This is a genomic window from Amycolatopsis sp., from assembly GCF_035546795.1.
GTDB lineage: Bacteria > Actinomycetota > Actinomycetes > Mycobacteriales > Pseudonocardiaceae > Amycolatopsis_E.
On sequence record NZ_DASZWC010000004.1, the window covers coordinates 112080 to 226583 of the forward strand.

The 114504-nt window shown below is 69.1% G+C and carries 110 protein-coding genes, 1 tRNA gene and 3 pseudogenes (1 of these 114 cut by a window edge); 54 read left to right on the top strand and 60 right to left on the bottom strand.

Annotation, left to right across the window (positions count from 1 at the left end; translation table 11 throughout):
• Window positions 1-10: 10 nt before the first annotated feature.
• A complete protein-coding gene (locus VHD82_RS05700; protein WP_325697722.1) occupies window positions 11-445 on the top strand; it encodes a GNAT family N-acetyltransferase in 435 nt (144 codons plus the stop codon).
• Here VHD82_RS05700 and VHD82_RS05705 read toward each other — a convergent pair.
• Entirely contained in the window at window positions 426-1028 is a 603-nt protein-coding gene (locus VHD82_RS05705; protein ID WP_325697724.1) for a TetR/AcrR family transcriptional regulator, read from the bottom strand. The genes VHD82_RS05700 and VHD82_RS05705 overlap by 20 nt on opposite strands.
• Window positions 1029-1205: 177 nt before the next feature.
• Between VHD82_RS05705 and VHD82_RS05710 the strand changes: the two genes are divergently transcribed.
• Window positions 1206-3347 (top strand): MMPL family transporter, encoded by a 2142-nt coding sequence (locus VHD82_RS05710; RefSeq protein WP_325697726.1) that lies wholly within the window; start codon window positions 1206-1208, stop codon window positions 3345-3347.
• A 42-nt stretch (window positions 3348-3389) separates the two neighbouring features.
• Here VHD82_RS05710 and VHD82_RS05715 read toward each other — a convergent pair whose 3' ends face one another.
• From VHD82_RS05715 to hisD, 4 genes are all read right to left on the bottom strand, one after another.
• Complete coding sequence (locus tag VHD82_RS05715; protein WP_325697728.1) at window positions 3390-3548, bottom strand: hypothetical protein; 159 nt, start codon at window positions 3546-3548, stop codon at window positions 3390-3392.
• The gene (hisB, locus tag VHD82_RS05720; protein WP_325697730.1) at window positions 3545-4144 is read right to left on the bottom strand and encodes an imidazoleglycerol-phosphate dehydratase HisB; all 600 of its coding nucleotides are present in this window, start codon (window positions 4142-4144) and stop codon (window positions 3545-3547) included. Before hisB ends, VHD82_RS05715 begins: the two co-directional genes overlap by 4 nt.
• Window positions 4145-4217: 73 nt before the next feature.
• Complete coding sequence (locus tag VHD82_RS05725; RefSeq protein ID WP_325697732.1) at window positions 4218-5315, bottom strand: histidinol-phosphate transaminase; 1098 nt, start codon at window positions 5313-5315, stop codon at window positions 4218-4220.
• Entirely contained in the window at window positions 5312-6637 is a 1326-nt protein-coding gene (gene hisD, locus VHD82_RS05730; RefSeq protein WP_325697734.1) for a histidinol dehydrogenase, read from the bottom strand. The genes VHD82_RS05725 and hisD overlap by 4 nt, the downstream gene beginning before the upstream one ends.
• Before the next feature lie 48 nt (window positions 6638-6685).
• On the opposite strand from hisD, the gene VHD82_RS05735 reads away from it, so the two are divergent.
• On the top strand, window positions 6686-7483 hold the full coding sequence (locus VHD82_RS05735) for a carbon-nitrogen hydrolase family protein (RefSeq protein WP_325697736.1): 798 nt from the start codon (window positions 6686-6688) through the stop codon (window positions 7481-7483).
• Here the strand turns inward: VHD82_RS05735 and VHD82_RS05740 are convergent.
• Window positions 7428-8354, bottom strand: coding sequence for a DMT family transporter (locus tag VHD82_RS05740; protein WP_325697738.1), 927 nt, complete (start codon window positions 8352-8354; stop codon window positions 7428-7430). The two genes, VHD82_RS05735 and VHD82_RS05740, sit on opposite strands and share 56 nt — an antisense overlap.
• Before the next feature lie 179 nt (window positions 8355-8533).
• Between VHD82_RS05740 and VHD82_RS05745 the strand changes: the two genes are divergently transcribed.
• Together VHD82_RS05745 and VHD82_RS05750 are read left to right on the top strand one after the other, a co-directional pair.
• Window positions 8534-9181: a VC0807 family protein gene (locus tag VHD82_RS05745; protein ID WP_325697740.1), complete on the top strand. Its 648-nt coding sequence runs from the start codon at window positions 8534-8536 to the stop codon at window positions 9179-9181.
• Window positions 9182-9225: 44 nt separating this feature from the next.
• Window positions 9226-9801 carry a TetR family transcriptional regulator gene (locus tag VHD82_RS05750; RefSeq protein WP_325697742.1) on the top strand — a complete coding sequence of 192 codons (576 nt, stop codon included), beginning with the start codon at window positions 9226-9228 and terminating at the stop codon, window positions 9799-9801.
• A gap of 6 nt (window positions 9802-9807) precedes the next feature.
• Here VHD82_RS05750 and VHD82_RS05755 read toward each other — a convergent pair whose 3' ends face one another.
• Entirely contained in the window at window positions 9808-10428 is a 621-nt protein-coding gene (locus tag VHD82_RS05755; RefSeq protein ID WP_325697744.1) for a response regulator transcription factor, read from the bottom strand.
• 141 nt (window positions 10429-10569) lie between these two features.
• Between VHD82_RS05755 and VHD82_RS05760 the strand changes: the two genes are divergently transcribed.
• On the top strand, window positions 10570-11649 hold the full coding sequence (locus VHD82_RS05760; protein ID WP_325697746.1) for a type VII secretion protein EccE: 1080 nt from the start codon (window positions 10570-10572) through the stop codon (window positions 11647-11649).
• Between the two features lie 16 nt (window positions 11650-11665).
• Entirely contained in the window at window positions 11666-12742 is a 1077-nt protein-coding gene (locus tag VHD82_RS05765) for a dihydrofolate reductase family protein (protein WP_325697747.1), read from the top strand.
• On the opposite strand, the gene VHD82_RS05770 is transcribed toward VHD82_RS05765, so the two are convergent.
• The 4 genes from VHD82_RS05770 to nadA all read right to left on the bottom strand — a co-directional run bounded on the left by VHD82_RS05770 (window position 12720) and on the right by nadA (window position 17716).
• Complete coding sequence (locus tag VHD82_RS05770) at window positions 12720-14054, bottom strand: sensor histidine kinase (RefSeq protein WP_325697749.1); 1335 nt, start codon at window positions 14052-14054, stop codon at window positions 12720-12722. The two genes, VHD82_RS05765 and VHD82_RS05770, sit on opposite strands and share 23 nt — an antisense overlap.
• Before the next feature lie 74 nt (window positions 14055-14128).
• A complete protein-coding gene (gene nadC / locus VHD82_RS05775; RefSeq protein WP_325697750.1) occupies window positions 14129-14980 on the bottom strand; it encodes a carboxylating nicotinate-nucleotide diphosphorylase in 852 nt (283 codons plus the stop codon).
• 85 nt (window positions 14981-15065) lie between these two features.
• Window positions 15066-16709, bottom strand: a complete 1644-nt coding sequence (locus VHD82_RS05780; RefSeq protein WP_325697752.1) for an L-aspartate oxidase — start codon at window positions 16707-16709, stop codon at window positions 15066-15068.
• Window positions 16706-17716 (bottom strand): quinolinate synthase NadA, encoded by a 1011-nt coding sequence (gene nadA, locus VHD82_RS05785; RefSeq protein WP_325697754.1) that lies wholly within the window; start codon window positions 17714-17716, stop codon window positions 16706-16708. The genes VHD82_RS05780 and nadA overlap by 4 nt, the downstream gene beginning before the upstream one ends.
• Window positions 17717-17828: 112 nt before the next feature.
• On the opposite strand from nadA, the gene VHD82_RS05790 reads away from it, so the two are divergent.
• Both VHD82_RS05790 and VHD82_RS05795 read left to right on the top strand, forming a co-directional pair.
• Window positions 17829-18467 (top strand): NUDIX hydrolase, encoded by a 639-nt coding sequence (locus VHD82_RS05790; protein WP_325697756.1) that lies wholly within the window; start codon window positions 17829-17831, stop codon window positions 18465-18467.
• Window positions 18468-18501: 34 nt separating this feature from the next.
• Entirely contained in the window at window positions 18502-19218 is a 717-nt protein-coding gene (locus tag VHD82_RS05795; protein ID WP_325697757.1) for an LON peptidase substrate-binding domain-containing protein, read from the top strand.
• Window positions 19219-19228: 10 nt separating this feature from the next.
• Here VHD82_RS05795 and VHD82_RS05800 read toward each other — a convergent pair whose 3' ends face one another.
• The 8 genes from VHD82_RS05800 to VHD82_RS05835 form a co-directional block, all read right to left on the bottom strand.
• Window positions 19229-19486 (bottom strand): hypothetical protein, encoded by a 258-nt coding sequence (locus VHD82_RS05800; protein ID WP_325697759.1) that lies wholly within the window; start codon window positions 19484-19486, stop codon window positions 19229-19231.
• Window positions 19487-20038 (bottom strand): DUF2567 domain-containing protein, encoded by a 552-nt coding sequence (locus tag VHD82_RS05805; protein ID WP_325698005.1) that lies wholly within the window; start codon window positions 20036-20038, stop codon window positions 19487-19489.
• Window positions 20039-20130: 92 nt separating this feature from the next.
• On the bottom strand, window positions 20131-20325 hold the full coding sequence (locus VHD82_RS05810; RefSeq protein ID WP_325697760.1) for a hypothetical protein: 195 nt from the start codon (window positions 20323-20325) through the stop codon (window positions 20131-20133).
• Window positions 20322-21338 carry a biotin synthase BioB gene (gene bioB, locus VHD82_RS05815; RefSeq protein ID WP_325697762.1) on the bottom strand — a complete coding sequence of 339 codons (1017 nt, stop codon included), beginning with the start codon at window positions 21336-21338 and terminating at the stop codon, window positions 20322-20324. The genes VHD82_RS05810 and bioB overlap by 4 nt, the downstream gene beginning before the upstream one ends.
• A 76-nt stretch (window positions 21339-21414) precedes the next feature.
• Window positions 21415-22131, bottom strand: coding sequence for a dethiobiotin synthase (bioD, locus tag VHD82_RS05820; RefSeq protein ID WP_325698006.1), 717 nt, complete (start codon window positions 22129-22131; stop codon window positions 21415-21417).
• A 39-nt stretch (window positions 22132-22170) separates the two neighbouring features.
• Complete coding sequence (locus VHD82_RS05825) at window positions 22171-24435, bottom strand: bifunctional SulP family inorganic anion transporter/carbonic anhydrase (RefSeq protein ID WP_325697764.1); 2265 nt, start codon at window positions 24433-24435, stop codon at window positions 22171-22173.
• 244 nt (window positions 24436-24679) lie between these two features.
• Window positions 24680-25951, bottom strand: a complete 1272-nt coding sequence (locus tag VHD82_RS05830) for an adenosylmethionine--8-amino-7-oxononanoate transaminase (protein WP_325697766.1) — start codon at window positions 25949-25951, stop codon at window positions 24680-24682.
• Window positions 25952-25954: 3 nt separating this feature from the next.
• The gene (locus VHD82_RS05835; RefSeq protein ID WP_325697768.1) at window positions 25955-27166 is read right to left on the bottom strand and encodes a cytochrome P450; all 1212 of its coding nucleotides are present in this window, start codon (window positions 27164-27166) and stop codon (window positions 25955-25957) included.
• 84 nt (window positions 27167-27250) lie between these two features.
• Between VHD82_RS05835 and VHD82_RS05840 the strand changes: the two genes are divergently transcribed.
• Window positions 27251-27868: a uridine kinase gene (locus VHD82_RS05840; RefSeq protein ID WP_325697770.1), complete on the top strand. Its 618-nt coding sequence runs from the start codon at window positions 27251-27253 to the stop codon at window positions 27866-27868.
• Here the strand turns inward: VHD82_RS05840 and VHD82_RS05845 are convergent, their stop codons facing one another.
• The 5 genes from VHD82_RS05845 to VHD82_RS05865 all read right to left on the bottom strand — a co-directional run bounded on the left by VHD82_RS05845 (window position 27869) and on the right by VHD82_RS05865 (window position 32765).
• Complete coding sequence (locus VHD82_RS05845) at window positions 27869-29005, bottom strand: glycosyltransferase family 4 protein (protein WP_325697772.1); 1137 nt, start codon at window positions 29003-29005, stop codon at window positions 27869-27871.
• Between the two features lie 78 nt (window positions 29006-29083).
• Window positions 29084-30136: a C40 family peptidase gene (locus VHD82_RS05850; protein WP_325697774.1), complete on the bottom strand. Its 1053-nt coding sequence runs from the start codon at window positions 30134-30136 to the stop codon at window positions 29084-29086.
• Window positions 30137-30580: 444 nt separating this feature from the next.
• Entirely contained in the window at window positions 30581-30796 is a 216-nt protein-coding gene (locus tag VHD82_RS05855; protein WP_325697776.1) for a hypothetical protein, read from the bottom strand.
• Between the two features lie 20 nt (window positions 30797-30816).
• A complete protein-coding gene (locus VHD82_RS36745; RefSeq protein WP_414637462.1) occupies window positions 30817-31050 on the bottom strand; it encodes a pYEATS domain-containing protein in 234 nt (77 codons plus the stop codon).
• 341 nt (window positions 31051-31391) lie between these two features.
• Window positions 31392-32765 (bottom strand): NYN domain-containing protein, encoded by a 1374-nt coding sequence (locus tag VHD82_RS05865; RefSeq protein WP_325697780.1) that lies wholly within the window; start codon window positions 32763-32765, stop codon window positions 31392-31394.
• 90 nt (window positions 32766-32855) lie between these two features.
• Between VHD82_RS05865 and VHD82_RS05870 the strand changes: the two genes are divergently transcribed.
• Together VHD82_RS05870 and VHD82_RS05875 are read left to right on the top strand one after the other, a co-directional pair.
• On the top strand, window positions 32856-34562 hold the full coding sequence (locus VHD82_RS05870; RefSeq protein ID WP_325697782.1) for a DEDD exonuclease domain-containing protein: 1707 nt from the start codon (window positions 32856-32858) through the stop codon (window positions 34560-34562).
• Between the two features lie 47 nt (window positions 34563-34609).
• Window positions 34610-34891 carry an Lrp/AsnC ligand binding domain-containing protein gene (locus VHD82_RS05875; RefSeq protein WP_325697784.1) on the top strand — a complete coding sequence of 94 codons (282 nt, stop codon included), beginning with the start codon at window positions 34610-34612 and terminating at the stop codon, window positions 34889-34891.
• A 59-nt stretch (window positions 34892-34950) separates the two neighbouring features.
• Here the strand turns inward: VHD82_RS05875 and VHD82_RS05880 are convergent, their stop codons facing one another.
• The 4 genes from VHD82_RS05880 to VHD82_RS05895 are packed head-to-tail and all read right to left on the bottom strand — an operon-like array spanning window position 34951 to window position 39234.
• Complete coding sequence (locus VHD82_RS05880) at window positions 34951-36606, bottom strand: cytochrome bc complex cytochrome b subunit (protein WP_325697786.1); 1656 nt, start codon at window positions 36604-36606, stop codon at window positions 34951-34953.
• On the bottom strand, window positions 36603-37745 hold the full coding sequence (locus VHD82_RS05885) for a ubiquinol-cytochrome c reductase iron-sulfur subunit (RefSeq protein ID WP_325697788.1): 1143 nt from the start codon (window positions 37743-37745) through the stop codon (window positions 36603-36605). Before VHD82_RS05885 ends, VHD82_RS05880 begins: the two co-directional genes overlap by 4 nt.
• Window positions 37742-38560, bottom strand: coding sequence for a cytochrome c (locus tag VHD82_RS05890; RefSeq protein ID WP_325697790.1), 819 nt, complete (start codon window positions 38558-38560; stop codon window positions 37742-37744). Before VHD82_RS05890 ends, VHD82_RS05885 begins: the two co-directional genes overlap by 4 nt.
• A 44-nt stretch (window positions 38561-38604) precedes the next feature.
• A complete protein-coding gene (locus VHD82_RS05895) occupies window positions 38605-39234 on the bottom strand; it encodes a heme-copper oxidase subunit III (RefSeq protein WP_325697792.1) in 630 nt (209 codons plus the stop codon).
• Between the two features lie 84 nt (window positions 39235-39318).
• Between VHD82_RS05895 and VHD82_RS05900 the strand changes: the two genes are divergently transcribed.
• From VHD82_RS05900 to trpD, 3 genes are read left to right on the top strand one after another with little or no spacing between them, the layout of a single operon-like run.
• Window positions 39319-39732, top strand: coding sequence for a hypothetical protein (locus VHD82_RS05900; RefSeq protein WP_325697794.1), 414 nt, complete (start codon window positions 39319-39321; stop codon window positions 39730-39732).
• Between the two features lie 59 nt (window positions 39733-39791).
• Window positions 39792-40202: a hypothetical protein gene (locus VHD82_RS05905; RefSeq protein WP_325697796.1), complete on the top strand. Its 411-nt coding sequence runs from the start codon at window positions 39792-39794 to the stop codon at window positions 40200-40202.
• Between the two features lie 7 nt (window positions 40203-40209).
• Window positions 40210-41238 carry an anthranilate phosphoribosyltransferase gene (trpD, locus tag VHD82_RS05910; RefSeq protein WP_325697798.1) on the top strand — a complete coding sequence of 343 codons (1029 nt, stop codon included), beginning with the start codon at window positions 40210-40212 and terminating at the stop codon, window positions 41236-41238.
• A 64-nt stretch (window positions 41239-41302) separates the two neighbouring features.
• Here trpD and VHD82_RS05915 read toward each other — a convergent pair whose 3' ends face one another.
• Entirely contained in the window at window positions 41303-41725 is a 423-nt protein-coding gene (locus VHD82_RS05915) for a cytochrome c oxidase subunit 4 (RefSeq protein WP_325697800.1), read from the bottom strand.
• Between the two features lie 28 nt (window positions 41726-41753).
• Complete coding sequence (locus VHD82_RS05920; protein WP_325697802.1) at window positions 41754-42650, bottom strand: cytochrome c oxidase subunit II; 897 nt, start codon at window positions 42648-42650, stop codon at window positions 41754-41756.
• A 146-nt stretch (window positions 42651-42796) separates the two neighbouring features.
• Between VHD82_RS05920 and asnB the strand changes: the two genes are divergently transcribed.
• Window positions 42797-44731 carry an asparagine synthase (glutamine-hydrolyzing) gene (asnB, locus tag VHD82_RS05925; protein ID WP_325697804.1) on the top strand — a complete coding sequence of 645 codons (1935 nt, stop codon included), beginning with the start codon at window positions 42797-42799 and terminating at the stop codon, window positions 44729-44731.
• A 50-nt stretch (window positions 44732-44781) separates the two neighbouring features.
• Here asnB and VHD82_RS05930 read toward each other — a convergent pair whose 3' ends face one another.
• Window positions 44782-45768 (bottom strand): carbohydrate kinase family protein, encoded by a 987-nt coding sequence (locus VHD82_RS05930; protein ID WP_325697809.1) that lies wholly within the window; start codon window positions 45766-45768, stop codon window positions 44782-44784.
• Between the two features lie 108 nt (window positions 45769-45876).
• Here VHD82_RS05930 and VHD82_RS05935 point away from each other — a divergent pair, with 108 nt between their 5' ends.
• On the top strand, window positions 45877-46050 hold the full coding sequence (locus tag VHD82_RS05935; protein ID WP_325697811.1) for a hypothetical protein: 174 nt from the start codon (window positions 45877-45879) through the stop codon (window positions 46048-46050).
• 104 nt (window positions 46051-46154) lie between these two features.
• Here the strand turns inward: VHD82_RS05935 and VHD82_RS05940 are convergent, their stop codons facing one another.
• Window positions 46155-46520 carry an iron-sulfur cluster assembly accessory protein gene (locus VHD82_RS05940; protein WP_325697813.1) on the bottom strand — a complete coding sequence of 122 codons (366 nt, stop codon included), beginning with the start codon at window positions 46518-46520 and terminating at the stop codon, window positions 46155-46157.
• A gap of 148 nt (window positions 46521-46668) precedes the next feature.
• Between VHD82_RS05940 and VHD82_RS05945 the strand changes: the two genes are divergently transcribed.
• From VHD82_RS05945 to VHD82_RS05955, 3 genes are read left to right on the top strand one after another with little or no spacing between them, the layout of a single operon-like run.
• The gene (locus VHD82_RS05945; protein ID WP_325697816.1) at window positions 46669-47325 is read left to right on the top strand and encodes a DUF3043 domain-containing protein; all 657 of its coding nucleotides are present in this window, start codon (window positions 46669-46671) and stop codon (window positions 47323-47325) included.
• A complete protein-coding gene (locus tag VHD82_RS05950) occupies window positions 47326-48096 on the top strand; it encodes a class I SAM-dependent methyltransferase (protein WP_325697818.1) in 771 nt (256 codons plus the stop codon). It abuts the gene before it with no gap.
• Window positions 48097-48131: 35 nt separating this feature from the next.
• Complete coding sequence (locus VHD82_RS05955; protein WP_325697820.1) at window positions 48132-49124, top strand: aldo/keto reductase family protein; 993 nt, start codon at window positions 48132-48134, stop codon at window positions 49122-49124.
• On the opposite strand, the gene VHD82_RS05960 is transcribed toward VHD82_RS05955, so the two are convergent.
• A complete protein-coding gene (locus tag VHD82_RS05960; RefSeq protein WP_325698008.1) occupies window positions 49121-49798 on the bottom strand; it encodes an IspD/TarI family cytidylyltransferase in 678 nt (225 codons plus the stop codon). The genes VHD82_RS05955 and VHD82_RS05960 overlap by 4 nt on opposite strands.
• 22 nt (window positions 49799-49820) lie before the next feature.
• Here VHD82_RS05960 and cobT point away from each other — a divergent pair, with 22 nt between their 5' ends.
• Window positions 49821-50867 carry a nicotinate-nucleotide--dimethylbenzimidazole phosphoribosyltransferase gene (cobT, locus tag VHD82_RS05965; protein WP_325697822.1) on the top strand — a complete coding sequence of 349 codons (1047 nt, stop codon included), beginning with the start codon at window positions 49821-49823 and terminating at the stop codon, window positions 50865-50867.
• A 40-nt stretch (window positions 50868-50907) separates the two neighbouring features.
• Here the strand turns inward: cobT and VHD82_RS05970 are convergent, their stop codons facing one another.
• A complete protein-coding gene (locus tag VHD82_RS05970; protein ID WP_325697824.1) occupies window positions 50908-52011 on the bottom strand; it encodes a branched-chain amino acid aminotransferase in 1104 nt (367 codons plus the stop codon).
• A gap of 62 nt (window positions 52012-52073) precedes the next feature.
• Between VHD82_RS05970 and VHD82_RS05975 the strand changes: the two genes are divergently transcribed.
• The gene (locus VHD82_RS05975) at window positions 52074-52352 is read left to right on the top strand and encodes a hypothetical protein (protein ID WP_325697826.1); all 279 of its coding nucleotides are present in this window, start codon (window positions 52074-52076) and stop codon (window positions 52350-52352) included.
• Here VHD82_RS05975 and VHD82_RS05980 read toward each other — a convergent pair.
• The gene (locus tag VHD82_RS05980) at window positions 52300-53271 is read right to left on the bottom strand and encodes a hypothetical protein (protein ID WP_325697828.1); all 972 of its coding nucleotides are present in this window, start codon (window positions 53269-53271) and stop codon (window positions 52300-52302) included. The two genes, VHD82_RS05975 and VHD82_RS05980, sit on opposite strands and share 53 nt — an antisense overlap.
• Before the next feature lie 84 nt (window positions 53272-53355).
• Between VHD82_RS05980 and VHD82_RS05985 the strand changes: the two genes are divergently transcribed.
• Window positions 53356-54861 (top strand): leucyl aminopeptidase, encoded by a 1506-nt coding sequence (locus tag VHD82_RS05985; RefSeq protein ID WP_325697830.1) that lies wholly within the window; start codon window positions 53356-53358, stop codon window positions 54859-54861.
• 40 nt (window positions 54862-54901) lie between these two features.
• Here VHD82_RS05985 and VHD82_RS05990 read toward each other — a convergent pair whose 3' ends face one another.
• Window positions 54902-55234 carry an oxidoreductase gene (locus VHD82_RS05990; RefSeq protein WP_325697832.1) on the bottom strand — a complete coding sequence of 111 codons (333 nt, stop codon included), beginning with the start codon at window positions 55232-55234 and terminating at the stop codon, window positions 54902-54904.
• 189 nt (window positions 55235-55423) lie between these two features.
• On the opposite strand from VHD82_RS05990, the gene lpdA reads away from it, so the two are divergent.
• The 5 genes from lpdA to lipB all read left to right on the top strand — a co-directional run bounded on the left by lpdA (window position 55424) and on the right by lipB (window position 61010).
• Window positions 55424-56797 (top strand): dihydrolipoyl dehydrogenase, encoded by a 1374-nt coding sequence (gene lpdA / locus VHD82_RS05995; protein ID WP_325697834.1) that lies wholly within the window; start codon window positions 55424-55426, stop codon window positions 56795-56797.
• Window positions 56798-56855: 58 nt separating this feature from the next.
• Window positions 56856-58598 (top strand): 2-oxoglutarate dehydrogenase, E2 component, dihydrolipoamide succinyltransferase, encoded by a 1743-nt coding sequence (sucB, locus tag VHD82_RS06000; protein WP_325697836.1) that lies wholly within the window; start codon window positions 56856-56858, stop codon window positions 58596-58598.
• 171 nt (window positions 58599-58769) lie between these two features.
• Window positions 58770-59639, top strand: a complete 870-nt coding sequence (locus VHD82_RS06005; RefSeq protein WP_325697838.1) for a TIGR01777 family oxidoreductase — start codon at window positions 58770-58772, stop codon at window positions 59637-59639.
• Window positions 59636-60265, top strand: a complete 630-nt coding sequence (locus tag VHD82_RS06010; protein WP_325697840.1) for a phosphatase PAP2 family protein — start codon at window positions 59636-59638, stop codon at window positions 60263-60265. The genes VHD82_RS06005 and VHD82_RS06010 overlap by 4 nt, the downstream gene beginning before the upstream one ends.
• 10 nt (window positions 60266-60275) lie before the next feature.
• Window positions 60276-61010, top strand: a complete 735-nt coding sequence (lipB, locus tag VHD82_RS06015; protein ID WP_325697842.1) for a lipoyl(octanoyl) transferase LipB — start codon at window positions 60276-60278, stop codon at window positions 61008-61010.
• A 34-nt stretch (window positions 61011-61044) separates the two neighbouring features.
• Here the strand turns inward: lipB and VHD82_RS06020 are convergent, their stop codons facing one another.
• Together VHD82_RS06020 and VHD82_RS06025 are read right to left on the bottom strand one after the other, a co-directional pair.
• Window positions 61045-61980 carry an LLM class F420-dependent oxidoreductase gene (locus tag VHD82_RS06020; protein ID WP_325697844.1) on the bottom strand — a complete coding sequence of 312 codons (936 nt, stop codon included), beginning with the start codon at window positions 61978-61980 and terminating at the stop codon, window positions 61045-61047.
• A gap of 92 nt (window positions 61981-62072) precedes the next feature.
• Window positions 62073-62684: a TetR/AcrR family transcriptional regulator gene (locus VHD82_RS06025; protein WP_325697846.1), complete on the bottom strand. Its 612-nt coding sequence runs from the start codon at window positions 62682-62684 to the stop codon at window positions 62073-62075.
• A gap of 205 nt (window positions 62685-62889) precedes the next feature.
• Here VHD82_RS06025 and VHD82_RS06030 point away from each other — a divergent pair, with 205 nt between their 5' ends.
• The 5 genes from VHD82_RS06030 (at window position 62890) to VHD82_RS06050 (ending at window position 66749) form a co-directional block, all read left to right on the top strand.
• Complete coding sequence (locus VHD82_RS06030) at window positions 62890-63387, top strand: hypothetical protein (RefSeq protein ID WP_325697848.1); 498 nt, start codon at window positions 62890-62892, stop codon at window positions 63385-63387.
• A gap of 19 nt (window positions 63388-63406) precedes the next feature.
• The gene (locus VHD82_RS06035; RefSeq protein ID WP_325697850.1) at window positions 63407-64348 is read left to right on the top strand and encodes an oxidoreductase; all 942 of its coding nucleotides are present in this window, start codon (window positions 63407-63409) and stop codon (window positions 64346-64348) included.
• 37 nt (window positions 64349-64385) lie between these two features.
• Entirely contained in the window at window positions 64386-65387 is a 1002-nt protein-coding gene (lipA, locus tag VHD82_RS06040; RefSeq protein WP_325697852.1) for a lipoyl synthase, read from the top strand.
• Window positions 65388-65485: 98 nt separating this feature from the next.
• Window positions 65486-66166 (top strand): DedA family protein, encoded by a 681-nt coding sequence (locus VHD82_RS06045; protein WP_325697854.1) that lies wholly within the window; start codon window positions 65486-65488, stop codon window positions 66164-66166.
• Window positions 66144-66749 (top strand): DinB family protein, encoded by a 606-nt coding sequence (locus tag VHD82_RS06050; RefSeq protein WP_325697856.1) that lies wholly within the window; start codon window positions 66144-66146, stop codon window positions 66747-66749. Before VHD82_RS06045 ends, VHD82_RS06050 begins: the two co-directional genes overlap by 23 nt.
• Here the strand turns inward: VHD82_RS06050 and VHD82_RS06055 are convergent.
• Window positions 66738-67433 (bottom strand): copper homeostasis protein CutC, encoded by a 696-nt coding sequence (locus tag VHD82_RS06055; RefSeq protein ID WP_325697858.1) that lies wholly within the window; start codon window positions 67431-67433, stop codon window positions 66738-66740. The genes VHD82_RS06050 and VHD82_RS06055 overlap by 12 nt on opposite strands.
• A gap of 9 nt (window positions 67434-67442) precedes the next feature.
• Entirely contained in the window at window positions 67443-69350 is a 1908-nt protein-coding gene (locus VHD82_RS06060) for an acyl-CoA dehydrogenase family protein (protein ID WP_325697860.1), read from the bottom strand.
• Between the two features lie 180 nt (window positions 69351-69530).
• On the opposite strand from VHD82_RS06060, the gene VHD82_RS06065 reads away from it, so the two are divergent.
• A complete protein-coding gene (locus tag VHD82_RS06065) occupies window positions 69531-70400 on the top strand; it encodes a patatin-like phospholipase family protein (protein ID WP_325697862.1) in 870 nt (289 codons plus the stop codon).
• A gap of 81 nt (window positions 70401-70481) precedes the next feature.
• Here the strand turns inward: VHD82_RS06065 and VHD82_RS36750 are convergent, their stop codons facing one another.
• Complete coding sequence (locus tag VHD82_RS36750) at window positions 70482-70781, bottom strand: hypothetical protein (protein ID WP_414637463.1); 300 nt, start codon at window positions 70779-70781, stop codon at window positions 70482-70484.
• Between VHD82_RS36750 and VHD82_RS06070 the strand changes: the two genes are divergently transcribed.
• On the top strand, window positions 70699-71760 hold the full coding sequence (locus VHD82_RS06070) for a L,D-transpeptidase (RefSeq protein ID WP_414637458.1): 1062 nt from the start codon (window positions 70699-70701) through the stop codon (window positions 71758-71760). The genes VHD82_RS36750 and VHD82_RS06070 overlap by 83 nt on opposite strands.
• A gap of 73 nt (window positions 71761-71833) precedes the next feature.
• A pseudogene (locus VHD82_RS06075) lies at window positions 71834-72581 on the top strand (SIR2 family NAD-dependent protein deacylase).
• Window positions 72582-72594: 13 nt separating this feature from the next.
• Here VHD82_RS06075 and VHD82_RS06080 read toward each other — a convergent pair.
• From VHD82_RS06080 to VHD82_RS06095, 4 genes are all read right to left on the bottom strand, one after another.
• Window positions 72595-73755 (bottom strand): low temperature requirement protein A, encoded by a 1161-nt coding sequence (locus tag VHD82_RS06080; RefSeq protein WP_325697866.1) that lies wholly within the window; start codon window positions 73753-73755, stop codon window positions 72595-72597.
• 324 nt (window positions 73756-74079) lie between these two features.
• A complete protein-coding gene (locus VHD82_RS06085; protein ID WP_325697868.1) occupies window positions 74080-75555 on the bottom strand; it encodes an MFS transporter in 1476 nt (491 codons plus the stop codon).
• A 495-nt stretch (window positions 75556-76050) separates the two neighbouring features.
• Window positions 76051-79620 (bottom strand): DNA polymerase III subunit alpha, encoded by a 3570-nt coding sequence (gene dnaE / locus VHD82_RS06090; RefSeq protein ID WP_325697870.1) that lies wholly within the window; start codon window positions 79618-79620, stop codon window positions 76051-76053.
• Window positions 79621-79908: 288 nt separating this feature from the next.
• The gene (locus tag VHD82_RS06095) at window positions 79909-80640 is read right to left on the bottom strand and encodes a G1 family glutamic endopeptidase (protein WP_325697872.1); all 732 of its coding nucleotides are present in this window, start codon (window positions 80638-80640) and stop codon (window positions 79909-79911) included.
• Window positions 80641-80811: 171 nt separating this feature from the next.
• On the opposite strand from VHD82_RS06095, the gene VHD82_RS06100 reads away from it, so the two are divergent.
• Window positions 80812-82002: an aminotransferase class V-fold PLP-dependent enzyme gene (locus VHD82_RS06100; RefSeq protein ID WP_325697874.1), complete on the top strand. Its 1191-nt coding sequence runs from the start codon at window positions 80812-80814 to the stop codon at window positions 82000-82002.
• Here the strand turns inward: VHD82_RS06100 and VHD82_RS06105 are convergent.
• A pseudogene (locus VHD82_RS06105) lies at window positions 81942-82898 on the bottom strand (glycoside hydrolase family 3 C-terminal domain-containing protein); the annotation flags it as partial. The gene VHD82_RS06100 and the pseudogene VHD82_RS06105 overlap by 61 nt on opposite strands.
• Window positions 82899-83015: 117 nt before the next feature.
• Between VHD82_RS06105 and VHD82_RS06110 the strand changes: the two are divergent.
• The 3 genes and pseudogenes from VHD82_RS06110 to VHD82_RS06120 all read left to right on the top strand — a co-directional run bounded on the left by VHD82_RS06110 (window position 83016) and on the right by VHD82_RS06120 (window position 85063).
• Window positions 83016-83312 (top strand): hypothetical protein, encoded by a 297-nt coding sequence (locus VHD82_RS06110; protein ID WP_325698014.1) that lies wholly within the window; start codon window positions 83016-83018, stop codon window positions 83310-83312.
• Window positions 83312-84244: a sugar ABC transporter permease gene (locus VHD82_RS06115; RefSeq protein WP_325698010.1), complete on the top strand. Its 933-nt coding sequence runs from the start codon at window positions 83312-83314 to the stop codon at window positions 84242-84244. Before VHD82_RS06110 ends, VHD82_RS06115 begins: the two co-directional genes overlap by 1 nt.
• Window positions 84244-85063: pseudogene (locus VHD82_RS06120) on the top strand (carbohydrate ABC transporter permease). Before VHD82_RS06115 ends, VHD82_RS06120 begins: the two are co-directional and overlap by 1 nt.
• Window positions 85064-85066: 3 nt before the next feature.
• On the opposite strand, the gene VHD82_RS06125 reads toward VHD82_RS06120, so the two are convergent.
• From VHD82_RS06125 to VHD82_RS06140, 4 genes are all read right to left on the bottom strand, one after another.
• Window positions 85067-85954, bottom strand: a complete 888-nt coding sequence (locus VHD82_RS06125) for a PfkB family carbohydrate kinase (protein WP_325697876.1) — start codon at window positions 85952-85954, stop codon at window positions 85067-85069.
• Between the two features lie 506 nt (window positions 85955-86460).
• Window positions 86461-86532 (bottom strand) — tRNA-Val (locus VHD82_RS06130).
• A 43-nt stretch (window positions 86533-86575) separates the two neighbouring features.
• Entirely contained in the window at window positions 86576-87040 is a 465-nt protein-coding gene (locus tag VHD82_RS06135) for a peroxiredoxin (protein ID WP_325697878.1), read from the bottom strand.
• Between the two features lie 61 nt (window positions 87041-87101).
• Entirely contained in the window at window positions 87102-87530 is a 429-nt protein-coding gene (locus VHD82_RS06140) for a DUF3052 domain-containing protein (protein WP_325697880.1), read from the bottom strand.
• Between the two features lie 375 nt (window positions 87531-87905).
• On the opposite strand from VHD82_RS06140, the gene aceE reads away from it, so the two are divergent.
• The gene (aceE, locus tag VHD82_RS06145; RefSeq protein WP_325697881.1) at window positions 87906-90713 is read left to right on the top strand and encodes a pyruvate dehydrogenase (acetyl-transferring), homodimeric type; all 2808 of its coding nucleotides are present in this window, start codon (window positions 87906-87908) and stop codon (window positions 90711-90713) included.
• A gap of 57 nt (window positions 90714-90770) precedes the next feature.
• Entirely contained in the window at window positions 90771-91982 is a 1212-nt protein-coding gene (locus VHD82_RS06150; protein WP_325697882.1) for an alpha-hydroxy acid oxidase, read from the top strand.
• 3 nt (window positions 91983-91985) lie between these two features.
• On the opposite strand, the gene VHD82_RS06155 is transcribed toward VHD82_RS06150, so the two are convergent.
• Together VHD82_RS06155 and VHD82_RS06160 are read right to left on the bottom strand one after the other, a co-directional pair.
• Complete coding sequence (locus VHD82_RS06155; RefSeq protein WP_325697884.1) at window positions 91986-92540, bottom strand: restriction endonuclease; 555 nt, start codon at window positions 92538-92540, stop codon at window positions 91986-91988.
• A gap of 315 nt (window positions 92541-92855) precedes the next feature.
• On the bottom strand, window positions 92856-93587 hold the full coding sequence (locus VHD82_RS06160) for a hypothetical protein (protein ID WP_325697886.1): 732 nt from the start codon (window positions 93585-93587) through the stop codon (window positions 92856-92858).
• A 357-nt stretch (window positions 93588-93944) separates the two neighbouring features.
• Here VHD82_RS06160 and VHD82_RS06165 point away from each other — a divergent pair, with 357 nt between their 5' ends.
• A complete protein-coding gene (locus VHD82_RS06165) occupies window positions 93945-95558 on the top strand; it encodes an L-lactate permease (RefSeq protein WP_325697888.1) in 1614 nt (537 codons plus the stop codon).
• On the opposite strand, the gene VHD82_RS06170 is transcribed toward VHD82_RS06165, so the two are convergent.
• The gene (locus VHD82_RS06170) at window positions 95539-96171 is read right to left on the bottom strand and encodes a nicotinamide mononucleotide transporter family protein (protein WP_325697889.1); all 633 of its coding nucleotides are present in this window, start codon (window positions 96169-96171) and stop codon (window positions 95539-95541) included. The two genes, VHD82_RS06165 and VHD82_RS06170, sit on opposite strands and share 20 nt — an antisense overlap.
• A 732-nt stretch (window positions 96172-96903) precedes the next feature.
• Between VHD82_RS06170 and VHD82_RS06175 the strand changes: the two genes are divergently transcribed.
• The 5 genes from VHD82_RS06175 to VHD82_RS06195 all read left to right on the top strand — a co-directional run bounded on the left by VHD82_RS06175 (window position 96904) and on the right by VHD82_RS06195 (window position 101749).
• Entirely contained in the window at window positions 96904-98100 is a 1197-nt protein-coding gene (locus tag VHD82_RS06175; RefSeq protein ID WP_325697890.1) for a PucR family transcriptional regulator, read from the top strand.
• A gap of 157 nt (window positions 98101-98257) precedes the next feature.
• On the top strand, window positions 98258-99163 hold the full coding sequence (locus VHD82_RS06180) for an ACP S-malonyltransferase (RefSeq protein WP_414637460.1): 906 nt from the start codon (window positions 98258-98260) through the stop codon (window positions 99161-99163).
• Window positions 99163-100140, top strand: a complete 978-nt coding sequence (locus VHD82_RS06185) for a beta-ketoacyl-ACP synthase III (protein WP_325697892.1) — start codon at window positions 99163-99165, stop codon at window positions 100138-100140. Before VHD82_RS06180 ends, VHD82_RS06185 begins: the two co-directional genes overlap by 1 nt.
• Before the next feature lie 73 nt (window positions 100141-100213).
• Window positions 100214-100459 (top strand): acyl carrier protein, encoded by a 246-nt coding sequence (locus tag VHD82_RS06190; protein ID WP_325697894.1) that lies wholly within the window; start codon window positions 100214-100216, stop codon window positions 100457-100459.
• A gap of 42 nt (window positions 100460-100501) precedes the next feature.
• Window positions 100502-101749, top strand: a complete 1248-nt coding sequence (locus VHD82_RS06195) for a beta-ketoacyl-[acyl-carrier-protein] synthase family protein (protein ID WP_325697896.1) — start codon at window positions 100502-100504, stop codon at window positions 101747-101749.
• 58 nt (window positions 101750-101807) lie between these two features.
• Here VHD82_RS06195 and VHD82_RS06200 read toward each other — a convergent pair whose 3' ends face one another.
• The 3 genes from VHD82_RS06200 to VHD82_RS06210 all read right to left on the bottom strand — a co-directional run bounded on the left by VHD82_RS06200 (window position 101808) and on the right by VHD82_RS06210 (window position 104617).
• Window positions 101808-102404, bottom strand: a complete 597-nt coding sequence (locus tag VHD82_RS06200) for a hypothetical protein (protein ID WP_325697898.1) — start codon at window positions 102402-102404, stop codon at window positions 101808-101810.
• 51 nt (window positions 102405-102455) lie between these two features.
• Window positions 102456-102959, bottom strand: coding sequence for a DUF3145 domain-containing protein (locus VHD82_RS06205; protein WP_325697900.1), 504 nt, complete (start codon window positions 102957-102959; stop codon window positions 102456-102458).
• Between the two features lie 200 nt (window positions 102960-103159).
• The gene (locus VHD82_RS06210) at window positions 103160-104617 is read right to left on the bottom strand and encodes a S8 family serine peptidase (protein ID WP_325697902.1); all 1458 of its coding nucleotides are present in this window, start codon (window positions 104615-104617) and stop codon (window positions 103160-103162) included.
• 190 nt (window positions 104618-104807) lie between these two features.
• Between VHD82_RS06210 and VHD82_RS06215 the strand changes: the two genes are divergently transcribed.
• A complete protein-coding gene (locus VHD82_RS06215; protein ID WP_325697904.1) occupies window positions 104808-106121 on the top strand; it encodes a hypothetical protein in 1314 nt (437 codons plus the stop codon).
• 11 nt (window positions 106122-106132) lie between these two features.
• On the opposite strand, the gene VHD82_RS06220 is transcribed toward VHD82_RS06215, so the two are convergent.
• Entirely contained in the window at window positions 106133-107527 is a 1395-nt protein-coding gene (locus VHD82_RS06220; RefSeq protein ID WP_325697906.1) for an NAD(P)/FAD-dependent oxidoreductase, read from the bottom strand.
• An 83-nt stretch (window positions 107528-107610) separates the two neighbouring features.
• Between VHD82_RS06220 and VHD82_RS06225 the strand changes: the two genes are divergently transcribed.
• On the top strand, window positions 107611-108354 hold the full coding sequence (locus VHD82_RS06225) for an Lsr2 dimerization domain-containing protein (protein WP_325697908.1): 744 nt from the start codon (window positions 107611-107613) through the stop codon (window positions 108352-108354).
• Window positions 108355-108449: 95 nt separating this feature from the next.
• Here the strand turns inward: VHD82_RS06225 and VHD82_RS06230 are convergent, their stop codons facing one another.
• On the bottom strand, window positions 108450-109142 hold the full coding sequence (locus tag VHD82_RS06230) for a TetR family transcriptional regulator (protein WP_325697910.1): 693 nt from the start codon (window positions 109140-109142) through the stop codon (window positions 108450-108452).
• Between the two features lie 45 nt (window positions 109143-109187).
• Here VHD82_RS06230 and VHD82_RS06235 point away from each other — a divergent pair, with 45 nt between their 5' ends.
• The 3 genes from VHD82_RS06235 to VHD82_RS06245 are packed head-to-tail and all read left to right on the top strand — an operon-like array spanning window position 109188 to window position 111590.
• A complete protein-coding gene (locus VHD82_RS06235; protein WP_325697913.1) occupies window positions 109188-110246 on the top strand; it encodes a ferredoxin reductase in 1059 nt (352 codons plus the stop codon).
• 10 nt (window positions 110247-110256) lie between these two features.
• Entirely contained in the window at window positions 110257-111363 is a 1107-nt protein-coding gene (locus VHD82_RS06240) for an acyl-CoA desaturase (RefSeq protein WP_325697915.1), read from the top strand.
• Between the two features lie 8 nt (window positions 111364-111371).
• Window positions 111372-111590: a hypothetical protein gene (locus VHD82_RS06245; protein WP_325697917.1), complete on the top strand. Its 219-nt coding sequence runs from the start codon at window positions 111372-111374 to the stop codon at window positions 111588-111590.
• A 207-nt stretch (window positions 111591-111797) separates the two neighbouring features.
• Here VHD82_RS06245 and VHD82_RS06250 read toward each other — a convergent pair whose 3' ends face one another.
• A complete protein-coding gene (locus tag VHD82_RS06250) occupies window positions 111798-113132 on the bottom strand; it encodes an NtaA/DmoA family FMN-dependent monooxygenase (protein ID WP_325697919.1) in 1335 nt (444 codons plus the stop codon).
• A 14-nt stretch (window positions 113133-113146) separates the two neighbouring features.
• Window positions 113147-114232 carry an LLM class flavin-dependent oxidoreductase gene (locus tag VHD82_RS06255; protein WP_325697921.1) on the bottom strand — a complete coding sequence of 362 codons (1086 nt, stop codon included), beginning with the start codon at window positions 114230-114232 and terminating at the stop codon, window positions 113147-113149.
• 101 nt (window positions 114233-114333) lie between these two features.
• On the opposite strand from VHD82_RS06255, the gene VHD82_RS06260 reads away from it, so the two are divergent.
• Window positions 114334-114504: the start of a sensor histidine kinase gene (locus VHD82_RS06260; RefSeq protein WP_325697923.1), read on the top strand. The gene runs 1110 nt beyond the window's last position; only the first 171 of its 1281 coding nucleotides appear in the window; the start codon lies at window positions 114334-114336; its stop codon lies off the right edge, out of view.

Below are 114504 nucleotides of genomic sequence, written 5' to 3' on the forward strand. Positions count from 1 at the left end.
AGCCCACGTCATGAGCGCGATCAGTGTCAGGCCGGCCGACGTGACCGATGCCGACGCTGTCTTCGGTCTGCTCTGCCGGTTCGCCACCAGTTATCGCCCGCAGCGCGCGGCCTTCGACCGCAACTACGAACAGCTGCTGGCCTCGATGACCTACGACAGCACGGATCTGCTCGTCGCCGACGACGGACAGGTGCTCGGTTATGCGCTCGCCACAAGGTTTCTGGTGCTCTACGCCAACGGCCCGGTGAGCGAACTGCAGGAGCTCATGGTGGATCCGGCGCACCGGGGCCGCGGGATCGGCCGCGCACTCGTGCACGCCGTGGTGGCCAGGGCACGCGCCGCGGGCGCCGTCGAAGTCACCGTGCCGACCCGTCGCGCCCGTGACTACTACCTGGCGCTGGGCTTCACCGAAACCGCGACGTTCCTCAAGCTTCCGCTGAGCTGACCCGCCGCGGCCGTCCGAGCAGTTTCCGCCCCACGTCAAGAAGATGCTCGCGCAGCGTCGCGTCGTCGAGCTCCGCGAACTCGGGCGCGCCGCCGGTCAGTGCGATGCCGGTGATCGCCGCGTGGGCCGCGACGGCGCGGTTCACGTCGCCGGCCGGACCGATCAGGATCTCCAGGATCCTCTTGCTGAAGTTCTCGTCGCCCGCCCACGACTCGGCGACCGAGCGCAGCACTCCCGGATCACGGCTGAACAGCGCGATGAGCGCGCGATGGCGCACCACGACGTCGACGAAACCGGCCAGCAGGTGGTCGATCTGCTGACCACGCCGGCGCTGCCGGGTCGCCTCCTCGACCACCTCGTTGAGCTGCTTGAGCCCCGGCTCCGCGACCGCTTCGGCGATCTCGTTCTTGGTCTTGAAATGGTAGTACACGGCGGCTTTGGTGACCCCGAGCGCGTCGGCGATCATCTGCAGCGAAGTGCCCTCCACCCCGTGCTCGGCGAACAACCGCAACGCGGTCGCGAGCAGTCGCGTCCGCGTGTCCTCCTGGCCACCGGCTGGCATGGTGGCCGGTCCGGCTGTCATCGCCATCTCCTCCCGGGCACGCGAAGGATACGTGCCGCCCGGCGATCACGACAACCGAGGAACCGCTAGCCGTGCGGCTAGTCACATCACTAGCCGATCGGCTTGTAGTCTCCTTGCCGATTGGCTAGCTTCGGTATCACCCGAAGGTATGACGGACGAGCTTTCTCAGGAGTCCCTGTGGCCACCCTTCTCTACCGTTTGGCGCGCTTTTCCTTCCGGCGCCGCTGGCTCGTGGTCGCCGTGTGGGCGGTCGTACTGGGCGCACTCGGGCTCGGCGCGCTGACCCTTTCCGGTCAGATGTCGAACTCGGTGACCATCCCCGGCACCGAATCGCAGCAGGCGATCGACCACCTGAAGGAACGGTTCCCGCAGGCAGGCGTCGGCGGCGCGACCGCGCGGGTGGCGATCGCCGCGCCTGACGGGCAGCAGCTCACGACCGGTGAAAACAAGGCAGCGGTCGAGCGCCTCGTCGGCGAACTGAAGACCGCGCCGAAGGCGAAGGCCATCACGGACCCCTTCCAGACCGGGATGGTTTCCCCACACGGCAACGTCGCGCTGGTCCAGGTCAGCTACGGGGTGCAGGCGTCCGAGCTGACCGAGGGCGACCGGGATGCGGTGACCGCCACCGCGGACGCCGCGCGCGAGGCCGGGCTGACCGTCGAATTCGGTGGCGACGCACTGCAGGGTATGCCGGAAACCGGTGCCACGGAAGGACTCGGCGTGATCGTCGCGGCGATCGTGCTGACCGTGACGTTCGGTTCGGTGGTCGCCGCGGGCCTGCCGCTGCTGACCGCACTGATCGGGGTCGGCGTCGGGATGACCGGAATCCTGACCGTTTCCGGGTTCACCGAACTGAACTCGAACACCCCGATCCTGGCGCTGATGCTCGGGCTGGCCGTCGGGATCGACTACGCGCTGTTCATCGTCTCGCGGTACCGGCATGAGCTGGGTGAAGGGCACGAACCGGAGAAAGCGGCCGCCCGCAGTGTCGGCACGGCGGGTTCGGCCGTGGTCTTCGCCGGGCTGACGGTGATCATCGCGCTGGTCGGGCTGACCGTAGTCGGCATCCCGTTCCTCGGCCAGATGGGCGTCGCGGCGGCGGGCACGGTGGCCGTGGCGGTGTTGATCGCGCTCACGTTGCTGCCCGCGGTGCTCGGCTTCGCGGCCCGGAAAGTCCTTGGCAGGAAACCGAAATCCCCCCACGGCCGGACGAACGGCGAGCGCTGGGCCCGGTTCGTGGCACGGCGCCGGGTGCCCGTACTGCTCGCCGCGGTGGCCGGTCTGGTCGTGATCGCCATTCCGGCGCTGGGCATGCAGCTCGGCCTGCCCAACGACGCCACGGCCGCGCCGGATTCCACCCAGCGCAAGGCTTACGACCTCGTCACCGCCGGGTTCGGCCCCGGCCTGAACGGCCCGCTGGTCGTCGTCCTGTCCGACACGACGACCGCCGCCACGACCAGTGCCGCCGACGAGATCTCCCGACTCGGCGACGTCGCGACTGTCACCCAGCCGCAATACAACGCGCAGCGTGACACCGCGATGTTCACGGTCATCCCGAAGAGTGGTCCGAGCAGCACCGATACCGAGAAACTGGTCAGCGACATCCGCGGCCTGCCGGTGAGCGAGAACGCGAAGCTGTCGGTGACGGGGCAGACCGCGTTGCAGATCGACGTGTCGGAGAAGCTCGCGAAGGCGATGCTGCCGTATCTGCTGCTGATCGTCGGGCTGGCGTTCTTGCTGCTGATGCTGGTGTTCCGCTCGGTGATCGTGCCGTTGAAGGCCACGCTCGGGTTCCTCGGCTCGGTGGCCGCGACGTTCGGCGCCGTGGTCGCGGTGTTCCAGTGGGGCTGGCTGGATTCGCTGCTCGGCGTGAAATCGACCGCACCGATCATGAGTATGTTGCCGATCCTGCTGATCGGGGTGCTGTTCGGGCTCGCGATGGACTACCAGGTGTTCCTGGTGACGCGGATGCGCGAGGAACACGTGCACGGCACCGAGGCGCAACAGGCGATGGTCACCGGGTTCCGGCACGGCTCGCGGGTGGTCGTCGCCGCGGCGCTGATCATGATCAGCGTGTTCGCCGGATTCGTCCTGGCCGACACCACGCTGATCCAGTCGATCGGTTTCGCGCTCGCGTTCGGCGTGCTGGTGGACGCCTTCGTGGTGCGGATGACGATCGTGCCGGCCGTGATGTCGCTGCTCGGCTCGAAGGCGTGGTGGCTGCCGAAGTGGCTGGACCGGGTGCTGCCGAACGTGGACGTCGAGGGCGAGAAGCTGACCAAGCACCTCGACGACGGGAAGGTGCTCGAAAACGCGTAGCTTGGTGGCAAGCCCACGTGAGCCTTTCGCGCGGGCCCAGCTTCAGCCGACGAACCAGGCGATCGCCCCACCGACCGCGAGCAGTGCGGCCACGAGCAGGGCTCCGGCGAGCACCTTGGCCGTCTTCCAGGTGCTGTAGACGCCGCCCGCCAGGAAACCGGCCAGCGCGAGCAGCAGAATGCCGATGATCTCCTTGCTCAAAGCACGCCCTTCGTCGACGGAATGCCGCCCGCGCGCGGGTCGGGCTCGGTGGCGGCGCGCAGGGCGCGGGCCACGGCCTTGTACTGCGCCTCGGCGATGTGGTGCGGATCCCGGCCGTGCAGCACCCGCACGTGCAACGCGATCTGCGCGTGGAACGACAGCGAGTCGAACACGTGCCGGTTCAGCACGAACGGGTAGTTCCCGCCGATGGTGAAGGTGTTGAACTCCGGCGGCTCACCCAGGTGCACGCAGTATGGGCGGCCCGAAACGTCGATCGCCGCGTGGGCAAGGGTTTCGTCCATCGGGATGTAGGAATCGCCGAAACGGCGGATGCCCTTCTTGTCCCCCAGCGCCTGGCGCAGCGCCTGGCCGAGCACGATCGCGGTGTCCTCGACCGTGTGGTGCGCGTCGATGTGCGTGTCGCCGCTCGCCTCGACCTTCAGGTCCAGCGAGCCGTGCGCGCCGAACGCGGTGAGCATGTGGTCGTAGAACGGGACGCCGGTGGAGATCTCCACCTCGCCGGTGCCGTCCAGGTCGAGCACGACCGAGATCGAGGACTCCTTGGTGGTGCGGTCAACCTTCCCGATCCTGCTCATGCGCGCACCTCGCTGACGCTCATGGCGGCATTCGCCGTGGTCGCGGTGTCGAATGGTTCGGTCGCAAGCTCCCTCACCGGGGAACCTCCTTGCTGGCGGCCAAAAACGCGTCGTTCTCCTCCGGGGTGCCGATGGTCACCCGCAGGTGACCCTCGATGCCGACGTCCCGGATCAGTACCCCGTTGTCCACATAGGACTGCCAACTCGCCTTCGCATCGGCGAACTGTCCGAAGAGGACGAAGTTGGCGTCACTGGGCACCGGGGTGAAACCCAGCCCCAGCAAGGCTTCCACCACCCGATCCCGCTCCGCGGCGAGCTTCGCGACCGTTGCCAGCGTCTCGTCCGCGTGCCGGAGCGCGGCCCGCGCCGCGGCCTGAGTCAGCAGCGAGAGGTGGTACGGCAGGCGCACCAGCTGCAGCGCGTCGACCACCGCGGGAGCGGCCGCCAGGTAACCGAGCCTGCCGCCGGCGAAGGCGAACGCCTTGCTCATCGTGCGCGACACGATCAGTTTCGCCGGATATTCGTCCAGCAGCGCAACCGTGCTGGGCTGCGAGGAGAACTCGGCGTATGCCTCGTCCACCACCACGATGCCCGGCGCCGCCTTCAGCACCGCTTCCAGCTCCGCCAACGGGATCGAGCCGCCCGTCGGGTTGTTCGGGCTGGTCACGAAGACCACGTCCGGCTTGCGCTCGGCCACGATCCCGGCCGCGCGAGCGGTGTCCAGCGAGAAGTCCTCGCGGCGCGGCGTGGGCGCCCATTCCGTGCGCGTGCCGGCCGCGATGATCGGGTGCATCGAGTACGACGGCTCGAACCCCAGCGCGGTGCGGCCCGGACCGCCGAACGCCTGCAGGATCTGCTGCAGGATCTCATTGGAACCGTTGGCAGCCCACAGGTTCCGCTCCGAGAGCAGCACGCGGGTGGACACCGAGAGGTAGTCCGCCAAGTCCTGCCGTAGCGCCACCGCGTCCCTGTCCGGGTAGCGGTGCAGCCCCGCCGCGACCTCGCGCACGGCCTCGGTCACGTCGTCGACCAGCGCCTGCGGCGGCGGATACGGGTTTTCGTTGGTATTGAGCCGGACCGGCACGTCCAGCTGCGGCGCGCCGTACGGGCTGCGGCCACGCAGATCCTCCCGCAGCGGCAGCTCCGCCAGGGTCACGTCTTCGGCGGTCACTCGGCCTCCTGGGAGAAACGCGCTGTCACGGCTTCGCCGTGGGCGGGCAGGTCTTCGGCGTTGGCGAGCGCGACGACCTTCCCGGCCACCTCGCGCAACGCCGCTTCGCTGTAGTCGATCACGTGGATGCCGCGCAGGAAACTCTGCACGGACAGCCCCGAGGAATGCCGGGCGAACCCGCCGGTGGGCAGTACGTGGTTGGAGCCCGCGCAGTAGTCACCGAGCGAGACCGGGGCGTACGGACCGACGAACACCGCGCCCGCGTTGCGCACCCGTGCGGCGACGCCTCGCGCGTCCGCCGTCTGGATCTCCAGGTGCTCGGCCGCGTAGGCGTCGACCACCCGCAAGCCATCATCCACTGTGGACACCAGCACGGTGCCGGACTGCTTGCCCCGCAAGGCTTGCTGGACACGCTCACTGTGCTTCGTCGCGGCGACCCTGGTCGCCAGCTCGGCGTCCACCTTGTCCGCCAGCTCCTCGGAGGTGGTGACCAGGACGCTCGCGGCGAGGGTGTCGTGCTCGGCCTGGCTGATGAGGTCTGCCGCGACGTGCCCGGCGTCGGCCGTGTCGTCGGCGAGGATCGCGATCTCCGTCGGGCCGGCCTCGGAGTCGATGCCGATCAGCCCGCGCAGCATCCGCTTGGCCGCCGTCAGGTAGATGTTGCCGGGGCCGGTCACCAGGTCCACCGGCACCAGTTCACCGCCGTCGGTGTCCGTGCCGCCGTACGCCAGCAGCGCCACCGCCTGCGCGCCGCCCACGGCCCACACCTCGTTCACGCCCAGCAGGGCGGCGGCGGCCAGCGTCGTCGGGTGCGGGCTGCCGCCGAACTCGGCCTGCGGCGGGGTGCACAGCACCAGCGAGCCCACGCCCGCGGCCTGCGCCGGCACGACGTTCATCACCACACTCGACGGGTAGACGGCGAGACCGCCCGGCGCGTACAGCCCGACGCGCTCCACCGGCACCCAGCGCTCGGTGACCGTGCCGCCCTCGGTGACCTTCGTCGTCACGTCCTGGCGGCGCTGTTCGGCGTGGACCCTGCGGGCCCGCTCGATGGACTCCTCCAGCGCAACCCGCACCTGGGGATCCAGCTCCGCGAGCGAGCGCTCCAGCGCCTCGGCCGGCACCCGAACGGTGGCGGGGCGGACCTTGTCGAACTTCTCCGTGTACTCCAGCACGGCCTCGACACCCCGGTCACGCACCGCTTCCACGACCGGCCGGACCTGATGCAGGGCCGCGTCCACATCGATCTCGGCACGCGGCAGGGTGGCGCGCAGTTCGACGGGGGACGGGACCTTTCCACGCAGGTCGGTGCGGTTCAGCATGGGTCTAGGGTACGAGTGGCGAACCCAGCGACGACCAGGGAGGTAGCAGTGCTCCGGATAGGCCTCTGCCAGCTCACGTCGAGTGACGACCCGGCGGAGAACCTCAGCCTGATCCGCGACGGCGTCGCGCGGGCGGCGAGCGAGGGCGCGCGAGTCGTGGTGTTCCCGGAGGCGGCGATGGTCCGCTTCGGGGTCCCGCTCCAACCGCTGGCCGAACCGCTCGACGGGCCCTGGGCGAAGTCCGTGGCCGCGATCGCCGCCGAGCACGACGTGCTGGTGGTCGCCGGGATGTTCACCCCGTCCGACGACGGCCGGGTGCGCAACACGCTGCTCATCACCGGTCTCGGCAGGCATCTGGGTTACGACAAGATCCACCTCTACGACGCGTTCGGTTTCCGCGAGTCCGACACCGTCGCCCCGGGCACCGATACGGTCACCACCAGCGTCGACGGGATCACGCTCGGTTTCGCCACCTGCTACGACATCCGCTTCCCCGAACTGTTCCGCCGCCTCGGCGACAACGACGCCACGGCTGTGCTCGTGCCGACGTCGTGGGGCTCCGGCGAGGGCAAGCGCCAGCAGTGGGAGGTGCTGGTGCGCGCCCGCGCGCTGGACTCCGGCTGCTGGGTGCTGGGCTGCGGCCAGGCCGACCCCGCGGCCACCGGGGTGGCGGTCAACCCCAAGGCCCCGACCGGGATCGGCTATTCGACGGCGGCCGACGGCTTCGGCCACGTGCACGCCGCCGCCGGCCCCGGCGCGGAGCTGCTGCTGGTCGATGTCGACCCCGAGGTCACCCGGAAAGCACGTGCGGCGACCGGGGCGCTGGCGAACCGACGGCTGGGCTAGGCGGCGCCATCAGGTGGCTGCTGCGGTGGGCGAGCACGGCGATCCCGGCCACGATCACCGCGGCCGCGGCCAGTTCCCCGGCCAGCACGGCGGTGCCGGTCGAGGCCGACTCGCCCAGCCAGCCGATCCCGACGGCCACCCCGATCAGCGGATCGATCGTGGTGATCACCGCCAGTGCCGGCGAGATCATCCGGCCCTGCTGGAAAGTGTTCTGCGACAGCAGGAATCCGACCGGGCCCAGCACGCACACGACGTACAGCGCCCAGTGCGTGAACGGCACCCGCAGGCCCTCGCGCAGCTGGCCCGCGACCACCTTCATCAGCGCCGCCGTCACGCCGTAGAACACGCCGGTCGCCAACGCCAGCCCGAGCACCCGGCCGCCGCCGCGCAACACCGTCGACAGGCCGAGGCCCGCCAGCGCCGCCATGCCGAGCACCACGGCCAGCGGCCCGACGTTGCCGACCAGTTCGCTGGAGCCGCCCGTCGGGCGGGCGAGCGCGAGGAACCCGGCCAGCCCCGCGACACAGAGCAGCGTGCCGAGCACGACCACCCTGTCGGCCCGACGACGGCTCAGCCACGCGGCGAAGATCCCCGCGAAGGGCAGCGCCGTCACCAGTAGCGGCTGCACCAGCATCAGCGGGCCGAACCCGAGCGCGAGCACCTGCAGCAGCAGGCCCGCGATCGTCGCGCCGATCCCGACCAGCCACAGCGGCCGGTGCGCGAGCTTCACCAGCAGGCCCGGGTCCAGGGTCTTGCCCTGCGGCACCTGCTTGGTCGCCTTCGCCTGCGCGGCCGAAGCCAGCCCCATCAACGCCGCCCCCACGACCGCGGCCGGGACCGCCACCGCCAGACTTGTCCACTCCGCGGCCATTGGTCACCTCCCTTAACGGGAACATCACACCACCGCGCAGGTCTTCCCCGGATCCGGAAATTACCCGGAGTGTTATCGGGAGCCGACCCTGATCTCACAGGGTCGCCTAGTACATTGAGCGGCCCAACCGCCGCCCGACCCCGTGCCTCCCTCGGCACGCGCGACAGACAGCGAATTCGATGCCTCAGCACCTGACGGTCCACCTCCCCGCGTTCGGGTCACTGCTGCGCCAAGGCGCCAAGCACCTGCTCGAATCGACAATCGTGCCGCTCGGCCTGTTCTACCTGCTGCTGACGCTGGTCGGCTTCGACGGCGGGCTGATCGCCGCGCTCTCGTGGTCGCTGCTCGCGCTGGTCCGCCGGGCCGTGCTGCGCCAGCCGGTCCCGGCCGTGTTGTTGCTCACCACGGGCCTGCTCGTGGCACGCACCGTGCTCGGCCTGATGACGGGCAGTATTTTTCTCTATTTCCTGCAGCCGACCCTGCAGAACTTCCTGATCGCGTTCATCCTCGTCGGTTCCCTGCCGTTCGGCCGCCCGTTCATCGCGAAGCTCGCCGATGACTTCTGCGCGTTCCCGGCGGCGTTTTCCGAACATCCGCGGGTCGTCTACGTGTTCCGGCGGCTGTCCCTGTTGTGGGCGCTGGTGTTCCTCACCAACGGCGTGACCACGTTGTGGATCCTGGCGAAGGCGAGTGTGGGTAACTTCCTGATGGTTTCCACGGCGGGCTCGTGGAGTGTCATCGGGGCGGCCATCGTCGTCTCACTGTTGTGGTTCCGTAAAACGCTGCGTGGCGAGGGGATCGCGGTCCGCATGGGCGCCCCGGCCTGAAACCTGCGCAGGTCAGTCGCAGTCCCCACGTAGAATTCCGCGTTATGAGCAGGTGGGAGCCCAACGCGCGCGGCCGGTTGGAGCAGGCGGCGTTGGAGCTCTATCGCGAGCGTGGATTCGACCAGACCACGGTCGCGGAGATCGCGAAGCGGGCCGGGCTCACGGAGCGGACGTTCTTCCGCCACTACACCGACAAGCGCGAGGTCTTGTTCGGCAGCGGGACCCAAGGCGGCGCGGAACTTCAGGCGCTGCTGGTGAAAACCCTCGCCGACGCGCCCGCCGGGCTGACCCCGATCGACACGGTCGCCTTCGCGCTGGAAGCCGCCGGCACCCTGATGCAGGAGCGCCGCGCGGCCGCGCAACAGCGCCACGCCATCGTCTCCGGGCACGCGGAACTGCGGGAACGCGAGCTGATCAAACTCGCGGCATTGTCCGCGGCGATCGGCGAGGCGTTACGTGCCCGCGGCGTCGCAGAACCGGCCGCGAGCCTGGCCGCCGAGACGGGTATCGCCGTCTTCCGGATTTCGTTCGAACGCTGGCTCGCCGCGACCGGCTCACCGGAGCTGGCGACGGTCATCCACGAGTCGTTCCAGGAACTGAAAGCCGTCGCCGCGCAGTAGGCGCTTTCAGGAAATGCCTTCCTCGATCGCCAGCCTGGTGAGTTCCGGGCGGCGCCTGCGACCCGTTTTGTCCCGGATCCGCTCCAGATAGGACCGCACGGTGCGGACGCTGATCGACATCGCCTCGGCGATGTCGGCGTCCCGCTCCCCGGCGGCGACCAGCGAAAGCACCTGGCGTTCCCGGTCGGACAACACGTTCTTCACCCCGCGCTGCGCGTTCAGCAGGAACGAAGCCAGTGTGGGCGAGACATACGTGCCGCCGGCGGCTATTTCCCGGACCGCGCGCAGGATGTCCGCGCCGTCGGCGTCCTTGGACAGATAACCCCGCGCCCCGGCCGAAATCGCGCGCAGCACCTCGTCCTGGCCGGCGTGCGCGGACACGATCAGCACCCGCTGGCCGAGCGCGACCACCTTCTGCACCGCGGCGGCATCGGTGACCCCGCGCAGTTTCAGGTCCAGTACGACGACCCCGCCCGGCGGTTCGCGGAACGACGTGTAACTGCCGACGGAATCGGCCACCGCGCCCAATTCGATGTCCAGCGCCTCGCTGAGCACGCGGGCCACCGCGGAGCGGTACAGCGGGTGGTCCTCGATCACGCCGACCCGGATCCGCGGCCGGTCGGGCATTCTGGCCTCCTGCTGGGAAAGCACCGCCGGCGCGATGCCTGGCCAGTATCGCTCATCCCCGCCCGGTGTGGCTATTTTTACCGGCAGAAAAAGGCGCGGGGACGATTATTCTGAGCCAGTAAACAAGGAGGGTCGGCAACCTTGACCACAGCCGATGCACGGCTCCCTTCGATCCCCGGAGCCGAAACCGCGGTCTCGCGGCGGGGAAGCCGGTGGCCGGCCGTGCTGGCTCCGGTGTTGCTGCCCGTCCGGAGTGGGCAGATCGTGGCCTGGGAGGTGTCCGCGATCTCCATCCCGCTCGCCTGGCACAGCCCGGCGTTGCGGCTCACGGTGGTGACGTGCGCTTTCCTGCTCTTCGCGGCCACTTCGGTCCGGATCGCGGGGCGGCACCTCGCGGGCTGGTCGCTGACCTGGCTCTCCTTCCGGATCTCGCAGCACGACGAGCGCAGGCTCGCGCCCGACCCATTGCTCGCCCTGGCGCCTGATCTGCGGCTGCGCCAGCACGCCGACCGCGCAGGCAACAGGTTCGGCGTGGTCGGAGTCGGCGACAGCTGGTCCGCGGTGATCCGGCTCGACCCGGGATCCATGCCCGATCCCGCCGCGATCACCGACATCCTGCGCCAGGCCTGCGACAACGCCGACATTCCACTGACGGCCGCACAGCTGCTGACCCGCTCCGACGGCACCGACCGCACCGATCTGCTGGCGGTGCGTTACCGCCCCGCGGAGGCGCCGATCGCCGCCGTGGCTCGCGGGAACGGCGAGGTGGGCGAGCTGCGGGCGACCACCCGGGCCGCGCTCGGCGTGCTCGGCGCATTGAGCGAGATCGGCTACACCGGCACCGTGCTGGAGGCCGGGGAGCTGGCCGCGGAACTCCGGGAAACCCTTGGCGTGCATGAGGACCGGGCCGGCTCGGTGGTCAACGGCTGGCGGTCGTGGGCGGCCGACGGCAGCGTGCAGGCCGGCTTCACCCCGGTCGGGACGAGCCCGGGCGCGGTGCTCGGCACATACGCGCGTGGTTCGGCGTTCACGGTCACGTCGTACGTGCTGCGCCGCAACGCACTGGGCCGGTTGCGCGAGGAGCTGACCATCCGGGTCGTGCGGAACCAGGTCCGCCGCAAGCCGCCGCGCGCCCGTGACCTGGGATTCCGGGTGGTTCCGCTGTACGGCAGGCAGCAGAGCGCGGTCCGCCGCAGCCTGCCCCTCGCGCTGGCGCGCTGATCGGTACTTTTGGGGTGTGAGCAAGCGCCCGTATGTCCTGGCCTCGGCCGCCATGTCCCTGGACGGCTACCTCGACGACACGAGCGAGGACCGGCTGCTGCTGTCCAGCCCGGAGGACTTCGCCAGGGTCGACGAGGTCCGCGGCAGGGTCGACGCGATCCTGGTGGGCGCGAACACGATCCGCGCGGACAACCCGCGGTTGCGTAGTCGCTCGGGGCCGGATCCGGTCAAAGTCACCATCACCGCCAGCGGGAAGCTCGACGCCGAGGCGAACTTCTTCACCACCGGCGACGTGGAGAAGATCGTGTACGCGCCGTCGTCCGTGGCGCACGACCTGGAGCTGCCTGCGACGGTGGTGGACGCCGGGGAACCGCTGGATTTGCACCGCGTCCTCGCCGATCTCTCCGAACGCGGTATCGAGCGGCTCATGGTGGAGGGCGGCAGCGCGATCCACACGATGTTCTTCACCGAACAGGTCGTGGACGAGCTCCAACTGGTGGTCGCGCCGTTCTTCGTGGGCGAGGCCGGGGCGCCGCGGTTCGTCGGGCCCGGCCGGTTCCCGCAGGAGCGGATGCTGCTCGCCGAAACCCGCCAGCTCGGGGACGTCGTGCTGCTGCGCTACCTCACCGGTCGCGCGGCGACGGATTTCACGCGGCTGCAGGAGGCGGCGGAACTGGCGGAGCAGTGCCCGCCGTCGACCACGTTCCGCGTCGGCGCGATCATCACCGATGCGCACGACACCGTGCTGGCAACGGGTTTCTCCGGCGAGACCGATCCGCACGACCACGCCGAGGAAGCCGCGCTGGCGAAGCTCGGCAACGACCAGAGGCTCGCCGAGTCGACGATCTACAGCTCGCTGGAACCGTGCAGCAGCCGCAGTTCCCGGCCGCTCAGCTGCACCCAGCACATCCTCAACGCCGGGATACCGCGGGTCGTCTTCGCCTGGCGCGAACCCGACCTGTTCGTCGACGCCCAGGGCGCGGAGCAGCTGCGCGCGGCCGGGCGGGAAGTGGTGGAGCTCCCGGAGCTGGCGTACCTGGTGCGGCGCGCCAACGGGCATCTGCCCGGCGTCAGCGAGGAACCCACATCGTGACCCGGGTGCCTCGGCCCGGCTGGGATTCGATCCGGCACCAGCCGCCGACCTCGGCCAGCCGGGCCCTCATCGACTCGCTGACCCCGAACCCGGCCGGCCGCTCGCCCTCGTCGTAGCCGACGCCGTGGTCGCGGGTGATCACCGCGACCCCGCCATCGAGCTCTTCCAGCCGCACCACGACTTCGTGCGTGCCCGCGTGCTTGATGGTGTTGCGCAGGGCTTCGCGCGCCGCGTCCCGCACAGCGACCCGTCGCGCGTCGGAGAGCCTGTCGTCCCCGATGTCGGAGATCGACAGCTCGGCGCGCAGACCGTCGCGGGCCATCTCCGTCGCGAGCGTGGCCAACTCGGCGGCGAGTCCGTCGGACGCGGCGTTCTCCTGCAAGACGCGGCGCAGTTCGTTCGCCTGCGCGAGGGCGGCCTGCCGGACCCTTGTCAGCTCACCGCGCGGATCGGCGTCGTCTGCGTCGCTGGAGAGCGCGATCGCTTCCAGGGCTTGGAGAATCGTGTCGTGCAAGGCCCGCTCCGTGCGGGCCCGCTCCGCGCCCTGACCGAGCCGCAACCCGATCGCGAGCGCGAGGCGCGTGGCCAGGCCGAGCAGCACGAGAGAGCCGGCTCCGGTGACCACCGCGACCACGAGGAGGCCGCCGCCGCGCACCACACCGGCGATCTCATGGGAACCGATCGAGGGCAGCGGCGCGAGCCACAACGCCAGGCATTGCGCCGCGAAACCGGACAGCACAAGGAAAAGCCCGGCGAGGATGCCGCGGCTGATCGTCCACAGCGCGACCGTGCCGGTGAGGTAGACGACCGCGATCCAGCTGCCCGGCCAGTACAATTCGGCGGGCACGGTGACGCTGACCAGCAACGTGGCCACCAACGCGTACCCGACATCGACCTTCAGCAGGAGCTTGTTCAACCGGCCGCGGCGATCGGGAACTCGCAACACCCAGACAGCGCCCGCGACGTTGCCGACGATCCCGAGCCAGGCCAGGACGGTGGGCACGGGCGCCGGGCCGTACGCGATGACCATCGAGAGCCAGACGACCGGGAGCAGGAAGATCCGGTAGGCCATCGGCGACAGCACGGCGTACCGGGTGGCCCGGATCATCAACGGGTCACGTGGCGCACCGACCTGGCTGGCGGCCATGGCGCCCATGCGCCGGAGGGCGGGGACCGGTTCTTCGTCATCGACCTCGGAAGGCAGGTCCCGCGGCGTGGACGCGAGCACCGGCGCGCCCTGCCGGAGCAGGGCGGCCAGGAAGTTGGTTCCGCGCGCCAAGGTCCACCGTGCTTTCTCCCCCGGTGGTTGCACGCCTGGCAGGATATCGCAGCGGGGAAGTCCTAACCGGATCCGGCGCTGGATCGAGATCATTTAGCGGCAGGGCGCTAATGCAAATCCAGGCCGAGGTCAAGAGCCGGGGACGAGTGCGTCAGCGCGCCGACAGCGAGGTAGTCCACGCCGGACTCGGCGTACGCGCGGGCGTTCGCCAGCTGCAGACCGCCGGACGCCTCCAGTCGCGTCTTCGGGGAGACCTCGTCGCGGACGCGGACCGCCTCGGCGCAGGCCTCCGGGGTGAAGTTGTCCAGCAACACCTCGTCGGCACCGGCCGCGAGCGCTTCGGACAACTGCTCGAGCGTGTCCACCTCGACCTCGCACGGCAGCTCCGCCGCGTGTTCCCGCGCCGCGGCCAGCGCGGCCGTCACCGAACCCGCCGCGACCACGTGGTTGTCCTTGATCAGCACCGCGTCGCCGAGACCCATCCGGTGGTTGACCCCGCCGCCGCACCGCACCGCGTACTTCTGCAGCAGCCGCAGCCCCGGCAGCGTCTTGCGGGAGTCGCGGATCGCACACCCCGTACCGTCCACTTCGGACACCCAGGCCGCGGTGTTGGTCGCGATACCGGACAAGTGGCACAACAGGTTCAGGGCCGTCCGCTCGGCCGTCAGCAGCCCGCGCACCGGACCGCGCACGACCAAGGCCGGTTCTCCGGCCACGAGCCTGCTGCCGTCCTTGCGGGCGGCGAGCACCTCGTAACTCCCGCCGAGCACCTCGTCGAACACCGCCAGCACCACCGGCACCCCGGCGATCGTGCCCGGCACCCGCGGCATGATCTCCGCCAGCGCTGTCGCATCCTCGGGGACCGTTGCCGCCGTGGTCGCGTCCGGCCCGTAGCGCAGGTCCTCCGCCAGCGCCCGAGAGACGACGCCGCGGACGTCCTCGATATCCAACTCGCTCATGCGCCCTCCTCCTCGGACACGGCAAGCCGCGGCTGTGTCATTACGTCGGCCAGCCTGGCGCCGGATGAATCACTCGCAAGCTCGCTCATGCCACTCCCATCGCTTCCACCGGATCGGCCAGCACAGGCTGGCCCGACGGGCTGAGCCGGATGAGCTGGCTGCGCTGCCAGGACGCGTCGTCCCGCTGCGGGAAGTCAGAACGCACATGACAGCCGCGTGATTCCGTGCGGCGTGCCGCGGCGGCGATCAGCGCCTGTGCGACGAGCGCCAGCGCGGCGTCCTCGACGTCCCGGTGCGTGCCGAGCTGACTGTCCTTTGTGGATAGATCGAGCACGGAACCCAGCACGCTGAGCCCTTCGGCGTCCCGCCCGATCGCCGCGTACCGGCTCATGGCCCGTTGCAGTGCATCGCGTTCCGCTATCGGCACGGGCCGCGGCCTCGGCGCGCGGGCCTGCTTCGGATCCGCGAGCAGGCCGGCCGCGAGATCCGCCACGACGGAGTCCGCGACCGCCGTTCCGGTAACCAGACCTTCGAGCAAACTGTTGGAGGCCAGCCGGTTTGCCCCGTGCAGACCGGTACGCGCGACCTCACCTGCCGCGTAGAGACCACGCACGCCGGTGCGTCCGTCGGTGCCGGCGACCACGCCACCGCAGGCGAAATGTGCGGCCGGCGTGACCGGAATCGGCTCCTTCTCGGGGTCCACGCCTATCGCGCGGCACGCGGCGTACACCGTCGGGAAGCGCCGATCGAACGCGGAAACCCCGGTCGCGTCAAGGAAAACGTGGTCGTCCACGCCGCCGGGCGCCTCGGCGGCCCGGCGGGTGATCGCCGCCGACACCACGTCACGCGGGGCCAGGTCGCCGAGCGGGTGCACGCCCTGCATCACCGAAGCACCCGCGCCGTCGATCAACACCGCACCTTCGCCCCGCACCGCTTCGGTGACCAGCGGGCAACGGCCGCGCGCGCCTGGCGTGTACAGCACCGTTGGGTGGAACTGCACAAACTCCAGGTCGGCCGCCTGCGCACCGGCCCGCAACGCGAGCGCGAGCCCGTCGCCGGTGGCGATCTCCGGATTCGACGTTGCCTGGTACAGCTGCCCGAGGCCCCCCGTCGCGAGAAGCACGGCGGGCGCGCGAAGCAGCCCTGGCACGCCGTTGGCGTCGAGGACCGTGACTCCCGCGACGTCACCGACAGGCGTGAGCAGCGCGTCAACCGCGATATGGCCTTCGAGCACCGGGAGCCGACGCCCGGTCGCTTCCGCGACCAGCGTGCGCTCGACTTCGGCGCCCGTCGCGTCACCGCCCGCATGGATGACGCGGAAGGCACTGTGCCCGCCCTCCCGTGTGCGTGCGAGCAGGCCCGAAGCACCGGGATCGAACCGCGCGCCCGCTTCTCGCAGCCAGGCCACCGAGCGCGGACCGGCGTGCAGAATCGCCTCGACGGCGTCAGGTTCGCAAAGCCCCGCGCCCGCCGTCAGCGTGTCCTCCACGTGGCGGGCGACGGAATCGCCCTCGTCGTGCTCCCCGTCGAGCACCACGGCGACGCCCCCTTGAGCCCATCGGGTGTTGCCGTCGGAGACCGCCGCCTTGGTCACGACGAGCACGCGCAACCCGAGCTCCTGGGCTCTCAGCGCCGCCGTCAGGCCGGCCACGCCACTGCCCAGTACGAGCAGATCGGCGCGCGCCTCCCATGCGCAAGTTTTCGACTGAAAGTCGGTAACTTCGGTCATTCCCCGCCGCCAGGCTTGCCGATCTCGATCATGCGCTGCACCGACGCGCGGGCACGGGCCGCGGTCTCGAGATCCACGTGCACCTCGTCGGCGCCTTCGCGCAGCGAACGCAGCAGGGCCGCCGGGGTGATCATCTTCATGTACCGGCAGGACGCCCGGTCGTTCACCGCGCGGAAGTCGATCTCCGGCGCGGCCTTGCGCAGCTGGTGCAGCATGCCGATCTCGGTGGCCACCAGCACCGTGGACGCTTTCGTGTCCCGCGCCGCGTGCACCATGTCGCCGGTCGAGAGGATCTTGACCTTCTCCGCCGCCACGGCACCCTCCCCGGCGAGGTAGAGCGCCGAGGTGGCGCAGCCGCATTCGGGGTGGATGAACAGGTCCGCGTCCGGGTTCGCGGCCGCGCGCTCGGCCAGCTCCCGCCCGTTGATCCCGGCGTGCACGTGGCATTCGCCGGCCCAGATGTGCAGGTTCTCCCGGCCCGTCTTGCGCTTGACGTGCGCGCCGAGGAACTGGTCAGGACAGAACAAGACCTCCCGGTCGGCGGGGATCGAGGCGACCACGTCCACCGCGTTCGAGGAGGTGCAGCAGATGTCGGTCTCCGCCTTGACCTCCGCCGTGGTGTTCACGTACGAGACCACCACCGCGCCCGGATGCTCGGCCTTCCAGGCCCGCAGCTGCTCGCCGGTGATCGAGTCGGCGAGAGAACAGCCGGCACGCGCGTCAGGGATCAGCACGGTCTTCTCCGGTGCGAGGATCTTCGCGGTTTCGGCCATGAAATGCACGCCGCAGAAGACGATCGTGGACGCGTCACTCGCGGCCGCGATCCGGGACAGGGCCAGCGAGTCGCCGGTATGGTCGGCGATGTCCTGGATCGCCGGGACCTGGTAGTTGTGCGCGAGGAGCACCGCGTCGCGTTCACGCGCGAGCCTGCGCACCTCCTCCGCCCACGCTTCGTCGGGTTCGACACCGGTGTACGGCGCGAGATCCTGCACAGTCGTCAAAGACATCAGGCCCCTCCTGGACCGCTCACTGGTTTTCGCCTTATAATCGAAAACCGTGCGAAGCCATATTAACAGCAGCTCCCCCCTGGCACACGAGGTTTTGGCGGCCGTATTACAGGTGCGTTACGCCACACTGCGCGTGCTGCTGTGGCGCAGAGCGCTGGATCCGCACGTCGGACGCTGGTCGCTGCCCGGCGGCAGGCTCCGCCCCGACGAGGACGTGGAGACCTCGATCCGCCGCCAGCTGGCCGAGAAGGTGGACATCCGGCAGCTGAAGCATGTGGAGCAGCTGGCCGTGTTCAGCGCGCCCGACCGCGTGCCCGGCCCGCGCGTGGTCGCCACCGCGTTCCTCGGTCTCGTCCCGTCGGACGTCGACCCCGAGATCCCCGAAGACACCGAATGGCACGAGATCGAATCCTTGCCGCGCACCGCGTTCGACCACCGCGAAATCATCCTGCGCGCGCGGGACAGGCTGCGGTCGAAGCTCAGCTACACCAACATCGGTTTCGCACTGGCACCGGCCGAGTTCACCGTGTCTTCGCTGCGCGAAATCTACTCCGCGGCCTTGGGGTACAAGGTTTCCGCCACCAACCTGCAGCGGGTGCTCTCGCGCCGCGGGCTGCTCGCGCCCACCGGTCACACGGTTCCTCCCGGCCGCGCCGGCGGGCGGCCTGCCGCGTTGTTCTCCTTCCCGGGAGCAGGGTTTCAGGTGACCGATCCGTTCGCCGTGTTCCGGCCGCCGCCGAAGCGACGCTGAGCAGGAGTCGCCCTTTCGAAGTACCGTGTAGGCCGTGCATGATGCGGAGCGGCCCGAAGCCCAGAAGGTGACCCTGCCGCTGTTCCCGCTGCAGACTGTGCTGCTACCGGGCGCGGTTCTGCCGTTGCACCTGTTCGAGCCGCGGTACCGGCAGCTGGCGATCGATCTGCTCAGTGGCACGGTCCCGGATCGCCGCTTCGGCATAGTGGGGATCAAGTCGGTCGCCGTGCGCGAGGTCGATTCGCTCGAGCACGTGCACACCATCGGCTGCACGGCCCTGCTGGACGAAAGCGACCGGCTGCCCGACGGCCGGTTCGACATCGTCACCACCGGCGAACGCCGGTTCCGGCTGCTCGACATCGACCACACCCGCGCGCCGTACCTCGTCGGCACCGTCGAATGGGTGCCCGACGAACCGGTCCCGGCCGGCGCGGAGGAAGCGACCGAACGGCTTTCCGCGTCCGCGCGTTCGGCGTACCGGCGTTACTGCGAATCCGCGTGGCAGCGAGATTCCTGGCCCTCGCCGCCGCCCGAGACCTCCCCGGCGGAGCTGGCGTACCTGCTGGCCGCGAACTGCCTGCTGCCGTTGCCCGACCGGCAACGCCTGCTGGAGGAAACCCATCCGCTGCGCCGTTTGCGGGCCACCTGCAAGCTGCTTTCCCGCGAGGCCGGCTTTCTCGCCGCGCTGCACGCCGTCCCGGCGCCACCGCCGGACGTTCCGCACCTGACCACCCGCGCCTACCTCAACTGAGGCCTTGACTTCAGGTCGACGGACCAGAGCGCGTGTCCCCGGCGGGCTCGTCCTCACCCGCGGTGTATTCCCCGGCCTGCCCCAGAAAAGGCGCGGTGTCCACTTTGGACGGATCGACGCCGCCGACGTACGCCCGCGGCCCGGCCGCAGGGTGCCGGCCGCACAGCAGACCCGCGCGGTCGCAGGACAGCTCGGCCTTCCGTTCCTCCAGCACCGCCACGATCGCGCGCAGCCCCATCGTCTTGAACACCTGCGCGAACCCAGGCACCTACCCCAGCCTGCGGCCGAGGTCGTCCCGGCCGTTCCAGCCCGCCAGCAGCCCGTAGGTCAGCGCGGTCGCCAGCGGCTGCGCGACCAGCACCCACCACGACTCCAGCTGCGGTGCCTTGTCCAGCACGTCGCCCACCTTCGGCGCCCCGCTCACCGCGTATGCACCGCTGACGAACGCCTCGCCCATCGTGACGCCGAGCCAGCCGGACAGCACCGCCCCCAGCACCGCGGCGATCATGATCACCGGCCCGCGCCGTTCGCGCAAAAGCCACACGATCGCGCCGGTGACCACGCCGGCGGCGAGCCCGAGCAGCGCGTAGATCGCCAATCCGTCGAACCGGTGCCAGCTCTCCAGCTGCAACGGGATCAGCTGCCCGCCGTCGAAGACGCGAACGCGTTCCGCGGGGGCGAGCCGCGACCACAGCCAGCCCAGCGGGATACCGACCAGCCCGATCATGGACAGCACGCTCACCGAAGGCAGCAGATCGGCCTTCACCACGACACGCGGGCGCGGGCGCGGCAGGTTGAACACCAGCCTGGACAGCGCCAGCTCGTCCCGGGATCCCGACGCGCCGTCCGCACCGACTGCTTCCTCAGCCACTCCGTCTCCGTTCGCCGCCACGCGCCTGACCTCCAGCGAGACTAGCCGGTGTCCTCACTCGTGCACGCACCGTGTCGGCTGCATCGCGCCGTCCAGCCCGCCGGGGTCACCTGGACGATCATCCGCCGCGCGCACCGGGCGCAGAACCGGGGCGGTTCGAGCGCGGTGCGCGGGTTGTGGCAGCGCGGATGCGGACCCTCCGGCTCCGGCTGTCCACAGTGGACGCAATAGGTCACAGGGTCTCGCTCAGCGCCTTGACCGGCATCTTCAGCTCGGCCAGCATCGCCAGGTCCTGGCCGGCCGGGCGGCCGAGGTTGGTCAGGTAGTTGCCGACGATGATCGCGTTGATTCCGCCCAGCATCCCCTGCTCCGCGCCGAGGTCGCCGAGGGTCAGCTCGCGGCCGCCGGCGAAGCGCAGCATGGTGCGCGGCATCGCGAGCCGGAACGCCGCGACCACCCGCAGCGCGTCCTTGCCCTCGACGATCTCGTACTGCTCGTACGGCGTGCCGGGCTGCGGGATGAGGAAGTTCATCGGCACCTCGTGCGGGTCCAGCTCGGCCAGCTGCACGGCGAACTCGGCGCGCTGCTCGTCGTTCTCCCCCATGCCGATAATGCCGCCGCAGCAGACCTCCATGCCGGCCTCGCGCACCATCCGCAGGGTCTCCCAGCGCTCCTCCCAGGAGTGCGTGGTGACCACTTCCGGGAAATGCGAGCGCGCCGTCTCCAGGTTGTGGTTGTAGCGGTGCACGCCCATCTCGACCAGCTCGTCCACCTGCTCCTGCGTGAGCATGCCGAGCGAACAGGCGATCTGGATGTCGTTGCCGTCGGCGCGGATGGCCTGGATGCCTTCGCGGACCTGGCCCAGCAGCCGCGCGTCCGGGCCGCGCACGGCGGCCACGATGCAGAACTCGGTGGCGCCGGTCTCCGCGGTCTGGCGGGCGGCCTTGACGAGACCCGGGATGTCCAGCCACGCCGAGCGGACCGGGCTGGGGAAGCGGCCGGACTGCGAGCAGAAGTGGCAGTCCTCGGGGCAGCCGCCGGTCTTGAGGCTCACGATGCCCTCGACCTCGACCTCCGGGCCGCACCAGCGCATCCGGACCTCGTGGGCCAGCGCGAGCAGCTCGGTCAGCCGGTCGTCAGGCAGCCGTAGCACGTCGAGCACCTGCTCCCGGGACAACCCGGTGCCCCGCTCGAGCACCTGTTCCCTCGCGAGTGCGAGCACGTCGGCCCGTTCCGGCGCAGCGGTCACGAACGTCTCCTCTTCGAGGTTGCACGGACAGCTGCTCATGCTGCCCTACCCGCGCGGCACTCGCGAGCGACGCACGTCACGTCCTGGCGGCGGCTTCCTTCTGGAAGCTCTCCGGGTCGAACTCGCCGCCGAACCACGGCGAAAGCCCGGCCCGTGCCTGTTCGAGGAACTCGGCAGGATCCTGTCCCGGCGCGCCTTCCGCGAGCGCGCCGAGCAGCGGGGCACCGGCCGCGACGGGCAGATCGGCGACGTTGGACAGCATCGCCAGGTCCGGCTCCGCCGGCCACGAGCCGATGACCAGCCCGGCCACGTGCAGGCCGCGCGTGTTGGCGACCTCGGCCGTCAGCGCCGTGGCGTTGAGCGTGCCAAGGCCCGCCTCGGCGACCACGATCAGCAGCGCGCCCAGCGCCCACGCGGTGTCGGCGAGTGTGCTGCCGTCCGGGCCGAACCGGACCAGCAGCCCGCCCGCACCCTCGACGAGGACCAGGTCATGGGTCTCGTCCAGCTCGGTGGCCGCGGCGGCGATGTCGGCCGGGCTGAGCGTGGGCAGGCCACGATGCCGGGCGGCCGCCTCCGGGGAGAGCGGATCGGGATAACGCCGCAGCTCACGGGTGGTGACCTCGCCCGCGAGCCGGGACACCTCGGCCAGGTCGCCGGGCTCGTCGGGGCCGAGGCCGGTCTGCGCGGGTTTGAGCACCGCGACCCGGCGGCCCGCCGCGCTGGCGAGCGCGGCTATCGCCGCCGTGACGGCCGTCTTGCCGACGCCGGTCCCTGTTCCGGTCACCACCAGCATGCTCACGGAACTCAACCGTAGTACCGGCGCCGGCAGGCCCTAGTCAGCGGCCACCACGTGACCGGCAGCTCCGAACAACCCACTCTCCGTGTCGTAGAGGTGTACCCGCGCGGCGCCGACGTCGAAGTACATGCCCATTAGCTCGACCTCGCCGCGTGCCTCGGCGCGCGCGATGGTCGGGTACTCACGCAGGCGCTCCAGCTGCTGCAGCACGTTGTGCAGAGCCAGCTGATCCGCCGCAGCCGGGGGCAGGCAGCCCTCGATGGTCAGCGGCGGGTTCTCCTTCGCGCGAACCAAGCTCGGCTCGGCGTGCCGCAGCCAGGACTGCAACGCGGGCGCGTTCTCGGGCGCTCCCTTCAGCAGCGCCTTCATCGCGCCGCACGAGGAATGTCCGCACACCACGATTTCCCGCACCTTGAGCACGTCCACCGCGAACTCCAGCGACGCGCCGATGGAGGCGTCCGCGCCGCCGGCGCAGGTGGCGTGATCGGGCACCAGGTTGCCGATGTTGCGCACGGTGAACAGGTCGCCCGGCCCGCTGCTGGTGATCAGGTTCGGCACTATCCGCGCGTCGCCGCAGGTGAGGAACAGCGTCTGCGGCTCGTGCACGTCGGCGAGCCTGCCCAGGATCGGCTTCACCAGCAACGAGGTGCGGCGCTCGAACTCCGCGACACCACGGCGCATCGAGCTGTCCGTGCGCTGCGCGGGAACGTGGGTTCCCGCGTGCGCGCTCTGCCACTGCGACCACGGCGCGAACCAGCGCGGCAGCACCGGCCTCACCCGTCCTTTGTGGACTGTCGGCTCGTCGGACTTCCCTTGCTCGAACCAGGGATGCCCGATCTCGTCGATGAGGACCGTGCCACCGGAGCTCTCGTGCGAATGCTGCCACGCCGACAGCGCGTCGAAAGCGGCATGGTCGAGGTAGTCGACGACCAGCTCCAGGGTGACCCGCGTGCCGCGTGGAATTCCGCTCAGTACCACCGAAAGACGCGGAAGCGACAGCGCGGACAGGGCGCCCTCGATCACCACCCGCCAGCCGTCGGCGCCGACCTCCGCGCGGATGCCGGACCAGAGCACGCGGCGGAGCATGAGCAACACGGCCGCCGCTATCCCGAGCAGCACCCCGGTGAGCAGATCGAGCCCGACCACCCCGGCCAGGGTGACGAGGTACACCGGCAGATCGCCGTGCTTGCGAACCTGTTCGATCTGACCGAAGTTCACCAGTTTCGCGCCGACGTGCACCAGCAGCCCTGCCAGCGCGGCAAGCGGGATGTCACGCAATACCCCGGCCAGCACGGCGACGAACAGCAGGATCCAGACGCCGTGCAGCACAGCGGACGCGCGGGTGCGCGCGCCGGACGCGATGTTCGCCGAACTGCGCACGATGACCGCGGCGACCGGCAACCCGCCCAGCGCACCGGAAACGGCGTTCGCCGCGCCCTGTCCGATCAGTTCGCGGTCGAGGTCGGTGCGCTGACCGTCGTGCATCTTGTCGGTCGCCATCGCCGAAAGAAGGCTCTGCACACTCGTCACGAGCGCCACGGTGACCACCGCGACGCCGAAGTCGAACCAGCCGCCGCTGGGGAATTCGGGCACGAAACGCACTTGCAGCACACTCTCGGGCACCTCCACCCGCGGCACGTACAGTCCGAACAGGACAGACACCCCGGTGACCACGCAGATCGCGACCAGCGGACCGGGAATCCGGCGGACCGCGGCGGGCAGCCTGCCCCAGCCGACGAGGATCGCCAGCGTGGCCAGCCCGAGCGCGGTGGCGGCACCGTGCGCGTGCAGGAGCTGGTGCGGCAGCTGCAGAATGTTGTCGACCGGCGAACTCTGCGCGGTGCCGCCGAGCACCACGTGCAGTTGGGCGAGCACAATGGTCAGACCGATCCCGGCGAGCATGCCGTGCACGATGGCCGGCGAAATGGCGAGCGCGGCGCGCGCTATCCGGCTCAGCCCGAGCAGGATCTGCAGCGCGCCGGCCAGCATGGTGATAGCGCAGGTGGTGGCCCAGCCGAACTGGGCGATGGTCTCGGCCACGATCACGGTCAGCCCGGCGGCGGGCCCGCTGACCTGGAGCGGCGAGCCGCCGAGGAGACCGGCGACGATGCCGCCGACGACGGCGGCGACGAGCCCGGCGACGATGGGCGCGCCCGAGGCGAGCGCGATGCCGAGCGAGAGCGGAACAGCGACGAGGAAGACGACGAGCGAAGCGGGAACGTCCTGACGCAGGTTGGTCAGCCAGGGCCGTTTCGGCGGGGCGTGCTCGTGTTCGCGCTCGCGGGCGGACAAGTCGATCATGACGGCCTCCAGGGGTGGTTCGACCCGGCGTGATCGCCGGACCACCCACAGATACCGAAAAACCGGACGAAAGTCCGCTATGCGGAAACGGCTCATATTCCGCCCACAGCGGGCAGTGACGCGATCCCGGCGTTTCGCACGAGCATCTCGTCCCGTTCGAGGGAAGCCACCGATCAAGATCAACACTGCGTCACGAGCCAGGACACCGTGGCGGTCGTCACATCAGATCCGGTGAACTTCGCCCTCAGGCGGTGCGAGCCACCTCGACCATGGCCTCGGCAATCGCCTCGACCTCGGCATCAGTACACACATACGGGGGCATCGCGTAGATCAGGTCGCGGAAGGGGCGCAGCCACACTCCGCGTTCGGTCGCCACTTTCGTGGCCGTCGCCAGATCGATCTCGTGGTCCAGCTGGATGACACCGATCGCACCGAGTACCCGGACGTCACCGAGGTTTTCGGCGTCGGCGAGCCCCTGCCGCAAGGCCCGCTCCACGCGCCCGACGTCCGCCTGCCAGTCGTGCTCCAGCAACAGGTCGATGGAGGCGTTCGCGACCGCGGAGGCCAGCGGGTTGCCCATGAACGTCGGCCCGTGCGCCAGCACCGGCAGCTCGCCGCGCGAGATCCCATCGGCGACCGCGGGGGTGCACAACGTGGCCGCCATACTCAGGTACCCACCGGTCAGGGCCTTGCCGAGACACAGCACATCCGGCGTCACGCCCGCGTGCTCGGCGGCGAACAATGCCCCGGTGCGGCCGAAGCCGGTGGCGATCTCGTCGAAGATCAGCAGCACGTCGTTGGCTTCGGTGATCTCCCGCAACGCCCGCAGGTAACCGGGATTGTGGAAGCGCATCCCGCCGGCGCCCTGCGCCACCGGCTCCACGATCACCGCGGCCAGCTCGTCCGCCTGCCGCTCGACCGCCGACGCCAGAGTGTCCACATAGGACTTGTCCACCGGTGCGCCGAACCCGGCGGGCGGCTCCGGCACGAACACCTGCTCAGGCAGCACACCGCGCCACAGCGAATGCATCCCGCCCTCGGGATCACACACGCTCATCGGGTGGAAGGTGTCGCCGTGGTAGCCGCCACGCCACGTCAGCAGCCTGCGTTTTCCCTTGCGCCCCAAGGACTGCTGGTACTGCAGGCACATTTTGACGGCCACCTCGACCGACACCGAACCCGAGTCGCACAGGAACACGTGCTCCAGTCCGGCCGGGGTCAGCTCCACCAGTCGCGTGGCGAGGCGGACGGCGGGCTCGTGGGTGAGCCCGCCGAACATCACGTGACTCATCCGGCCCAGCTGCGCGGTGATCGCGGCGTCGAGCACCGGGTGCCGGTAGCCGTGGATCGCCGCCCACCACGAGGACATCCCGTCGATGAGCTCGCGCCCGTCGGCGAGCCGCAGCCGCACCCCCGACGCCTCGCTCACCAGCAGCGGCTCGACTTTGCCCGGCATCGGTGCGTAGGGATGCCAGACATGCCGGGCGTCGAGTGCGAGCAGCTCTGCGGAAAGCACACCTCAGGCTAGCCTGACGGGCAGACTCTCCAAGCCGCGCATCAGCGTGCTCTCCCGGTAGCGCAGCGCGGTGGCCTCTCCGTTCAACTCCAGCGTGCTGAACCTGCCGAGCAGCTTGCGCAGCGCGATCTCGGCTTCCAGCCGGGCCAGCGGCGCGCCGACGCAGTAGTGGATCCCGTGCCCGAAGGCCAGATGCCCACCCGCCGGACGACGGATGTCCAGCGTGTCCGGCTCGTCGAACCGCTCGCCGTCACGGTTCGCCGAAAGCAGCGACACCATCACGAACTCGTCCGCCGGGATCTCGACGTCGCCGACCTGCACCGGCTCGGCGGTGAACCGCAGGGTCGCGATGTGGATCGGCCCGTCGAACCGCAGCAGCTCCTCGACCGCGCCGGGCAACAACGCCGGGTCAGCCCGCAGCGCCGCCAGCTGATCCGGGTGCTCCAGCAGCGCGCGGACCCCGTTGCCGATCAGGTTCACCGTGGTCTCGTGCCCGGCCACCAGCAGCAGGAAGGCCATCGAGATCAGCTCGACCTCGGAAAGCTGATCACCCTCTTCGGACACGTGCACCAGATCCGAGAGCAGATCGTCGGTCGGTTCCGCGCGCTTGGCCGAGATCAGCGCGCTCAAGTACGCCGCCAACGCGGCGGAATGCTCCTGCAGCAGCTCCGGCGTGCTCGACGCGACGATCGAGTTCGACCAGGTGCGGAACTTGTCCCTGTCCTCCACCGGAACGCCCAGCAGCTCGCAGATGACGGTGATCGGCAGTGGGAAGGCGAACGACTCCAGCAGGTCCACCGACCCCTTGGCGGCGACCTCCTCCAGCAGTTCGTCGGCGATCTGCTCGATCCGCGGCCGCAGCCGGGACACCGTGCGCGCGGTGAACGCCTTGTTCACCAGTTTGCGCAGACGGGTGTGGTCGGGCGGGTCGAGGTTGAGCATGTGCGAGGCGAGCGAGGAGGAGAACACGTTCGGCTGGCCGTCCGCGGGGAACTGGGCCTCGAACAACCCGCGCGCCCGCGCGTTGTCCTTGCTCAGCCGCGGATCCGCGAGCAGCGCCTTGGCCTCGGCGTACCCGGTGACGAGCCAGACGCGCAGCCCCCGGCGCGCGATCGCCTGCCGGACGGGGCCCTGTTCGCGAAGCTGCTCGTAGATCGCGTGCGGCCGGGTGATGAAGTCTTCGTCGATCACAATCGGTTCGTCGAGCACCCGCATACCTTCGGCCTCCCAGTGGCACGGTTGTTGTACCGACAACGGATCACCGGGCGCGATCGTGCCCGTCTCGTAGGATCGGCGACCATGAAGTACCGGCCGATCTCCTTCGAACGGCTCGCCGGCGAACTGGTCGAGCGCATCCTCGCGCTGCCGGGCACGCCGTGGGTGCGGATCGCGATCGACGGCGCGGTCGGCGCCGGGGCGTTGGCGGATGCACTGGTGGATCCCTTGCGGGTCAACGGCCGTCCCGCGCAGCGGGTGTCCACTGTGGACTTCCTGAAGCCCGCATCGCTGCGGTTCGAAAAGGGCAGGCAGGATCCCGAAGCGCGCTACTACGACTGGCTCGACGAGAACGCGCTGCGCCGCGAAGTGCTGGAGCCGCTCTCCCCTGGCGGCACCGGCCTGGTACTGCCCGCGTTGTGGGACGCGGAACGCGATCGCGCCACTCGCATGGAGCGGACCGAGCTGCCGCCGGGCGGCGTGCTGATCGCGGACGGGGAACTGTTGCTCGGCCGCGGCCTCCCGTTCGAACTCACCGTCCACCTGGCCCTCTCCACTGGCGCGCTGCGCCGGCGGCTGCCCGAGGACGAGCACTGGGCGCTGCCCGCGTTCGAGCAGTACGAACGCGAGGTCAACCCAGCCGAAGTCGCCGATGTGCTGGTCCGCGCCGACGATCCGCGGCATCCGGCCGTCGCGGCGTGATCACGGGGTGAGCAGCTCGGCGAGCCGCCGGGCGTGCAGATCCCACCGCCAGTGCTCGCTCACCCACGCCCGGCCCGCCTCGCCCATCTTGCGGGCGCGCGCCGGGTCGTTCAGCAGCGGCGCAAGCGTTTCCACCAGCTGCTCAACATCGCGACCGTCCACCACGTGCCCGGTCACCTCGTCCTGTACCGTCTCCGGCGCCCCACCGGAACGCCCGGCCACGACGGGCAGCCCGGTCGCCGAGGCCTCCAGGTAGACGATTCCGAGGCCCTCCACGTCCAGCCCCTTCCCGCGCGTGCGGGCCGGCATGGCGAACACGTCGCCCGCGGCGTAGTGCGCGGGAAGTTCCGGCCACGGCACGGAACCGGTGAGCACCACGTCGCTTTCGAGGCCCAAAGCGGTCACCAGCTGGGAAAGCCGCTTGCGGTACGGGCCACCGCCGACGATCAGCAGCGCCACGTCCGGCACCAGTTTGCGCAGTTCGGGCATCGCGTGGATCAACATGTCCTGCCCCTTGCGCGGCACCAATCTCGACACGCAGACCACCGTCGGCCGGTCGCCGAGCCCGTGTCGCGCACGGATTTCCGCGCGCGCCGCGGGATCGGGCCGGAACAGTTCGGTGTCCACTCCGGACGGCAGATGCTCCAGCCCGGCCATCGGCCCGAACGCCGACGCGAACCGCGCCCGCGTGTACTTGCTGACGTAGGTGACGACGTCAGTGGTGTCGCCGATACGGCGCAACGCCTGCCGCGCCACCGGAAGCATCGACCAGCCGACTTCGTGCCCGTGCGTGCAGGCGACGATCCGCCGCGCGCCCGCAGCCCGCAACGGCTGCGACAGCAACGCCAGCGGCGCCGCCGCGCCGAACCACACCGATTCACACTCGCGGGCACGCAGGATGTCCTTCGCCCGCCGCACCACGTCCGGCGTCGGCAGCATGAGCGAGGTCGGATGCCGGACCACCTCGAACGGCGCCGCGGCGTCGAACTCCGGATGTGAACCCGAGGAGGCGTGCCAGGACGGCGCGTACACCACCAACTCGTCCGGCGGCAGCCGCCGGGCCAGCGAGTCGAGGTAGTTCTGGATCCCCCCGGGCCGGGGCGGGAAATCGTTGGTCACCAGCAGGGTCCGAGGCACGGTGGGAGATTACCGGCCCGGGAAAAGCAGCAGGGGCGGCACCGTTGGAGTGCCGCCCCTGCCAGGGAGTCGTGCCGGTCAGTACGCGACCCGGCGCGCTCCCGAATAGTCGTTCTGCAGCGCCGAAATCTTGACCACGTCGCCGGTGTCCGGTGCGTGCACCATCTTGCCGTCGCCGAGGTAGATCCCGACGTGGTGCACCGGGCTGCCGAAGAACACCAGGTCGCCCGGCTGCAGTTGGGACCGCGACACAGCCATGCCGGTCGTGGACTGCGCCGAGCTGGTGCGCGGCAGGGTGATCCCGGCCTTGCCGTACGAGTAGAGCGTCAGACCGGAGCAGTCGAATGTGCTCGGGCCGGTGGAACCCCACACGTAGTCGCTGCCCAGCTTGGACAGCGCGACGTTGATCGCCGTCTGCGCGGCGGCCGTCGGGGCCGGCAGGTTCGGGTTCGAACCACCGGTGTCCCTCTGCGAGGCCTTGTCGGCGGCGCTCAGCCGGGTGCTCAGCTGCTGCAACTGCGCGACCTGCTGGTCCAGCGCCGCCTTGCGCGAGTTGAGGTCGTTGAGCAGCTGGGCCGAGGCGTCGGTGGCGGCCTGCGCCCGGTTCCTGGCGTCCGTGGCCTGCTGCTGCGCGGTGGCAGCGGCCTGCACGGCGCCGGTGTAGTTGCCGAGTGCGCGGTTCTTCTGGTCCGCCAGCACCGACAGCGCGGACGAACGGTCCAGGAAGTCCTGCGCCGAGGTGCCGGTCAGCAGGGCCGAGAGCCGGTTGTACTGGGCGCCGCTGACGAAGGACGCGTCGGCGAATTGGTCGACCACGACCTGGTACTTCGCCGCGTCGGCCTGCGCCGAGGCGACCTTCTGGTTCGCCGCGTCCAGGTCGCTGTTCGCCTTGGCGAGGTCGGCCTGCTTGGCGTTGTAGTCGTCCTGCGCCTTGAGCTTGTCCTCGTTCAGCTGCTCGGCCTGCTGGGCCGCCGCGCGGTACTGGGCCAAGGCGTCGGCCGCGTTGGTGGGGGGATTCTGCAGGGCGGGGATGGTGACCGCGCTGGCCGGAACGCCCGCGCTGACGGCGGTGATGACCGCCGCCGCGGAAAGGGCTCCTGCGATCACGCGCTTGATGGGTTGCGACTGCACGCCGCGCGTGTCTCCTTTGCATTCGGCCACCTACCGGCGCCGCGCACAGAGGTCGGGGGCCCTCTGTCGCCGGGACGCGGGCGGACACGCGCCAACTTCCCGGCTAACGGCACTTCCCACCGCGAGCAGGCAAAGCGGTAGCCCGCCTGGTGTTGCCTGCACAGTGGTTCCGGCGCAGCTCCCCGACAAAGCTGCTTCGGCGGCAATCCCGCGTCGCCGTCGCCGGTGCGACGGCTACCAGTCGCGAGATCTCGGCTAGGTTACGAAACCACCGCCTGCACGTCCAGGAGGTACACCGCAAAAACTCTGAGTGACCTGGGCCCACCCCGTTCGGACCAGCGGCGACACTGTGGGTGTGACCAGCATTACAATTCAGGCCGTTACGACTACTGACCGTTCGCCGCCCAGAACGACCGTTTGTCGCCTTCGGTAGGTCGTTCTCCTTCAGGCAGCTCGATCACGGCGCCTTTCCACCATCGGCACATGCCTCAGCCGCGGGATGAGACCGCCCTCGGCCAGCGCCTCCATCGCGCGCAGCTCTTCGGCATCCCATTCGATCGTCGGCGGGGCGTTCAGCAGTACGCCGACCGCGCAGTCGGCGCAGCCGACGCCTCGCACGACACAGCGGCCACAGTCCACGAGCACGGTGTCCTCCACCATTTTCGCCTCCCTGTCGAACATCAGTTCGTTACGGAAGACACGGTAGAGACACCCACCGACAATTCCGGGCGGCCGCGGCCGCCGGGGTCAGAAGTTGATGTACCGCTCGAGCCGCAGCGGCGTCTGCCGCCCTGCGATGTGCACATCCGCCGTGAGGTTGAACATCCCCATGCCGAAGTCCGCAACTCGAAGCTCGTTCTCCGGTTGGTGATGCTCCGGTTCGGCTCGTAGAACGTCGGGTGCGCCGGTCGAATCCGGCCGAGGGGCGACCGAACCGGACGACGCGTCCAGCATCGGCTGCGCGCCGGGTTCCGGTTCGGGTCCGGAGGGCTTCTGCGGCGAGGCGGGTCCGAGCCTCATTTTCGAGGCCCCGACTTCGAACGAAGCTCCCTGTCGCACGCGGTTGGTGATGGTTTCGGCGAACTGGCGGAAAGAGGCGCGAAAGGCGAACGCCAACGCCGCCACGACCACCGGTCAGACCAGGCTTTGCAGCAGCGGTAACCAGTCCCGCATCGAGTCTTCCCCCAGCATTGTCGGGCCGACCGGCCTTCGCGGCGGCATGTCGCAGCACAGGATGCCAACGCCGGAGCTTGCGTCAGACCCGGCCCAGCCTCCTGAGCAGCACCGCGGACGCCACCGGATGCGCGCCCGAGCCCCGGCAGGAATCGGCCACCGCGCGGTCCGAAGTGGCCACCACCATCGGCCTGCCGGGCGGTTCGGCCACCACGAGCGCGCGGATCACGTCGTCGGCCAGCACGCCGGGGTCGGAGAACAGAACCCGGACACCCCGCGGCGCGGCGGCAGGCACCGACAAGACACCGGCACCGTCGAAGACCACGGTCACCTCTGCGCCCGTCCGCGAAGCGAGCGCGCCGAGCTGCTGCACCAGCCTGTCCCGCTGATCGGCCAGCGGCAGCTCGGGATAGCCGGTCTTGGTGACGTTGTAGCCGTCCACGATGAGATGCACGCTCGGCAGCGCCAGCAGCCTGTCCAGCGCCACCGGATCGCGCACCTGGGCACCCACACCCGCGCCGGAAGAAGCGCCCCGCACGTGATCGGCGGGGCGACGAGAGGTGGCACCGAGGGAAAGTTCGCGGCGCAAACCGGAAACCGCACCGTCGATCGTGTCGACGAGCAGCGCGAGGCGCACCTCGTCCGCTTCCCGGGCCTCACGCGCCGACTGACGGGCTATCTCCGCCTCTGCCACCGCCCGCTCCGCCCGAGCCCGTTCCGTGGCCACACGCTGCCGCTCACGCTCAAGTTGCGCCGTCAGCGCGGACATCTCGTCATCACGCGCATGGCCGGCTTCGGCCGCGTTGGTGAGCGCGGACGCGGCCGCGTCCTTCGCCTGGCGCAGCTGCACGCCCTGCTCCCGCAGGCGCCCGCGCAGCTTGTTCACCTCGTCCTCGCGCTCCTTGCGCGCCGCCTCGACCGACTCCAGCGCCTGCGCCAGCTCCTCGCGCGTGCGGGCCAGCTCGGCTTCGAGCTTCTGGTTGCGCGCGACCGCCGCGTCCCGCTCCGCGCGCAACGCCGTCTCCGCCGCGTTCTTCGCGACCAGGCGCACACGGGAGCTCGCGCTCGACTCGCCCAGCAGCACGGCCGCGGTGGCCGCGGCGACGGAATCTTCGTCGTTCGGGTCCAGGGCGTCCTGCCGGTGCTCGCGCAGCCACTCCAGCACCGCCGTGCGGAAAGCCGTCGACTCGCGAAGGGTGTTCAGCAATGCCGTCGCGCCGAGGCGGGCCCGTTTCGCGGGGGCGAACTTGGCCACCGGTCGCAGCTGCTGGGGCACGTCGGTGCGCGGCATCCGGCCCAGCGCGTCCGCGGCCAGTTCAGCCAATCTGGTGCGCACCGGCTCCGGCATTTCGTGCCAGTCGACGGGCGTGGCCGGATCGGCTTCCGGCCGCTGTGCACCGGCCGCAGCCCGAAGACCAGGGTCTTCGGGCTGTTCGGCGTGCGCTGAGTGCGGCATCTGTCCAGGGTAGTCGCAACCCATGGCCGATCTCTTGTCCTGGGATGGCGTGCACCGGAATTGTCGGTGCTCTTACCTAGGGTGCCGATCATGCACGCGGCGCAGGATCAGCTGACCTTCGACGAGCTGGGCACGCCCCTCAAGGACACCACCTTCGTGGTGTTCGACCTGGAAACCACCGGCACCAGGCCGGGCCCGGACGGGATCACCGAAATCGGCGCGGTGAAGGTGCGCGGCGGCCAGGTGCTCGGCGAGTTCGCCACCCTGGTGAACCCGGGAATGCCGATCCCGCCGCAGATCGTCGCGCTGACCGGGATCACCGGCGCGATGGTGTACGAAGCGCCGCCGGTCGAGGAGGTGCTGCCGGCCTTCCTGGAGTTCGCCCGGGGCGCGGTGCTGGTGGCGCACAACGCCCCGTTCGACACCGGCTTCCTGCGCGCGGCGTGCCTCGAATACGGCTACCCCTGGCCAAAACCGGCGGTCGTGTGCACGGTCAAACTCGCCAGAAGGGTGCTGACAAGGCAGGACACGCCGAGTTTCCGGCTCGGCGCGCTGGCCGCCCTGTTCGGCGCCTCGACCACACCGGACCACCGCGCGCTGCACGACGCCCGCGCGACCGTCGACGTGCTGCACTCGTTGTTCGAGCTGCTCGGGCCCCTCGGCGTGCACTCGCTGGAGGAGCTGGTCGACTACCTGCCCGAAGTCACCCCCGCGCAGCGGAGCAAACGCGGGATGGCGTCGCATCTGCCGGAGCTGCCCGGCGTGTACCTGTTCCGAGGCCCGAACGAGGAGGTGCTCTACGTCGGTACGACGGGCAACCTGCGGCGCCGGGTGCGCCAGTACTTCACCGGCTCGGAAAGCCGGGGGCGGATTCGGGAGATGGTCGCGCTGGCGCAGCGCGTCGACGGCATCGAGTGCTCGCACGCACTGGAAGCCCAGGTGCGTGAGCTGCGGTTGCTGGCAGCGCACAAGCCGTCGTACAACCGGCGCTCGAAGAACCCGCGCAAGGCGTGGTGGGTCGCGCTGACCGAGGAAGCGTTTCCCCGGCTGTCCGTGGTCCGGCTGCCCAAGGACGGCGCGCTCGGCCCGTTCACCTCGCAGGCGATCGCGAAGCTGGCGGCGGACACGCTCGCGGGTGCCTCCGGGCTGCGCACCTGTACGCAGCGCATCTCGGCGGCACCGTCGGGCAAGCCTTGCGCCCTGGCCGAAATCGGCCGCTGCAAGGCCCCTTGCGCCGGGTGGCAGAGCGCCGACGAGTACAGCCCGTCGGTCCACGCGGTGACAAGTCTGATCAGGGGCCACGACACGGTCCCGCTCGAGTCCGCGTTGCGACAGCTGGAAGAACTCGCCGCGGCAGAGCATTTCGAGCAGGCGGCGCGGCGGCGGGACGAGCTGGCGATCCTCGTCCGTGCGGTCGGCAAGGCGCACCGGCTCACCGCGCTGGCCGCCATTCCGGAACTGGTCGCCGCGGCGCCCGACGGTTCGCGCGGCTGGGAGTTCGCGGTCATCCGGCACGGCCGGCTGGCTTCGGCGGGAGTGGCCCGACGGGGCGTCCCGCCGATGCCGGTGGTCGACGCGCTCGTCGCCTCGGCGGAGACGGTCACCCCCGAGCCGGGCCCGCTCTACGGCGCCCCGGCGGAGGAGACGGCGCTGTTGCTGCGCTGGCTCACCCGCCCCGGTGTCCGGCTGGTTCGCACGGCAGTGCCGTGGGCCGAGCCCGCACGCGGCGTCGGCGGTTGGCAGGGCTGGCTGGAACGCGCATCGAACGCGGCGGCTCTGGAGCAAGCCACGGGCTGAGGGCACGGATACGATCGCGGAACCAAGACGTGCCGAGGAGGACTCCAGTGATCACCGCGTTCGTGCTGATTCATGCCGTGGCGGACAGCATTCCCGAGACCGCACAGGCGATCGCGGACATCGAGGGCGTCGCCGAGGTGTACTCGTGCGCCGGCGACGTCGACCTCATCGCCATGGTCAACGTGCGCACGCACGAGGACCTGGCGGACCTGATCCCCGGCAAGATCGGCCGCGTCCCGGGCGTGATCGACACCGACACGCACATCGCTTTCCGGTCCTACTCGACCGCCGACACCGAATCGGCGTTCGCGCTCGGCGCCGAGGACTGACCCGGGACACGAAAACGGCCGCCCTCCCGGTGGGGGGCGGCCGTTTTCGTACTCGCCTTCTAGTGCTCCGCGTGCTGACCGGCGGCGACCTGGTCGGTGGCAGCCACCTCGCCGTTGCCGTGCCCGTTGCCACGGGCGCGGTCCATCGCCTCGACCTCCTCGACCGGGTCCGGCGCCAGCAGCGTGCCGGGCACCGGACGGCCGGCGGCACCGAGCTTGTTCATCTTCTTCGGCACCGGCGCGCCCTGGTACTCCAGCGGGATCGCGTGCCCGTGGCTGTCCACCCCGCCCAGCGGCTGGTGGATCTCGATGAACTCACCATGCGGCAGCCGCTTGATGATGCCCGTCTCGATGCCGTGCTCGAGCACCTCGCGGTCGGCGCGCTGCAGGCCGAGGCAGAACCGGTAGGTCAGGAAGTACGCCAGCGGCGGCACCACCAGCACCCCGATCCGGCCCGCCCACGTGGTCGCGTTCAGCGAGATGTCGAACTGGTCGGCGATGATGTCGTTGAAGCCGGAAGCCTCGATGACCATGAAGAACGCCAGCGCCATCACACCGATGCTGGTTCGCACCGGCACGTCACGCGGCCGCTGCAGCAGGTTGTGGTGCGCGGTGTCCCCGGAAAGTTTTCGCTCGATGAACGGGTATGCCAGCAGCAACCCGATCAGGATCGGCATCCCGACCGCACCGGCGAAGAACACCGCCGGGACCGTGTAGTTGCCGAGGTAGAGCTCCCACGCCGGGAAGATACGCAGCATCCCGTCCGCCCAGGCCATGTACCAGTCGGGCTGGGAACCCGCGGAGACCTGCGACGGGTTGTACGGGCCGATGTTCCAGATCGGGTTGATCTGGAAGATGCCGGCCAGCAACGCGATGATGCCGGTGACCATCGCGAAGAACGCGCCGCCCTTGAGGGCGAACACCGGCATGATGCGGATGCCGACGACGTTCGTCTCCTTGCGGCGCACGCCGGGGAACTGCGTGTGCTTCTGGTACCACACCAGCGCCAGGTGGGCGCCGACCAGCGCCAGCATGATCCCGGGCAGCAGCAGGATGTGGATCGTGTACAGCCTGGGGATGATCTGGTTGCCGGGGAACTCCCCGCCGAACAGCGCCCAGTGCAGCCAGGTGCCCATGATCGGCACCGAGAGCACGATGCCGGACAGGGTGGCGCGGATACCGGTGCCCGAGAGCAGGTCGTCCGGCAGCGAGTAGCCGAAGAAGCCCTCGAACATGCCCAGCACCAGCAGCAGCACACCGATGAGCCAGTTGGCCTCACGCGGCCGGCGGAACGCTCCGGTGAAGAAGATCCGGAACATGTGCACCATCATCGCCGCGACGAAGACGAGCGCGGCCCAGTGGTGCAGCTGCCGGACGAACAGGCCACCGCGGACGTCGAACGAGATGTCCAGCGTGGTGGCGAACGCCCGGGACATCTCCACGCCCTGGAGGTTGTGGAAGCTCCCGTTGTAGGTGACCTCGGCCATCGACGGGTCGAAGAACAACGTGAGGTACACACCGGAGAGGATCAGGATGATGAAGCTGTAGAGCGCGATCTCGCCGAGCAGGAACGACCAGTGCGTCGGGAAGACCTTGTTCATCTGGTGCCGCAGGCCCTTGGCCAGGTGGTACCGCTGATCCGCGTTCTCGGCGGCCTCGTTGACCTGCCGCTGGATCGGGCTGGACCCCTTTGTCGGCGTGGTGAGTGAACTCATGACTTGCGCTCCCAAAAGGCCGGGCCCACGGGTTCGATGAAGTCGCCCCGCGCGACCAGGTACCCCTCTTCGTTCACGGTAATGGGCAACTGGGCCAGAGCGCGAGTCGCCGGACCGAAAATCGGCTTGGCGTAGTGCAGTGCGTCGAACTGCGACTGGTGGCACGGGCAGAGGATCCGGTTGGTCCGCTGCTCGTACAGCGAGGTCGGGCAGCCCACGTGGCTGCAGACCTTCGTGTAGGCGTAGTACTCGCCGAAGTTGAAGTCCTCCTGGCCCGCACGCTTGACCACGCGGCTGGCGTCCTCGGGACGCAGGCGGATCAGCATGACCGGCGCGTCGGAGCGCATGAACACCGCGGAGAGCGCTTCTTCGTTGTCACGGTCGGACTCGCGGAACGGGAACACCGTCTCCATGGCGCCCGCGTCGAGGTCCTCGGGCCGGACCAGCCGGATCTCGCTGGACTTGCCGGTGTTGCGCCGCATGTAGACGACTTCGCCCTCGTGCTGCGGCTGCCAGGCGGTGTGCCACAGCGAGTCCGGGCCGTTGGAGTCCTTCCACGGGTCCTTGATGAAGGACGCCACCGGGAGGCCGACCAGTCCGAGACCGAGCGCGCCGCCCGCGAAGCCCATGCTCCGCTTGACCAGCGAACGACGGCCGATGGTGCTGCGCACGCCGGCGTCCTCGAGGTGGGCGACGATGGTCTTGCGGTCGATCTCCGCCGAGCCCTTGCCCTCGTTGTCGCTGCGCTGCTGCACCGCGATCTCGTGCGGGACGAACTTGCGGGTGTAGAGCACCACGCCGATCCCGAGCGACAGGATCGTGATGCCCAGCGTCACGCCCAGCACCGGGGTGTAGAGCGAGTACAGGAACGTGCCGTCCTGGTTCGGTGCCTTGTACTGCCACGGCCACCAGATCAGCCCGACCACGAACGCCAGTCCGGCGATACCGGCGATGGCGAACCACAGCGCCACGATCCGCTCGGCGCGCTTCTCCGCGCGCGTGCCCTTGACCGGCCACGGTTCCGGGTAGTCGACGATCTCGACGCCGTCGAGCTTGCCGCCCAGCTTGACCAGCTGGTCACGGTCCATCTCGGCCAGCTCCGCGTCCGAAGGCAGGTCCTGCTGCCCCTCGTTACTCATGCCCTCGATCCAATCCACAGGGTCACGCCGATCAGTGCCCCGATACCGACGATCCACGCGATGACGCCTTCCGACGCCGGACCGAACCCGCCCAGCGCGTCACCACCCGGGTTGTTGTTGGTGCCCGACACCGACTTGACGTACGCGATGATGTCCTTCTTCTCGTCCGGCGTGAGCTGCCGGTCGGAGAACTTCGGCATGTTCTGCGGGCCGGTCAGCATCGCGGTGTAGATCTGGTCCTCGCTGGCCGGGTCCAGATCGGGCGCGAACTTGCCGGCCGAAAGCGCACCGCCGCGGCCGGTGAAGTTGTGGCAGGACGCGCAGTTGAGCCGGAACAGCTCACCGCCGCGCGCGGGGTCCGAGCCCTGCAGCGCCGCACCGGTCTCGGCGGGCCGCTCGGGGCCACCACCGTTGGCCTGGATGTACGCGCCGACCGCGTCGATCTCCTCGGGAGTCAGCAGCGGCGGCTTGCGCTCGGCCTGCGCCTCCTGGCGGACCATCGGCATCCGGCCGGAGGAAGTCTGGAAGTACACCGCGGCGTCGCCGACACCGATCAGGCTGGGCCCGCGGTCCTGCACGCCCTGCAGGTTGGCGCCGTGGCAGGTGATGCAGGTGTTGTTGTAGACCTGCTGACCGAGGCGCACCTGCGCCGGGTCCCCCTGCGCCTGCGCGGTCTGTGCCTTCGGCACGAAGACCGCGTACACGGCGCCGGCACCGATCAGCGCGACGCCCAGCGCCAGCAGGCCGGCGATCCGCCTGCGCAGCTTGGTGCGCGCCCCGAAGCGGCGCTTGGAGGATTTCTTCGTGGTGGTCATCTTGCGGCAACCCTTGCTGTTCGGAGTTCCGGGGGCTTACGCGGTCAGGGCAGAATCTCGATGACCGCGAACAGGCCGATCCAGACGATATCGACGAAGTGCCAGTAGTAGGACACGACGATCGCCGAGGTGGCCTGCGCGGGCGTGAACTTGCTCAGCTTGGTGCGGATGAGCAGGAACACGAACGCGACGAGCCCGCCGAGCACGTGCAGTCCGTGGAACCCGGTCGCGATGAAGAAGATCGAACCCCAGGCACTGGACGGGATGGTCACGCCCTCGTTGATCAGGCTGATGTACTCGCCCACCTGGCCGCCGATGAAGATCGCGCCCATGATGAGCGTGACGACGTACCACCGGCGCAGCCCGTAGACGTCCCCCTTCTCCGCCGCGAACACCCCGAGCTGGCAGGTGAACGAGGACGCCACCAGGATGATGGTGAAGGGCAGCGAGTACGGGATGTCCAGGTGGATCGGCTCGCCGGTGGCCGGGTTGATCGGCGGCCAGACGCCACTGGAGTTCTGCGCCTTGACAGTGAAGAACATCGCGAACAGCCCGGCGAAGAACATGAGCTCGCTGGAGAGCCACACGATTGTGCCGACGCTGACCATGTTCGGCCGGTTCAGCGAGTGCACCCGCTGGCTGATGTTGGGAGCTGCCGTTGTCACGAGTCGCATTATGTCCTCCGGCGAAAGGACCTGCCCGGCAGGGTCGCCCCGTGAGTTGGTCACATCGACGAATGCAGAGGGTGAGAGACAGCGGTGAGTTTGCTCGATCGGCTTCGTGACCTGGTCAGACGCGACGCGGAGCCCGAATTGTCCCTGGACGCGCCGGGACTGGTGGTGGTGGCCGAAGCCTTCGACATCGCGGAGGCGGATTCGGCAGTGCTGGCGAGATCACACCTTTGGGCCGCCGGGAAACCCGCGGTGCTGCGCCATCATCTGACGCTCCCGTCGGCGCGGATCGCCGAGGCGGCAGGGATTCTGGCGCAGGACGGGTGGGAATTGCGCACGGTGTCCCAATCCGGGGGCACGGCCACCCTGCATGCCTTACGTGTCCAGGTGCTCGACGCGTTGCACTGCGCGCAGGAGCGTTCGCGGATGGCCGGGCTCGCGCAGCGGCTCGGCGGGGATTCCCTCGGCTGGGACGCGTTGCAACCGACTGGCTCTGGGTGAGCAGTCCGGTTACGGCTAGCATCGGACCATCAGTACAGCGACGAAGCCGGAGGCTTGACGTGACCGAGCAGCCGATGAGGATCCTGGTGTTCAGCCACCGGGCGGAAGTCCGCGAGTCGATCGTGAACGCGATCGGCCGCAGGCCCGCCACGGACCTCGGACGGGTGGAGTACGTCGAGGCCGCGGGCGTGGCCGACGTGCTGTCCGAGATGGACGCCGGAAATCTCGATCTGGCGATCCTCGACGGCGAAGCACAGCCCACCGGCGGGATCGGGTTGTGCCGTCAGCTCAAGAACGAGATCGACGACTGCCCGCCGATCGTGATCGCGGTGCGGCGCAAGGACGATCGCTGGCTGGCCACCTGGTCGCAGGCCGACGCCGTCCTGGTGCACCCGCTCGACCCGCTGACCGCGGCGGAGACCGTCGCGGACGTGCTGCGGGGCCAGCGGGTCCCGGCAGTGCGCGCGTGATGTCCGGATGAGCGATCAGAAGACCTGGCCGGCGCTGCTCAACCAGCTCATCGACGGCACGGATCTGACCGAGTCCGACACGGCGTGGGCGATGGACCAGGTGATGTCCGGCGCGGCCACCCCGGCGCAGATGGGCGGGTTCGTGATCGGCCTGCGCGCCAAGGGCGAGACGCCTGCCGAGATCGCCGGGATGGCCGACTCGATGCTCGCGCACGCCCACCGCGTGCGGGTCGAGGGCAAGGCCGTCGACATCGTCGGCACCGGCGGTGACCGGTCCGGTTCGGTGAACATCTCGACGATGGCCTCGCTCGTCGTGGCGGGCGCCGGGGTGCCGGTGGTCAAGCACGGCAACCGGGCGGCCTCGTCGAAGTCCGGTGCCGCCGACGTACTGGAGGCGCTCGGCGTCGCGATCGACCTGCCGCCGGACGGCGTCGAACGCTGCCTTGCCGAACTGGGCATCGGGTTCTGCTTCGCGGCGGTGTTCCACCCGTCGTTCCGGCACGCCGGCCCGGTGCGCAGCCAGCTGGGCGTGCCGACCACGTTCAACCTCCTCGGCCCGCTGACCAACCCCGCGCAGCCCTCGGCCGGGCTGATCGGCTGCGCGTACCCGGACAAGGCACCCGTGATGGCCGGAGTTTTCGCGCGCCGCGGCACTTCCGCGCTCGTGGTCCGCGGCGACGACGGGCTCGACGAGATCACCACCACGACCACCACCACGGTGTGGGTGGTGCGTGACGGCGAGGTCTTCGAGGACCACCTCGACCCGGCCGCACTGGGCATTCCCCGTGCCACGGCGGAAGATCTGCGCGGCGGTGACGCCGAGGTCAACGCCGAAGTGGTGCGGGAACTGGTGGCAGGCAAGACCGGGCCGGTGCGTGACGCGGTGCTGATCAACGCCGCCGGCGCGCTGGCCGCGCACCGGGGGTTCTCGGGTTCGCTCACCGACGATCTGCGGGCGGGGCTGGACAAGGCCGCCAAGGCGATCGACTCCGGTGCCGCCGCCGAGCTGCTGACCCGCTGGTCAGCCTTCCGCTGACCCTCGAGCCAACGTAAGAAGGCCCCCGCCGGTCCGGCGGGGGCCTTCTTACGTTGGCTCTACGTCACTCGTGCTCGTCGGGGCCGGTGTGGTACTCGAACACCAGGCCGCCGACGGCAAGCAGGATCAGTACCCCGCCGATCACGACCATCCAGACGTGGAAGAACGCCAGGGAGAGTCCGGTGAACGCGGCGGCGCCGGCCAGTCCGATCGGCCAGTAGCTGCCCGGGCTGAAGAACCCGAGCTCGCCCGCGCCGTCGCTGATCTCGGCGTCCTCACGGTCCTCGGGGCGGGAGTCGATGCGGCGCGAGATGAACCGCATGTAGCTGCCCGCGATCAGCGCCAGGCCGCCGGTCAGGATCAGCGCGACCAGTCCGACCGGCTCGACGCCGTACCCGCTCCAGTAGTACGTCGTCACGCCATAGACGATCGCGATGAAGAAGGCGAACACCGTGACGATGTCGAAAATCCGAGCTTCGACCTTCATGAAGCTGTCCTCACTCCTGTTCCAACGCTCAGCGCGCGGTGCGGTCGGTGTTGAACGGCTGCGTGGTCACCGCGTGCGGGGTGCACAGCTCTCCGCAGTTCATCGCGCTCAGCGCCTCGGACGCCGTGTTCGGCAGCCCGGTGGCCGGGTTGACCTGCGTCCGCAACTGAATGTACTGCGTGTACAGGTTGTCCGGCAGGGCGCGGACCTCGAAGTTCATCATCGAGTGGTAGGTGCCGCACAGCTCGGCGCAGCGGCCGACGAACGAACCGGACTTGTCGATCGTGTTCTGGAACGAGGAGTCCTGATTGTTCTTCTCCGGGTACGGGAACACGTCGCGCTTGAAGTGGAACTCCGGCACCCAGAAGGAATGGATGACGTCGGTCGAGCGCAGGTTGTACTGGATGGTCTTGCCCGTTGGCACCACCAGCAGCGGGATCTCCGTCGAGCTGCCGACGGTACGGATCATCTGGCCCGTCGCGTCCTTGGCCTCGTTGGGGTAGTCGAACTCCCAGTTCCACTGGAACGCGGTGACGTTGATCGTGACGTCCGGATCGTCGACCTTGTCCAGGACCTGGTTCTCGGTGGTCGCGGTGAAGAAGAACAACACGCAGACCATGACCAGCGGCACGATGACGCAGAACAGCTCGAGCGGCACGTTGTACTGGAACTGGCGGGGCAGATCCGTGGGATCCGCGTTCTTCTTCTTGCGGTGGAATGCCGAGGCCCAGAAGATGAGTCCCCACACGATGACACCGACGACCAGCGCGGCGATGACGGACCAGGTCCACAGCCAGCGCATCTTGTCGGCCTGTTCGGTGACACCGACCGGCCAGCCGAAGCGCAGCACCTCGTCCCCGGAACACCCGGTCGCGAACAGAGCGACCAGCCCGGCCAGCGCGGCGACCTTACCGACCCTCTTCAACCCCGGCCTCCTCGAATTCTGGCGTGACAGCGGGAGCCTAGCTGAGTTCCGTGGTCCCGCTGAGCAAGGGGTAACCGTTCGTGGCGGGGCCACCCGGCATACTGGCCCTCACTATCCGGTCACGACCTAGAGGTGTGTGAGTACACGTGTGCGGCCTGCTCGGACTGGTCTGTCCCACTGAGAACGGCGCGGCGAACGCCCGTGCTTCGGTCGGTGCGGCGCTGCGCTGCCAGCGTCATCGCGGCCCCGACGAGACCGACACCTGGGCCGATGCCGAAGTCGTGTACGGGTTCAACCGGCTGGCGTTCATCGACGTGGAGCACGCGCACCAGCCGCTGGTCTGGGGCCCGCCGGAGTCTCCGCACCGCTACACGCTGAACTTCAATGGTGAGATCTACAACTATCTCGAGCTGCGCGAACAGCTGATCGAAGAACACGATGCGAAGTTCGCCACAGAAGGCGACGGCGAGGCGATCGTCGCCGCTTTCCACTACTGGGGCCCCGAAGCCGTCGCCCGCCTGCGCGGCATGTTCGCGTTCCTGCTGTGGGACGCGGACGAGAAGGTGCTCCGGGGCGCGCGGGATCCCTTCGGTATCAAGCCCTTGTTCTATTCCTCGGGCCCGAACGGCGTCGCGTTCTCCAGTGAGAAGAAGAGCCTGCTGGAACTGTCCGGGGTGCTCGGTCTCGAAGAGGAACTGGACACCACGGCGCTGCAGCACTACCTGACCCTGCAGTACGTGCCGGAGCCGGAAACCCTGCACACCGGCATCCGCCGGATCGAGTCGGGCACGTCGTTCACGGTGACCCCGGGCGGCGAGCCGAAGATCGAGCGGTACTTCTTCCCGCGCTTCAACGCGCAGCCGGTGCACACCGAGGCCGAGGCGAAGGCGCTGCACGGGCGGATCGCCGACGTGATGCGCGATTCGGTGGCCAAGCACATGATCGCCGACCCGGACATCACCGTCGGCGCGTTCCTCTCCGGCGGCATCGACTCCACCGCGATCGCCGCGCTGGCCAAGGAACACAACCCGAACCTGATCGCGTTCACCACCGGTTTCGAGCGCGAGGGCTACTCCGAGGTGGACGTCGCGGCCGAATCCGCGGCGGCGATCGGGGTGAAGCACGTGATCCGCACGGTGTCCGCGGACGAGATGATGGACGTGCTGCCGCTCATCGTCTGGTACCTCGACGACCCGGTGGCCGACCCGGCGCTGGTGCCGTTGTGGTTCATCGCGCGCGAGGCCCGCAAGCACGTGAAGGCGGTGCTTTCGGGCGAGGGCTCGGATGAGCTGTTCGGCGGCTACACCATCTACAACGAGCCGATTTCCTTGGCACCGTTCGAAAAGGTGCCCGGGAGTGTGCGCAAGCTGCTCGGCAAGGTCTCCGGGCGGATCCCCGAGGGCACGCGCGGCAAGGACCTGCTTCGCCGCGGTTCGCTCTCGCTGGAGGAGCGCTACTACGGCAACGCCCGGATCTTCCGCGACGACCAGCTGCGCGGAGTGCTGCGGACGTTCACCGAAGGCGTGGGGCACAAGGACGTCACCGCCGAGCACTACCGGACTTCGGCGGGCTGGGACCCGGTGGCCCGGATGCAGCACGTGGACCTGTTCACCTGGCTGCGCGGGGACATCCTGGTCAAGGCGGACAAGATGACCATGGCGAACTCGCTGGAACTGCGGGTGCCGTTCCTCGACGCCGAGGTGTTCAAGGTCGCCGCCGGCATCCCGCTGGACCAGAAGGTGACGAAGGAGACGACCAAGTACGCGCTGCGCCGCGCGCTGGACGGGATCGTGCCGGCGCACGTGCTCAACCGGCGCAAGCTCGGTTTCCCGGTGCCGATCCGGATCTGGCTGCGCGACGAGATGTACGACTGGGCGCGCGGGATCGTCAACGACTCGCGCACCGACCAGCTGATCGACAAGCCGGCCGTGCTGCGGCTGCTGGAGGAGCACAAGGCGGGCACGCTGGACCACAGCCGCCGGATCTGGGCGCTGCTGGTGTTCATGCTCTGGCACGGCATCTTCGTCGAGCACCGGATCAAGCCGGAGATCCCCGAGCCGGTCTACCCGGTGCGGATCTGACCCGCGCATGAAGAAGGCCCCCTGCCGCGGCAGGGGGCCTTCCTTTTTGCTCAGGCGCCCAGGACCGGGGCGATCTCGACGGCCGCGTCATTTCCGTAGGCGTCGGCGATGCGCTTGAGCCCGGCGGGGCGGTCCAGGGTCCACTCCTGGGTGCCGACGGTTTCCAGTACCAGCACCGCGATCAGCGAACCCAGCTGCGCGGCCCGCTCCAGCGACAGGCCACGGTCCAGGCCGGCGAGGAAGCCGGCGCGGAACCCGTCGCCGACGCCGGTCGGGTCGGCCTTCGAGGTCTCCGGAATGGCGCTGACCTTGAACGAGCCCTCCGGGGCGACGATCTCCACGCCGTCCGCGCCGAGCGTGGTGACCCGGATGCCGACGTGGTCGAGCACTTCGGACTCGCTCCAGCCGGTCTTCTGGCGCAGCAGTTCCCACTCGTAGTCGTTGGTGAACAGGTACTTCGCGCCGGTGACGAAGGCACGCGCCTGCTCACCGTCCATCCGCGCGAGCTGCTGCGACGGGTCGACGGCGAACTCGTAGCCGCGCTGCCTGCACTCCGCGGCGTGCCGCAGCATGCCCTCCGGGTCGTCCGGGCTGATCAGCACGAGGCCGAGGCCGCCGTGCTTCTCCGCGATCGGCTCGATCTCGATGTTGCGGGCCTCGGCCATGGCACCCGCGTAGAACGTGGCGATCTGGCACAGGTCCTCGTCGGTGGTGCACACGAAGCGTGCGGTGTGCGCGACCTCGGAGACCAGCACGCCCGAGGTGTCCACGCCGTGCCGCTCCAGCCACGAGCGGTAGTCGGCGAAGTCCTGCCCCACCGCGCCGACGAGGATCGGCTTGACGCCGAGCACGCCGAGGCCGAAGGCCACGTTCGCGCCGATGCCGCCGCGGCGGACGACGAGGTCGTCCGCGAGGAAACTCAGGGAGACGCGGTGCAGCTGCTCGGCGATGAGCTGCTCGGCGAATCTGCCGGGGAAGTGCATCAGGTGGTCGGTCGCGATACTGCCGGAGACTGCGATCCGGGCGTTGGCTGTCACCAGTTCTCCCTGTCCTGTCGCCCATCAGAGGTATTTGACTGCCACTGGACGACACTACCGTCTGGTAAGGGTGTCGCGTCCCGGCCGAGACCGCTTAGCGTCGGTCCCGTGGAAACCACGACAGAGCCGGAAAACCTGGCCGAGCTGATCAACGACTGCGCCGACATCCCGGCGGACCTGCGGGTTCGCCCTGCGACGACGCCACGGCCCCCCGCCCCGCGGGACTGGACGGTGAACGAGAAGTGCCACGCACAGGTCGCCGGCCTGGAGGACTACGCCTGAACACAGGAAAAACGGGCGCCGGTCTCACTGAGACCGGCGCCCGTTTTTCTGCTTGGGTCAGTGCAATGGCGCAGTTCCGCAGGCGGGCGCCGATGCACTGCAGGTCAGTGGAAGGAATCTCCACAGGCGCAGGAACCGGTGGCGTTCGGGTTGTCGATCGTGAAGCCCTGCTTCTCGATCGAGTCCACGAAGTCGATCACCGCGTCCTGGACGTACGGGGCGCTCATCCTGTCGACGGCCACGCGCAGCCCGTCGAAGTCGCGGAACAGGTCGCCGTCGAGCTCGCGCTCGTCGAAGAACAGCTGGTAGCGCAGACCCGCGCAGCCACCGGGCTGGACGGCGATGCGCAGGTGCATGTCGTCACGGCCCTCCTGCTCCAGCAAGGCCTTGGCCTTCGCGGCGGCCGTCTCGGTCAAGGTCACGCCGTGCGTGACCTCGGTCTGTGGGGCGCCGGTGTCAGCGGTCGTCATGGCTCTCCCTCAGGTGTTGCTGTGGCGGGTACGGATGCCTCCTACAACAGGCCAACATCGTGGTCATCCGTTCTGTTCCCGGCTTTCATCGTCGCACATGTTCCGACCGGCTGAACACCAACGGGGCAGTCTGGAATATCCTGGCCCGGTGAGGTTCCTGCGCCGTAGTGGCACTGCCACCGAAGACACCCCGGACAACGATGCCGCCGAGGTGGCCGAAAGCGTCGAATCTCACACTCGCGGGGTCACACCCGCGAAGGGACGGGCCACCCCGAAGCGCCGCGAGGCCGAGGGCAAGCGCCGCGGCCCGGTCGCGCCTCCCCCGCGCACCACGCGCGAGGCGATGAGGCGCAACAAGGAGCTTCGCAAGGCGAACCCGAAGAGCAAAGAGGAGCGGCGCTCCGCCGCGAAGGAACGCCAGGCCAGGATGGCCGCCGGCGACGACCGCTACCTGCTGGCGCGGGACAAGGGCCCGGTCAAGGCGTATGTGCGCGACGTGGTCGACTCGCGGCGCAACCTGCTCGGGTTGTTCATGCCGCTGGCGGTGCTGGTGTTCGTGGCGCTGCTGGTGCCGTACCCGAGGATCCAGCAGTACGCGACGCTGCTGTGCACGCTGATGCTGCTGGCGATGGTCGTCGAGGGCTTCCTGTCCGGGCGGCGGATAGCGAAGCTGGCGCGGGAGAAATTCCCGAAGGAGACCGTCAACGGCCGGTCCATCGGCTGGTACGCGTTCGTCCGGGCGAGCCAGATCCGCAAGCTGCGGATGCCCAAGCCGCGCGTGAAGCCGGGCGACGCCGTCAGCTGAGTGGCGCCGGACCGGGAGCGGTTGCGCGCCACCTTCACCGAGGACGCGGAGCTGTACGACCGCGCGCGGCCTGGTTACCCGGCGGAGCTGTTCGCTGATCTGGAGTCCGTGCTCGGGCGCCGGGTGCTGGAAATCGGTTGCGGCACCGGGCAGTTGACCTTGCCGCTCGCGCGGGCAGGCCATGCGATCACCGCGGTCGAACTGGGCGCGGAGATGGCCGCGATCGCACGCCGCAAGCTCGTGGAGTTCCCGGATGTCGAGGTCGTGGTCTCGGCCTTCGAGGATCTGCCGCTGCCCCAGCCGCGCGTCGACTCGGTGGTCGCCGCGACCTCCTTCCACTGGATCGACCCCGCGATCCGGATGACCAAGGCGGCCGACGTCCTGAAGCCCGGTGGCGTCCTCGCGGTGATCTCGACACACCACATCGCGGGCGGTTCGACCGAGTTCTTCGCCACAGCCCAGCAGTGCTACGACCGCTTCGATCCCGACACCCCGCCGAATCTGCGGCTGGGAACCTCGGCGGAAATCCCGTTCGACGACAAGGAATTCACCGACTCCGACCGGTTCGGACCCGTCCATTTCGCCCGCTATGAATGGGAAAAGTCGTATTCGGGCCGGGAGTATCAGGACCTGCTCGCCACGTACTCGAACCACCGGGCCCTCCCGCCGGACGCCAGGGCCGGCCTGTTCCGGTGTCTGACCCGGCTGATCGGCGACGAACGGATCACCAAGCGCCACCTCACCCAGCTCGCCTGGAGCCGCTCCAGGTAGTTAGCTAGGCGAAACGTCTGGGCTAGGGTGGCGATATGGAATTTCGCCGTCTTGGCCGTAGTGGCCTCTCCGTGAGTGAGATCTCCTACGGGAACTGGCTCACCCACGGTTCGCAGATCGAGGAGGAGCAGGCGCAGGCCTGCATCAAGGCCGCGCTCGACGCTGGGATCACGACCTTCGACACCGCCGACGTCTACGCGAACACCGCCGCCGAGTCCGTGCTCGGGCGCGGGCTCGCCGGGCAGCGGCGAGAAAGCCTGGAGATCGCGACGAAGGTCTTCTGGCCGACCGGCCCCAAGGGCCCCAACGACCAGGGCCTCAGCCGCAAGCACATCCTCGAGTCCTGCAACGCGTCGCTTCAGCGTCTGCAGACCGACCACATCGACCTCTACCAGGCGCACCGGTTCGACAACTCGGTCCCGCTGGAGGAGACGTTCAGCGCCTTCGCCGACCTGGTCCGCCAGGGCAAGGTGCTCTACGTCGGGGTCTCGGAGTGGTCGGCCGAGGAGATCACCCGTGGCGCCGCGCTCGCCCGCGAGCTCCGTGTTCCGCTGATCTCCAACCAGCCGCAGTACAACATGCTGTGGCGGGTCATCGAGTCGCAGGTCGTGCCCGCTTCCGAGCGCGAAGGGCTCAGCCAGATCGTCTGGTCCCCGATCGCGCAGGGTGTGCTCACCGGAAAGTACAAGCCCGGCCAGCCGCCGCCGGCGGGTTCGCGTGCCACCGACGAGAACGGCGGCGCCCGCACCGTGACGCGGTTCCTGCGGGACGAGGTCCTGGAGCGGGTGGCGAAGCTGGAACCGCTGGCCGCACAGGCCGGGTTGTCGCTTCCGCAACTGGCCGTCGCGTGGGTGCTGCAGAACCCGAACATCGCCTCGGCGATCATCGGCGCTTCGCGGCCGGAGCAGGTCCACGAGAACGTCAAGGCCGCCGGTGTGAAGCTCGACGCCGACCTGCTGAAGGCGATCGACGAAGTGCTCGAAGGCGTGGTCGTCGACGACCCCCGCGAGACCCGCAGCCCCGCCTAGCGGAGCATCTGTTCGGCGACGACCAGGTCGTGCGCGTAGGTGACCTTGAAGTTCTGCTCTTCGCCGGGGACCCAGTGCACCGGCAGCGACGAGTAGCGCTCCATGACCGAAGCGGTGTCCGTGCCGTCGAAACCTTCGCGCGCGGCCTGTTCGTAGGCCGACAACAGGGGCGCCGCCCGGAATCCCTGCGGGGTCTGGGCGCGCACCATCGTGCCGGTCACGCGCCCGCCGTCGGCCGTGACGATGTCGTCCGCGGCCAGGCCCGGCATCGCGCCGCCGTGCTCGCGAGCCGTGCACAGGACCTCGCCGATGAGCTTCGTACTCACCAGCGGGCGCGCCCCGTCGTGCAGCAACACCGTGTCGATCTCGCCGCGCTCGATCCGCGCCGCGAGATGCCGCAACGCGCGCAATTCCGACTCCTGCCGCGTCGCGCCGCCGTGCACGACCTCAAGCCCCGGGATCCGCACGCTCTCCACGAGTTCGGCGTCCTGCGGGCGCGTCACCAGCAGGATCACCCCCACCTCCGGCACCGAGGCGAACGCCTCGAGCGACCACGACACCACCCGCCGCCCCGCGAGCGGCAGGTACACCTTGTTGAGGTTCGCGCCGACCCGGGTACCGGCGCCGCTCGCCAGCACCACTCCGGCCGCCTGAGGTTCCGTCACAACGGAAATCCTAGGGCGCTAGGTTGACGCCGTGAGTCAACTCGAGTTCGCCGCAGTCCCCCACCCCGACGAGCTCGTGCGCGCCGAGGCCAAGCGGCGGCACGCGACGCTGATCAAACCGGTCGGCTCGCTGGGCAAGCTGGAGGAGCTGGGTGCGTGGATCGCCGCGTGCCAGGGCGTCTGCCCGCCGCGCCCGTTCACGCGGCCGCGGGTGGTCGTGTTCGCCGGTGACCATGGGGTGGCCGCGAAGGGCGTCTCGGCCTATCCCGCCGGAGTCACCGCGCAACTCGTGAACGCGCTGCTCAAGAACGAAGGCGTGCCCACCGCGCTCGCGCCCGTCGCCGGTGCCACGGTGCGGGTGGTCGACCTCGCGGTCGACGGCGAGACTGCGGCGCAGGAATTCAAGGTGCGCAAGGGATCCGGCGCCATCGACACCGAGGACGCGCTTTCGCCGGAGGAGACCGACGCCGCGCTGCGCGCCGGGATCGCCCTCGCCGACGCCGAGGTGGACGCGGGCGCCGACCTGCTCATCGCCGGTGATCTCGGGGTCGGGGTGAGCACCCCGTCCTCGGTGCTGATCGCCGCGCTCACCGGCACCGAACCGGTCGCCGTGGTCGGCCGCGGTTCCGGGATCGACGACAACGCGTGGATGCGCAAGGCCGCCGTGATCCGCGACGCGCTGCGCCGGGCGCGCACCGTGCTGACCGATCCGGTCGCGCTGCTGCGCGTGTCCTCGGGGGCCGATATCGCTGCCATGACAGGCTTTCTGGCCCAAGCCGCGATCCGGCGGACGCCGGTGCTGCTCGACGGGCTCGCGGCGAGCGCGGCCGCGCTCGTGGCCGAGGAGCTGGCGCCGAACTCGCGCGGTTGGTGGGCCGCCGCGCACCGCTGCGCCGAGCCCGCGCACGACCTGGCGCTGGACCACCTGGACCTCGAACCGATCCTCGACCTGGACATCCGGCTCGGCGAAGCGGCCGGCGCGCTGACGGCGCTGCCCGTGCTCGCGATGGCCGCCCGGCTCCTCAGCGACGTCGCCACCTACGAAGACGCCGGGGTCACCCCGCCCGAAACGCCGTGATGGCCCCGTCCGGCGGACGGGGCCATCACGAACGCATCGATCAGGACAAGCTGCTCATCCAGTTGTGCGGGTCGGGGCGGGTGCCCTCCTGGATGCCGGTCAGCTCGGCGCGCAGCTTCATGGTCAGCTCGCCGGGCTGCCCGCCGTTGACGAGGAACTCGCCACCGCCGTGCTTCACCCGGCCCACCGGCGTGATCACCGCGGCGGTACCGCACGCGAACACCTCGGTGAGCTCCCCGGACACGGCGTCCTTCTCCCACTCGCCGGTGGAGATCCGGCGTTCCTCGACCTCGTGGCCGAAGTCCTTCGCCAGTTGCAGGAGCGAGCTGCGGGTGACGCCGGGCAGCAGCGAACCGCTGAGCTCCGGGGTGACCACGCGGGCATCCGCGCCCGAGCCGTAGACGAAGAACAGGTTCATCCCGCCCATCTCCTCGACCCAGCGCCGCTCCGCCGCGTCGAGCCAGACCACCTGGTCACAGCCCTGCTCCACGGCCTGCGTCTGCGCGACGAAGGACGCCGCGTAGTTGCCGGCGAACTTCGCGGCCCCGGTACCGCCGGGCGCCGCCCGCACGTACTCGGTGGACAGCCACACACTCACCGGCTTCACGCCACCGGTGAAGTAGCTGCCCGCGGGGGAGGCGATCAGCAGGTACAGGTACTCGCTGGCGGGCGCGTTCACGCCGAGGCCCACCGACGTGGAGATCATGAACGGGCGCAGGTACAGGCTCTCCCCCGGCGTGCCGGGCACCCAGCGGTTGTCCACCGTCACGAGCTCGCGCAGCGAACCGAGGAACAACTCGTCCGGCAGCTCCGGCATCGCGATGCGGCGCGCCGAATCGCGGAACCGGGCCGCGTTGGCCTCGGGCCGGAAGGCGGCGATGGCGCCGTCCGGCTGGCGGTACGCCTTGAGCCCCTCGAAGATGGCCTGCGCGTAGTGCAGGACCGACGTGGCCGGGTCGAGCGTGATCGGCTCGTAGGCACGCACGGCCAGGTCGTGCCAACCCTGCTCGGTGCTCCAGCGCGCGCTGACCATGTTGTCGGTGAAGTACGTCCCGAAGCCAGGCTTCGCCAGTACCTCCGCTACCCGCTCCGCGGACGCGGGAGTCGGGTTCGGGGTACGGGTGAAAGGCATCGTGGTCGTCATGACCGCCAGAATATCTCTTAGTCGGACGTCCGAGAATCCATCCTCCCTCTACGATCGGACAGGTGACCACAAACAGTGTGTCCGCCGGAACCGGGTCGGACGTCCGCACTTTCGCCGCTGCCCTGCTGCTCACGTATGGTGCCGGGACCCTGATCCTGGTCGGCTACCTGCTGCTCTCCGGCGTCTTCGGCGGCATCCTCGGCCTGGTCGCCGCGGTCTTCGGCGTGGTGTGGTGGCGCAGCCTGCACGACAAGGTCTTCCCGCGCGACCTGCCGGTGAAGTCGGTGGTCATCCTGTTCGTGGTGGACGTGGTGCTGACGGTGCTCGCGTTCGTGCTGTAACCCCCAGCGCCAGCACCAGGACGGCCAGCAGCAGGTACCTGGGCGGCACCCAGGCCAGCAGCGTGATGGCCAGCGCGGCGGCGAGCACGGCCCGCACGTCGCGGCCCTGGGCCGAAATGGTGAGCAGGTTGACGATCAGCACCTCGGCCAGCGCCAGCGCGGCCACCAGCAGCAGCGCCTGCTCGGGTTCGAGTAGTGCGGCTCCGACGGCAGCGGCCAGTCCACAAGCGACAGCACCCGGCCGGCGCGGCAGATCCGCACGGGCTCCGGCCAGTGCCCGCAGCGCCGCCGGAACGGTCGCGACCACGACAATTCCGGCCAGCAGCGGGTAAAGCGGCTGTCCGTCGACGGCGGCCAGCAGATCCCGCACGGGCACCTTGGACAGTCCAAGGCGGACCGGGCCGAGCTGGTAGAGCGCCGCGGCGCACACCGCGGGCACGGCGGCGAGCGAGCCGAGATTTCGCTTGTTCAGCAAGGGAAACAGCGCCGCGCCGGCCGCGAACATGCCGGTGAAGGCCTGGTGCTCGCCGGCGCCGCGTTCGGGCGAGATCGCGAGGCACAACGCGACCAATCCGGCCGCGCCGACCAGCAGGATGCCCAGCAGCCAGCCACGGGCGTAGCGCGGCAGCGAAAAGCCGAGCGCGTCGGCGATCGTGACGAGCAGGACCAGCACCACGGCGGCGATCCGAGGCTGTCCGGGCACGAGGTACGCGGCGAAAACCGAGGCGAACAACGGCATTCCGGCCAGCCGGACCACCATCCGCGTCCCGGCGACGAGCGGCTCCGCGCGGTGCGGTACTTCGGCGCACGGCGTGAGCCACGCGAGCAGACCGGCCAGCACCACTCCGGCCAGTAGCCACCAGCCGCCGGCCGCTGCGCCGACAGCCAGCGCGATCAGCAGCCCCGCGCCGACCTGCACGCCCGCCACCTGCCTTTCTGCGTTCCACCCGCCCTCATTAGCATGGCTCACGATCACCCGACGTCCGCGCGCGAGGAGCCATAAGTGACCGTGCCGAAGTTTGCCCTGTACGAAAACGCCGACGCCGCTCTGGGGAAGAGCCGGGCCGAGGTCGTCCTGATCGGCGTCATCCAGGGTGAGCAGGCGCCTGCGCTCGCGCCCGGCGCCGAGGCCGTGGACGCGGCCTTCGACGGCAAGCTGGCGAGCGTGCTCTCATCGCTCGGCGCGAGCGGCAAGGCCGAAGAAATCACCAAGCTGCCGACGCTGGGCAAGCTGAACGCCGACGTCGTACTGGCCGTCGGTCTCGGCAAGGCGGCCGACGACGGTTCGGTGGGCCAGGAGCAGATCCGTCGCGCCGCGGGTGCCGCGGGGCGCGCGCTGAGCGGCACCGCCCGCGCTCTGGTGCTGCTGTCGTCGCTGGACCTGCAGGCGGCGGTCGAAGGGATCGCGCTGGGCGCGTACAAGTTCACCGAGTACAAGTCCTCGGCCGGTGACGCGCCGGTGGCGGCGGTGGACTTCGTGCAGCCGGCCGAGGGCCCGAACAAGGCGCACAAGGCCACCCTGAAGGCGGCCACCGCGATCGCCGAAGCGGTCATCACCACCCGCGACCTGATCAACACCCCGCCCAACGACCTGTTCCCCGCGTCCTTCGCCGAGCGCGCGAAGAAGCTCGCCGAAACGGCCGGCCTCGAGTTCGAGGTACTCGACGAGAAAGCCTTGAAGCGCAAGGGTTTCGGCGGCATCCTCGGCGTCGGCGGCGGGTCTTCGCGGCCGCCGCGGCTGCTGCGCGTGAGCTACCAGGGGCCGAAGGCAGGCAAGAAGGTCGCGCTCGTCGGCAAGGGCATCACGTTCGACTCCGGCGGCATCTCGATCAAGCCCGCGGCGAACATGGACCACATGACCTCCGACATGTCGGGCGCGGCGGCCGTGCTCGCGTCGGTGGTGCTCGCGTCGAAGCTCAAGTACCCGCTCGAGGTCACCGCGCACATCCCGCTGGCGGAGAACCTGCCCTCGGGCACTTCGTACCGGCCTGGCGACGTGCTCAGCATGTACGGCGGCAAGACCGTCGAGGTGCTCAACACCGACGCCGAAGGCCGCCTCGTGCTGGCCGACGCGATCGTGCGCGCCGCCGAGGAGGACCCGGACTACCTGATCGAGACCTCCACGCTGACCGGCGCGCAGGTCGTGGCGCTGGGCAACCGCACGGCCGGGATCATGGGCTCGGACGAGTTCCGGGACCGGGTGGCCGCGATCGCCCAGGCCACCGGTGAGGGCGGCTGGGCCATGCCGCTGCCCGAGGAGCTGCGCGGCGAGCTGGACTCGCGGCTGGCCGACCTGGCGAACGTGACCGGGCACCGCTGGGGCGGGATGCTCGCCGCCGGGATCTTCCTGCGGGAGTTCGTGGCCGAGGGCCTACCGTGGGCGCACATCGACATCGCGGGCCCGTCGTTCAACACCGGCGGCCCGTGGGGCTACACCGGCAAGGGCGGCACCGGCGTCCCGGTTCGCACCATCGCCGCGGTGCTCGCGGACATCGCCGAAAACGACTGATGGGACACCTGGTCCCCACTCCTGGCGAGGGGACCGGGCCTCAGCCCTGGGCTTTCTTCATGCGCTGGGTGTACTCGCGCATCCGGTTCGGGTAGCCGACCTTGGCCACCTCGTACACCGGGATGCCGCGCTTGCGGCCGAACTGCTGGGCGGCGTCCGGGCTGCCGATGCGCCGGCGCGTCCACTCGCCGTCGTGGGCGATCAGCACCACGGTGGTTTCGGTGACGGTGGTGCGCGGCTCCACGTACGCCTCGACCCCGCGCCGCGTGGCCGCCCACTCTTCGAGGTGCTTCGTGTCACGCTCGCTGGCGCCACGCGTCGTGCCCGGTCTGTTCTTCCTGCGGAGGGAACTGAACAGCCCCACCTCGACCACCCCATCTCGGACCTTGTCAACACCATTATCCCGGCGGCGCGGAGTGCTCCCGTCTGTGGTCACCGGCACTGCCGCCTCGGTCGCAGACGCGAACGTCCTAGTGACAAGATGATGAGGGTCCCGACGTAACACGACGTTGAGCGGACGACAAGACGAGCATCGCCGATGAGCTCCTCGAGGAGAGTTGAAGTGACCGACGCTGGCGCCGACCTGGTGATCCTTGGTGGCGGATCAGGCGGCTACGCCGCGGCCTTCCGTGCCGCGGAGCTGGGCCAATCCGTAGTCCTGGTGGAGAAGGACAAGCTGGGCGGGACGTGCCTGCATCGCGGCTGCATCCCGACGAAGGCGCTGCTGCACGCCGCTGAGGTCGCCGACACCGCCCGCGACGGCGAGCAGTTCGGGGTCAAGACCACCCTCGAGGGCGTCGACATCGCCGGCGTCAACAAGTACAAGGACACCATCATCTCGCGCCTCTACAAGGGGCTGCAGGGGCTGGCCAAGGCGCATCAGGTCACCCTGGTCGAGGGCACCGGCACCTACGTCGGCGGCACCACGGTCGAGGTCGACGGCCGGCGCTACACCGGCAAGAACCTGATCCTGGCCACCGGCTCGTACTCCAGGACCCTGCCGGGCCTGGAGCTGGGCGGCCGGATCATCGCCAGCGAGGACGCGCTGTCGCTGGACTACATCCCGGAGAAGGTCGTCGTGCTCGGCGGCGGCGTGATCGGGGTCGAGTTCGCCAGCGTGTGGGCCTCCTTCGGGGTGGACGTCACCATCGTCGAGGCGCTGCCGCGGCTGGTCCCCAACGAGGACGAGTTCGCCTCCAAGCAGCTCGAGCGCGCGTTCCGCCGCCGCAAGATCGGCTTCAAGACCGGCGTGAAGTTCACCGGTGCCAAGCAGGACGCCAACGGCGTGAGCGTTTCGCTGGAGACCGGCGAAACCCTGGAGGCCGACCTGCTGCTGGTGGCCGTCGGCCGCGGCCCGAACACCGCGGGCCACGGCTACGAGGAGGCCGGGGTCAGGATGGAGCGCGGCTTCGTGCTCACCGACGACCGGCTCCGCACCAACATCCCGAACGTGTACGCGGTCGGCGACATCGTGCCCGGCCTGCAGCTCGCGCACCGCGGGTTCGCGCAGGGCATCTTCGTGGCCGAGGAGATCGCGGGGCAGAACCCGCGCGCGATCGACGAGGCGGGCATCCCGCGCGTCACCTACTCGCACCCGGAGGTCGCCTCGGTGGGGCTGACCGAGGCCGCCGCGAAGGACAAGTACGGCTCCGGCGTCACCACGTTCACCTACGACCTCGCCGGCAACGGCAAGAGCCAGATCCTCAAGACCTCCGGCGCGGTGAAGCTGGTGAAGGCGCCGGACGGCCCCGTGGTCGGCCTGCACCTCGTCGGCGACCGGGTCGGCGAGCTGATCGGCGAGGCGCAGCTCATCTACAACTGGGAGGCCTTCCCGGAGGACGTCGCCCCGCTGATCCACGCCCACCCCACCCAGACCGAGGCCCTCGGCGAAGCACACCTTGCCCTCGCGGGCAAGCCACTGCACGTGCACAGCTGACGAACCTCTCGAAACCACAGACCGCAGCAACACGAGATTCAAAGGGAGTCAGCGAACGATGGCCTACTCCGTCACATTGCCGGAGCTCGGGGAGAGCGTCACGGAGGGCACAGTCACCCGGTGGCTGAAGCAGGAAGGTGACAGCGTAGCGGTGGACGAGCCGCTACTGGAGATCTCCACCGACAAGGTCGACACCGAGGTTCCCTCGCCGGTCGCCGGTGTGGTGCAGCGGATCGTCGCCAAGGAAGACGAGACCGTCGAGGTCGGCGGCGAGCTCGCCGTGATCGACGACGGCTCCGGCGGTGGCGAGGCCGCGGCCCCGGCGCAGGAAAGCAAGCCGGAACCCGAGCCCGAGCCCGAGCCGCAGCAGCAGGAGGCGCCCGCGGCGCAGGAGTCCGCTCCGGCCGCGCGGCCGTCGTCCGGTGGTTCGGCGAGCGGCACCCCGGTGACCCTGCCGGAGCTGGGCGAGAGCGTCACGGAGGGCACCGTCACCCGCTGGCTCAAGCAGGTCGGTGACTCGGTGGCGGTCGACGAGCCGCTACTGGAGATCTCCACCGACAAGGTCGACACCGAGGTGCCTTCCCCGGTCGCCGGCACGCTGCTGGAGATCAGCGTGAACGAGGACGAGACGGTCGAGGTCGGCGGGCAGCTCGCCGTCATCGGCGACGCCTCGGCCGCGCCCGCGCAGCAGGCTCCCGAGCCCGAGCCGCAGAAGGCCCCGGAGCCGAAGCCCGAGCCGGTGCAGGAGTCCAAGCCCGAGCCCACGCCGCAGCCCGCCGCGCAGGCCCCTGCTCCGCAGGCTCCCGCTCCGCAGGCCGCCCCGGCGGCCGCGCAGGCCGAGTCGGACGGCAGCGGCCCGTACGTCACGCCGCTGGTCCGCAAGCTGGCCACCGAGCACGGCATCGACCTGGCCTCGCTGACCGGCAGCGGCGTCGGCGGCCGGATCCGTAAGCAGGACGTGCTCGCGGCCGCGGAGGCCAAGCAGCAGAAGCAGCCTGCCGCCGCCGCGCCCAGCGCACCCGCGGCGCAGCGTCCGAGCGCCCCGGCCGCGGCCGGGGCTTCGCCCGAGCTGGCCGCGCTTCGCGGCACGGTGCAGAAGGCGAGCCGGATCCGTCAGGTCATCGCGCAGCGCACCCGTGAGTCGCTGCAGACCTCGGCGCAGCTCACCCAGGTGTTCGAGGTGGACGTCACCAAGGTCGCCCGGCTGCGCCAGCAGGCGAAGTCGGCGTTCCAGGAGCGCGAGGGCGTCAAGCTGACGTTCCTGCCGTTCTTCGCCAAGGCGACCGTGGAGGCGCTCAAGCAGCACCCGAACATCAACGCCTACCTCAACGAGGAGTCCAAGGAGATCACGTACTTCGGCGATGAGCACCTCGCCGTCGCCGTCGACACCGACAAGGGCCTGATCTCCCCGGTCATCCACAACGCGGGCGAGCTGAACCTGGCCGGCCTGGCGCGCGGTATCGCGGACCTCGCGGCCCGCACCCGTGCGAACAAGGTCAAGCCGGACGAGCTCTCGGGCGGCACCTTCACGGTGACCAACCTGGGCAGCAACGGCGCGCTGTTCGACACCCCGATCATCAACCAGCCGCAGTCCGGGATCCTGGGCGTCGGCGCGGTGGTGAAGCGGCCGGTCGTGGTGACCGACGCCGAGGGACAGGACACGATCGCGATCCGGTCGATGGCCTACCTGGCGCTGACCTACGACCACCGCCTGATCGACGGTGCCGACGCCGGCCGGTTCCTGACCACCATCAAGAACCGCCTGGAAGAGGGCCACTTCGAGGACGAGCTCGGCCTCTGAAAAGCCTGAGGTGAGGAGGCGCTCCGCCGTACTGGCGGGGCGCCTTCTGCTTTGCCGATCCGGCCAAAAGCAGGCGGATACGGTCCGGAGCCGATCTGCTGAAGACACCGTTTCCGCCGTGGCTGTGGTCGGATTGGCAACGATCAGCACCGTGTGCTTAAGGTTGAGGACATGCGAGTGCTGGTCGCGGGATCCCGCGGGCTCATCGGCAATCCGTTGATCACCGCGCTGCGCGGGGCCGGGCACGAGGTGCGCAGGCTGGTCCGCGGCAAGGGCGAGTACAGCTGGGATCCGCCGGCCGGCCGGATCGACGAGCGTGCCCTCGAAGGCGTCGACGTGGTGGTCAACCTGTGCGGCTCCTCGATGGGGCTGCGGTGGAGCGCGGCACGCAAGCAGATGATCGTGGACAGCCGCGTCGAGCCGACGGAAGTACTCGCCGAAACGGTCGCCGAACATCGGGTCCCGGTGCTGGTGAACGCTTCCGCGGTCGGCTTCTACGGCGACGCGGGCGACCGGCTGCTGACCGAGGACTCCCCGCGCGGGCAAGGGTTTCTGGCCGATCTGGCGGGAGCGTGGGAGGGCGCCACAGCGCCTGCGTCGCGGGCGGGCACCCGGGTGGTCAACCTGCGCACCGGGTTGGTCCTCAGTGGACGGGGCGGGCTGCTGCAGCCGCTGAAACCGTTGTTCTGGCTGGGTTTGGGCGGCAGGCTCGGTTCGGGGCGGCAGTACATGCCGTGGATCAGCCTGCGTGACGAGGTGTCCGCGATCCGGTTCGCGATCGAGCACGAAACCGTGTCCGGCCCGGTGAACCTGTGCAACCCGAACCCGGCCACCAACGCCGAGTTCACCAAGGCGCTCGGCCGCGCGCTGAACCGTCCCGCGCCGTGGTGGGTGCCCGCGTTCGCGTTGCGGACCGCGCTCGGCGAGACCGCGGACGAGATGGCGCTGGTTTCGCAGCGGGCGGTACCGGAAGTGTTGCAGAAGGCCGGTTTCTCCTTCGCCGACACCACCTTGGACTCCGCGCTGGCGGCCACATCTTGACCCGCTGGCTCGGTTCCGGCGTGCTCACGCTGGCTTTGTTCGTAGCGCTGGGCGTCGCGGTCACCGCGCATCCGCTCGGGATCGACCTGTCGGTCGCGGGCGCGTTCCAGGGCTGGTGGCGTGGCACGTTCGGCCAGGTCACGACGGTGGTCAGCGACTGGTTCGGGCTGGTGATCCCCGCGGTGTTCGCCGCCGGGATGCTGGTCGCGGCGGCCCTGTGCTGGTATCGGGGGCGCCGCCGGGACGCGCTCGTCATCGTGCGGGTGCTGGTCGTCTACGCGCTGTGCCGGCTCACCAGTCCGCTCGGCAAACCGTTGTTCGTACGGGTGCGGCCACGGGTGTACGCCGAATTCTCGTATCCCAGCGGCCATGTGGTTTCCGCCGCGAGCGCCGGGCTGGCGGCGGTGCTGCTGTGCGTGTGGCTCGCCCCGGCGGTGACGAAATGGGTGGCTTCGGTCGCCGGTGTCTGGACGGTTCTGGTCGCGGTGACCCGGCTGATCCTCGGCGTGCACTGGCTGACCGACACGGTCGGCGCGGTGCTGGCGGTGCTCGGTGTGGGGCTCATCGCGGCGAGTGTGCTGCGGCTCCTACCGGGACCCGTATCCGCGCGCGCGGACGCGGCGTAGCCTGCGAAACGTGAGTGTTCCGTCCTGCCGCGCCGCCAGGGAGCCGGTCGACGTCCGTCCGATCGGCACCATCGACTACCTCGAAGCCTGGGAACTGCAACGGTCCTACGTCAACGCCAGAGCCGACGGTGCAGGCCCGGACACGATGTTGCTGCTGGAGCATCCGTCGGTGTACACGGCGGGCAAGCGCACCGAGCCCGAGGACAGGCCGCAGGACGGCACCCCGGTCATCGACGTGGACCGCGGCGGCAAGATCACCTGGCACGGCCCCGGCCAGCTGGTCGGGTACCCGATCATCAAGCTCGGCGACCCGATCGACGTCGTGCACTACGTGCGGCGGCTGGAAGAGGCGCTGATCAAGGTATGCGACCAGTTCGGCGTGCACACCGGCCGCGTCGAGGGCCGCAGCGGGGTCTGGGTGCCTGCCGACGACCGCGGGCCGGAACGCAAGATCGCCGCGATCGGCATCCGCGTGCAGCGCGGGGTGACCATGCACGGGTTCGAGCTCAACTGCAACGCGGACCTGACGGCGTTCGACAAGATCGTGCCCTGCGGGATCCGCGACGCCGGCGTGACCTCGCTGTCGTTCGAACTGGAGCGGAACGTGACCGTGGCCGAGGCGCTGCCGCTGGCGCGTGACGCCGTGCTGGCCGCGCTCGACGGCGAACTCCCGGTGAGCGAAGACCGCTGGCTGCCGCGGCCGCAAGCGCCGGCCGCGCCCGGCGTCACGTTCGCGTTGTCCTGAGAGACGCCCCGGCCGGGGCGTCTCTCAGGGGTGCTCAGCCCAGCTGCGGAGCCAGCTTCGACGCGATCAGCGTGATGTGGTCGAGGTCGGCGAGGTCCAGCACCTGGAAGTAGAGCCGGGTGATCCCGCTTTCCTCGCGGACACGGCCGATCTTGTCGGCCACCTCGGCCGGGGTGCCGGCCAGGCCGTTCTTCTTGAGTTCCGCCAGATCGCGGCCGATCGCTTCGGCGCGGCGGGTGACCTCTGCGTCGTCCCGGCCCACGCACACGGTGTACGCGACGGAACGGGTGATTTCCTTGGGGTCACGCCCGATCTCGCGCGCCGCGGCTTCGACGCGCTCGAACTGCGCCTTGGCCGTGGCCGCGTCGGCGAAGGGCAGGTTGAACTCGTCGGCGAAGCGCGCGGCCAGCGCCGGGGTGCGCTTCTTGCCCTGGCCGCCGATGATCACCGGCGGACGCGGGGTCTGCGCCGGCTTCGGCAGCCCGGGCGCGTCCTTGAGCTGGTAGTGCTGCCCGGCGAAGCTGAACGTCTCGCCGACCGGGGTTTCCCACAGGCCGGTGATGATCTCCAGCTGCTCGGCGTAGAGGTCGAAGCGCTCCTTCAGCGGCGGCAGGTCGATGCCGTAGGCGGAGTGCTCGGCGTCGAACCAGCCGGAACCGAGACCGAGCTCGACCCGCCCGCCGGACATCTGGTCCACCTGGGCGGCCGAGATCGCGAGCACCGAAGGATGCCGGAAGGTGGCCGCGGTGACCAGCGTACCCAGCCGGATCCGGGTGGTCTCGCGGGCCAGCGCGCCGAGGGTGACCCAGGCATCGGTCGGGCCGGGCAGGCCGGAGGCCGAGCCCATCGCGAGGAAGTGGTCGGACCGGAAGAACGCGTCGAACCCGGCGTCCTCGGTGGTTTTCGCGACCGCGAGCAAATCGTCGTAGCTGGCCCCCTGCTGGGGCTCGGTGAAGATCCGTAAGTCCACGACGCCACACTACTGCGCCATTCATGACCAATCCGGCCACAGTTACGGCTTATCAGGCAAACGTAGGCAGGCTGCCAGTTGATCAGGTGGGCCTACTTTTGGCCGGATTGGTCACCGGTTCGCCGCACCCTTGTGAGCAGCTGCACGATGACCGTCTCGACCTGCTTGCCGACCTTCTTCGGGTCCGGGGAGCGGGCGATTTCGGTGGCCGCCGAGGAAAGGGCGCCGAACAGCAGGCGCGAGGTGATCTCCACGGGCACCTCGTCCACTTCACCGGCGTCGATGAGGTCCTCGAGGCTGGAGCGGATCAGCCCGAAGCTCGCCCTGTCCTCGGCTTCGCGCCAGCGTTCCCAGCCCATCACGACCGGGCCCTCGTGAATGGCAATACGCTGATAAGCGGGATCGAGGCAGCTGGAAATGAATTCGCGCAGCCCGCGCAAAGCACGTTCCCAGGGCGCCTCCGGCCCTTGCATGATTTCTTCCAGGCGCCCGAAAACCGCGCTTTCGACCTTCGCGAAAGCCGCCTCGAAAAGCGCCTGCTTACCGCTGAAGTGGTGGTACAGCGCGCCTTTGGTCACTCTCGCCCGCTTCGCCACCTCATCCAGCGAGGTGCCGGCGTAACCGCGCTTTGTGAACAGTTCCACCGCGCTGTCCACCAGCGCCGAACGAGTGGACTCGGAATAGTCGAGCCGCCTGGACCGCATTGTCGCCACCCTCACAGCCTACGCCCGGACCCCGTTCACATACCCGTGGTATGTTGGCCGTGTTGGGACATACCGCCGGTATGCAGAAAACCCAGAGTATGGCCGGGGTCACACAGAGGGGACGACCCATGAGCGAGCCTGCGAGCGAATCATCCAACACTGCGCCCCCAGGGAATGGGGCACTGAACGCCAGTGAGGTGAGCGCATGAGCTGGACTGACCACTATCGCCGCCGAGACATTGCCGAGACCGTGTTGCGCAAGGCCGCGCGCGATCCCCAAGGGCCGCTGCCCTTCGCGGAGATCCCCGGCGCGGAGCAGGCCTTCGGCACCGAAGAACAACTACTGCTCTACCTGCACTACCGCTGGACTCAGCTGCTCAGCGGCTACCTGCGGGTGGAGTTCGCCAACGAGACCGAGAGCGTCGACGCCGCCCGTCGCGCTTGGCGGAAGGCCGTCACCGAGCACCGCGGGCTGCACGAAGTCCTGGAAGCCAACGTCGGCCGCTACGAGTCGCTTCGCCGCGTGCATGAGACCGGGCTGCGCACCCTCGCGGTCGCTGCCGGACTCGCGGACCCTGGCGAGCCGCTCGACGAGATCACCCGGATCGGCTCGGCGTTCGTCGCGCTGATCGACGAGGGCAGCAAACCGAGGGCACGTAACGGATTGGGCAGCCTGCTACGGATGCTCGCGCCCAGCGCCTGATCTGTAGTTAAGTACCAGCATGAGTTGGACCGACGCCGACATTCCAGACCAGTCGGACCGGACGGTGCTCATCACGGGCGCCAACTCCGGCCTCGGCCTGCGCAGTGCGCAAGCATTGGCTGCGAAGGGCGCGAGAGTACTGCTGGCCTGCCGTTCACCGGAACGCGGCCGGCAGGCGTTGCACACCGTGCAGGCGGTCGCACAGACCGAGCCGAGACTGATCAAACTGGACCTGGCCGACCTCGGTTCCGTCCGGCAGACCGCGGCCGAGGTGCGCGAGCTCACCGGAGACGCGCTGGACGTGCTGATGAACAACGCCGGCGTGATGGCCACCCCGAAGGGCCTCACCACCGACGGGTTCGAGCTGCAGTTCGGCACCAACTACCTCGGCCCCGCGGCGCTGACCTGGCTGCTGATGCCAGCGCTGCGCGGCGGCAAAGACGCCCGCGTGATCACCATGTCGAGCCTCGCCGCCCACGGCGGGCGCCTCGACCTGCGGGACCCGAACTTCGAGCACCGGCGTTACAACCCGGGCGTCGCGTACAGCCAGTCCAAGATCGCCAACCAGGTGTTCGCGCTGGAACTGGACCGCAGGCTGCGCGCCGACGACGAGCCGGTCATCAGCGTCGCCGCGCACCCCGGCTACACGGCGACCAATCTCACCTCGTCGATGGCGCGCTCCTACCCGAACGCACTCGTGCGCTCGGTGGTCGAGAACGTCACGCGCGCGGGCAATTTCCTGCTCGCGCAGAACGTCAAGACGGGCGCGCTCCCGCAGCTGTACGCGGCCACCGCGGCGGGGGTGAACGGCGGGGACTACATCGGCCCGGCCAACTTCGCCCACATGCGCGGTGCGCCCACCGTCGTGCAGCCGATGCGGGTCGCGCTGGACCACGCGACGGGTATCGCGTTGTGGGAGCTGACCGCGAAGTTGACGGGGATCACGCCGGACCCGGCATAGGCCCGGATACCGGATCATCCGGCGTAGGCTGGGGCGCGTGACTGTTGTGCCTGAAGGCCGGAAACTGCTGCGCCTGGAAGTCCGGAACAGCGAGACGCCGATCGAGAAAAAGCCCTCCTGGATCAAGACCCGGGCGAAGATGGGCCCGGAGTTCACCGAGCTGAAAGGCCTGGTGCGCAGAGAAGGCCTGCACACGGTCTGTGAGGAAGCGGGCTGTCCCAACATCTACGAGTGCTGGGAAGACCGCGAAGCCACGTTCCTGATCGGCGGCGACCAGTGCACCCGCCGCTGTGATTTCTGCCAGATCGACACCGGCAAGCCCGCCGACCTGGACCGCGAGGAGCCGCGCCGGGTCGCCGAGAGCGTGCAGGCGATGGGCCTGCGCTATTCGACCGTCACCGGCGTCGCGCGCGACGACCTGGAGGACGGCGGCGCCTGGCTGTACGCCGAGACGGTCCGCCAGATCCACGCGATGAACCCGGGCACCGGCGTCGAGCTGCTGATCCCGGACTTCAACGCCGAGCCCGGGCAGCTGGCCGAGGTGTTCTCGTCGCGGCCGGAGGTGCTGGCGCACAACGTGGAGACGGTGCCGCGGATCTTCAAGCGCATCCGCCCCGGGTTCCGCTACGCACGCTCCCTGGAAGTGATCACCAAGGCCCGTGTGGCCGGGCTGGTCACCAAGTCCAACCTGATCCTCGGCATGGGCGAGACCCCGGAAGAGGTCGAGCCCGCGATGCGTGACCTGGTGAACGCGGGCTGCGAGATCCTGACGATCACCCAGTACCTGCGTCCGTCCGTGCGGCACCACCCGGTCGACCGGTGGGTCAAGCCGGAGGAGTTCGTGCAGCACTCGCAGGCCGCCGAGGCGCTCGGGTTCGCCGGTGTGATGGCCGGGCCGCTGGTGCGCTCGTCGTACCGGGCGGGCCGGTTGTACGCGCAGACGAAGGCGCACCGCGGTGAGGAGCTGCCGGAGAACCTGGTGCATCTCGCCCAGGCCGGGCCCGCCGCGCAGGAGGCCAGCAGCCTGCTCACCCGCTAGCTCAGGGTTCGCTCAGGGATCTTCCCGGAACCGCCCGTCCCCACCCGCACGCTACCGTTGCCACGGCAACAAGGGGCAAAACGGACAGGGGGAAACAGGTGGCTGTCGTGACCGGAATCCTGGACTGGCTGCAGCACCTGCCGCAGCCGGCGCTGGTCGGCGCCACCGGCACGCTGGTGTTCTTCGAATGCACCATCGGCTTGGGTTTCCTGGCACCGGGCGAATCGGGGCTGCTGATCGCGGCGACGACGGCGCATACGGTGCCCAGGTTCCTGATCCTGTGGGCGGTGGTCACGGTGTGCGCGACGGCCGGGGATTCGATCGGCTACGGCATCGGCAGGCGCTGGGGGCCGCGCCTGCGGGAGACGAAACTGATCCAGAAGTACGGGATCGAGGGCTGGGACAAGGCCACCGGGGTCCTGCAACGGCGGGGCGTGTGGGCGGTGTTCTTCGCCCGGTTCCTGCCGGTGATCCGCACGCTGACGCCGGCCGCGGCGGGGACGTCGGGGCTCCCGTTCCGCAAGTTCCTGCCCGCCGCATTCGCCGGTGCGCTGTGCTGGTCGGCGCTGCACATCAGCATCGGCGTGGCACTGGGCGAGGCGGCGAAACGGATAGAAGGCCTGATCAACACCGGCGGTTTGGTCGTGATCGCGGTACTGGCCGCCGTCGGGGTGTGCTTCTTCCTGCGCCGCCGCAAGAAGCGTGCGGCCACCCCGAGCGCGAACACACCCACGTCTGACCCCGCCGGGTTGGGGCATGCTCGCACTCGTGATCGATGATTTCGTGAAGGAGTACCTGCACGATGAGCTGCGGGAGATCCGTGCGGTGCTGCTCCGGAAGCTCGACGGGCTGTCCGAGTACGACATCCGTCGTCCACTGACCTCGACCGGCACCAACCTGCTCGGCCTGGTCAAGCACCTGTCGGTGTGGGAGGCCCGGTACCTCGGTGAGGTCTTCGATCGACCGTTCCGCGAGTACGTCCCCCGGTGGCACGACCCCGCACGGCGCGGCACCGACCTGTGGGCGACCGAGTACGAAACACGCGAGGAGATCACCGGCCGCTACCAGCGCGTCTGGGCACACTCCGACGCGACCATCGCCGCGCTCGCCATCGATTCGCCCGGCCACGTGCCCTGGTGGCCACGTCCTGACGTGACGCTGTTCAACGTTCTGGTGCAGATCCTCACCGAAACCAGCCGGCACGCCGGGCACGCCGACATCCTGCGCGAACAGTTGGACGGCGAGGTCGACATGGACGCCGAAGAAATGGCCCGGCGGGGGCAGGATGCGGCCTTCTGGCAGCACCGGCGCGCGGAAATCGAGCGGGCGGCCAAGGCGGCCGATGCAGCGTCAGCGGGGTAGGGCGAGCAACTCCCGCGCTGCCTCCACGTCCAGCGTCGCGTGGGTGCCGAACTCCGGCACTTCCGGGCCGGCGGGCACCCGCGGCGCGGCGTGCAGATCCCGGACGCCGGTCGCTTCGACGATGCGCAGGGCGTTGTGCGGGCGCACGCCGCCGCAGGCCATCACCGACAAGCCAGGAGCAGCGGCGACCATGCGGGCGAGGACCGGTGCGCCGTCCTCCGCCCGCGTTGCGCCGCCGGAACTCAGCACACGGTGAAACCCAAGCGTGGCAAGGGTTTCCACCGCCGCAACGGGATCCCGGCAGGTATCGACCGCGCGATGACAGGTCACCTCGAGACCTTCGGCCGCCGCACGCAACTCGCCCAGCACCGAGGCGTCGAGCGAACCCTGCGAGGTCAGCGCCCCGACCACCACGCCAGCGGCACCCGCATCGACGGCCGCCGCCACATCGGTGAGCATCGCGTCCACTTCGGACGGTGCATACACGAACCCGCCGTCCCGTGGCCGGATCAGCACGTGCACCGGCACACTGCACCGCGCCGGCACCGCCCGCAGCAACCCGGGGCCCGGCGTGAGACCGCCGAGCGCGCCCGCCGAGCACAGCTCGATGCGATCCGCACCCAGCGCGTCGGCGGCGACAGCGCCCTCGACGGTGTCCGTGCTCAGTTCGATCCGCAGCCGCACCCCACCTGTCTACCGGAGGATCCGCCGCGCCACGCTCGTCTCCGTCGACTCCCCGGCGCGCCAGTCCGCGATCCACGGACCGGTGCCCTCGCTCGGGTCGAACACGCCCTCTTCCAGCCACGTGTACCGCCCGTCGAGCACCTGCGCGGTCACGTCGTGGTCGGCGTCGTCGGTGTTGTCCCACAAGGCGTTGAACAGCTCCTCGATCCGCAGTCGTGACTGACGGCAGAACACGTCCGCCAGCTCCCGCGCCGCGGCCGAATCCTGCATCTCGGCCCGCACGCAGCCGGCCGCCATCGCGAACAGCTCCGCCCCGATGTCCACGATCCGGCCGAGGAATCCCTGCCGCTTCTCCAACGCCGCCTGCCACCGCGCCATCCCGTAGAACGTCGAGCGCGCCAGCTTCCGCGACGTCCGTTCGATGTAACGCAGGTGCGGAGCCAGCACGCCGAACTCCTTGAACGACGCCGGGTTCTGCCCGCGCCCGGCCACCAGCTGCGGTAACCACTTCGCGTAGAACCCGCTCGCCTTCGCCGCGGCTTTGGCCTTCGCCTGCAGATCGGCCTCCGCGTCCGCCAGCGCCCCGGCCGCGGCCAGGTGCGCGTCGACGGCTTCACGGGCGATCAGCAGATGCATGATTTCCGTGGAGCCCTCGAAGATCCGGTTGATTCGCAGGTCCCGCACCAGCTGCTCGACCCCGACCGCACGCTCTCCGCGCGCGGCCAGCGAAGCCGCCGTTTCGTAGCCGCGCCCGCCGCGGATCTGCATCAGCTCGTCGGCCACCTTGCACGACATCTCGCTCGCCCACAGCTTCGCCAGTGCCGCCTCGATGCGGATGTCGTTGCGGCCCTCGTCGCTCATATGCCCGGACAGCTCCTGCACGCTCTCCATCGCGTAAGTCGTCGCCGCGATGAAGGAGATCTTGTTCGCCACCGCGGCGTGCTCGGCGATCGGCTTGCCCCACTGCACCCGTTCCGCCGACCACTCCCGCGCGATCTTCAGGCACCACTTCCCCGCGCCCGCGCACATCGACGGGATCGACAGCCGGCCGGTGTTCAGCGTGGCGAGCGCGATCTTGAGCCCCTTGCCTTCACCGCCCACCACGTTCTCCTTGGGCACGCGCACCCGGTGGAACCGGGTGACCCCGTTTTCGATACCGCGCAGGCCCATGAACGCGTTGCGCCGCTCCACCGTGATCCCCGGGCTGTCCATCTCGACGATGAACGCCGTCACCCCGCCCCGGTGCCCCTCGGACTTCGGCACCCGCGCCATCACGACGACGAGTTCGGCCACGACACCGTTGGTGGTCCACAGCTTCACGCCGTCCAGCTCGTAGGCCTCGCCGTCCTCGGTCGGCACCGCGGCGGTGGCCAGCCGGGCCGGGTCGGAGCCGACATCGGGCTCGGTCAGCAGGAACGCCGTGATCGCGCCTTTCGCGCACCGTGGCAGGAACTTCTCCTTCTGCTCCGGGGTTCCGGCGAGTTTCAGCGGCTCGGGCACGCCGATGGACTGGTGCGCCGAGAGCAGCACACCGAGCGTGGGATGCACCGAGCCGACGAGCATCAGCGCCCGGTTGTAGGCCACCTGGGTGAGCCCGAGGCCGCCGTAGGACTCGGGAATCTTGATGCCGAAACAGCCGAGTCCGGCCAGGCCCTTGACGTACTCGTCCGGGATCTGCGCCTCGCGTTCGATCACCGCCCCGTCGATGGTGGCGCAGTACTCGCGCAGCGCGCCGAGGAAACGCTCGGCCTTGGCCGCGGCCTCCGGCGTGGGCTGCGGATGGGGATGCACCAGGTCCAGCCGGAACCGGCCGAGGTAGAGCTCCTTGGCGAAGGAGGGTTTCCGCCAGTCCGTCTCCCGCGACTCCTCGGCGAGAGCACGGGCTTCCTGCTCCGTCACCTTCGGTTGCACAGTCATCCGCCAGCCTCCTCGAATGAGCCGTTGTGACCTGCGTTACTCTCCAGTGTTACCCCTGGGTAGCGATTGGCGATAGTCCCGAATCCAGGTGGGTCATGCCGGTCACGCTGGAATGGCCGCGGCCGCACCGGCACGGCACGATGCGAAGGGAGACGGTCCGCATCAGGAAAGGCCAGGCCGATGCCCGGATTGACGTTGCCCCGCCCGGTCGGCTTCGTACTCGGTGGGGGCGGCAGCCTCGGCGCGATACAGGTGGGGATGCTGCAGGCGCTCACCGAAGCGGGGCTGACGCCGGATTTGGTGGTGGGCACCTCGGTCGGCTCGCTCAACGGAGCGGTACTCGCCCTCGACCCTGGCGACGCGGTGAACCGGCTGCGCAAAACGTGGGTGCACATGACGCGGCACGAGGCGTTCCCCGGCGGGCTGCTCAGCCAGGTCCGCACGCTGCGGCACGCGAAGACGCATCTGTTCCCCAACGACGGGCTGGCCACGATCATCGCCGAGCACCTCGGCGCGGAAACGACGTTCGAGGATCTCGCACTGCCGCTCGGCGTGGTGACGACCGACGTGGACACCGCGGAGCCGAGATTGTTCCGCACCGGCCCGCTACGGCCGACGCTGCTCGCGAGTTCGGCGATTCCCGGTATTTATCCCCCGGTTTCACACGAGGGGAAATTGCTCTACGACGGTGGCCTCGTGGCGAACGTGCCGATGCGCCAGGCGCTCGGGATGGGCGCGAAATCGTTGGTGGTACTGGATTGCGCCTTTCCCGGCCAGGTCCCGTCCCCGCTGCGGACGATGGCCGAGGTATTGATGTACACGGCAATGGTGAGCATGCGGAATCAAGCGGTGCTCGAAGCGCCGTACGCGGCGGCCGAGGTACCGGTGGTCTACCTGCCGGGCCCGGCACCGGTACGGTTGAGCCCATTGGATTTCAGCCATACCGAAGAACTCGCCGCCGGCGCCTGCGAAGCCGCCACGGAATACCTCAAGGGCCTGGTCGTCGACGGGCCCGGGCTTTACGGCGGACCAGGCGTGAAAGTCCTGTGAAGCCCGGGAAAAACGGAGTGACCCACGCCACTACGGCACAACAAGCCGGGTGGCGGGGCGTCTTTCCCAGCGCGGTAGCTTTTACGCCAGGCGTGCCCCCTCCAGACCTCCAAAAAGAGACGACATGTTGTTGAAGAAGGTTTTACCGTCCTCCGGCAGAACTCGATCCGGCCTGATCGCCGGTCTGTTGGCGACTGCGCTCGCGATTTCCGCGTGCAGTTCCGGCAATTCGGGCAACGACAGCAATACCGGCACGAATGGCGGCACCGGCCCGTCGTCGGCCGCCCCGGCGGTCGCGGTGTCGATCGAGCCGGCCGCCGATTCGACGAACGTCAACCCCACCACGCCGATCGTCGTCAAGGCGAGCAACGGCACGCTCACCGACGTGACCGTGACCAACAGCGCCAAGGGCACGAAGGTCGCCGGCACGCTCTCGGCCGACAAGACGACGTGGACCTCCAAGGACGTACTGGGGTACGGCTCGACCTACCAGATCGACGCCAAGGGCGCGGACAGCTCGGGCAAGACCACCGAACAGCAGAGCAAGATCAGCACACTGAGCCCCGCCAAACAGGCCAACGCGAACCTGATCCCGGCGCCGTCGGCGGTCGCGTCGACCGGGGTGGGCGTCGGCCAGCCGATCGTCTTCCAGTTCAGCTACGCGGTGAAGAACAAGGCCGACGTGGAGAAGCAGCTGTCGGTCAAGTCCAGCCCCGCACAGGAGGGCGGCTGGTACTGGGTGGACGACAAGAACGTGCACTACCGGCCGAAGGACTACTGGCAGCCGGGCACCACGCTGACGGTGACCGCGAACATCTACGGGGTGGACTTCGGCAACGGCATCTTCGGCGCGGAGGACCGCACGGAGACCTACCACGTGCACGACTCGTGGATCGCGAAGGCCGACGGCAACACCGAGCAGATGCAGATCTTCCACAACGGGCAGATGGTCAAGACGATGCCCATCTCGATGGGCAAGGACGCCACCCCGACGCATCTGGGCGCGCACGTCATCTCGTTCAAGTCCGCGAACTACACGATGGACTCGTGCACCTACGGAGTCTGTCAGGGCGATCCGAACTGGTATCGCTCGGACGAGAAGTTCTCCGAACGCATCTCCAACGACGGTGAGTTCGTCCACGAGAACCCGAACAGCGTCGGCGCGCAAGGCAGTTCGAACGTGTCGCACGGCTGTATCAACCTCAACGCCGCGAACGCCGAGTGGTTCTTCAACAACCTGGGCCTCGGCGACGTGGTGGAGGTGAGCAACTCCGGCGGGAAGCAGCTGCCGGTGTGGGACCTCTACGGCGACTGGGCGCTGTCCTGGAGCCAGTGGCAGGCCGGTTCCGCCATCAAGTGACGTGGCTCCCCGATGCGGGGCGTCTCCACGGAAAAATTCCGTGCGGGGCGCCCCGCATTGTCATGATGGGGGTATGAGCGAGGTGGAGACGGCCCGGCAGCTGCTGCGGGACGCGAGCCGGATCGTGGTGCTGTCCGGCGCGGGGGTGTCGACGGAGTCGGGCATCCCGGACTTCCGTGGCCCGCAGGGCGTGTGGACACAGAACCCGGCCGCGGAGAAGCAGTCGCACATCGACGAGTACGTGAGCAGCCGCGAGGTCCGGGAGAAGTCCTGGCAGGCGCGGCTGGACCACCCGGCGTGGCGGGCGAAGCCGAACGCCGCGCATCGGGGCGCTGGTGAGCCTGGAGCGTTCCGGACGGCTGGACACGTTGCTCACCCAGAACATCGACGGTTTGCACCAGCAGGCGGGTTCGGATCCGGCCAAGGTCGTCGAGCTGCACGGGACGATCGCCGACACCATCTGCCTGTCCTGCGACGATCGGCGCGACATGCAGGAGACCCTGGACCGGGTGCGCGCGGGCGAGGCCGACCCGGAATGCTTGGTGTGCGGCGGAGTTCTCAAGTCCGCGACGATCTCGTTCGGTCAGCCGCTGGACGCCGGAGTGCTCGACCGCGCCCGGCTCGCGGCATTGAGCTGTGACCTGATGCTGGCCGTCGGCAGTTCGCTGACCGTGCACCCCGCCGCCGGCCTGGTCGGGATCTCGGCGGCCGCGGAGGCGAACGTCGTGGTGTGCAACGCATCCGAGACGCCTTACGACGACGTGGCGGATGTCGTGCTGCGCGAACCGCTCGGCGAGGTGCTTCCGGCGATCGTGGCCTGAAACGGCAGCTCGGCTAGACCTCGCTTGTGTCGCCCTGCTTGGCGAGCACGTTCGTCACCACCAGCGCGGCGGTGACGAGCGCCGCGAGGTAGGTACCGCCGGTCAGGAACGACGTGCCCAGCACGAGCACCACGGCGAGCGGGTACGCGATGGCGATCGGGCGGCACTCGTTGCGCGGCCCGACGTGCAGCAGCCACACACTCAGCAGGTACACCGCCACCGGCACGGTCAGCGTCAGTGCCGCGCCGACTTCGCCGAGTCCGCCCGGCTCGATCGCCACCTCGAGCCCGACCCCGACGGCCGCGGCGGAGGCGAAGATCAGGTAGTGCCCGTAGCCCCAGACGAACCCGTTGCGGAACTGGGCCAGCCGCCGGTGCCCCGGCTGGTCGAAATACAGCCACCACAAGGAAAAGACGATCACCAGCCCGGCAGCGGCGATCGCGATCAGCCTGCCGACGCCGTGCCCGCTGCTCAGCCCCTCCTCGATCGCGGTGGTCGCGGCGAGCACGGATTCACCGAGCACGATGAGCGTGAACAGGCCGTACCGCTCGGCGATGTGCTCGGGATGCCAGGTGGTGGCGGCCGGCCGTTCCGCCCACAACGGCACCAGGATCTCGGCCAGTGCGAGCAGCAGGAAACTGGGCAGGAACCAGGATTCCGGCACGAAAAGCCGCAGCACCCAGCCGACCTGCACGATCGTGATGCCCAGCGCGAAGCGCAGCGCGGTGGCGTGATGCGCCGGAGCCGTGCGCGCCGCGCGCAGCCACTGAGCCACCATCGCCAGCCGCATCAGCACGTACCCGGCGACGATCGTGGTGAGGTCGTTGTGCCAGGCCGCGGGCACCCCGGCCGCGACCACCAGCGCACCGGCGATCTGCACGAACGTGGCCAGCCGGTAGGGCACGTCGTCGGTGTCGAAGGCCGACGCGAACCAGCTGAAGTTCACCCAGCCCCACCAGACCGCGAAGAACACCACGAGGAAAGTGATGATCCCGTGGCCGATCTCGTGTTCGGTGAGCGAATGGTGCAGCTGCCCCGCCGCCTGGCTCACCGCCACCACGAAACACAGGTCGAACAGCAGCTCGAGCGGGGTCGACGCACGATGCCGCTCGCCCCTGTCGCGGGCGGACATGGGCCGGTACCACCTGCGCACGCGCGCGGGCTCCACGGACATCTCGGCTCTCTCCCCTCGTCCGGATGTCCGTCATCCCACCATGTACGTGACCCGGGTGGGCCCGACTCCCCCTCGCGAGGCCCACCCGGGCACCTGCCTTCGATCCCGCGCCGAACGGTCCCCCGCAGACGCCGACGACGGGCATCAGGAATGAGCGATGTCTCCGGCTCGAAACCAGTTCGGAGCGGCTACGGCTCGTTCGCCTCGTGGTCCCATCCCCGGACCGCGAGCCGAACCGCCACATCCCTAGCGAATCCCTCATGGTGAAGGCGAGACAACATTTACCCGGTTGCTCTCCGTAGCACCAGCCAAATGGGCTGACGATCACTCAGATGGAGCAGCCATCGTGACGTGCTGTAGTTGATCACCCGAGGCCCGCGCACGGCGCGCCCGCAGCTCCCCGATCCCGAGAATCAGTGCCACCAGCACAAACCCGACGGCGCACAGCATGGCCACCGCCAACCCCGTAGTGAACTCACCATGTGTCGCTGCGACTACGGAACGCAACACTCCGGCCAATACGGCGGTGCCGATCGCGGTCCCGATCCGCTGCCCTGTTTGCAGAGCGCCACCAGCGACCCCCGCCATCCTCGTCGGCACGCATTCGAGGGTGAGCGTCGTGTTCGGCGAGATCACCATGCCCCCGCCGATCCCGCCGACCAGCAACGGCGCGATGAGGAACAGGCCGAGGTGTTCGGTGTTCGGCAGCAGCCACGCGAGCAGCGCCACCGTGAGCAAACCGAGCGCGACGAGGGACAGCCCGGTCACGGTGAGCCGCCGCCCCCAGCGCGGCACCAGCCGCCCCGCCACCGCGGCCGCGATCGCCGAGCCGATCGCGAAGGGCGTCACGGACAATCCCGACTGCAGCGGCGAATAACCCAGGCCCTGCTGGAAAAAGATCGCGAAAACCAGCCAGATCCCGGCGAACCCGCAAAAGTAGACGGCACCGAGCGCCGCACCCGAGCCGTAGCCGGGAGTCGAGGTGAACAACCGGATATCAATCAACGGCGACCGCGCCACCCGCACCACCCGGCGCTCCCACAACACGAAGGCCACCCCGAAGGCGACCGCGACCGGGAACAGCCACCAGAGCCTGGCCAGGCCGTCCTGCTCGGACTCCACGAGTGGCAGCAGTACGCCGAGCACAGTCAGGCCCAGCAACCCGATGCCGACGAAATCGATCTCGTGCCGAAGACTGAACCGCCGGCCCGGTCTGCCGGGCACCAGCTTCATCGCCAGCGCGAACGCGACCACCCCGATCGGCACGTTCACGTAGAACACCCAGCGCCAGCCGTTCTGCTCCCCGAACAGCGCCAGAATCACCCCGCCCAGCACCGGCCCGACCGCCGTCGAAATCCCGACCACCGCCCCGAAGATCCCGAACGCCTTCGCCCTTTCCGCGCCACGGAACAGCTCCTGGATCAGCCCCGAGTTCTGCGGCGTGAGCATGCCCGCCGCAGAACCCTGCAGCAGCCGCGCCACGACCAGCCACACGTCGTTCATGGCGGCCCCCGCCAGCGCACTGGTCGCAACAAACGCCGCCAGCGCGATCAGGAACATCCGCCGCCTGCCCAGCGCGTCACCGAGCCGGCCACCCGAAACCAGCACGAGCCCGAACGTGAGCGCGTAACCGGACACCACCCACTGCGCCGTCCCCGCGTCCGCGCCGATCCCCTTCTGGATGGACGGCAGGGCCACGTTCACGATGCTGACGTCGAGCAGCCCCATGAACCCGGCGGCGAGCGTGACCGCCAGCGCCTTCCAACGGAGCGGGTCGGGCTGGTATTCGCTATCCGTCACACTTCCATCCTCACTCGGTTAGCGACGGTAAGCATTTTTTGGGGCGGCTTTTGGGTGGATGGGGCGCATTGCGGTGCGGGAGGGGTGGGAGCGCGCGGGGCGGGGCCGGAGCGCGCGGGCAGAGCGGAGCGCGGCGGGCAGAGCGGAGCGGAGCGGGCAGGCCGGAGCGCGGCGGGCGGAGCGGGCGGAGCGGGGCGGGACGGGCGGAGCGGGGCGGAGCGGGACGGGCGGAGCGGGGCGGAGCGGGGCGCGCGGGAGAGGAGCGGTGCGGGTTGCGGCAGCAACGGGCGCGCGTGGCCGCGCTTTGGGGCCCCTCCCCGCTCCGATGTGTGAGTGTTGGCGGTTCCGGCGCCGTGTCAAGGCGGGAAAGATGCCTCGACTCGACTCGGGAACCGCGGGTGCGGCTTGGGATCGGTGCGGGGAGGGGCCTGGCCGGGGCGGTGGTGCCGTTGCGTTCGACTGGCCAGCTGCGGCGCCGTGGGTATGCCGCCGTGGCTAGGTGCCGGCGGTGATGCCGGGGATGCCTTTCAGCTCGCCCATCAGCATCGACGTCACCTTGACCGGGTAGTCGTACAGCGCGAAGACCGTCTCGTTCTGGCGGCCGATCAGTTTGAGGCGTACGGGAGTATCGCCCTTGTGCGCGAGCAGGGTCTGCTTCAGCTCACCGACCACGCTCTTGTCCAAGCGCTCGGCGGAGCAGTTCAGCATCAGTGGCGGGTCATCCTCGCCGTTGCCGATTTCGGAGAGGTCCAAGGGCACCAGGCCACCGCCGAAGACGGACATCTTGTCCTCCCGCCAGTTGACCCGGCCCTTCACCAGCACGGCGTTGTCTTCGATCAGATCCGCCGAGAACATCGCGTAGGACTTGGGGAAGAACAGCACCTCCAGCGAGGCATCCATGTCCTCCACGGTGCAAATCGCCCAGGGCTCGCCTTTTTTGTTCACTCGCCGCTCGAGTGAGGTGATCAAGCCGGAGACGATCAGCTCGCCTTCCTTCGGCGGGTTGTCCAGGATCGCCGCGATCGGGCGCGGTGCGTGCTTGCGCAGGATCCGCTCGGCGCCGTCCAGCGGGTGTGCCGACACGTACAGGCCCAGCATTTCCCGTTCGTAGGAAAGCAACTGCTTGCGAGGCCACTCGTCCTCGGTGAACTTCAGATGCGCCAACGGTGACGACGACGGAGCGGGCTCGGCATCCTCTTCACCGCCGAAGCCGAAGAGGTCGAACTGGCCCATCGCCTCCTGCCGCTTCAACGGCACGACCGCATCGACCGCGTCCTCGTGCACGCCGATCATCGACAGGCGGGTGTTGCCGAGCGAGTCGAAAGCGCCGGCCTTGATCAGCGATTCGATCACCCGCTTGTTGCAGGCCACCAGCTCGGACTTGTCCAGGAAGTCCGTGAACGACGAGTACTTGCCCTTTTCGTTGCGCGTCTTGATGATCGACTCGACCACGTTCGCGCCCACGTTGCGGACCGCGCCCATGCCGAAGCGGATGTCGTCCCCGACGGCGGCGAAGCGCTGGCCCGACTCGTTGACGTCGGGCGGGAGCACCTTGATCCCGAGCCGGCGGCACTCCGAGAGGTACACAGCCGACTTGTCCTTGTTGTCACCGACCGAGGTCAGCAACGCGGCCATGTACTCAGCGGGGTAGTTCGCCTTCAGGTACGCCGTCCAGTAGGAGACCAGGCCGTACGCGGCGGCGTGGCTCTTGTTGAATGCGTAACCGGCGAACGGGAGGATCGTGTCCCACAGCGCCTGGATGGCCTCGTCGGAGAAGCCGTTCGACCTCATCCCGGCGTGGAAGCCCTCGAACTCCTTGTCGAGAACCTCCTTCTTCTTCTTACCCATCGCGCGGCGGAGCACATCCGCTCGGCCCATCGTGTAGCCGGCGACCTTCTGCGCGATGTGCATGATCTGTTCCTGATAGACGATCAGGCCGTAGGTGTCGGCCAGGATCTCCTTCAGGGGCTCTTCCAGCTCGGGGTGAATCGGCTTGACCTGCTGCCGCCCGTTCTTGCGGTCGGCGTAGTCGTTGTGCGCGTTCATCCCCATCGGGCCGGGGCGGTACAGCGCGCCGACCGCGACGATGTCGTCGAAGACCGTCGGCTGCATACGGCGCAGCAGGTCCCGCATCGGGCCGCCGTCCAGCTGGAACACGCCGAGCGTGTCACCACGGGAAAGCAGTTTGTACGTCTCCGGGTCGTCCACGCCCAGGGTGTCGAGATCGACGTCGCCGCCGCGGTTGGCCTTGATGTTGTCGATCGCGTCGCCGATGACGGTCAGGTTCCGCAGGCCGAGGAAGTCCATCTTCAACAGGCCGATGGCTTCACACGAGGGGTAGTCCCAGCCGGTGATGACCGAGCCGTCGTCCCGCTGCCACAACGGGATCGCGTCCATCAGCGGCTCGCTGGACATGATCACCGCGCAGGCGTGCACACCCGCGTTGCGGATCAGGCCCTCCAACCCGCGCGCGGTGTTGAAGATCGTGCCGACCTCTTCGTCGGTCTCGATCAGCGACCGCACCTCCGCGGCCTCGCCGTACCGCTCGTGCTGCGGGTTGACGATGCCGGACAGCGGGATGTCCTTCGCCATGATCGGCGGGGGCAGCGCCTTGGAGATCCTGTCCGCGATCGCGTAGCCGGGCTGGCCGAAGTGCACGCGCGCGGAGTCCTTGATCGCGGCCTTGGTCTTGATGGTGCCGAAAGTGATCACCTGCGCGACGCGGTCGGCGCCGTACTTCTCGGTGGCGTATCGGACCATCTCGCCGCGACGGCGGTCGTCGAAGTCGATGTCGATATCGGGCATCGAGACGCGCTCGGGGTTGAGGAACCGCTCGAACAGCAGCTTCTGCGGGATCGGGTCCAGGTTTGTGATACCGAGGACATACGCGACCAGCGAACCGGCGGCGGAACCACGGCCGGGGCCGACCCGGATGCCCACCTCGCGCGCGTGGTTGATGAGGTCGGCGACGACCAGGAAGTACGCCGGAAAGCCCTTCCCGATGATGACTTCCAGTTCCTTCTCGATGCGCTCGTCGTAACCCTCGGGCGCGCCCTGCGGGAACCGCCACTTCATACCGCGCTGGACCTCGGCGCGCAGCCAGCTGGCCTCGTCATGCCCCTCGGGCACTTCGAAGACCGGCATGCGGTCCTTGTGGGTGTAGACGTCCTCGTAGCTTTCGACGCGCTCGGCGATCATCAGCGTGGTGTCGGCCGCGCCCGGGACCTCGGTGTCCCAGTACTCGCGCATCTCCGCGGCGGACTTCAGGTAGTAGCCGTCGCCGTCGAACTTGAACCGGTTCGGGTCGTTCAGCGTCTTGCCGGCCTGCACGCACAGCAACGCCGAGTGGTTGTCCGCCTGGTCCTTGGTGACGTAGTGCGAATCGTTGGTGGCCAACGGCTTCAGGTCGAGCAGCTTGCCGATCTCCAGCAGGCCCTCACGCACCGAGCGCTCGATCGGCAGCCCGTGGTCCATCAGCTCGAGGAAGAAGTTGTCCGCCCCGAAGATGTCCTTGTAGTCCGACGCCGCCTGGATCGCGGCCTCTTTCTGCCCCAGCCGCAACCGGGTCTGCACCTCGCCCGAGGGGCAGCCGGTGGTCGCGATGATGCCGGCGGCGTTCTCCGCGATCAGCTCGCGGTCCATCCGGGGCTTGCGGTAGTAGCCCTGCATCGACGCCACCGACGAGAGCTTGAACAGGTTCCGCAGGCCGGTGGCGTTCTCCGCCAGCATCGTCATATGCGTGTACGCGCCACCACCGGAAACGTCACCGCCCTCGCCGTACTCGTCGGCACCGCGCTGGTTGGACTGGCCCCAGAACACCGGCTTCTTGTGGAACCGCGACTCTGGCGCGATGTAGGCCTCGATGCCGATGATCGGCTTCAGGCCGGCCTTCTTCGCTTCCTGGTAGAACTGGTCGGCGCCGTACATGTTGCCGTGGTCGGTCATCCCGACCGCCGGCATCTCCAGCCGTTTGGCCTCCGCGAAGAGCGGAGCGATCTTCGCCGCACCGTCGAGCATCGAGTACTCGGTGTGCACATGCAGGTGAACGAAGGAATCGTTCGACACCGGCGAAAACCTCCCCTTGAGCGGTACCACCACAACCCTGAGCCGCCAGCCTAGCCCGGGGCACCGACAGTTTCGCGCAGACGTGCCGGGGCGGCTTTGTCGACCGGTGAATGTGTTCTGGGCCAACGGTTACGCGGGCACCACGCCACAGTGCCCGGTCGAGGCGAGGAGGGGCAGCGCGCCGGGAAATCGCGCCAAAGATGGATGCGGACGCGCTCGCTGCGTTCTTCGTGGGACCGCCGCCCGTGGTGACCGGCGTCTCGCCGAGCACCACGGGCGGTCCGCTCGTCAGCCGGTGTAGGACACCGAGAACCCGTTGCCCGCGGAGTTCGGGTCGGACGGGGTCGAGTAGTTGATGCCGTTCTGCCGCAGGATGATCTTCTCCGAGCTGACCAGGCCCGGGTTCGCCCCGTTCACGGTCAGCCCGCTGAAGGAGAAGGTCGAGAAGTGCGCCACGGCGGCCTGCGAGCCGTTCACCGTCGGCGCTTCCTGCACGTACTCGGCGGACTGGCCCGGCCCGGTGTAGGTCTTGGTGGCCGACCAGGATTTGCCGGTGCTGTTGTCCTTGAGCGAGATCACCCATTTGGACCCGCTCGATTTGGCCACCGAAGCGGTGATCGAGTCGCCCGGCGAAATGGTGATTCCGGAAATGGTGACCGAGTACGCGGGCAGGATTTCCCACCACGCGGAATATTCCGCGTGCCCGTTGGTGTAATCGGATTCGGTGCCGGTCTGGATCAGATTCGAGTTGCCGTCACCGTCGATGCCGACCCAGGCCGAGGAGTAGGTGGAGTTGCTCGTCGCGGAGACCGAGGGCACGGTCCAGGTCGCCTGCGCCGACGTGTAGCCGCTGCCCGTTTCGGCGTAGCCGGACCAGTTCGAGGAGTAGGAGGCGTTGTGGGCGTGGGAGAGGACGTGGGCTGCCGCGTTGGTGCTCGCCGCCACGGCGGGGACCGAGGCCGTGGCGAACGCGAGCGCGGCACCGGAAACGAGAACTAGTAGCCGGCGTCTCCGACTCATTGTGATTCTCCTTTACGGAATGGAGTGGGGGAGTCACTCCTGAGAGATTTACTAACCGCCGTTTCACCCCTGGGGCAAGAATTTCCCGCGCAGTCCCTACTTTGGTCGGGGAACAATTCGGACGTTCACTGCGCTAGCGGACCGTAGGTGATCTTCTCTACTGTCGGGACCATGCGAGCCGAAGATGTGCGCCTGCTGCGGGACGACACCCCGGGCTGTGCCGAGGTCATCCACTTCAACAACGCCGGTTCGGCGCTGCCGCCCACCGTGGTGGTCGACACCGTGATCGCCTACCTCCGCCACGAAGCGGTGACCGGCGGGTACGAAGCGGCCGCCGCGGCCAGTGACCGGATCGACGGCGTCTACGCGTCGCTCGCCAGGTTGTTCAACGCGAACAGCGAAGACATCGCGCTGACCGACAACGCGACGCGGTCGTGGCAGGCGATCTTCTACGCGCTCGAGTTCAAGCCGGGCGACAAGATCCTCACCTGCCGCGCCGAGTACGCGAGCAACGCCATCGCGTACCTGCAGTCCGGGGCCGAGATCGTGGTGGTGGACGACGACGAGTCCGGCCAGCTGGACGTGGCGGACCTGCAGCGGCGGATCGACTCGCGGGTCAAGCTCATCTCGATCAGCCACGTGCCCACCCAGGGCGGCCTGGTCAACCCGGCGGAGGAGGTCGGCGCCGTAGCCGAGCAGGCGGGGATCCCGTTCCTGCTCGACGCGTGCCAGTCCGCCGGGCAGCTGGATCTGGACGTCACGCGCCTGAAGTGCGACGCGCTCACCGGCACCGGCCGCAAGTACCTGCGTGGCCCGCGCGGCACCGGCTTCCTGTATGTGCACCCGCGCCTGCGGGAGCGGCTCGAACCGGCCATGCTCGACCTGCATTCGGCGTCGTGGACAGCGCCGGACAGGTACGAGGTGGTCGACTCGGCGAAGCGGTTCGAGGTCTGGGAGCGCAGCTTCGCGCTGACGCTCGGGCTCGGCTCGGCCGTGGACTACGCGTTGGAGGTGGGCCTGCCCGCGATCGAGGCGCGTGTCACCGAGCTCGCGGCCAAGCTCAGGTCGAGCCTGTCCGAACTGCCCGGCGTCACGGTGCACGACGTCGGCCGCCGCAAATGCGGGATCGTCACGTTCTCCCTCGCGGACCTCCCGGCGCCGGAGGTCAAGGAGCTGCTCGCGCGAGCGAAGATCAACACCTCGGTGGCCTCCCGCGGCTCGGCGCAGTACGACTTCACCGGCCGCGGCCTGCCCGAACTCGTGCGCGCCTCGGTGCACTACTACAACACCGAGGACGAGATTCAGTCGCTGGCCGGGGAAATCGAGCGGATCTCCACCGGGGTGTCCAGCACGCGGTCGTGACCCAGCCGCCGCACCGGCCCGGTCAGCTCGAACGAGCCCGAGCACGGCAGGTCCGCCGAAGACGGGCCGGCGAACACCTCCACCGTGCCGGGTTCGACGATGCGCGTGAGGTCGAGCCCGGTGAAACCGGTGCGGTCGGCGTGCACGGTGAAGGTCACGCGGGCCGCCTCCCCGGGTGAAAGCGCGACGCGGGTGAACCCGGCCAGCTCCAGCACCGACCGGGTCACCTGCGCGGCGACGTCGTGCAGGTACAGCTGGACGGTCTCCTCCCCGGCCCGGTCGCCGGTGTCGCGGACGGTGACCGCGGCGGTCAGCTGCCCGTCGGTCGGGATTTCGCTGGCGCTCAAGGAAAAGTCGCTGTACTCGTAGGACGTGTAGGCGAGCCCGTGGCCGAAGGGGAACAGCGGCGACGGGTCCAGATTGCTGATCCCCGCGCTGTTGCCGCCCAGCGGCGCGTGCAGGTACGTCCCGGGCGAACCACCGACCGAGCACGGCACCTGCACCGGCAGCCTGCCCGACGGGTTGACCCGCCCGGACAGCACCCCGGCCAGCGCGCCGCCGCCCTCCTCCCCCGGCATGAACGCTTGCACCAGCGCGGCGGCGGGATGCTCGCCCAGCGCATACGGGCGGCCGGAGACCACCACGATCACCAGCCGCGTCCCCGTGGCACGCAGTGCCACGAGCAGTTCGTCCTGCACTCCGGGCAGGCTCAGGTCCGCCGCGTCACAGCCCTCACCGGAGGTGCCCTCGCCGAACATGCCGGCGCGGTCGCCCACCACCGCTATACACACCTCGGATTCCTCCGCTGCCGCAACGGCTTCCGTGAAACCCGAGCGGTCGTCCTCACGAATCGGGCAGCCCTGGCGGACCGTCAACGAAGCCTCGGGAAGCTCGGCTACGTCCCGTTCCCCACGGTCACCGGCGGCAAGGGTGACGCGGCGGACATCGTCGGCAACCCGGCGAACTACTGGTCGGTCTCGGCCACCGCGAGCGACTCCGAGAAGCAGGCGGCGGTGAAGTACCTGCGGGGGAACGTGATGAGCGATTCCTATGTGGACAGTCTGCTGGCGAACGGCTCGGTGCCACCGGTCAACGGGATCGAGACGAAACTGGCCAAGGCGCAGGACCCGGCCTATCTGTCCTATGTGTACAACATGGCTCAGAACGCACCGAACTTCCAGCTCTCCTGGGACCAGGCGCTCTCGCCGGGACAGGCCGACACGCTGCTCGACAACCTGGACCAGCTGTTCCTCAAGCAGGTCACGCCACAACAGTTCTCGGCCAACATGAACGACACGATCGGTAAATGATGGAAGCGCAGGCGATCGCCGTCGACCCGCGGGTGGCCACCGAGCCCGCGCCCGGGCCGGCGCGGTACCGCAGCGGCCCGCATCCGCTCATGGCGATTCCCGCGCTGGCGTTCTTCGGCGTCTTCGCCCTGCTGCCGCTCGGCGGGGTGGTGGTGCTGAGCCTGATGAAATGGGACGGCATCGGGGACCCGGCGTGGACCGGGTTCGGCAACTGGGCGGCCGCGCTGGCCGACCCGGCGACCTGGCACGCGGTGTGGCTCAGCGTGCAGGTGATGGTGTTCAGCTGCCTGTTCCAGACCCCGGTTTCCCTGCTGCTCGGCGTGTTCGTCGCCGGGCGCGGGAGGTACCGGGCGATGCTGGGCGTGCTGTACTTCCTGCCGATGCTGCTGTCCTCGGCGGCGATCGCGATCGCGTTCAAGGCCCTGCTCGACCCGAACTTCGGGATGAGCAGGGCGTTCGACTGGAGCGCGCTGGGCCAGGACTGGCTCGGTGACCCGGCGCTGGCGCTGTACGTGGTGATCTTCGTGATCGCCTGGCAGTTCGTGCCGTTCCACACGCTGCTGTACCAGGCCGGGGTACGGCAGATCCCGAAGCAGCTCTACGAAGCGGCCCAGCTCGACGGCGCCGGGCGGGTGCGGCAGTTCTTCCACATCACCCTGCCGCAGCTGCGCTACACGATCCTGACGTCGTGCACGCTGATGCTGGTCGGTTCGCTGACCTACTTCGACCTCGTGTTCGTGCTCACCGGCGGCGGGCCGGGCAACGCCACCCGGTTCCTGCCGCTGGACATGTACCTCAACGGTTTCTCCAACAACGACATGGGCCGGGCGACCACGCTCGCGGTGCTGCTGGTGGTCGCGGGGCTCGCGCTTTCGCTCGGCCTGTCCCGGCTCACGTCGTTCCAGCGAGGCAGTCAGCTGGAGGGGGCCTGATGTCGCGTACTCGTCCCAACCTGCCCGGTGGGATCGCCAGTTTCAGCTGGCTCGCCGTGGTGATCGTGCCGGTGTACTACATCGTCGTGACGAGCCTGCGCGGCCAGCAGGGGTTCTACGACGCCAACCCGCTCGCCCCGCCGTCGAACCCGACGCTGGACAACTACGCGCTGGTGCTGCGGAACGACTTCCTGCGGTACTTCCTCAACAGCATGGTCGTCACGCTCGGGACGGTGGCCATCACCGTCGCCGTGTCGCTGATGGCCGCCTACTACGTGGTGCGCTCGCGCACGACGTTCTCCGGCTTCACGTACAAGGCGTTCCTGCTCGGACTCGCGATTCCCTTGCAGGCCACCATCATCCCGATCTACTACCTGATCACCCGGGTGCCTGTACGACACCCTGCTCGCGATGATCCTGCCGTCGGTGGCGTTCGCGATCCCGCTGTCGGTGGTGATCCTCGCGAACTTCCTGCGCGACGTGCCGAACGAGCTGTTCGAGTCGATGCGGGTGGACGGGGCCGGGCACTGGCGGATGCTGATCAGCCTGGTGCTGCCGATGGTGCGGCCGGCGGTGATCACCGTCGCGGTGTACGACGGGCTCAACGTGTGGAACGGTTTCCTGTTCCCGCTGATCCTCACGCAAAGCTCGGACCAGCGGGTGCTGCCGATGGCGTTGTGGGCTTTCCAGGGGCAGTTCCGGGTGAACATCCCGGCGGTGCTGGCGGCTTTGGTGCTGTCCACGATCCCGGTGCTGGCGCTCTACATCCTGGGCCGGCGGCAGCTGGTGACCGGGCTGACCGCCGGGTTCGGGAAGTAGCGCTCAGTGCTGCGCGGCAAGGAAAGCGTCGACCTCTTCGGCGGCGGGCGCGGCGCCGTGGCGGGTGAGCGTGAGCGCAGCGACCGCGTTCGCCCGTGCCACGGACGCTTCCGGTGACTCGCCCGCGGCCAGCGCCGCCGCGAAGGCGCCGACGTGCACGTCACCGCTGCTGCCGAACGCCTTCACGGGGTAGCCGGGGATCCAGCGCACTTCCCCGTCCGCCGCGAGCACACAGCCTTCCGGGCCCATCCGCACGATCACCCCGCCGGTACGCGCGGCGAGCGCGGCCGCCGGCTCGGCTTCGCCGGTGAGCAGGATGCCTTCGGACTCGTTGCAGCTCCACCAGTCAGCGCGCGCCAGCACGGGATCGAGCACGTCCGCCGGAATGTCCGCGACGAGCGGGCCGGGGTCGACGATCACCGGAACGTCCACAGTGGACAGCCATTCGGCCAGCGCCGGGCCGTTGCGCGGCTGGACCAGGCACAGTCCGGAGACGTACACGAAATCGTCCGGCCGGAGAGCCAGCCGCGCCAGCTCGGCGGGCCCCAGCTCCCCCTCCGCGCCGACGGACGTGGCGAACGTGCGCTCGCCGTCGCTCTCCACCATCACGACGGTGAATCCGGTGTCCTCCCCCGGATACCGCGGCTGCAGCAGCTCGGCCCCGGCGCCCCGCAACGCCTCGCGTGCGAGGTCGGCCATCGGCCCGGTGCCGTGCATTCCGGCGTACGCGGCCGGAAGGCCTTGACGCACCGCGGTGGACAGCACCGTAAGCCCGCCGCCGACCGCTATCCGGCTGTCGGTGGCCAGCACGTCCCCGCCCGGCCCCGGCAACTCCGGCAGGCGCAGCAGGACGTCGACCACGACCTGTCCTACGTGCACCAGCCTGCTCATACGTCCAATGCAAGCAGACTCCGCACCGGTTGCGCCAACGCAAGCCGGGCCGTGACCGGCAACAGCTCGCCGGCGATTCCTTGCCACGGCCGGAAAACCAGCCGTGGCTCGCACCGGGGGGTCCCTCGTTCGGCCTATCCCCCGTAACGTCGCGCCGCGCTCCCGCGATTTTCTTCAGTTCACCCGTCGACGGAGGCAACAACCCATGTGTTCTTGCGCAAACACCGGTAAACCCAAATGCGTCTGGTGCAAAGCATCCGATTCCCTGGGCCGCCCGCCCCAACACCGCCGATAGCGCCGGCGGACAAGATCGGCGAGCGCTGTGCGCGAGCAGATCCCAGCCACTCGCGAGTGGGCGTAGTTGCGGCCCATCCACACCACGCGCTGGTCCACACCTCACGCACACAGCGCCCGCCCGCGCAAGAAGCTCACACCGCGGGAGGTGGGGGGCGCCCCCCACAACGAGACACGACACCGGGAACGCGGCCAACGGCCGCCGAACACGGTGGGCGCAGCAGGGTTCGAACCTGCGACCCCTTGCTTGTAAGGCAAGTGCTCTTCCGCTGAGCTATGCGCCCTCGACCGGTGGTGCCCACCGCGGGCACCACCGGTGGAGAAAAATCAGGCGGGCAGTTCCGCCACGGCCTTCTTCCACGACGACTGGTCGCGGGCCTCGCCGGGCTGGTTGACCTCGGCGTAGCGGACGACGCCTTCCTTGTCGATCAGGAAGGTGCCGCGGACCGCGAGTCCAGCGCCCTCGTTGAAGACCCCGTACTTCTGAGCGACCTCGCCGTGCGGCCAGAAGTCCGACAGCAGCGGGAACTGGTACCCCTGCTGCTCGGCCCACGCCTTGAGCGAGAACGGGGTGTCCACCGATACCCCGAGCACCTGCACGCCCTGACCGTCGTACTCGGCGAACTCGTCGCGCAGTTGGCAGAGCTCGCCGGTGCAGATCCCGCTGAAAGCGAACGGGTAGAACACCAGCAGCACCGGCTTGTCACCCCTGAAGGACGACAGCGTCACCGACTGCTTGTTGTAGTCGTTGAGCGTGAAGTCAGGGGCCTGCGAACCGACCTCGACCGCCATAAGTTGGCACCTCTCCCACGTCGCGCGTTACGTCTGCACACCAACCTTAGCGTGCGGGCGTTCAGCGCTTGGACTTCGACTTCGGGGGAACCAGTTTGGTACCCGCCCAGTTGGCCCCGACGCTGATGTTCGAGGTCTGCGCCAGCCCGACGGTGGGCACGGCCTCGGCGATCTCGCTCGGCTCGACGTGCCCCGGCTGTCCGGTCTTGGGAGTCAGCACCCAGATCACGCCGTTCTCGTCGAGCGGGGTGCGTGCGTCCATGATGGCGTCGACGAGGTCCCCGTCGTTCTCACGCCACCACAGCAGCACGACGTCGATGACCTCGTCGGTGTCCTCGTCGAGGAGATCGCCACCGATATGTTCCTCGATCGAGGCACGCAGGTCGTCGTCGACGTCCTCGTCCCAGCCGATCTCCTGAACCACCATGTCCGGCTTGATCCCAAGCCTCTCGGCGACGCTGCCCTTGTCAGCGTCTCCAGCGGCGACCACTGCTGTCACTCCTCCAACTGCTGATGCGTGACCGGCGGCTCCGGTCACTGGATACACGGATGGGGCTAGCGAACACGTCCGCGGGCCGTGGCGCAACCGTCCACACCGGATCTCTGCCAAGTCGTTTCGCAAGGGCAGGAGCCCGCGTACTCCTTCCGCGACCCGGTTTGCCCCCGTCCGGCGGAGGCTGGCCTAAGGTGGATGGTGCCTCGCGCGCGCGTGCGTCTGCAGTATGCGAATTCCGCTGTGAGGTGGGCAAACGTTACCGCAGAGTAGCGATGACGAGAGCCCGCGGAAAGACGACGATGACAGGCAGAGTACGCGCTGGAAGGCGTGTGCCCGGCTACCCGAAGCAACAACCGGCGAGGAGATCCCTTGGCCCCCCAGAACGACCAGGCCGCGAGCGGCGCCGGCACCCCGCAGGCGCCCGCGCGAGTCCGCGTCATCCGCGATGGATTGGCGGCGCACCTGCCCGACATCGACCCGGAGGAGACAGCCGAATGGCTGGATTCCTTCGACGAGGCGCTCGCCCGTGGCGGACGGCAACGGGCCCGCTACCTGATGTTGCGGATCCTGGAACGTGCCCGTGAGCGCAACGTCGGCGTGCCACCGCTGACAGCCACGGACTACGTGAACACCATTCCCACCGAGAACGAGCCGTGGTTCCCCGGCGACGAGGAGCTGGAGCGGCGCTACCGCGCCTACATCCGCTGGAACGCGGCGATCATGGTGCACCGGGCGCAGCGGCCCGGGGTGGGTGTCGGTGGCCACATCTCCACCTACGCCTCGTCGGCCGCGCTGTACGAGGTTGGCTTCAACCACTTCTTCCGCGGCAAGGACCACTCCGGCGGCGGTGACCAGGTCTTCTTCCAGGGCCACGCCTCCCCCGGCATGTACGCCCGCGCGTTCCTCGAGGGCCGGCTGTCGGAGCGGCAGCTGGACGGGTTCCGCCAGGAGTACTCGCACGCCGGTGAGGGCGGCGGCCTGCCGTCGTACCCGCACCCGCGGCTGATGCCGGAGTTCTGGGAGAACCCGACGGTGTCGATGGGCCTCGGCCCGATGAACGCCATCTACCAGGCCCGGTTCAACCGCTACCTGCGCGACCGCGGCCTGAAGGACACGAACGACCAGCACGTGTGGGCGTTCCTCGGCGACGGCGAGATGGACGAGCCGGAGTCCCGCGGGCTCATTCACGTCGCGGCAGGCGAGGGCCTGGACAACCTGACCTTCGTGATCAACTGCAACCTGCAGCGGCTCGACGGCCCGGTACGCGGCAACGGCAAGATCATCCAGGAGCTCGAGGCCTACTTCCGCGGCGCGGGCTGGAACGTGATCAAGGTCATCTGGGGCCGCGAGTGGGATGCGCTGCTGCACGCGGACCGCGACGGCGCGCTGGTCAACCTGATGAACGTCACCCCGGACGGCGACTACCAGACGTACAAGGCGAACGACGGCGCCTTCGTCCGTGAGCACTTCTTCGGCCGCGACCCGCGCACCAAGGAGCTGGTCAAGGATCTGACCGACGCCGACATCTGGAACCTCAAGCGCGGTGGCCACGACTACCGCAAGGTGTACGCGGCGTACAAGGCGGCGATGGAGCACCACGGCCAGCCGACGGTGATCCTGGCGCACACGATCAAGGGCTACGGCCTCGGCCCGGCGTTCGAGGGCCGCAACGCCACGCACCAGATGAAGAAGCTCACCCTCGACGACCTCAAGCTCTTCCGCGACTCGCAGCGGATCCCGATCAGCGACGCGCAGCTGGAGGAGAACCCGAAGCTGCCGCCGTACTACCACCCCGGCGCCAACTCGCCGGAGATCGAGTACATGATCGGCCGCCGCCGCGCGCTGGGCGGGTTCCTGCCCGAGCGCCGGGCGAACCGCGCGAAGCCGCTGGTGCTGCCGGGCGACAAGATCTACGACCTGGTCCGCAAGGGCTCGGGCAAGCAGGAGGTCGCCACCACGATGGCGTTCGTCCGGCTGGTCCGCGAACTGGCCAAGGACAAGGAGATCGGCTCGCGGATCGTGCCGATCATCCCGGACGAGGCGCGCACCTTCGGGCTCGACTCGATGTTCCCGACGGCCAAGATCTACAACCCGCACGGCCAGACCTACACCTCGGTGGACGCCAACCTGATGCTGGCGTACAAGGAGTCCGAGCACGGGCAGCTGTTGCACGAGGGGATCAACGAGGCCGGTTCCACGGCGTCGTTCACGGCCGTCGGCACCTCGTACGCCACGCACGGCGAGCCGATGATCCCGATCTACATCTTCTACTCGATGTTCGGCTTCCAGCGCACCGGCGACGGCCTGTACGCGGCGGCGGACCAGATGGCGCGCGGGTTCGTGCTGGGCGCCACCGCGGGCCGCACCACGTTGACCGGTGAGGGGCTGCAGCACGCCGACGGGCATTCGCTGCTGCTGGCGGCCACCAACCCGGCCGTGGTGGCGTACGACCCGGCGTGGTCGTTCGAGATCGCGCACATCGTCAAGGACGGCCTGCGCCGGATGTACGGCGAGGGCGGCCCGGACGGCAACGGCGAGAACATCTTCTACTACGTCACGATCTACAACGAGCCGTACCAGCAGCCTGCCGAGCCGGCGAACCTCGACGTGGACGGGCTGCTCAAGGGCCTGTACCGGTACGCCGAGGCGCCTGCCGGCGGTGGCCCGGAGGCACGGATCCTGGTCTCCGGCGTGACGATGCCGGACGCGCTGAAAGCGCAGAAGCTGCTCGCCGAGGACTGGGGCGTGCGTGCGTCGGTCTGGTCGGCGACGTCGTGGGGCGAGCTCCGTCGCGAGGCCGTCGAGGTGGACAGGCAGAACCTGCTGAACCCGGAGAGCGACCCGCGCGTCCCGTACGTGACGCAGGCGCTCAAGGGCGAGTCCGGTCCGGTCGTGGCGGTGTCGGATTGGATGCGCGCGGTGCCGGACATGATCCGCCCGTGGGTGCCCGCCGACATGGTCACCCTGGGCACCGACGGGTTCGGTTTCTCCGACACCCGGCCGGCGGCGCGGCGGCATTTCCTGGTGGACGCGGAGTCGATCACCGTAGCCACGCTGACGGCGCTCGCCCGGCGCGGCGAGGTCGAGCAGGCGAAGGTCGTGGAGGCGACGAAGAAGTACCGCATCCACGACGTGTCGGCGGCGGGCCCGCAGCTATCGGACTCCGGCAGCGCCTGATCCGGCGTGCCCCGGCGGCCGATTGCCGCCGGGGCATCCGCACGGCACAGTGAAACGATGACGAAGCGGCGGTTACCGAAGCCCGGCGAGCTGAAACAGATCCTGCGGCCGAAGCCCGTTCAGCTGAATCCCACCGAGCGCAGGCTCGGCAGCGCACACACGATTTCCGACCTCCGCGCGGTGGCCCGGCGGCGCACGCCGAGGGCCGTGTTCGACTACACCGACGGTGCGGCGGAGCTGGAGGACAGCCTGCGCCGCGCGCGGCAGGCGTTCCGCAACGTCGAGTTCCATCCGAACGTGCTGCGAGGAGTGGCCGACGTCGACACAAGCGTGACGATCCTCGGCAACCGGTCGGAGCTGCCTTTCGCTTTCGCACCAACGGGTTTCACCCGCATGATGCATCACGAGGGCGAGCTGGCCGTTGCCCGCGTCGCGCAGCGGGAGCGCATCCCGTACGCGCTGTCCACGATGGGCACCACGTCGATCGAGGCCGTGGCCAAGGCCGCGCCGGATGCCCGAAAATGGTTCCAGCTCTACGTATGGCGCGATCACGGCGCCGGCCGTGAACTGATGGACCGGGCGTGGGAATCGGGTTACGACACGTTGCTGCTGACAGTGGATACCCCCGTCGGCGGGGCGCGGATGCGGGACGTGCGCAACGGCCTGACCATCCCACCGACGCTCACCCTCCGCACTTTCCTCGACGGAGCAACACATCCGGCCTGGTGGGTGAACCTGCTGACCACCGAGCCGCTGAGTTTCGCTTCGCTGGACTCGTGGGATGGCACGGTCGCGGAGCTGATCAACAGCTTGTTCGACCCGACGCTGAGCTACGACGACCTGGCCTGGGTGCGCGAGAGCTGGCCGGGAAAGCTTGTGGTGAAAGGCATCCAGAACGCCGACGACGCGCGCGACGTCGTGAAGGCCGGTGCCGAAGCGGTGATCCTGTCCAACCACGGCGGCCGCCAGCTCGACCGTGCGCCGACGCCGCTGGAGCTGCTGCGCCCGACCCTGGACGCCGTCGGCGGCAGCGCCGAGGTCTGGCTGGACACCGGAATCCTCTCGGGCGGGGACATCGTCGCCGCGCTCGCGCAGGGCGCCACCACCTGCCTGATCGGCCGCGCGTACCTCTACGGCCTGATGGCCGGCGGCGAACGCGGCGTCCAGCGGTGCGTGGAAATCCTGCGCACGGAGATCATCCGCACCATGCAACTCCTCGGCGTGCGCACGATTTCCGCCTTGCAGCCCAGCCACGCGACACTGCGCTGAGCATCAGCGCGAGCCCTTGCGCTCCCCGGTGATGACGTCCAGATTCAAGTATCGAGCCAGGAGGTGCTTGAGCTCCGGCCCCTCGATCAACTGAATACGGCCGTGCCGGAGTGCGAAATCATGAGTCGACTTGCCGAACCAGGACGTCGTCACGAGGATGCCGCGACTGGCCCTCTTGTCCTCCATCGACCCGGCCAATGCTCTCGCAGCCTCCGGCGGAATGATGCCCCGGTAGCGCTTGGCCTGGACGACACAGACCCCGCCGAGCACGGGGTCTTCGTTCACTGCCACGGCATCGATCCCGTCATCCCGCGAAGCTTGTGTCACCCATGACTTCAGGCCGATCGCCTCGAACAGCTGTTTCACCAGGACTTCGAACTCGAACGGCTTCATCTCCACCAGCACCGGACGCGCGTCCAGCCCTGCCACCACGTCCGCGGCGTCCACCAGCCGGTATTTCGACAGATCGGGGTCGAAAATCGGCCGGACGGCCTCCAGATCCCACGGATGCGGTGATACCAGCGCGTTTGAAATATCGCAGGCACTCGGCCGGATCAAGTTCGGTGAGCACGAGGTCCTGGAACTGGGCGCGGGTGGCCGAGACGCTGACCAGGCAAGGCCGTTCGGGCTGTCCGGTGGCTTTGTTCCGGGTCGATACGTGCGCGTTGACCGCGACCTCGTCCACCAGCTCGGCCGGACGGACCTCGAACACGTCACGCATGGTGCGCAAAACGAGCTGGGCGACCAGGCCTGCATAGCGCTGCCGGATCTCCTTGACCGGCCTCGGCTTCGCCGTGATCTCGTCCTTCGATTTGATGTAAGCGAATTCCCGCGACTCCGGAATGATTTCCACGCCCGGCAATTCACGCACGATCAGCAGCTTGCGAGCATCGGGCTGGTAGCCACATCGACGTCGATCGGTATCGCCGACGGCAAGGGAGACGCCTCGGTCAGCAATTCGTAGTAGTCCTCGACCGCCTCGGGCGTTCGTGCCAGGACTCGCCGTTCGAGATCGTCCACCTGGGCGTTGTTCCGCTGGGCTTGCTGCTGCTTCGACTGTTCCGACTGAGTGTGGCGACGTTCGGTCTGCGCGAGCGCCGCCAGTCGTCGTTGCTCACGCCCCTGGTACTGCGCCGACTCGTAATCGAAACGGGCACGAGCGTCCTGCACGGCACGCTCGTGCCCGGCCTTGAACATCCGCGCGAGGCCGCTTGGGGGCGGTGGGGCATAACGCTCCCACTGTGGCGCTGGCTCTGGCGTGGCCAGTTTCAGCGGTGCCTGAAACGGCGTGGACCGGTAAGTCACCCGTAGCTGCGCGAAGGAGAACACGCCCCGATGACGCAACCCATCGGTGAGCACCGTCGCGAGTTCGGCCGCACGTGCTTCGACTGCCTCCGTCATGTTCGCCGCGTCCGCTTGTTGCTCCTTGGCCCGCTGTTCAGGGAGTTCCCGGACTGCCTGGGCCTGCGCCCGCTGCTGGGCTCGTTGCGCTCGCTCACGCTCGCGCACCGCTTTGGCCTCTTCCCTGAGCTGCCGTTGTCGCTCTTGTTCCTGCAGCCTGCGCTGGTGCTCGAGTTCCGCGAAAAACCCTCGTCGGCGTCCCATGACGTCCTCACCCCAAGAAATCTCGGTGACGCTACCTGCACGTGCAGTGAATCGACTCGTGACATTAGTTCAGCAAATGGCTTGCCGAAATGGGCCGAACCGGCGATTCAGGCGCTTCTCGTTTGTTCGCCGACGCGGAATGAGCCGGGCTTTTCGCCCCTATCGGCCGGGAGTGATGCCCGCGAAGCGGGTGATCGTCAGGGCGCCGCAGCCCAGCCACGCGACACTGCGCTGAACGGGTTGTCCCGCGGCCCGTATCAACCACCGGAACGACTCGCTTGACGTCGGCCGGGACGCTGCTGATGATCTCGGCAGCCTGCCGGAAAACGGCTTCCGCATGGTGGAATCGAGGTCGGCATGTTCGTGCAGGAACTCGCCCCGCTGGCCGGGTCACTCGGCCTTTCCGCACTGGTCGCGGTCCTCCCGCTGGCCGCGGTCCTGGTACTTCTCGGCGTCGTCCGGATGAAGGCCCACCACGCCGCGCTGATCGGGCTGCTGGTGGCATTGATCGTCGCCGTCGCGGTCTACGACATGCCCGTGGTGCAGGCGATCTCCAGCGGATTGCAAGGCGCCGCGTTCGGCCTGTTCCCCATTATGTGGATCGTCGTCAACGCACTCTGGATCTACCGGATCACCGTGCGCACCGGGCATTTCGACGTGCTGCGCCGCTCCTTCGGCCGCGTCTCGGACGATCCGCGCATCCAGGGCCTACTGATCGCGTTCTGCTTCGGCGCGCTGATGGAGGCACTGGCCGGGTTCGGCGCCCCGGTCGCGATCAGCTCGGTCATGCTCGTCGCCCTCGGCTTCACCCCGGTGCGCGCGGCGGTACTGGCCCTGGTCGCGAACACCGCGCCGGTCGCGTTCGGCGCGATGGGCACCCCGGTGGTCACGCTCGCGCAGGTCACCGGCATCCCGCTGGACACCGTGTCCTCGATCGTCGGCCGACAGACCCCGCTGCTCGCCCTGTTCGTGCCCCTGCTGCTGGTGATCATCATCGACGGGAAGCGCGGACTGCGGGAGACCTGGGTGCCCGCGCTGGTGTGCGGGATCGCGTTCGGTGCCGTGCAGTTCGCCGCCTCGAACTTCGTCTCGCCCCAGCTCGCCGACATCGGCTCCGCACTCGCCGGCGCCGCCGCGCTCGTCGCATTGCCCGCCACGCGCAAACCCGCGCGCGCAGAGGTACGGGCCGCAGTGCTCACCGGCACCGCGACCGAAACGCTCGACCGGCCCGAGGACCGCGGCGAAATCTTCCGCGCCTACCTGCCGTACCTGCTGATCATCGTGGTCTTCTCGATCGGCCAGATCGGCCCGGTGAAGAAACTGCTGGATTCGGTCACCTGGAAATTCCACTGGCCAGGCCTGCACGTGGCCGCGCCGAACGGAAAACCCGTATCCGGCAACACGTTCTCGCTGCCGTTCCTCAACACCGGCGGCACACTCGTGCTCATCGCCGGCATCCTCACCGTGCTCGCCCTGCGGGTTTCCGCCCGGAACTCGGTGCACGAATACGGCGCGACCATCCGCGAACTGCGCTTCGCCATCCTCACCGTGACCGGCGTGCTGGCGCTGGCCTACGTGATGAACCTGTCCGGCCAGACCACGACGATCGGCTACTTCATCGCCGGCGCGGGTGCCGGGCTGGCGTTCCTGTCCCCGGTGCTCGGTTGGTTCGGCGTCGCGGTCTCGGGCTCTGACACCTCCGCCAACGCGCTGTTCGGCGCGCTGCAGGTGACCGCCGCGCACCAGGCCGGACTGTCGCCGGAACTGCTGGCTTCGGCGAACAGTTCGGGCGGTGTGCTCGGGAAAATGATCTCCCCGCAGAACCTCTCCATCGCCTGCGCCGCCGCGATGCTGCCCGGCGAGGAGGGCACGTTGTTGCGCCGGGTGCTGCCGTGGAGCGTGGGACTGTTGTTGGTGATGTGCCTGATCGTCGTGGGCCAGAGCACCGTGCTCAGCTGGATGTTGCCGTGACCCGCTCCCGCACCCGGCGCGCCGAGGTGTTCCAGCTCCACCAGCCCTGGATCACCAGCGCGGCGAACACCACGTAGATCGCGGCCGAGAAGTACAACCCGGAAGCGATCTGCAACGGCACCCCGATCGCGTCCACCACCAGCCACACCAGCCAGAACTCCACCAGCCCCAAGCCCTGCGCGGCGAACGCCACCAGCGTGCCGATGAAAATCGCGGCATCCGGCCACGGCGCCCACGACGCGTGCAAAGCGTCCAGCACCAGCGCCATCACCACCGTGCCAACGGCGAACGCCACAGCCATCACCAGCCGCTCCGCGGCCCGGCCCCGGCGCACCACCACGCCGTACACCGGATCCTTCCGGCGCGACCACGCCCACCAGCCGTAAACCGAAATCAGCAGAATCGCGACCTGCCGCGACGCCAGCCCGCCCAAATGAGCGGACGCGTAGACGGTGAACAGCAACACAGTCGCGCCCACCTGCACCGGCCACGTCCACAACGTGCGCCGCTGCGCGAGAAACACCACCGCCAGCGCGCACAACTGCCCGACCAGCTCCGCAACCGAGATCCATTGCCCGAAAACGGTCAGCCCGTGCTGCAACAAGAACTCCACACACCCGCCAACCCGCGAACCGGCCCGCAGATTCCCCACCCTCGGTAATCCCACTACACGATTGGGCGAGACAACTGGCGTCAGGGTATTTCCAAGGTCCATAGTGGACCTACCGGTGGGGACCGGGGAGATGAGGCCGCCCGGCATTGCGAGAACCGCAAAGCCGGGCGGCCTCGCATATGCCCTGTTCTGCGCTTTGCGCATCCCTGGGGCGAGGCCTTGATAATTTTGGGGGGCCGAGCCCCCAAGCCCCCCGCGGTGCGAGCTTCTTTTGATCCAGCGTGGTTGCGTGACGGGTGACCAGCATGGGTGTGCGCTACGCGCAGAGCGCGTGCGCGGACGAAGCGGGAGCGGAGCGCGGGCACGGGCGGGCGGAGCGCGTAGTGGGCGGAGCGCGGGCGGAGCGGGCGGGCGGCGTTTTGAGCGCCTGCAAAACTTAGTTGGGGGTCATCCCGTCGCCTGCGACCTCGAAATCACTTTGGCCCGGGCCCGCAACCTGCCTCGGGTACGGCGGCCGACGACGCGAGATTGCGGGCCCGGGCCAAAGTGATACTCCCGGGAGTAGGCGACGGGATGACGCCCGACGGGACCACTCGCGCAAGGTGAGCGGTACGGCGAAACCCCTGGTCATCCCGGAGCCAGCCCGTCCGGCGAGGACATCGTTCGATCTTTGAAGGTGCGGGCCGCATCCATGACCTCACGGTCCGGGAGCCGACGTACGATCGGCCAATCATGACGGACACGGGCGTGCGGGGTGCGGCGAAGCACCATGGGTTGTCGGCGAAGACGCTGCGGCGGCTGGAGCGGGCGTCCGGGCGGCTGGCCTCGGCCAGCGTGACCGCGATGGAACAGCGCCTGCCCTGGTTCGGCAGGCTGCCGGCAGACCAGCGCGCCAGCATCCTGATGATCACCCAGACCGGCGCGGCCGGCTTCGTGGACTGGCTGCGCGACTCCCAGGAAGCACTCCGCCTCACCACCGAAGCCTTCCGCAGCGCCCCACAGGAACTGTCCCGCTGGGTCGGACTCCGGCAAGCCGTCGGGCTCGTCCGGATGGCCATCGAGGTCTTCGAGGAACAACTCCCCGAGTTCGCCGCCAACGAAGCCGAACAGGCCGCCCTCATCGAGGGAATCCTCCGCTACGGCAGGGAAATCGCGTTCGCCACGGCGAACTCCTACGCGGCCGCCGCCGAAGCACGCGGCGCTTGGGACGCCCGGCTCGAAGCGCTCGTCGTCGACGGCATCGTCCGTGGTGACGCCGAGGAAGCCGTGCTCTCCCGCGCGGCGGCGCTCGGGTGGGAGCCGGCCGCGACGGCCACCGTGCTCGTCGGCAGCCCCTCCTCCGACGACCCGCCGACAGTCGTGTTCGAGGTCCGGCGCCTCGCCGCCCGCGTCGGCAAACCGGTACTGCTGAGCGTGCAGGGATCGCGGCTGATCATCGTGGCGGGTGGCGCGTCCGAGCAGCCGGTGCTGGACAAGCTCGCCGTCGCCTTCGGCGAAGGGCCGGTGGTCGCCGGGCCGACCGTGGCCAGCCTCGGCGACGCCCACCGCAGCTCGGCCGAAGCGCTGTCCGGCCTGCGCGCGGTCGTGGGCTGGCCGGCGGCGCCGCGGCCGGTCCGGTCCGTGGATCTGCTGCCCGAGCGCGCCCTGTCCGGCGACGCCGAAGCAGAACGCCTCCTGATCGACGAGATCGCGCACCCGCTCGAAGCCGCCGGGCCGACGGTGCTGCAGACCGTCGAGACGTACCTGGAATCGGGCGGCGTGCTGGAGACCTGCGCGAAAGCCCTGTTCGTGCACCCCAACACCGTTCGCTACCGGCTGCGCCGCGCCACCGAGCTCACCGGCCGCAACCCCACCGACCCCCGCGACGCACTGGTGCTCAGGGTCGCGCTGACGGTCGGCAGACTGGCCCGCGCACGTGGCCTCTGGTGACCAGTCTCACGTTCCGGACTGCCCAATCCTTACAACACCTTCCCGTTACGGAAGGTCATCCGGGCACCATCTTTGGAGGGTCCCCACAAATTCGCCGCGTGGACTTCGTGAGCGGCGGCATCCCGACCATGAGCACGGACCGTGTTCCCTGGAGGGCGTGACAGCACTGCTCGCCCCCGGACAGGGCTCCCAGGCCCCCGGCATGTTCACTCCCTGGCTCGAACTCGACGGAACCCGCGAGAAACTGGCGCGCTGGTCCGAGCGGGCCGGCCTCGATCTGGTCCACCTGGGCACCGAGGCGGACGCCGAGACGATCCAGGACACCGCGATCACCCAGCCATTGATCGTGGCCCTGTCGCTGCTCGCGTTCGAGGAACTGGAGAACCTGCCCGCCGACGGGCCCGTCGCCGGGCATTCGGTCGGGGAACTGGCCGCCGCCGCGATCGCCGGCGTGCTGTCCGCCGAGGACGCGGTCGCGCTGGCCGCCGTGCGTGGCGCCGAGATGGCCAAGGCCTGCGCGGCCCAGCCGACGAGTATGGCCGCCGTGATGCTGGGCGAGCCCGAGGCGGTCGTCGCCTGGCTGGAGGAGCAGGGCCTCACGGCCGCGAACCGCAACGGCGCCGGCCAGATCGTCGCCTCCGGCGCTGCCGACGCGATCGAACGCATCGTTGCCGAACCGCTGGCGGGCACCAAGGTCCGCGCGCTCAAGGTCGCCGGCGCGTTCCACACCCACTACATGGCCCCGGCCGAGGAGGCGCTGCGCGAGCACGCCGCCAAGATCACCCCGGCCGACCCGAACCGCCCGTTGCTGTCCAACGCCGACGGCGCGGTCGTCTCCAGCGGCGCCGAATACCTCGAGCGCCTCGTCAAGCAGGTGACCCGGCCGGTGCGCTGGGACCTGACGATGGACGGGCTGGTCTCCCTCGGGGTGACCGGTACCGTCGAGCTGCCTCCGGCAGGCACGCTGACCGGACTGGTCAAGCGCCAGCTCAAGGGCATTGTCACCGAGACGATCGCACTGAAGACCCCGGCCGAGCTGGCCGCGGTCGGGAAGGAGGCGTAGTGGCGCCGGTACTGCGGCTCAAGCAGGGCCCCGCGGCGACCCGGGTACTGGGGGTCGGCAGCTATCAGCCAGAGCGGCGGGTCACCAACGACGACCTGTCGCAGACCATGGAGACCAACGACCAGTGGATCCGGGACCGGGTCGGCATCATCGAGCGCCGGTTCGCGGAGAAGGACGAGCTGCTGGTCGACATGGCCGTCACGGCGGGCGGTAACGCGCTCGCCGACGCCGGGGTCGAACCGTCCGAAATAGACACTGTGATCGTGCCGAACTGCACGATGCCCTCACCGATCCCGAACGCCGCCGCTCAGGTGGCCGACCGGCTCGGCATCAAGGCCGCCGGTGCCTTCGACCTCAACGCCGCCTGCGCCGGGTTCTGCTACGGACTCGGCGTGGCCTCGGACCTGGTCCGCGCGGGCTCCGCCGGCAAGGCGCTGGTGATCGGCGCGGAGAAGCTCACCGACGTCGTCGACCCGACGGACCGCGCGAACGCGATCATCTTCGCCGACGGCGCGGGCGCGGCGGTGGTCGGCCCGTCCGACGAGCCGGGCATCGGTCCGGTGGCCTGGGGCAGCGCGGGCGACCTCGTCGACACCATCTACATGCGCGACCACCGGTACATCTACCAGGAGGGCCAGTCGGTCTTCCGCTGGGCGACCACCCAGATCGCGCCGATCGCGCTGCGCGCGCTGGAGCTGGCCGGGCTGCAACCGTCCGATGTGGACGTGCTGATCCCGCACCAGGCGAACCTGCGCATCGTCGAGTCGATCGCGAAGAAGCTCCGGGCCAAGGGCGCCCGCGAGGACATGGTCGTCGCGGACGACATCAAGTACTCGGGCAACACCTCGTCCGCGTCCATCCCGATGGCGCTGGACCACATGCGCAAGGCGGGCACCGTTTCCTCCGGCGACGTCGTGCTCGTGGTCGGTTTCGGCGCCGGACTGTCGTACGCCGGTCAGGCCATCATCTGCCCGTGATACCACTTACGCCGGCGGGCGGAAGTCCGCCGGCGTCAGGCAAGCCCGGAAAACCAGGAAAGGGAAAACAACAGTGGCGGACAAAGAAGAGATCCTCGCCGGCCTCGCGGAGATCGTCGAAGAGGTCGCAGGTGTCGCGCAGGACGACGTGAGCCTGGAGAAGTCCTTCGTGGACGACCTCGACATCGACTCGCTGTCCATGGTCGAGATCGCCGTGCAGGCCGAGGACAAGTTCGGGGTCAAGATCCCGGACGACGAGCTCGCCAACCTCAAGACCGTGGGCGACGCGGTGAACTACGTTTCCGCGAACTCGAAGTAACAGAAGTACGAATTCTCTGAACTGACCTCGGGGAGAATCCACATGAGCAACATCGACGTCGTGATCACCGGGCTGGGGGCCACCACGCCGCTCGGCGGGGACGTCGCGTCCACCTGGGACGGCCTGCTCGCCGGCCGCAGCGGCATCCGCCGCATCGAGGCCGACTGGGTCGAGCGGTACGACCTGCCGGTGAAGATCGGTGCGACTCTCGCCGAGGAACCGACGGAGAAGCTCCCGCGTGTCCAGGCACGCAGGCTCGACCGGTGTGAGCAGATCGCTCTCATCGCGGCAAGGCAGGCCTGGGCCGACGCCGGATTCACGGAGCCGACGGACGAGCACAGCGATGTCGATCCCGATCGGCTCGGTGTGTCCATCGGTACCGGCGTCGGTGGCCCGGTCACCCTGCTGACGCAGAACGATCTGCTGCGGGAGCACGGCATCCGCAAGGTGTCGCCGCTGACCGTGCCGATGCTGATGCCCAACGGTCCCGCCGCGCATGTCGGCATCGACCTGAAGGCCCGCGCCGGAGTGCACTCGCCCGCGTCGGCGTGTGCCTCCGGTGCGGAGGGCATCGCCTCCGGGTATCAGATGATCCAGAACGGCCGGGCCGACGTGGTGGTGGCCGGTGGTGCGGAAGCCTGCATCCACCCGATCACCATCGCCGGGTTCGCCCAGGCCCGGACCGTTTCCACGAACAACGACGACCCGGCGCACGCGTCGCGCCCGTTCGACACCGCGCGCGACGGGTTCGTGCTCGGCGAGGGCGCCGGCGTGGTCGTGCTGGAGCGCGCCGACCGGGCGAAGGCCCGCGGCGCGAAGATCTACGGCAGGCTCGCCGGCTACGGGATCACGTCGGACGCCTACCACATCACGGGCAACCACCCGGAGGGCATCGGGCAGATCAGGGCCATGAGCGACGCCATCCGGATGGCCGGGCTGTCCGCCTCGGATGTCAGCCACGTCAACGCCCACGCCACCGCCACGGTGGTCGGCGACGTGGGCGAGGCGGCCGCGATCCGCAAGGCCGTCGGCACGCACGCGGTCGTGACGGCGCCGAAGGGCGCGCTGGGCCACCTCGTCGGTGGCGCGGGCGCGGTCGAGGGCATCGCCACGCTGCTGGCGATCTACCACGGTCTCGTCCCGGCCACGCTGAACCTCGAGAACCTCGACCCGAAGGTCGAACTCGACGTCGTCGCCGGTGAGCCGCGCAAGGGCGAGTACGCCGCCGCGCTGAGCAACTCGTTCGGCTTCGGCGGGCACAACACCGCGCTGCTGTTCACCACGGCGTAGCACCGCGACGTGGACCGGCCCCGGCGGGCAGTGCCCGCCGGGGCCGGTTCACGTCGCTTCAGCAGGCGGAGACTTCGGGCGTGGTGTAGCCGGCGACGGTGTCGACCTTCCAGTGACCGGACTCCTGGGTGACCGGGAGGATCAGCTTCCACTGCACACACCCGGCGTTCGAAAGCTCCGTCGGCGCGTCCGAGGGGTCCTGTGTGCTCGTGAAACCGAGCAGCACCCGCAGATCCTGGCTCGAAACCGCGTCGATCCGGTAGACGAGGATGCTGCCGTCCTTGGTCGAGCTGTAGTCGTTGAGCCAGTCCGTCTTCGGCTTGGCCTGGATCCTCGCCTTGGTGACGGTGGCCTTCCACTGCTCGTAGTCGCGCGTGTTGATCGAGTCGAAGTAGTTCTGCAGCAGTTCCTTGATCACCTGGTGTTGCGGATGCTCGGCGGCATCCGGGGTCAGCTCCACCGTGCCGGGCCCCGGCTGCAGCGCCAGCGGGCGCGAAGTGGTGCTGGGCAGGGCGAGGATCGACGCCGGCTGGGAGTCCGGCTTGCGGTAGTACTCACGCGCCAGCAGCCCGCCGCCGACCATCAACGAAACGACCACGACGAGGACAGGAATCAGCCAGCGCTGGGGATGGGTGGACGCCGGCACAGCTGACACATCGGCAGGGTAGTAGCCCCCGTTAGCCAACTACCCGCCACCACCTTCGACTCACCCCACGCGGTGCAGCCACGTTACCGGCGCGCCGTCCCCCGCGTGCCGGAACGGCTCCAGTGCCTCGTCCCAGTTCGCGGCGAGCAGCTCGTCGACCCGGTGGGCGAACGCCTCCCCGGCCCGTGCCTGCGCCACCAGCGCACGCAACTGATCCTCACCGACGACGATGTCACCGTTGGCGCTCGTCCGCCCGTGCCACAGGCCGAGGCCGGGCGCGAAGCAGTACCGATCGCCGTCGACGCCGGGGCTCGGCTCTTCGGTCACTTCGAAGCGCAGCATCGGCCACGCCTTCAGGGCGCCGGCGAGTTTGCCGCCGGTGCCAGTGGGCGCGCTCCAGTTGCATTCGGCTCGCAACTGCCCTGGTGCGGCCGGTTGTGCCGTCCACTGCAAATCGACTCGGGTCCCTAGGGTGCCCGAAATAGCCCACTCGACGTGCGGGCAAACCGCAGACGGCGACGAGTGGACGTACACCACGCCACGGGTGCTGCCACGGGTGCTCACTGCTGACCTCCGCTACTCGACGAGGGGCGTCTTCCCCTACGACCTCGCGAATAGGCGGTTGTTGCGGCACGCGTGACGCGGCTTAGCACATTGTGCACCCCGATCACCCATTTGGCCACATGAACCTCAGGCGTATCAGCAGAACCAACACCAAGGGCACCTTCGGGGGCCAGAAACCCGCGAAGGTGCCCTTCGCTCACTCAGCCCGCGGCGCCGAGGGACCTGGCGGCGGCGACGGTGTCGACGAGCCCGGTCCCCTTGTCGTAGCTGGAAGTGTAGGCGCCGACGCTCTGATACGGGGCGCCGTTCGAATACTTGTACGCGGTGGCCTTGATCGCGTTCTCGATCTGGCCGGGGCTCGCCTGCGGATCCGCCTGGAACAGCTGCGCGACGATCCCGGTGATCTGCGGCGTGGCCATCGAGGTGCCACTGATGACGTTGTAGGTACCGATGTCCAGCGGCCCTGGCCCGTTCTCCGGCTGCAGCCCCTGCGAGCAGATGATCAGGTACGGGCGGCAGGAGGAAATGATGTTCTCGCCCGGAGCGGAAACGTCCGGCCAGGTGGACGAGTCACTCGCGAGGCCCCGCGAGGAGAAGTCCGAGACGGCGCCATCGCGGGTGCCGGTGCCCTGGTCGTTGTACGAAGCCACGGAGATGACGCCCGGGGTCGGGTCCTGGCCCGGCGGGTTGGACAGGTCGGCCGAGCCATCGCCGCCGTCGTTTCCGTTGGCCCAGACGGTGACCACGCCTTCGGCGGCCAGCGCGCGCTGCAGCTGCACGGTGGCCGAACTCGGGTCGAAGGCGCCGCCGCCACTCGGCCCGTACGAGTTGTTGATCACCTTGATCGGTGGGCAGGTGCTGGCAGGCACGCCCGCGCCGCACGGGGCGTTGTGGTTCTCCAGCACCCAGTTGAGTGCGGCGTCGGTGCCGAGGACGAGCAGCGCCAGGCCGGTCGAGATGGCGACGATCTTCGAACCGGGCGCCGAGCCGCCGACCTTCGTGCCGTCGGGCAGGGTGAACGCGTTGCCCGCGGCGATGCCGGTGACGTGTGTGCCGTGCCCGCCGAGCGAGGTCGTGTCGGTGTCCACCGAGGTCGGCACGTCGAGGATGCACGACGTGGAAGTGCCGTCGAGGCAGGTGCTCTTGAGGTTGCGGACCACCCGGGTGGCGCCGTTCGCCTGAAACGCGGGGTGGGTCGGGTCCACGCCGGTGTCGATGATCGCGACGGAAACGCCGCTGCCGTCGAGTTTCGAGCCGTTGGCGCCGTTGAGCGACGTCTGCGCCTCGGCGCTACGCGTCGCCGTGGTGCCGCTGCTGCCGTAGGTGATCAGCGGGTCGTTGTTCTCCACGTAAGTGACGCCCGCGGCCTTTCGGACCGCGCTGACCTGGGCGGCCGAGCCCTTCGCGCCGACGACGCCGATCTTGGCGAATCTGGTGACTTCCGTCAGGCCCGCCGCCCTGACCGCTCTTTCCGCCGTGGCCACGTCGGCCGCGTGCACGAGCGTCGTCAGCTGGGTGGCCGACGAAACCGTGGAAAGCAGGCCGGCGAGGGTGCCGGACACGGGTGCGAGCGGGCTCTGCGCCGTGGCGGCCGGGGCACTGATGATCGGGGCGACGAGCAGTGCCGCGGCGATCGCGAGGGTGGTGCGCCTTTGCATCGGGTCTCCTCGAGCTCGGGGAACGCGCGATAGGGCCAACGATGCGCACTCTTTCGGGTGACGGCAGTCACGGAGATACCCCCCATTTGCGGGGAGGATGGCTTGTAAATTTCACACCATCGGGCCATCGGCGATCACCAAGCGCTAGCGTGTGCACCCAACAGCCGACGGGAACCTTGGGGAGGTCGAGGTGCGGGTCGTCCGCCTGGCTCGGCAGCCCTCCCTGGTCGCCGAAGACATCCGCGCCGCGCTGGCGTCACTGGGCCGGGGCACGTCGGTGGCCGGCGGGATCGCCCTCGCCGGTGTGCGCCCGCTGCCGTCGGGCCGGGTCGCGGACGCGGTGGTCGTGCTGCCCCGCGGCGTGCTCGTCGTGCTCGGGGTGGACCTGCCCGATCCGGCGATGAAACTCGAAGCGCCGCTGACCGGGGAGTGGAAGGCGGACGGCTGGCCGCTCGTCGCACCCGGCAAGGCGGTCAACCCGGCGGCGTCGAAGCTCGCGTTCGCCGATTCCATCACCCGGCGGCTGCGGGCGAAGATGCCGGAAACCATGCCGGTCGGGACCGTCCTCGCGGTGGGCCCGTTCGTGGACAAGGTGGAACAGCCGCCCACGGAATTGAGTGGCCACGTACGGGTGCTGTTCCCGAACGCGACGAGCATGCTCGCCGCGAGCGTGTCGCTGGCGTCGGCGCGCAAGCCCTGCACGGTGGAACACGCGCGTGCACTGATCAAGAGCCTCGCGCCGGAAGCCCCGGAACTGTCGGACGACGCGTTGACCGGCGAAGGGTTCGGCGCGGCCGAACCCGAGGAGGACCCGCTTTCGGCGGTCACCATCACCATGCCGCCGGTCCGGCCGGCACCGCCGAAACCTGCGCCGATCGAAGTGACGACTCCGATGCCGCGGGTCACCGCCGCCGCGCCGGTCCGGCCGGTGGCCGCCGACAAACCCGCCCGCACCGTGCGCTGGCTTCCCTTTGCGGCGCTCGGTCTGCTCGGCATCCTGCTGGTGACCGCGATCGTGCTCGCGACGACCGGCGGCGACGACACGGCCGCGAGCACACCGCCGCCACAGGTGGTGAACGGAATCCCGTTGCTGGAACGCGCCTCCGGCAGCGATACGCACTGCGCGGCGCACGCGATCGGCGACGTGCAGGCGAGCCTGCAACAGAAGCCGTGCGTGACGATGCGGCGCGGCAGCTTCGAGGCCACCGTCGACGGGAAACCCGCCGCGGTTTCGGTGACCGTGCTCAGTTTCCCCGACTCCGCTTCGGCGACCGCGTTCAAAAAGGTGGCGGACGAACCGGGCGGCGGTGGCATGTCGGACCTCGCGACCGAAACGGGGAAATGGCCCCGCACGCCCAGTTTCGACGGAGCCGGCTACTTCAGCACGGCGGGCGGCACGACCGTGGTGCTCGTGCTCGCCGCGTGGTTCGATGACGCGTCGGTGAGCATCGACCCCGGCCTGCTGCGCGCCGCCCAGGCCGGGGCCACCGCCCGGATTCCTTGACCTGCCGGGGATCAGAGGCCGTAGGTCTCCAGCAACCGCAGCCAGACCTCGGAGATCGTCGGGAACGCGGGCACCGCATGCCAGAGCCGCCGCAGCGGCACCTCGGCCACGACCGCGATCGTCGCGGCGTGCAGGAGATCGGCCACGTCCTGGCCGACGAACGTGACGCCGACGAGCACCTCGCGTTCGGTGTCCACGACGATGCGCGCCTTGCCGGTGTAACCGTCGGCGTGCAGGGACGAGCCCGCGACGGCGATGTCGATGTCGACCACGCGGTGCGGTTTCCCGTCCTCCGGGCCTGCCAGCCCGACCGAGGCCACCTCCGGATCGGTGAACACGACCTGCGGCACCGCGTAGTGATCCGCGGTGCTCGCCTGCGGACTCCACGGGCTCGTGTCGAGCGGCTTGCCCTCGGCCCTGGCCACGACGACGTCGGCGACCACCCGCGCCGCGTACTTGCCCTGGTGCGTCAGCGGCGCACGGCCGGTCACGTCGCCCGCCGCGTAGAGCCACTCACCGTCCACATCGGACACCTGACCGGTGTCGGCGACGGTGAGCGCGGCGCCGGCCTCGAGCCCGATCGCCTCCAGCCCGAGGTCGTCGGTGGCGGGGCGCCGCCCGGTGGCCACGAGCAACCGGTCGGCGTCGAGGGCCTGCCCGTCCGTGAGCTCCAGCCGCGCCGCTCCGTCCACTTCGGAGGCACGCACCAGACCGGATTCCGTGTGCACTCGGACACCGTCCGCACGCAGTCCCTCGATCACCGCGTCACCGGCGAAGTCCGGGTACCTCGGCAGCGGTCGTGACCCGGAGATGATCAGATCGACCTGCGCGCCGAGCCTCGCCCACGCCTGCGCCATCTCCACTCCGACGACACCACCGCCGAGCACCGCCAGCCTGGCCGGCACCTCACTCGCCGACGTGGCTTCACGCGAACCCCATGTCGGGACGTCGGCGAGACCGGGAATGTCCGGTGTGCGCGGCACGCTCCCGGTGCAGACCACCACTGCCCGCGTGGCGTGCAACACCCGCTCGCCGTCCACAGTGACCTCTCGCGGGCCCGTGATCCGCGCGTGCCCGCGTACCGTTTCGATGCCCGCGCCGTGCGCCCACTCGACCTGCCCGTTGTCGTCACCCTTGCCAGTGAAGTAGTCGCGCCGCTCGAACACCGCCGCTGGATCGAGCCGTTCGCCTACCGGAACACCGGGCAGCCGACGGGCCGCGGCGAGCGCGTTTCCCGGTCTCAGCAAGGCTTTGCTCGGAATACAGGCCCAGTACGAGCATTCACCGCCGAACCGTTCGTGGTCGACGAGCGCGGTTTTCAGTCCCCCGGCGGCGGCACGGCCTGCCGCGTTTTCGCCGACCGGTCCACCGCCGATCACCACCACGTCGTAAGTCTCTTCGGTCATGGGGTTCAGCGCACACCAGGCAGACGCACCGCGCAAGCGGGGGGAGGTATTCTTCCCGGAGTATTCGAGTACGGGAGGTTTCGGTGGCGAAGAACACCGCGGTGCAATTACTGGACGACCTGAACGGCGAGCCGGCCCAGGAGCAGGTCCGGTTCGGCCTGGACGGTGTCGACTACGACATCGACCTCTCCGACGAAAACGCGGAAAGCCTTCGCGAGATCCTGGCCCGCTACGTCGAGCAGGGCCGCCGGATCGGTGGCCGCAAGCGCCGGCCGAAGCGGCTCGCCCCGCCGAAGCGCCGCACGAATTCCCGTACGGCGGCGGCGAAAACGGCGGCACAGCCGAAGGCGGCGGCCACCCGGAAACGCGCCACCACGAAGACGGCCGCCACCGCCAAAGCCACCACCGCGAAAACCGCACCGGCCAAATCCGCGCCGGCGAAAACCACGCGCGCCGCGAAATCGACAGCTGCGAAGCCGGCGAAGAGCACGGCCACCAAGGCCGCCGCGAAAACCACCACCCGGAAAACCGCGGGCACGAAAGCCGCCCCCGCCAAGGCCGCGGCTGCGAAATCCACGCGCGCCACCGCCACCAAGTCCACGGCGAAGGCGGCCCCGAAGAAGAGCGCGGCCGCGAAGACGAGCGCTGCCAAGGCTCCCGCGAAGGCGGCTCCGGCGAAGACAGCGGCCAAGGCCGCCGCGAAGCCGAAGGCCGCCACCAAGACCACGGCCAAGAAGCCGGCCGCCGCGGCGAAGAAGACCAGCGCCGCGGAGAAGGCGCCCCGCCGCCGCACCGCACCGCCGGTCGTCTTCTCTTCCGCCGAATAGCCGATACCGGTGCGCCGGAGTGGTGAACGCTCCGGCGCACGGGCCGGCAGAACAATGTTCAACGGCGGGTCCGTCCACATCGGACAACGCCGGGATCAGGTCGTGCTGTGCCAGCCGGGCACCCCGACCGTGATCAGCCGAAGGCGCTTCTCGGCGGTGCGCACGATACGCTCGTCGGTTTCGGCATCCCGCGGCCTGGCCTCGACCAGCTCCAGCACCGTGGCGAGCATGGCCGTCACGATCAGCCCGGCCATCATGTGCAGATCGTCGGTCGACCACTCCCGCAGGAATTCGAAGCGGGCCAGGTCCACGGCAAGCTCGCTGGAGAACAGCTTGAGCTCGATCCCGATGGCCTGCTGAACCGCACCGGTTCCGCCATACCGTTCCCGCGTCACGAAACGGAAGTGGTCCTCGTTCGCGCGGACGTGCTCGTACAGGACGGCGACCGAGGCGCGGATGACGTCGGTGGCGCTGCGCGGATCGCTGCGGGCCGCCCGGAGCATCGACCGTAACGTGCGCATCGATTCCTCGACCAGCGCGACGCCGAGTTCGTCCATCGACGCGAAGTGGCGGTAGAACGCCGTCGGCACGATGCCGGCCCGTTTGGTGACCTCGCGCAGGCTCAGGCTGGCGAACCCGCGGTCGGCCAGTAGCTCCAGGGCCGCGTCCAGCAACGCACGCCTTGTTCGTTCTTTGCGCTCCGTGCGCGTTACCGGTTCGGCCGTCACGGTGTTCAGCGTACGTCCGGCCACGATGTAGGCCACCTCACCTTGCGCGATACCGTCCATGCCCCCAAACTTGAGTGTACAGATGTTCACTGTTGGAGGTGTGCGATGGGCAAGCTCGGCTCGATCGCGGAAGCACTGCTCACCCCACACGGCATGGACCGTTACCTGGAACTGATCAACCCGATGCTGGTCCGCCGTGACCTGCGCGGGGAGGTCACCGGGGTGCACAGGCAGACCGCGGACTCGGTCACCCTCACCCTGCGGCCGAGCCGCGCCTGGCGCGGGTTCACCGCCGGCCAGTACGTGCGGATCTCGGTCGACATCAACGGAATCCGGCGGACACGCTGCTATTCGCCGGTCGGCTCGCAGTACGGGAACGGGCTGGAGCTGACGATCAAGGCCGATCCGCAGGGCCTGGTGTCGCGGCATCTGTGCGACCAGGCCGCGCCGGGCATGGTGCTCGGCCTGTCCCTGCCGGACGGCGCGTTCACCCTGCCGACACCGCGGCCGGAGCGGATAGTGCTGATCAGCGGCGGCAGCGGGATCACACCCGTGCTCTCGATGCTGCGCACGCTCGCCGAGGAGGACTACCGCGGCGAAGTCGTGTTCCTGCACTACGCCAACTCGGCCGAAGACGTGCTCTACCGCGACGAACTGGACGCCCTCGACCGCAGGAATGTCCGGGTCGTCCTCGGGTACACCCACAGCGAAGGCGCTGAGCTGTCCGGGTTCTTCTCCGCGGAGCACCTGAAGGCCACGGCGCCGTGGTACGACTCGGCGCAGACGTACCTGTGCGGGCCGAAGCCGCTGATGGACTCGGTGCGCGAGGTGTACGAAGCCGAAGGCTTGAGTGAACAGCTGCACACCGAAGAGTTCACTCCGCCGGAGTTGACCTTCGACACCGAGAGTGCCACCGGTCAGGTGCGCTTCGCGCACAGCGGCAAGGAAATCGAGAACTCCGGGCGTCCATTGCTGGAACAGGCCGAAGCCGCGGGACTTTCGCCGGAACACGGCTGCCGGATGGGAATCTGCTACTCGTGCACGAAGGTCAAAACGCGCGGCACGGTGCGCAATGCCAAATCCGGTGAAACCTCCGGCGAGGACAACGAAGAGATTCAACTCTGCATCTCCGTCCCGGTCGGGGACGTCGAGATCAACTGTTAGGGGAATCGGCATGACTGGACTGCAGGACCGGCTGACTCCGGCACAGGTCGAGGAATTCGGCCGGGAAATGGACGAGATCCGCCAGCGCGTGGTCGCCGATCTCGGCAAGGAAGACGTCGACTACATCTACAACATCATCAAGACCCAGCGGGGCCTGGAAGCCGCCGGACGTGCGCTGATGTACGTGCCACCGGCGTGGCCGCTCGCCGTCGCCGCACTCTCGGTGTCCAAGATCCTGGACAACATGGAAATCGGGCACAACGTGATGCACGGGCAGTACGACTGGACGCGGGATCCGGCGTTGAGCTCGCAGCAGTTCGAGTGGGACAACGTGGCGCCGGGCGAGAACTGGCGGCATTCGCACAACTACATTCACCACACGTACACCAATATCCTGGACAAGGATCGCGATGTCGGGTACGGCATCCTGCGCATCGACCCGGCGCAGAAATGGCATCCGTACTATCTCGGCAACCCCGTCTACGCCTTCTTCCTCGCATTCATGTTCGAGTACGGCGTCATGCTGCACGATCTGGAATTCGACCGGATCGTGCGCGGGGAACGGAAATGGTCGGAGTTCAAGGAGGTCCGGGCCAGGATGGTGCGCAAGGCCGCGCGGCAGATCGGCAAGGACTACGTGCTGTTCCCGCTGCTCACCGGCCCGCTCGCGCCGCTGACGCTCGCCGGGAACCTCACCGCGAACGTGGTCCGGAACGTTTGGGCGTTCTCGATCATCTTCTGCGGGCACTTCCCGGCCGACGTGGAAAGCTTCAGCGAGGAGGAAACCGAGAACGAGACGCGCGGGCAGTGGTACCTGCGCCAGATCCTCGGCTCGGCGAACATCACCGGCGGGAAGCTGTTCCACATCATGTCCGGGAACCTCTCGCACCAGATCGAGCACCACCTGTTCCCCGACATCCCGGCCCGCCGGTACCCGCAGATCGCCGCCGAGGTGCGCGCGATCTGCGAGAAGTACGGGCTGCCCTACAACACCGGTCCGCTGCACAAGCAGCTGTTCTCGGTCGCGAAGAAGCTGGTCAAGTTCGCGCTGCCGGACAGCGTGCGGCCGCAGCCGGCGGAACCCACTACGCTGAAGCCGGAACTCGAGGCGGCTTAGGGGACAATATGGTGGGTCAGTTCGAGAGCACCAAGGACACCGTTCAGGTGCTGACCGAGTCAGCGGCCACGCACCTCGGCCGCATCGCGATGATCGTCACCGGTGCGGTGCGCGACGTGGCCAGGGAGACCGGTGACTGGCTCACCGACGTGATCGAGATGCGCGAGGCCTCCCGCCGCGCCCAGGCCGATCACGAACCGGTGGCTCCCGTCGACGAGGAGCAGTAGGGCGGCGCACGCCGCGTGCCGGCCAACCCAGTTGGGTGGTCATCCTTGAGCCCGCCGCTCCGGCGAGGAGAGTCTTTTTCCTTGCGCTGTAACAGCAACGGCCGCGCGCGGAGCGCGCTCTGTGCACCCCACCCCCGACCCGCTCGCGCAGCGTTCAGCGGTCGGGATCGGTTCGGGGTGTGGGCGGGGTGGCGTGTCGGGTTGCGCCTACGGGCGTGTGATGCCCAGGTGGTCTCGAAGTGTCGTTCCGTTGTACTCGCTGCGAAAGACTCCGCGCTCTTGCAGCAGGGGCACCACCTTGTCGGCAAAGGGATCCAACCCGCCCGGGGTCACGTGCGGGACGAGGATGAAACCATCACTCGCATCGGACTGGACGTAGTCGTTGATCGTCTCGGCGATCGTTTCCGGCGAACCGATGAAGTTCTGCCGGGCGGACACCTCGATGATCAGCTCGCGGATGGACAGGTTCTTCGCCTCCGCCAGCTCACGCCACTGCTTCGCCGTCGCGAGCGGGTCCCGGTGCATCCGGACACTGGCCCGGCCGCGAGCGATCGTGTTCTCCCCGACCACCGGGTCGACCTCCGGCAGCGGGCCGTCCGGGTCATACGCGGACAGGTCCCGGTTCCACAGCTGTTCCAGAAACTTGATCGCGGTCTGCCCGCTCACCTGCTGCCGCCGCACGACGTCGGCCAGTTCCTGCGCCTCGGCATCGGTGTCGCCCAGCACGAACGTCGCGGCGGGCAGCACGACGAGGTCCGAGTTCTGCCGGCCGTACTTCGCCAACCGCCCCTTCACGTCGGCATAGAACGCCTGTCCGGCCTCCTTCGTGCCGTGCCGGGTGAAGATCGCGTCGGCCGTCGCGGCGGCGAATTCGCGGCCCTCGTCGGAGTCGCCTGCCTGCAGGATCACCGGCCGGCCCTGCGGGCCGCGGGGCACCGTGAAGCGGCCGCGGATGTCGAACTGCTCGTCGTGCCGCTCGAACGCGCCGGCGTTGGCGTCCCGCAGGAAGACGCCGGATTCCTTGTCCGCCAAGATGTCCCCGTCGCGCCACGAGTCGAACAACTCGGCGGCGGTCTCCAGGAACCGCTTCGCGCGCACGTATCGCTGGTCCTCGGGCAAGTAGCCGCCGCGCCGGAAGTTCTCGCCGGTGAAGGCATCCCACGACGTCACCACGTTCCAGCCCGCACGCCCCGCGGACAGGTGATCGAGGCTCGCGAACTGCCGCGCCACCTCGAAGGGCTCGTTGAAGGTCGAGTTGATCGTGCCGGTCAGGCCGAGCCGCTCGGTGACCGCGGCCAGCGCGGCGAGCACGGTGAACGTGTCGGGCCTGCCGACCACGTCGAGGTCGTAGATTTTCCCGCCCTGTTCCCGCAGGCGCAGGCCCTCGGCGAGGAAGAAGAAGTCGAACTTCGCGCGCTCCGCGGTCTGGGCGAGGTGCACGAAAGAACTGAAATCGATGTGGCTGCCCGCTTCCGGGTCGCTCCACACGGTCGTGTTATTCACGCCGGGAAAGTGCGCGGCGAGGTGGATCTGCTTGGGCATCTCGCGTCCTTTTCTCAAGCGGCGTAACGGTTCGCGGGGCGTTCGAGGCCGAGCAGCCCACGCAGCGTGGCGGCTTCGTACTCGCGCCGGAACGCGCCGCGCCGCTGCAGTTCGGGCACCAGGCCACGGGTGATCGCGGTCAGGTCGTGCGGGATCGCGCCGGGCCGCAGCCGGAAACCGGTGACCCCGGCGTCGTGCCAGGCCAGCAGCCGGTCGGCGAGCCCGGCCGGGGTGCCGGTGAAGATCAGGGCGTCGGAGGTGAACTCGGCGCCGTCGGTCTCGTCCAGCCTGGCCTTGCGGCTGGCGGCCGCGCCCGCCGTGTCGTCGAGGAACACCACCACATCGACGAACACCTGCGGGCCGTGCACCGGAATTTCCTCGCCCACCTCGTGCGGGGTGACGAATACGAGGTCCGCACCGCGTTCAGCCAGCCGGTAGGCGACGGGCACATGCGCCAGGACCGAGACCGGCGGCTGACCCTGCGGCGGGCGCGGCGTGATCGACGGGCCCTTGACGTCGAACCATTTGCCGGAAAAGTCGATGTAGTGCAGCTTTTCGCGGTCGATGAACCGGCCGGTGGCGACATCGCGGATCTCGGCGTCGTCCTCCCAGCTGTCCCACAGCCGGCGCAGCACCTCGATGTAGTCGGCGGCCTCGTCGAACAGGTCCTCGCGTGAGGGAACCTCGCGGCGGCCGAACAGCTCCGCGTCCGGCCCGCTGCCCGAGACCCGCACCCGTACCCCGCCGCGGCCGGTGCTGACGTAGTCGAGCGTCGCGATGGCCTTGGAGATGTGGAAGGGCTCGGTGTGGGTGGCCACGATCGTCGGCAGGAAGCCGAGATTGCGGGTGCGCGGGGCGACGCGCGAAGCGATGAGCACCGCGTCGAGCCTGCCCTGCACCTGGTCGGTGCGGGTGGTCTGCGGGGCGAACGAGTCCTCGATGGTGACGAAGTCGAGCAGCCCGTTTTCGGCTTCGACGGCGAGATCGGTCCAGTACCCGGCGTCGAAAAGCTCGCCGGGGCGCGCGTCCGGCTCTCGCCACGCCGCCGGATGCCAGCCGGCCCCGTCGAGCGCGGCGGCGAGATGAAGACTCGGTGACATGCGCGTGTTCCTTTCGCCGGCGGCCTTTCCCGATTCAACCGAGCCGGCACACCCGGGTATTTCCCGTACCACGTTGTGGGAAAGATCAGGGGGAAAACCCGATGGGCGGAACTCCCCTGGCCCGGCAAGCTGTCGGAGTGAACGTGATCGCGCTGTTCGCTCCGCTGGGGCGAAAGCAGTTCCTCGGCGAGCTGGGGTGGGCGGCGCTCGGAGCGCCGCTGACCGCGGTAGGCCTGGTCGGACTGCTGGCCGGGCTGATCGTCGGAGTGGCG

Excerpts from the sequence above, each read along its gene's own strand:
- VHD82_RS05700 (WP_325697722.1), top strand. The coding sequence starts at position 11 with ATGAGCGCGATCAGTGTCAGGCCGGCCGACGTGACCGATGCCGACGCT.
- VHD82_RS05705 (WP_325697724.1), bottom strand. The coding sequence starts at position 1,028 with ATGACAGCCGGACCGGCCACCATGCCAGCCGGTGGCCAGGAGGACACG.
- hisB (WP_325697730.1), bottom strand. The coding sequence starts at position 4,144 with ATGAGCAGGATCGGGAAGGTTGACCGCACCACCAAGGAGTCCTCGATC.
- hisD (WP_325697734.1), bottom strand. The coding sequence starts at position 6,637 with ATGCTGAACCGCACCGACCTGCGTGGAAAGGTCCCGTCCCCCGTCGAA.
- VHD82_RS05740 (WP_325697738.1), bottom strand. The coding sequence starts at position 8,354 with ATGGCCGCGGAGTGGACAAGTCTGGCGGTGGCGGTCCCGGCCGCGGTC.
- VHD82_RS05745 (WP_325697740.1), top strand. The coding sequence starts at position 8,534 with ATGCCTCAGCACCTGACGGTCCACCTCCCCGCGTTCGGGTCACTGCTG.
- VHD82_RS05750 (WP_325697742.1), top strand. The coding sequence starts at position 9,226 with ATGAGCAGGTGGGAGCCCAACGCGCGCGGCCGGTTGGAGCAGGCGGCG.
- VHD82_RS05755 (WP_325697744.1), bottom strand. The coding sequence starts at position 10,428 with ATGCCCGACCGGCCGCGGATCCGGGTCGGCGTGATCGAGGACCACCCG.
- nadC (WP_325697750.1), bottom strand. The coding sequence starts at position 14,980 with ATGAGCGAGTTGGATATCGAGGACGTCCGCGGCGTCGTCTCTCGGGCG.
- VHD82_RS05780 (WP_325697752.1), bottom strand. The coding sequence starts at position 16,709 with ATGACCGAAGTTACCGACTTTCAGTCGAAAACTTGCGCATGGGAGGCG.
- nadA (WP_325697754.1), bottom strand. The coding sequence starts at position 17,716 with ATGTCTTTGACGACTGTGCAGGATCTCGCGCCGTACACCGGTGTCGAA.
- bioD (WP_325698006.1), bottom strand. The coding sequence starts at position 22,131 with ATGCTGGTGGTGACCGGAACAGGGACCGGCGTCGGCAAGACGGCCGTC.
- VHD82_RS05825 (WP_325697764.1), bottom strand. The coding sequence starts at position 24,435 with ATGATCGACTTGTCCGCCCGCGAGCGCGAACACGAGCACGCCCCGCCG.
- VHD82_RS05835 (WP_325697768.1), bottom strand. The coding sequence starts at position 27,166 with ATGCGGGTGCTCGACGAACCGATTGTGATCGACGAAGACTTCATCACC.
- VHD82_RS05840 (WP_325697770.1), top strand. The coding sequence starts at position 27,251 with ATGAAGTACCGGCCGATCTCCTTCGAACGGCTCGCCGGCGAACTGGTC.
- VHD82_RS05855 (WP_325697776.1), bottom strand. The coding sequence starts at position 30,796 with ATGGTGGAGGACACCGTGCTCGTGGACTGTGGCCGCTGTGTCGTGCGA.
- VHD82_RS05865 (WP_325697780.1), bottom strand. The coding sequence starts at position 32,765 with ATGCCGCACTCAGCGCACGCCGAACAGCCCGAAGACCCTGGTCTTCGG.
- VHD82_RS05870 (WP_325697782.1), top strand. The coding sequence starts at position 32,856 with ATGCACGCGGCGCAGGATCAGCTGACCTTCGACGAGCTGGGCACGCCC.
- VHD82_RS05880 (WP_325697786.1), bottom strand. The coding sequence starts at position 36,606 with ATGAGTTCACTCACCACGCCGACAAAGGGGTCCAGCCCGATCCAGCGG.
- VHD82_RS05885 (WP_325697788.1), bottom strand. The coding sequence starts at position 37,745 with ATGAGTAACGAGGGGCAGCAGGACCTGCCTTCGGACGCGGAGCTGGCC.
- VHD82_RS05890 (WP_325697790.1), bottom strand. The coding sequence starts at position 38,560 with ATGACCACCACGAAGAAATCCTCCAAGCGCCGCTTCGGGGCGCGCACC.
- VHD82_RS05895 (WP_325697792.1), bottom strand. The coding sequence starts at position 39,234 with ATGCGACTCGTGACAACGGCAGCTCCCAACATCAGCCAGCGGGTGCAC.
- trpD (WP_325697798.1), top strand. The coding sequence starts at position 40,210 with ATGAGCGATCAGAAGACCTGGCCGGCGCTGCTCAACCAGCTCATCGAC.
- VHD82_RS05915 (WP_325697800.1), bottom strand. The coding sequence starts at position 41,725 with ATGAAGGTCGAAGCTCGGATTTTCGACATCGTCACGGTGTTCGCCTTC.
- VHD82_RS05940 (WP_325697813.1), bottom strand. The coding sequence starts at position 46,520 with ATGACGACCGCTGACACCGGCGCCCCACAGACCGAGGTCACGCACGGC.
- VHD82_RS05955 (WP_325697820.1), top strand. The coding sequence starts at position 48,132 with ATGGAATTTCGCCGTCTTGGCCGTAGTGGCCTCTCCGTGAGTGAGATC.
- VHD82_RS05970 (WP_325697824.1), bottom strand. The coding sequence starts at position 52,011 with ATGACGACCACGATGCCTTTCACCCGTACCCCGAACCCGACTCCCGCG.
- sucB (WP_325697836.1), top strand. The coding sequence starts at position 56,856 with ATGGCCTACTCCGTCACATTGCCGGAGCTCGGGGAGAGCGTCACGGAG.
- VHD82_RS06005 (WP_325697838.1), top strand. The coding sequence starts at position 58,770 with ATGCGAGTGCTGGTCGCGGGATCCCGCGGGCTCATCGGCAATCCGTTG.
- VHD82_RS06025 (WP_325697846.1), bottom strand. The coding sequence starts at position 62,684 with ATGCGGTCCAGGCGGCTCGACTATTCCGAGTCCACTCGTTCGGCGCTG.
- VHD82_RS06030 (WP_325697848.1), top strand. The coding sequence starts at position 62,890 with ATGAGCTGGACTGACCACTATCGCCGCCGAGACATTGCCGAGACCGTG.
- VHD82_RS06035 (WP_325697850.1), top strand. The coding sequence starts at position 63,407 with ATGAGTTGGACCGACGCCGACATTCCAGACCAGTCGGACCGGACGGTG.
- VHD82_RS06050 (WP_325697856.1), top strand. The coding sequence starts at position 66,144 with ATGCTCGCACTCGTGATCGATGATTTCGTGAAGGAGTACCTGCACGAT.
- VHD82_RS06060 (WP_325697860.1), bottom strand. The coding sequence starts at position 69,350 with ATGACTGTGCAACCGAAGGTGACGGAGCAGGAAGCCCGTGCTCTCGCC.
- VHD82_RS06065 (WP_325697862.1), top strand. The coding sequence starts at position 69,531 with ATGCCCGGATTGACGTTGCCCCGCCCGGTCGGCTTCGTACTCGGTGGG.
- VHD82_RS06080 (WP_325697866.1), bottom strand. The coding sequence starts at position 73,755 with ATGTCCGTGGAGCCCGCGCGCGTGCGCAGGTGGTACCGGCCCATGTCC.
- VHD82_RS06095 (WP_325697872.1), bottom strand. The coding sequence starts at position 80,640 with ATGAGTCGGAGACGCCGGCTACTAGTTCTCGTTTCCGGTGCCGCGCTC.
- VHD82_RS06100 (WP_325697874.1), top strand. The coding sequence starts at position 80,812 with ATGCGAGCCGAAGATGTGCGCCTGCTGCGGGACGACACCCCGGGCTGT.
- VHD82_RS06115 (WP_325698010.1), top strand. The coding sequence starts at position 83,312 with ATGGAAGCGCAGGCGATCGCCGTCGACCCGCGGGTGGCCACCGAGCCC.
- VHD82_RS06125 (WP_325697876.1), bottom strand. The coding sequence starts at position 85,954 with ATGAGCAGGCTGGTGCACGTAGGACAGGTCGTGGTCGACGTCCTGCTG.
- VHD82_RS06135 (WP_325697878.1), bottom strand. The coding sequence starts at position 87,040 with ATGGCGGTCGAGGTCGGTTCGCAGGCCCCTGACTTCACGCTCAACGAC.
- VHD82_RS06150 (WP_325697882.1), top strand. The coding sequence starts at position 90,771 with ATGACGAAGCGGCGGTTACCGAAGCCCGGCGAGCTGAAACAGATCCTG.
- VHD82_RS06160 (WP_325697886.1), bottom strand. The coding sequence starts at position 93,587 with ATGGGACGCCGACGAGGGTTTTTCGCGGAACTCGAGCACCAGCGCAGG.
- VHD82_RS06165 (WP_325697888.1), top strand. The coding sequence starts at position 93,945 with ATGTTCGTGCAGGAACTCGCCCCGCTGGCCGGGTCACTCGGCCTTTCC.
- VHD82_RS06175 (WP_325697890.1), top strand. The coding sequence starts at position 96,904 with ATGACGGACACGGGCGTGCGGGGTGCGGCGAAGCACCATGGGTTGTCG.
- VHD82_RS06195 (WP_325697896.1), top strand. The coding sequence starts at position 100,502 with ATGAGCAACATCGACGTCGTGATCACCGGGCTGGGGGCCACCACGCCG.
- VHD82_RS06210 (WP_325697902.1), bottom strand. The coding sequence starts at position 104,617 with ATGCAAAGGCGCACCACCCTCGCGATCGCCGCGGCACTGCTCGTCGCC.
- VHD82_RS06220 (WP_325697906.1), bottom strand. The coding sequence starts at position 107,527 with ATGACCGAAGAGACTTACGACGTGGTGGTGATCGGCGGTGGACCGGTC.
- VHD82_RS06230 (WP_325697910.1), bottom strand. The coding sequence starts at position 109,142 with ATGGACGGTATCGCGCAAGGTGAGGTGGCCTACATCGTGGCCGGACGT.
- VHD82_RS06235 (WP_325697913.1), top strand. The coding sequence starts at position 109,188 with ATGGGCAAGCTCGGCTCGATCGCGGAAGCACTGCTCACCCCACACGGC.
- VHD82_RS06240 (WP_325697915.1), top strand. The coding sequence starts at position 110,257 with ATGACTGGACTGCAGGACCGGCTGACTCCGGCACAGGTCGAGGAATTC.
- VHD82_RS06245 (WP_325697917.1), top strand. The coding sequence starts at position 111,372 with ATGGTGGGTCAGTTCGAGAGCACCAAGGACACCGTTCAGGTGCTGACC.
- VHD82_RS06250 (WP_325697919.1), bottom strand. The coding sequence starts at position 113,132 with ATGCCCAAGCAGATCCACCTCGCCGCGCACTTTCCCGGCGTGAATAAC.
- VHD82_RS06255 (WP_325697921.1), bottom strand. The coding sequence starts at position 114,232 with ATGTCACCGAGTCTTCATCTCGCCGCCGCGCTCGACGGGGCCGGCTGG.